A 115,343-nucleotide genomic window follows, 5' to 3' on the forward strand; every position below is an offset into this window, starting at 1 on the left:
AAAACTGCAATAACTGTTTACCGTACAAGTTGAAGCATAACCATAATCATTTATTTTTTGTTGAACGAAAGCAATGTCTTGATCATCTGCACAGATATATTGTAGACTTGGATTGTTGTCAAAATATAAAGTAGATGCAAAATCAAATAAATTGTTAGTCTTAATAAAAAGTGATTCCAATTGGTTATTTGAACAATCCAAATTAGAAAAATTAGAAAAACCATTTACATTTAAACTAGTTAATGAATTGTTTGAACAACCCAATGCATACAAATTATACAAACCACTTACATTTATACTTGTTAATTGATTAAAACCACAATTAAAAGCTTGCAAATTAGTCAAACTACTTACATTTAAACTAGTTAATGAATTGTTTGAACAGGACAATGATACCAAATTAGACAAACCACTTACATTTAAATCTGTCAATTCATTATTATAACAAAATAATTCTTGTAAATTTGTCAAACCACTTACATTTAAACTGGTTAAAGAATTACTTTGACATTTCAATTCTTCCAAATTTGTCAAACCACTTACATTTAAACTTGTTAATGAATTACTATGACAATACAATCTTTGTAAATTAGTCAACCCAGAAACATTTAAACTAGTTAATGGATTAATTGAGCAATCAAAAATTTCTAAATTAGGCATCCCACTTACATTTAAACTGGTTAAAGAATTGTTTGAGCAACGCAAGAAAAGTAAATTAGTCAAACCACTTACATTTAAATTGGTTAAAGAATTGTTAGAGCAACGCAAGAAAAGTAAATTAATAAAGCTATTAATTCCATCTAAATTAGAAATGCTTGCGAAAGTTACACTCAAGTACTTAATAGCACTTGCTTCACTAACTTGAATTTCGCCATCTCCATTAGTATCAATAGTGCTATAACTACCCACAGAACCAAATCCATAAGGTGTTTCTGTTGATGCTATGTCATTGCTAGGACTTGCCGCTAGCAATCTCGCCTTAAAATTTGCATCTGGAAAATTTATGATTTGCGCACCAGCGCCACTGAAAAAAAGAATTGAAACTAATAGAAGTACATGTGTTTTCATACGCTTGGTTTTATAATAAGATACAAAAACCTTAAAATGGTTGCGTTAAACTTCTAAATTAAAAAATTACTCTCTATAAAAAACCCTTTTTACTCTTTGCGAAATGCTTGTCATAATCTCATAAGGAATGGTACCTAATTGTTTTGCCATGTAACTTACTGTTGGATTGTCTCCAAAAATAGTCACTTCAGTTCCTTCTTTGCAATCAATTTCGGTGATGTCAACCATTAGCATATCCATACAAACACTTCCTAAAATCGGTGCTTTTTTATTTTTTATAGTTACATAACCTACTCCATTTCCCCAATGTCTTGAAATTCCATCGGCGTAACCAATTGGAATTGTGGCAACTTTTGTGGTTTTGGTTGCCATGAATCTTCGGCTGTAACCAACACTTTCTCCTTCTTCAATAGTTCTGATTTGAGAAATTATTGATTTTAAAGTACCTACATTTTCTAATAACTTCTGTTCGTCTTCATCATTAGAAACTCCATAAAGTCCAATTCCTAGTCGAACCATATCGTATTGTGCTTGAGGATAATTAGAAATTCCTGAAGTATTCAAAATATGACGAATCGGATTTATTTGCAATTCTGAAATTAATTTGGAAGATAATTTTTCAAATAATTTAATTTGAGAAAGAGTAAAATCAACAAACATCCTATCATCACTTGCTGACAAATGTGATAAGATACTTTTTACCTCAACCGTTTTGTTGTTTTTCAGTTTGGCAATTAATTCATCCATCGTTTCCTCTTCAAATCCTAATCGATGCATTCCTGTGTCCAATTTTATATGTATTGGAAAATGCTTTAACTTTTTTTGTTCGGCAATTTTTAAGAAAGCCGTCAATCCTTTTATCGAATAAATTTCGGGTTCTAATTGATGTTGAATAATTGCAGAAAAACTAGTGTTTTCAGGATTTAAAACCATAATCGGCAAATCAATTCCTGCATTTTTTAACGAAATTCCTTCATCGGCAAAAGCTACACCGAGATAATCTACTTTATGATGCGAAAGCAATTTGGCAATTTCATAACCTCCATTTCCATATCCAAAAGCTTTTACCATAACCATCAATTTGGTTTTTGGATTTAATTTGGATTTAAAATAATTCAAGTTATGACTAATCGCATTCAGATTGATTTCTAAAACCGTTTCATGTGTTTTTTCTTCTAATGACGAAACGATTTCTTCAAAATGGAAATGACGTGCACCTTTTATTAAAATAGTTTCATTTTCAAAAGAAATGGTATCGATATTTTGAAGGAATTTTTCGGTTGATTCAAATGCAATGCAATTTGGAAACTTATTTTTAAAAGTTGAAATTGTTGCTCCAATGGCAATAACACGATTGATTTTGTTGGAAACAATTAAATGAGAAACTTTAGAATACAATTCTTCCAAAACCAATCCTGATTGAAAAATATCCGACAGAATTAAAGTTTTCTTTTTGTACTGTTTCTGACTTTCAAGAAAATCTAATGCTATTTTTAACGATTGATAATCAGAACTATAGCTATCATCAATAAGTGTTGTATTGTTGCTTCCGTTTTTAACTTTCAAGCGCATTTCTACAGGATAAAGCAATTGCATACGATTTTGAATGGTGTCTTGATCGTATTTGAAATACAAAAGCACCATCAAACATTGAATAGCATTTTCAATAGACGCTTGATCGTTAAAAGGAATTGTAATTTTGAAACAAAGTTTGTGATAGGTTATTTTGAGTTCTGTTTGATCTGGGTATTCTTTTGCAATCACAAAAACATCGGCTTTTTTATCGTCAGAACTCCAAGTAAATCGATTTATTTTTGGATTTAAAAAAGCTTCAATCGTTTTGTTCGTATTCATTATCAAAACTTCAACTGAGGTAAAAAGTTTTAGTTTTTCTTTGATTTTTTCCCCAATATCATGAAAACCTTCATCGTGAGCCGAACCAATATTGGATAAAATTCCGATGGTTGGTTGGATAATTTTCTGAAGATTTTCCATCTCATTTATGGTAGAAATTCCAGCTTCAAAAATTCCGAGATTGTGTTTTTCATTGATTCCTAAAACCGAAAGTGGCACTCCAACTTGGGAATTATAACTTTTGGGAGAACGAATAATATTATAATCCGGACTTAACAAAAAGTTTAACCATTCTTTGATGATGGTTTTTCCGTTACTTCCTGTGATTCCAATAATCGGAAAATCAAAATTACTTCTGTAAGCTGATGCAAAATTTTGTAAAGCTTCAATTGTATTTTCAACCACCAAAAAATTAGCTTTATTTTCAAACTCTTTTGGTACATGATTCACTACAAAGTTGGAAACCCCAATTGAAATTAAATTAGAAATATAATTATGTCCGTCATGATTTGGACCAACAATAGCGAAAAATAAAGTGCTTTCAGAATTTTGAAGCGAACGACTATCAATAGAAACCGAATCGATTACAGCAATTTCATTAACGCCAACAAATTGTGCTTTAATGATTGGGATGATATTTCTTATGGAAAGTGTCAAAGTTTATTTTTTTTAAAATAAATAAGAAATTCCTCTGGATTCATAATCGTGATTTTTGAATTTTTAAATCCTTTTTTATCTCTTGTAATTATATAATCACACTCATGATAAAAAGCACTATTATATTGAACTGCATCTTCAAAATCTTCAAATTCAGAAATCAAACTTTTATCAATATTTAATTCATCAATAATGGACACATTACAAATAATTCTGAACTTCTTTAATGTTTCAAGAACTAATTCTTTAGGATTTACTTTTGAGGCAACGTAAAAAGTGTTAACAAAAGATAGTGAAGATGTAAATAATTCTATCTTGTTTTTTTCTGCAATAGTTGTTATTTCTGCAATTTGTTTGAAAAAAGGATTTCTTTCAATGATCAAATCTATCATTACATTTGTATCTAGAAAAACTTTCATAAAGAATTGTATTTTTCTATAAGATAATCTTGACGATCTTTTTTGTAATCAAAATCAGCTTGGATTCCACCATTTTTTAAAGGAATACTTTTTATAAAATCAGAAATTTCAACATTCTTCGTTTCTTCATTATTGTTTGATGTAATTGCTTTTAAGTAGTTTTCAACCATAGATGATAAGCTAATATTCTGTTTTGCAACATAAATTTTAGCTTTTTCAATGACCTCTTTATCTAATTTTAAAGTGAGTTTAGTATCCATGATAATTACATTTTTAATAATTATACGTACAAAATTAAAAAAAGTTTCCGTACAATCGCCTTTTTTCTAATTTTCTTTTTCTTCACTCAAATGTTCAGCATCTTTTACTTCCATATTTTCGCGCATGGCTTTGAAGTAAGCAGCTCTACTTAATGGTTCGTATTCTTCCGTTTCACCAAGCAAAACTAGATTATCACTATCTGCTTTTCTGAAACTATAATGTGCTAAGTTTCCTGTACGCGTGCACACAGCATGAACTTTAGTAACATATTCAGCAGTTGCCATTAGCGCAGGCATTGGTCCGAAAGGATTTCCTTTAAAATCCATATCCAAACCAGCAACGATAACACGAATTCCTGAATTGGCTAAATCGTTACAAATTTTTACAATTTCATCATCAAAAAATTGAGCTTCGTCAATACCAACCACATCGCAACCTTGTGCCAAAATAGCAATATTAGCCGCTGCAGGAACAGGCGTTGAACGAATTTCGTTTTTGTTGTGAGAAACTACCATTTCTTCATCATATCGAGTATCGATGGCAGGTTTGAAAATCTCCACTTTTTGCTTGGCAAATTGCGCTCTTTTGAGTCTTCTGATGAGTTCTTCAGTCTTTCCTGAAAACATCGAACCGCAGATTACTTCAATCCAACCAAATTGTTCTTTATGATTTACTGTATTTTCGAGAAACATTTTGTATTTTTAGACCTTAAAAAAGGAATTGTTTTTATTACTTTGTAAAAAACAAATTTATAATAAATCAACTTAAGCTAGTCACTATAATTTCAAAAATATGAAAAAAAGATTGGAAGCCGAATTAATCAGCATTGCACACCGAGTTTTGAAGCTAAAAAACAAATCGGAAATCGATCAATTGTATCATGAAACCCAAAAATTATACGAAGCATTAACGGTTTTGAAGTTTTATGGTGACAACTATGAGCAAGTAAAATCGGATATTTCTAACGAAGATATCGAAGAAAAAATCGAAAGTTTTGTTGAAAATAAAACAGTTGTTGCAACTCCAAAAGTAGTTGTTGAAGAAACTGTTGAAGTGGAAGAAGTTGTTCAACAAGAAATTGTTACTGCATCTGAAGAAACAGAAGTTCAAGAAGAAGCTGTTGAAGAAGAACCAGTTATTGTTGGTGAAATCACACTTGAAGAAGAAGAGGAAATTGAAGAGGAAGTTCCAGTTGGTGAAGCTAAAGGCGACTTAGATTTTGAACCTATTTTTGAATTAGCAGCAGAAACTCCAGTTGAAACTATAGAAATCGAAGAACCTAAAAAAGAAGAAGACGAGAGTCTGAATCAAGTTCAGACTAAAGCACAGCAAATTTCTTTTGAAGATTTATTAGGTCAAAATTATACCGAACCTGTTTTTGTAAAACCGAATGATGTAACACTTCCAACTTCTAAAAAAGAGGTTTTTGAAAAATCGGATGACATTATTGTAGATCGATTTGAAGGAAAAACACCTTCATTGAATGATAAACTTTCTAAAACCATCAATATTGGATTGAACGACAGAATGGGATTTGTAAAATTCCTTTTTGCTGACAGCAATGAAGATTACAATCGTGTTTTATCACAATTAAATACGTTTAGCACTTTTAGAGAGGCGAAAGATTTTATTGACGAAATCATCAAACCCGATTATAACAATTGGGTTGGCGCAGACGATTATGCTGATAGATTTATTGAATTGGTTGAGAAAAAGTTTTTATAAATGTCTAAACTTTATATCGTTCCAACGCCCATTGGCAACCTTGAAGACATGACTTTTAGAGCTATAAAAGTTTTAAAAGAAGCCGATTTAATTCTTGCAGAAGACACGCGCACTAGTGGAAAACTATTGAAGCATTTCGAAATTTCCACACACATGCACAGTCATCACATGCACAACGAACACAAAACCGTTGACAATTTGATTGCTCGATTAAAAGGTGGTGAAACCATTGCTTTAATTTCTGATGCAGGAACGCCAGCTATTTCTGATCCAGGATTTTTATTGACTCGCGCTTGCGTTGAAAATAATATTGAAGTTGATTGTTTGCCAGGCGCAACAGCTTTTGTACCAGCATTAGTAAATAGCGGTTTGCCCAACGATAGATTTATATTTGAAGGATTTCTACCAGAAAAAAAAGGAAGACAAACAAGATATTTAGCTTTAGCAGAAGAAACGCGAACGATGATTTTCTATGTTTCGCCACACAAATTAGTAAAAACCTTAGCCGAATTTGTGCAATATTTTGGAGCCGAACGCCAAGTTTCTATATCGAGAGAATTATCAAAACTACACGAAGAAACCATTCGCGGAACAGCCGAAGAAGTTTTAAAACACTTTGAAACAAAACCTCCAAAAGGTGAGATTGTAGCTGTAGTTGGTGGGAAAAAATAGTTGGCAGTGTTCAGTTGTCAGTGTTCAGTTAGTTAAAACATAATTAAGTTTAGTTATGAAAAAATATTTCATCCTTTTAGTGATATCAGTAATCCTATTTTCTTGTAAAAAAGAGGAGAAAGATGATAGTTATAAGTATTTAAATGATAAACTTGATGAGTTTATTACGAGAGATGAAAATACTTTGATTGGCGTTTATAATAAATATTATTACGAAATCAAGGATGATAGCTTAAAAAGAAAAAGATATGATAGTCTCTATAAAATTTCAGTCAGTATAGATGAAAAATTAAAAAATTTAGACTTTTCAAATCATAAAAAAGCATTAAAATTCAGAGATTCTGTTGCAAAAGTTTTTGAAATTCCATTAACATTTTTAAAAGAAGATGATAATAGAAATTTGAATGATAGTGTATTTAAAAAAATGATAAAATTAAAAATATTAAATTTAAGAGAATCCTTTCACTATTTAAGAATTTACGATAGGAAAGAACCATTATAAAATTATGCAAGACTTAATAAACCAAAAATCGTTTCAAGCAACCATCGCTTATATCGATGAAAAATATAATTTCACGCCAACCGCTTTTAAAAACGGAAATCAATTTAATAATGCAAACGAAAATAATGGTTCTTGCAAAATTTTCGCTTTCGCCAAAATAAATAATTTAGAAAAAGACGCAACTTTATCGCTTTTTGGAAGTTATTATTTTGATGATGTTTTAAAAAATCCTGACGGAAATGACCATCAAAACATTAGAAATTTTATAAAATTTGGTTGGGATGGAATTTCATTTGATGGTGAAGCTTTGAAGTTGAAGTACTAGTACACTATAGATTAAAAGTTAAAAAATTATTTTTTATGCTTTTTTTTATGGAAACAATTTAAAGTAGTTATCATTCATTACTTTTCTTTTCTGGAAATACGGATACATTTATGTTAACTTTCTTTGAATGTTTAACATATTCTATAAAATCTTTTATTTTCATTTCAGGAAAAATCTTTTTTAAGACGAAAGCCTTAATAATTAAAAATATTGAAGGCAAACCAATTATGATTATTAAGTACAAATATTCCATATTTCTGTTTTAAAAATTTATCTACAATTATATAACGAAAAGCAATAAATGTTTTGCAAAATATTTTAATGTTTTTTTTACATTAAATTACAATTCGCTGATTTTCAGCATATAAAATTTTAAAATAAAAAATATTTTTTCATATATTTGCAAAACATTTACACGCCAAAATCTAATATCAAAAATCTAATATCTAATATCCTATGCGTTGGACATTACAATCGAAGCCAGAAAAAGAACAAGTTCAGAAACTACAAAACGAACTTCAAGTCGATGAAATCATTGCGACTTTATTAGTACAAAGAGGTATTACAACCTACGACCAAGCCAAAACATTTTTCAGACCAACTTTAGACGATTTGCACAATCCGTATCTGATGAAAGATATGGACAAAGCGGTTTCTCGTATTGAAAAAGCTATTGCAAACGGAGAAAATATTCTAGTTTTTGGCGATTATGACGTCGATGGAACCACTGCTGTTTCGTTGGTATCTTCCTATTTAAAAAGTTATTACCCCAATATTGCTACTTACATTCCAGATCGTTACGACGAAGGTTACGGAATTTCCTATAAAGGAATTGACTACGCCGACGACAACGGAATTTCGTTAATTATTGCTCTTGATTGTGGCATAAAATCGATAAATCACGTCGCTTATGCGAATGCAAAAAACATTGATTTTATCATTTGTGATCACCATCGACCAGGAAACGAATTGCCCAATGCTGTTGCGGTTTTAGATCCAAAACGTGAAGATTGTACTTATCCTTATGATGAACTTTGCGGTTGTGGCGTTGGTTTCAAACTCATTCAAGCGTTGGCAGAAAACAGAAATCAATCTATTTTTGATTTAATTCCTTATTTAGATTTGGTTGCCACAGCTATTGCAGCCGATATTGTTCCCATTACTGGTGAAAATCGAGTTTTGGCAAAGTTTGGTTTGGAAGTGATTAATTCCAATCCGCGTCCAGGAATTAAGGCTTTGATTCAAAATGTGAAGAAAAAAGTGTTGACCATAACGGATGTTGTTTTTATCATTGCGCCAAGAATTAACGCTGCAGGAAGAATCAAACACGGAAACGAAGCGGTTGCTTTATTGACCGAATTTAATTTAGAACAAGCCGAAATTTTTGCTTCCGAAATTGAACAACACAATGCCGACCGAAAAGATTTAGATAAACAAATCACAGTTGAAGCGTTGGCTCAAATTGAAAACAATAATGAAAAAGAGAACTTTACAACGGTACTTTATCAGGAAAATTGGCACAAAGGCGTTATCGGAATTGTAGCTTCTCGATTAACAGAAACCTATTATCGACCAACAATTGTTTTTACAAAAAGTGGCGATAAATTGGCAGCCTCAGCTCGTTCTGTAAAAGATTTTGATGTTTATAATGCGTTAGAAGCTTGCGCAGAACATTTGGAACAATTTGGCGGACACATGTATGCGGCTGGAATGACTTTGAAAGAAGAGAATTACCAAAAATTCAAAGATGCTTTTGAAAAAGAAGTACAAAAAACCATTCACCCAGATTTATTAATTCCAGAAATTTCAGTGGATTTAGAAATCAATTTTTCAGATATTAATCCGAAGTTGATTCGATTATTGAGTCAATTTGAACCTTTTGGTCCACAAAATATGACACCTGTTTTTATGACTAAAAACGTAAATGATACAGGTTATGCAAAGCCATTAGGAAAAGACAACGAACATTTAAAGTTGTTTGTAAAACAAAACAATTCGGAAGGATTTGGAGCCATTGGTTTTGGATTGGGAAATAAACTAGAATCTACTAAAAATAGAAAACCATTTGATGTTGTTTATTGCATTGACGAGAATGAATTTAATGGAACTGTGACGATTCAATTGCGTTTAAAAGATTTGAAAAATTAATACTATAAATTGTATCGTGAATTTTGTCTATTTTTGTCTACAAAATAACCTCTACTTATTATGAAACAGATTATCATCGTACTTTTAGCAGTAATCGTATTGATTTTGGGCTATAATTTATATAGTAATTACCAACGTTTTCATTCGCCAGGAAGCGATTATGTTAGTAACCAAAAGATTGATTTAAACTATTATGACGCTACTACTTTACAAAACTATTATCAAGCTATAGAAGACGCGAATAGTTATGTAAGAATGGCTTGGGCAAATGATGATGTAGATGTTAGAAATCCAGAAGATGACGATGACGATACAAAAGCGGTTGTTTCTGGCTACACCAAAAAGCTGGGAATCATTAAATTATATGAAGAAAAGTTAGTACAATCGGCCAAAATGAAAAGCGAAGGATTGAACGACAAAGACGTAATTGCCTTTGAAGAAAGTGGCTATAAAGCAAAAGATTACAACGAGTTCATCAAAAGAAAATTCTTGATGGAAACTTTTAAAAGCAATCCAGAAAAGTATAGTTTGAAGATTGGCGATTTCAGTTCTTTCGTATATGAATTGCAAAAGATTTTGGTTAAAAAAGGTTATAACATTCCAGTTGATGCCCTTTTTAAACAAACTACTATTGAAGCATTAGGCGCATTTGAACAAAAAAATGGTTTATTCCCAGATGGAAAACTAGATGCTGTAACTTTAGATTATTTACTTAGATAAGTTTTCGAACTTTTTCAATTCAAAATTCTCACCGTCAAAAACTCCGTAGGTAAAGTAGCCAATCCAATCGCCTAGGTTTACGTATTCTGAATTTTCTCCAATTTTTAAAGTCATTGGTAAATGTCTGTGACCAAAAATTAGATAGTTATAGTGTTTGGTTTCTAATTTTTTCTTAGCGTATAAGATTAACCATTCGTTGTCTTCGCCTAAGTATTTTACGTCTTCTGCTCCAGAAATTAATTTATTTTTTACGGAAAGATATTGTGCCAATTTCATCCCAATATCTGGATGAAGCCAACGATACAACCATTTTGAAAACGGATGAACGAATACTTTCTTCATTCGTTTGTAACCTTTATCGCCCGGACCTTTTCCGTCACCATGACCAATTAAAAACGTTTTATTATTGAAAGTAAACTCTTTATTATCGTGGTAAACTGGAATATTGAGTTCTTTTTGAAAATAGTCATTCATCCACAAATCGTGATTTCCAACGAAGAAGTAAATCGGAATTCCACTATCTCTAATTTCAGCTAATTTTCCAAGAACTCTTATAAATCCTTTTGGAACAACGGTTTTATATTCGAACCAAAAATCAAACAAATCACCAAGAAGAAAAATGGCTTCCGCATCTTTTTTCACTTCATCTAACCAAGCTACAAATTTTTGCTCACGTGGAAAACTAGCTTCAGGCGTTGGAGCTCCAAAATGTTGATCGGATGCGAAATAGATTTTTTTGTTTGACATTTTGTAAAAGTAGTAAATTACATATTATCAGAAGCATACCATTCGGCAAACGAGCTTTCTGTTTCTTGTAATTTTAAAGAATGTAATTGAATATTATTTGGCAATCTGTTTTGAATTTTCTTAGCAAAATCAATTACCATATTTTCACTTGTTGGTTGATAATTTACTAAAATTACATGATGACCACGATTTTTTAGTTCTTCAGCCAACTCTACATGAGGCGTATTTTTATTAAAAACTGTAGCATGATCAAAAACATCCACTATTTCTTCTCGTACAATTTTTTTCAAATCAGAAAAATCAATTACCATTCCGAATTTCACATTATTCGAGTCGGATATTGGTGTTCCAATTACGGTTACAGAAAGTTTGTAACTGTGTCCATGAACATTTTTACATTTTCCATCGTAGCCATAAAGTGCATGACCTGTTTCAAAAGAAAATTGTTTGGTAATTCTGATTTTACTCATCATTTAGATTTTAGAATGCAAATTTAAGGAATTTTACTCTAAGTCTTTTCTGTTTTTTGCACGATAATACATGTAATAAGCAAGTCCTATTAGCACTACAAATGGTAAAACATAACCTATCCACACACCAATTAAATAGCCATTATCTGGTGCATTATTGATTTTATCATCAATATTGACTTGCTGAATTAAAGAAATAAATTTCATTTCAAATGTTTTAAATTATTTAACAAATTTACTGAAAAACACCTTTAGGTTAATTTAAATTTTATTAATATATTTGGAGAATGGGGATGTAGCTCAGTTGGCTAGAGTGCTTGACTGGCAGTCAAGAGGTCGTGGGTTCGAGCCCCATCTTCTCCACTTCCATAACAAAAAAACGCCTTTATTTCAAGGCGTTTTTGTTTACCAAATAGTTTTTATTTAAATTTTTAGAAAAAATTAATTAAATAGTTGGTTCGAGCCATATCCTCCTCCACTTACATAACAAAAAAACGCCTTTATTTCAAGGCGTTTTTGTTTACCAAATAGTTTTTACTTAAATTTTTAGAAAAAATTAATTAAATAGTTGGTTCGAGCCCTTATTCTCTACTTAAAATAATCGTAATTATTTAATATTTAATTAGTTGATATTTATTTTGACTCTCTTAAGGTTCAAAATTTTACCAAATAAGTTTTTAATTTTTATAAAAAATTAATTAAATATTTTGATTCTAATATCATCAAGTTTACTAATTTGAAAACAAAACGCCTTGAAATTTCAAGGCGTTTTGTTATTTTCCGTTCTTTAAATCTTCGGCTACTTTTTCTAGTTCTTGATACCAATCTTCTCCAAATTTCCTGATTAAAGCTTCTTTTACAAACTTGTAAATAGGAACTTGAAGCTCTTTCCCGAGTGAACAAGCATCATCGCAAATATCCCAACGATCATAATTTACAGCTGCAAATTCAGTAAAATCTTTTACACGAATTGGATATAAATGACACGAAACAGGTTTTTTCCAAGAAATAACACCTTGATTATAGGCTTGTTCTATTCCACACAAAGCAGTTTTTCCGTCAAAAATTACGTAGGCACAATCTTTATTATCTATTAAAGGTGTTTCCAAATCTTGTTCGGTACCTTTTACCCAAGTTCCTAATTTTTCGATGGCTTTAATTCCTTCTTTGCGTAAAAATGGTTTTACTTTTGGATAAATTTCTTCCAATATTTTAGTTTCTTCTTCACTCAATGGCGCACCTGCGTCTCCATCTACACAACATGCTCCATGGCACGCAGAAAGATTACAAACAAAATCTTTTTCTAAAATATCTTCCGAAACTATCGTTTTTCCTAACTGAAACATATGTCAAATATTTGATATTAAATTTTAGATATTAGATGTTTTCTCTTATCTGAAATTTTGGGCAAAAGTACAAATGATTTTATGGTTTTGATAAATATCCTAAAATTAACGTAACGTTTTGATTTTAAGAATTTGGAAAGGAGTAATTTTGCACTTTCTAAAAGGAGAAATTATGTTTGGATTAGATTTTAAAGAAATTATTACCATTGCAATGGTACTTTTTGCTGTAATTGATATTGTTGGAACAATTCCAATTATAGTTGATTTGAGACAAAAATTTGGTCATATTGAATCCGAAAAAGCTTCGGTTGTTGCTGGAGTTATTATGATTGTTTTCCTTTTTGTTGGAGAAGAATTATTAAAATTAATTGGAATTGACGTCCACTCTTTTGCCGTTGCAGGTTCGTTTGTATTGTTCTTTTTAGCATTAGAAATGATTCTAGGAATTAGAATTTATAAAGAAGAAGCCAATTCTTCTGCATCAATTGTTCCATTAGCATTTCCTTTAATTGCTGGTGCAGGAACAATGACTACTTTACTTTCATTGCGTTCACAATTTGCAACTATAAATATCATAATTGCAATAGTTTTAAACATTATTTTGGTTTATGCGGTTTTAAAATCTTCTGCTAAAATTGAAAAATTATTGGGTAAAAATGGACTTGGTGTCATCAGAAAAACCTTTGGAGTGGTGCTTCTTGCAATTGCTGTTAAATTATTTGCAGCTAATGTTAAAGGATTATTCATTTAATCTGATTTTTACTATTTTTGTATCAAATATTTATCAATGAAAATTTTTACTACTATACTAATTTTACTTGCTGTTGGCTTAATGGTTTTCAACATTACTTTACTTGATTTTCAAAATCCATTTGAAGGTGATAGTTTGATTGCTTTAGTTGGAATTGCTGCTGCTTTTTGCGCTGTTTTAATTTTACTTATCTTCAAAATGTCTAAAAAAATTGAAGAGAAATTAAAAAATCAATAAATTCATGTTTGATGTTTTAATAATTGGCGGTGGAGTTTCTGGAGTTTCTTGTGCACTAGTATTAGGTTCGGCTCATAAAAAAGCCTTTGCTCAAGATAAAAAAATCGGAATTATTACACATCAAAAAATCTCTTCTTTACAAGAAGCTTTATTCAATAATGCTTACGGAATTCCTGCTGGAAAATTAGGCTCAGAACTTTTAACTGAAAGTTTGCAACAACTTCACGATTTATATCCTCATGTTACTCAAATTGAAGGTGAAAAAGTTTTAAAAATTGAAGGTGATTCTCCAAATTTCAATGTAATCACAAACAAAAACTCTTACAAAACTAAAAATATTGTTGTTGGAATTGGCTCAGCAAATACGTTTGCAATTGAAGGTTTATTGCATTACGTTGAACCTCACAAAAAAGCAATTGCTGAAAAACAACGCATCCAATTAAAAAACGATGACCACAAAGTTACTGAAGGAATTTATGTAGCCGGAACTCTTGCAGGACACAGAAGTCAATTAGCAATAGCTGCCGGAAGTGGCGCTGCCGTAGCAACCGATATTCTAACGTTATGGAATGATGGAATTTCGAGTCAAGCGCACGATTCTATAAGGAAGTAGGTTAACTTACACTTTGAGTGTAAAAAAGTTAATTTTTACCATTCAAAACCGTTTTTACCATTTTATCTTCTTTCAAAATAATTTGATAATATTGGTTTTCTCCAAACAATTGACGAGCAAATTCTGCAGTGATGTAACGATTTACTAATGCTCTACTTTTGTTCAAACTAATATCTAAACCAGCTTTAGAAAGGTATTTTTCAAACAAACTAATGTAGGTTTCATTGTTTAGCATTTTAACTTGAAACTTTTGAAAATCATCACCTTTGAAAGCATTTCTATTTTGGTCTAATTGTTCAAAAACAAAATGTCCAACGATACCTGTTTGAAGTATGTATTCTAAACTTTCTTGTCCGTGTTCTGCTTCTAAAGGAACAAAAACGTCTGGAACAATTCCGCCGCCGCCATAAACGGTTCTTCCTTTTTTGGTTTTAAATTTTAAAGAATCTGCAATTTTTATTTTGCCTTTTTCATACAATTCGCCACTTTCAAAACGTGTTTCCGATTCTTTGTAATATTCTTCAGTATGACCTTTTACATAAGGTTTTTGAATGCTTCTTCCGCTTGGTGTAAAATATCTTGCAATGGTTAATCGCACTGCCGATCCATCATCAAAATCCATTTCGCGTTGCACCAATCCTTTTCCGAAGGAACGTCTTCCGTAAACCAATCCTCTGTCGTTATCTTGAATCGCGCCTGCAAGAATTTCGCTTGCCGAAGCTGAGTTTTCATCAATTAAAACGGCTACTTTTCCGGTTTCAAAATTACCTTCGTCTGTTGCAAACGTTTTATCTATACTTCCTTTTTTGTTTTTAGTGAAAACTATTAATTCTTTATCTTTCAATAATTCGTCAGCTATTTCTACTGCCATTTCCATAAATCCACCACCATTTTCACGCAAATCAATTACAAGTGAATTGATACCACTTTTCTTCAATTTCAGTAAAGCTGTATGAAATTCATCGGCAGTAGTTTCAGCAAAACGATTGATTTTAATATATCCTGTAGTTTTATTTAATAAAATAGCAATGTCAACACTTTTTATAGGTATGATATCGCGTATTACTTTGATTTTTAGATTTTTATTTTCAGATTTTCTAAAAACGGTTAACGTTACCGAAGATTCTTTTTCGCCTTTTAATTTGCTGTAAAGCACTTCGTTTTTTAGTTTTTTACCAAAAAGTTTGAAATTATCAGCATACAAAATTCTATCACCAGATTTGATTCCGGCTTTTTCTGCGGGACCATTTTCTATTGGTTTTATTACGGCAATAGTATCGTTATAATTATAGAAATTAACACCAATTCCAACAAAATCTCCTTTCATACTTTCGGCAACCGCTGTTTGCTCACTTGGCGGAACATAAACCGAATGTGGGTCAAGATTGGCAAGAATATTAGTTACCGTTAAATCTACAATGGAGTCGGTTTTTACATCATCAACATACTCATTATCAATAAAATTAATAAGTCTATTAAGTTTTGTTTTATAATCGTTTTTAGACAAAGAAGGTTTTGCCACAGGATAATTAATCAAACCACCAATGACAATGCCAAGCGCCACGCACGAGAAAAAAAGTAATGGTAAATAGATTTTATTAATTTTCATGAAAAACAATTAATTAGCTTGTCAAAATTACAAAGGTTTATAGTATAAGAACGTTAAACATATCCTATTATTTCCTAAAACTTAATCTAACTCTTCAATTTGAGCAACTTCGATTCCTGCTTTTTCAAGGAAATCAATTCCTGAAGTGTCGCGATAACCGTTTTGATAAACCACTCGTTTTATTCCAGATTGGTGAATTAATTTACTACATTCTTTGCAAGGAGAAAGCGTAATGTATAAAGTTGCGTTATCGCAAGATTGAGTAGAACGCGCCACTTTTAAAATAGCATTTGCCTCAGCGTGAAGAACATACCACTGCGTTAATCCTTCGTCATCTTCGCAGCAATTTTCAAATCCTGATGGCGTTCCGTTATAGCCATCGGAAATTATCATTCGGTCGCGAACAATTATTGCGCCTACTTGCTTGCGCTTACAATAAGAAAGTTTACTCCATTCAGCAGCAATTCTTAAGTAGGCTTTATCGTATTTGTTTTGTTTTTTGTCTTTCATATTAATGCTGAACTTGTTTCAGTATCTCTCTTCATTATTTATTTAAGGCACGAAGGCACAAAGTTTATTTTATTTATTTCTGAACTCTATTCAAATGGTATCTTCTTTAGCCCTGATTGTAGAGGAAATCCTTTTCTTTTTTAAAGAAAAGATTGCAACGAAAAGCAGGAAAATGGTTTACAAATATAACTACTGATTCGCTCCTATTCTAATATTATCGTTTCCAAATTGGGCTTTCGATGATTAACGGAATTACAACGCCAATAACAAATGCTGACATGGTTAATGTAAAATCGCGTTTGCTGAATCGGAATAAGGTTTGAACGATGAATGATAAAATTAAAACCACTAAAACTACAATAATTTGCGCAGCTTCAATTCCGAGTGCAAATTCTAGTAATGGCCACAATTTGTCAGTTGGTTTTCCTGGAAGAATCTCTTTAAAATAGTTTGAAAATCCTAATCCGTGGATGATTCCAAAGAATAAAGTTATGGCTCCAACAAAGGTGATGCTTTCTTGTTTAGAAGATTTTCCGGCGGTAAAAAGATTGAAAAATGCTGTTATTAGAATCGTAATTGGAATCAGAAACTCTACAATATTAGCTTGAACAGTTATAATATTAAAAACAGAAAGCATCAAAGCTAGTGTGTGTCCGATGGTAAAAATGGTAACCAACAAAAGTATTCTTTTCCAATCCTTGAAAGCATAAGGAACAGTTAGCGCGATTAGAAATAAAACGTGATCGTAGCCATTGATGTCTAAAACATGGTTGAGACCAATTTTGAAATAAATCCAAAAATCTGACATAAGTTCGGTTTTTAGCAATTTTTAGGAATGTAAACTTACAATTTATTTTGAATTTGGCAGAAAAGATTATCTTAAATTCGATGAAAAACATTTTCGGTTTTTGAGGAATTTGAATTATATTTGCATAATAAAACCATTATAATTATGTCATTTTCAGATTTATTTGATAGCGAATTTAAAACGAGAAATAAAGGTCATTTTTCGGCTATTGTTCGTGTTGCCACTTCTGACGGAGATTTGAGCAAAGAAGAAAAAGAATTTTTAGATAAACTAGCTGTAAGATTAGAAATTTCGCCAGCTGAATATGAAGAAATTCTTGAAAATCCATTGAAATACCCAATCAATCCGCCGTATTCTTATGCGCACAGATTGGAGCGTTTGTATGATTTATCAAGAATGGTTTATGCAGATCACATTCTTGGACCAAAACAAAAAGAAATTTTAACTCGTTTTGCTTTGGCATTAGGGTTTACTCCAGGAAATGTAAATTACATAGTTGACAAAGCATTGTCTTTATTAGTAATGGGTGTTGATTTAGACACATTTACTTTTGAAATGACTCACATGAATAAATAATATAATTATTCTTTGAAATATAAAAAAGTCCTAATTTCTTAGGACTTTTTTAGTTTTAATACTTCATAAACCATTTCATAAATTTCTTCTTTCTTGTATGGCTTTGTAATATACCCATTAAAACCCATTGCGTCAAAAATCTCCTTTTGATTAGCGACAGGATGGCCAGAAACGCCAATAATTGGAATAGAATTAATTTCTTTTTTTATATTTTCCCTCAAAACAACTGTAGTTTGATAGCCATCCATTTGGGGCATTTCTTTATCCATAAAAATTAAATCATATGGATTTTGTTCTACCATTTCAATAGCTTGCAAACCATTATTAGCAATATTAATATTAAATCCACCATGATTTAATAACAATTTCATCAATAAAAGTTGATTAATTTCATCATCTTCTACAATAAGGACATTAAGTTTATTGATGATTTCAATGAATTCAAATGGTTTAGAACCAACTTCACTTTCTTTAATTTCTAAAGGAATTTCAATCTCAAAGGTGGTACCGACATTTAATTCTGTTTGATAATCTATTTTACCTCCCATTAATTCTAATAGATTTGAAACAATAGAAAGTCCTAAACCTGAACCATCAATTTTTTTGGAATCGTGAAGTTTTTTGAAACTTTGAAAAACTTCGCCTTTTTCATTAGCTTTTATTCCTGTTCCTGTATCGGCAACTTTTATCAAAATTGTAGCATTATTACTTTCAATTTCTTTTACAACAACCGAAAGAACAACATTGCCTTTTTTGGTAAATTTTATGGCATTATCTAGCAAATTGATAATAATTTGTACAATTCTAGTTTTATCACCAACCACTAATTTTGGCAGGTTTTTATCTTTTACAATTTGAAAATCAAGTTTTTTGGTTCTTGCTTTTGGAGCTATAATTTTTTCAATATGGTAAAGCATTTCAATAAAATCAAATGGAGCAGTTTGAAGTTTTATTTGCCCCATTTCTATTTTTGATAAATCTAAAATATCATCTACTAGCTCTTTTATATGATTTGTTGTTTCTTTCATTAATGCAATCATTTCTTTTTGAGAAGAAGTAATTTCAGATTTTTCTAACATTCCCAAAAACCATAACGAAGCGCTTATTGGTGTTTTCAAATCATGACTTACATTGGCTAAGAATTTGTTTTTAAAATTCTTCTCCGATTGTAATTGCTGGTTTTTTATTTCCGCCAAATGAAAACTAAGAACAGATTCATTTTTTTCTTGGGCAATGCTTTGAAAATTATTGTAGTGTTCTGTAAAGTCAATAAAAATTAGAAACGGATTTTCATTATTTGAACCTGAATTGAAAATGACGTCAATAGTTTTTTTAATTCCTTCATAATCAATATGAATACAGCTAAATGTAAACTCATTGTATTCTAAATCAATCAAAGAAATAATGGTCTCAAAAAAAGGATGAAAATCAGAAATCGAAGTTTGTTTCTGAATTTTATAAAGCAAATCATCGGAATGTAAAACAATTCCTTGCTTGTCTAAAACTACAATTTGAGTTTTATTATAGAGATATTTATTTCTAATTTGCTCAAACATTTTTTACCATTTTCAGTCCAATTGCTTGAAATAAATTTTCAACTTCAATTCCTTCTTTGGCACTTGCAAAATAGTCAATTGAAATGTTTTTTTGCTCTAGTAAGTTTTTAAATTCCTCAATGTCAATTAAATCTGATTTATTGGCAACAGAAACAATTTTTGAAGTTGGATAGGTTGTTTTTAAAAAATCAATCTCTTCGTTAAATCGTTCATAGGTTTGTGAACGCGTTGGATCGATAACATAAATAAATCCTGAAGTACCTAAAAGATAAGACGAACGTACTTTTTGAATATCGTCTTTTCCTTCAATATCCCAAATTACCAAAGTTAGATTTAGTTCTTCAATTTTAATTTCTTTTTTGAGTATATGAACACCAATAGTAACAATATAATTATCAGAAAAAGTGTTTTGAACAAATCGCCTCATCAAAGAAGATTTTCCAACACCAAAATGTCCTACTAAAACAACTTTTTTCGAACTATTCATGGATGAATTCTGTTAACTTAATGGTTATATGTTCTTTATCGACAGCATCTGTTTTAATATGAGAAGCAATATCGAATAATTTATTTTCTAATTTATTTTTAAAAGAAGCATCAAATCCTCCAGAAATTACAACTGCAAAATAATAGGAAGTAAAATTTTGAATATGAATTTCAAACAATTCATATTGAATTGATTCTAAGCTTTGTTGGTCTTTTTTGAAAGCATCTTCGACGAAACTTTTAATCGCGGTTAACATTCCAGCAATCATATCTTCATCAATACTTTCTTGTTTGGATGCACTTGAAATAATCAAACCTGAACCTTTTTCAATAACAAAAATTTGTTCGACAGAAGTTTGATTCATTTCGCTCAAAATGATTTCTTTTTCGGAAACTCCTGTGAAAATCGCTTTAACTTTTCGTTGCCAGGTTTTAATTGAAAAAGTAGTTTGAACCTGACTATTAATACTATCAGAAAGCACCTTAATTTCTTGCTGGATGTATTTCTTTATCATTTTACCAATGATTGGAAAAAGAGCTTCCACCACTTTATCCTGCGATTTGGTCAAAGCATCGGCAATAACTGGACCTAATTTTGTTGGAATTTCTTCCACAAAAGTGTCTATTTTTTTATCAATAATTGGGTTTACTTTTTCAGAAAGTTTTTCGTGCGTGTTAACCGTATCTTCAAGAGAATCTAATTTTTGTAAAATATTTTGCGCAAAATCTCTTTCCTCACTAAGAAGAAGTTCTTTGAGCTTAATTAATTTCTCTGAATCTGTCATAATAATGAATTAGTCCTTCATTATCTTTTCACCCATAGAAACTAGAAGCGTTCCAAGTAAATTTCTATCGACTTTTTTGTGGTTTAATTCGTCCGTTTTATCATTCATACTGTTTTCTAAATCAGTAATTCTGATGTTTAAATCGGTTGCTAAATTATCGATAGTGCTGTTCAACTCCTTACGAGTTTCAGCAATAAAGTCTTCTAATTCCTCTTTTCTTTTTTCAATGTGATTTTTAATCGCTTGAAATTCCTGATCAATTTGCTGAATATTTTCACCAAAAATCAGGTTTTTGATAGCTTCCAATCTTTGAGCAGATTCTAGTGGGTTTACTGCTGGAGCTTCTGTTTCTTTTGATTGATTTTTAGACATATAAGTAAGTAGTTTTTGTTGAAAAAAATGTTTGCAAATTTAGTAATTTTTCTTTCAACTAAGCTACTTTTCAGTATTTTATGTTTTTGTAGAATTTTTTCTACAAATTAGATGCTTTCATAAATTCTTCTGCCTTACTAACCATATTGTAACTTCCACAGAAAAAAGGAACTCTTTGGTGCAATTCTGTTGGTTGAATTTCCATAATTCTTCTGTAACCATCAATTGCTTTTCCACCTGCTTGCTCAGCAATGAAAGCCATTGGATTACATTCATAAAGCAATCTAAGTTTACCATTTGGTGCTTTTGAACTTGTTGGATAAATATAAATTCCACCTTTAATCATGTTTCGATGCATATCGGAAACTAGACTTCCAATATATCTTGAAGTATAAGGTCTATCGCCTTCTTCTAGCTGACAATATTTTATATAATCTTTCACTCCTTGAGGAAAATGCACATAATTTCCTTCATTTATCGAATAAATAGTTCCATCTTTTGGATACTGCATATTTGGATGTGAAAGATAAAAAGTTCCAATAGCAGGGTTTAAAGTAAAACCATTTACACCATGACCAGTTGTATAAACCAACATCGTTGAAGTTCCATAAATAACATATCCAGCAGCAACTTGTTGTGTTCCTGGTTGTAAAAAATCTTCACTTGTTACTGGAGTTCCAACAGGAGTTTTTCTTCTAAAAACTGAAAAAATTGTTCCAACAGAAACATTGACATCAATATTAGAAGAACCATCTAAAGGATCCATTAAAACCACATATTTATTACTATGAGAATTATCTGAACCGGCAACAGTAATGAAATCATCATTTTCTTCTGAAGCGATTCCACACACAATTTCACGATTGATTAACGTTTGAATAAAAACTTCATTGGCATAAACATCCAATTTTTGTTGGTCTTCTCCTTGAACATTTTGTTCTCCAGCAGCTCCAACAATATCAACCAATCCAGCTTTATTTACTTTGTAGTTAACAACTTTTGCTGCCAGTCGAATTGAGTTTATAATTCTTGATAATTCTCCTGAGGAATACTGAAAAGCATTTTGATTTTCAATGATAAATTCACCTAAGGTTTTGTTGCGTTCTTCCATTACGAAATCGTTGTAGTTATTTGTGCAAATATCGTTTATTTTATTAAATTTCAAATCAATTAAACGAATTAATATTACAAATTTATTATCAAACTTATTTTATCTTTGTTCTTCAATTTATTAAATTATAATACAATGAAAATCAAATCGTTTTTAGCAATTGCTTTATTAGTTATTTTGAATATTTCTAAAGCAAATGCTCAAATTAACTTGGGAGAAAAAGCTCTCGGTGCTTTGCAAAATGGAGTTGCAAGCTTTACATTTTCAAATGAAGATGCAGCAAAATTATCTAAAGAAGCTGTTAGAAAAATGGATTCAACTAATGTTGTAGCTGGACCAAAAGATGGTTATACACTTAGACTAAACAGAATTTTTGGAAAACATGCAAGCGAAAACGGATTAGCATTAAACTACAAAGTATATCTAACAAAAGAGGTAAATGCATTTGCAACTGCAGATGGTAGTGTTCGTGTTTATTCAGGTTTAATGGATATTATGGATGACAATCAATTGCTTGCAGTTATTGGTCACGAAATTGGTCACGTTGCCAATGAAGACACGAAAGATGCTATGAAAGCTACGTTAAGAAAAGCTGCTTTGATTGATGCTATTTCATCTCAATCTGATAAAGTTGCCAAACTAACAGACAGCCAATTAGGTCAAATTGGAAACGCAATGTTAGACAGCAAACACAGCAGAAAACAAGAATCTGAAGCAGATACCTATTCTTATGATTTTATGAAAAAACATGGTTATGATGTAAACGCAGTTGAATCAGCTTTTAATTTATTAGCTTCTCAAAGTGGTGGTGCATCAGCCGATTTTCTATCTAGAATGATGAGTTCACATCCTGACCCAAAAGACAGAGCTGAAACTGCTAAACAGAGAGCAATTGCTGATGGACTATACAAAGCATACGTTCAAAAACCAATAAATAATAAAGTGGTTGTAACAAAAACTACTACCAAAAAAACTACTACCAAGAAAAAGAAAAAATAAATTTTTTAGACCCCAATTTTTTTTAATTCCAAATCCCTCAATTTCCATTGGGATTTGGAATTTGTTTTTTTGTTTATTGACAAAGCAATTTGTAATTTTGGAAATTAATTTTTTTTAAATGATTATAAGAAAAGGAACTCCAAACGACATGCCATCTGTTTTAGAGTTGATAAAAGAATTAGCAATTTTCGAAAAAGAACCAGATGCCGTTGTTATAACTGTCGACGATTTAATTCGTGATGGTTTTGCAGAAAACCCTTTGTTTCATACTTTTGTAGCTGAAGTCGATGACCAAATCATCGGAATTGCACTTTATTATTACAGATATTCTACTTGGAAAGGAAAAACTATTCACCTTGAAGATTTAATTGTAAAAGAAAACAAACGCGGAACCGGAGCAGGATTTGCACTTTACAGCGAAATCATAGCCCAAGGGAAACGGGATAATGTGAGAAGAATTGAATGGAATGTTCTAGATTGGAACACACCAGCTATTGAATTTTACAAAAAAAGTGGAGCAAAAATTCTTGATGAATGGGATGTTGTTCAAATGGATGAAAAAGCTATATCAAATTTTTTAATGAATTTGAAAAGCAAAAAATAAAATAAAAATAAAATTCCAAATCCCAAAACGTATACAGTTTTAATATCAAAGTTGGAATTTGGAATTTAATAAACTTTGGAATTTAATTAATTATGAGAATATTTAAATTTGGTGGTGCATCAGTGAAAGATGCTGATGGTGTAAAAAATGTTTTTGATGTTTTACAAAAAACAGGTCATGAAGATGTCTTAATCGTAATTTCCGCAATGGGAAAAACAACCAATGCTTTGGAAATTGTAATCAAAAATTATTTTGAAAAATCTAACGAATTTCATGCTTCTTTGCAAGAAGTTAGAAAATACCACAACCAAATTTTGTTAGACTTATTTGACGATGAAGAACATGATGTATTCTTTGCTGTAAATAGTCATTTTGCCGATTTAGAATATTTCTTGAGAAGTAACAAATCGCCAAATTATAACTTTGTTTACGACCAAGTAATTAGTTTTGGTGAGATAGTTTCAACCACAATTGTTAGTTATTATTTCAATGAAAACGGATTAAAAAACAATTGGATTGATGTTAGAAACTTCATTAAAACCGATGCAACATATCGTGATGCTAATGTAGATTGGGAGCAAACTCAAAAATTAATTTCTAAAGGAATTAAGAAAAAAGCATTAAACATTACACAAGGATTTTTAGGTTCAGACGAAAATAATTTTACCACAACTTTAGGACGTGAAGGTTCTGATTATACAGCTGCAATTTTTGCTTATTGCTTGAGTGCAGAAAGTGTGACGATTTGGAAAGACGTTCCTGGAGTGATGAATGCCGACCCAAGATATTTTGAAAATGCGATTTTGTTAAATCAAATTTCGTATCGTGAAGCAATAGAATTAGCATTTTATGGAGCTTCAGTAATTCATCCAAAAACGTTGCAACCTTTACAGAAAAAAGAAATTCCGCTTTTTGTAAAATCCTTTATAAATCCAATGTTACCTGGAACTTCTGTTTCTAAAGGTGCTGATTTAGAACCAAAAGCTTCTTGTTTTATTGTAAAGAAAAACCAATTATTAATTTCACTTTCCTCCATAGATTTCTCTTTTATTATGGAAGAAAATATCAGTGAAATTTTTGCGCTTTTACATAAGTATAAAATCAAAGTAAGTTTGATTCAAAACACAGCCATCAGTTTTTCTATTTGTATTGAAGATAAATTTGGGAATTTCAATGAATTGAAAACTATTTTATCAAAGAAATTTAAAGTTTCTTACAACGAAAATGTTTCTCTTTACACCATTCGTCACTTCTCTAAAGAAGCAGCAGAAATGGTAGAAAAAGATAAAACCGTTTTAGTAAAACAAATTTCCAGAGAAACAATGCAGATTGTAACTAAAGAGTAAATTTATTACAATCCAAAAACCTATCGCAATTTTGTCATTCCGTAGGAATCACATTAGAATTAACTATAGTTTGACAAAATTGCGTTACAATTCCATCAACTTTTTCCAATAATAAATACTACTTTTGACATTTATGAGTTATCTTATTTATGTTGAAAAATAGTTTTTTATGGATGTTATTATTCTGTTTTTCGGGCATTTTTGCTCAAGAAATAGAGACGCCGTATAAAAACAAAAAAATAGCTTTTTCTAAAGACACCATCGCTATTGATAACGTTAGCATCAATAAATCATTCTTTAAAATTCTGAACAAACAAGGAATTGAAATCGACTCTTCCTATTATAAAGTAGATTTTCAAAACTCAAAATTGATTTTTAAAAACAATTACGTTTCTCAAGATTCATTGACCATTCGTTATTTAAAGTTTCCTGAATTTCTTACCAAAACCTATTCTATTTATGACGATAAACGAGTAGTTTCAAACGAAGCTGGAAATTTATACATTATAAAAAGAGACAATCTAAAAACCTTCAAACCTTTTGACGGATTAAATACTTCGGGAAGTATAACTCGTGGAATTACTGTTGGAAACAATCAAAATTCAACTGTAAATTCTAATCTTGATTTGCAAATTACAGGTAAGATTTCTAATAAAGTTTCGCTTCGAGCTTCTATTCAAGATAGTAATATTCCTTTGCAAGCTGGCGGCTATTCGCAAACCTTAGACGAATTTGACCAAATATTTATCGAATTATTTTCAGACAAATGGAGTATTCGCGCTGGAGATTTATTTCTTGAAAATAGACAATCTAAGTTTTTAAATTTTAACAAAAAAGTTCAAGGATTATCTTCAAAATTCACTTTTGGAACACCTCAAAATAAAACTGAAGTCTTTGCCTCTGGCGCTGTTGTTCGTGGTCAATATGCAAAAAGCAATTTCACTGGACAAGAAGGAAATCAAGGTCCATATAAATTGCGTGGTGCTAATGGTGAATTATTTGTACTAGTAATTTCGGGTTCAGAACGCGTTTTTGTAAATGGAATTTTATTAAAGAGAGGTGAAAACAACGATTACATAATAGATTATAATGCAGGAGAAATCATCTTTACTTCGCTGTTTCCTATCACTTCCGAAATGCGAATTGTTATTGAATACCAATATTCTGATAGAAATTTTACTCGATTTGTAACCTATGGTGGTGCAAATCATCAAACAAAAAAATGGTCTATCGGCGGATTTTTATATTCTGAAAATGATGTAAAAAACCAACCATTGCAACAAAATTTATCTGGCGAACAAGTTGAAGTTCTCAAAAATGCTGGAGATGATTCTAATTTAATGACCGCTCCATCAGCTTACGAAGATTCTTATTCTGAAAATAAAGTTTTGTATGAAAAAGTCATTATTGGTGGTGTTGAAGTTTTTCAATATTCAAATGATGCAAATGATACCTTATATAATGTACGCTTTTCATTGGTTGGAAATAATTTAGGAAATTACGTTTTAGCTAACAACAATGCTGTTGGAAAAATCTACGAATATGTTGCTCCAATTGCCGGAATTCCTCAAGGAAATTACGAACCAATAACACGATTAATTGCTCCAACAAAAATTCAAATTGCGACAATTTTAGGGAGTTATAATCCAAATGAAAAAACTGCAATTGATTTTGAACTCGGAGTTAGCAACAACGATTTGAATCTTTATTCAACCATTGACGACAATAACAACAGAGGAATTGCAGCAAAAATCAATGGAAAACAGAGGCTTTATTCAGGAAAATATAATCTTGATGCTTTTGCTAATTATCAGTTAGTGCAACAAAATTTCAAGACTATCGAACGATTATTCAATATAGAATTCAATCGTGATTGGAATTTAACAACCATTTCCGGTAATCAAAGTTTGTTGGTTTCAGGTTTAAATTTTGATTTTAAAACCAAAGGATTTGCTAAATATCAATTAGAAAAACTAGATTTTACCAATAATTTTTCAGGAACACGACATATTGTTCAAGGAAGTTTCAAACATAAAAAATTAGTTGTTCAGCAAAATTCTAGTTTCATGAAAAGTACTGGAACCATTTCAAATACTGACTTTGTCCGAAATCAAACTAGAGCAAAACTACATTTTAAAAAAAATTGGATTGGCGGAAGCTTTAATCTTGAAGACAATCAGGAACAATTGGTTGCCACAAATCAATTCACCACTTTAAGTCAACGTTTTTCTGAATATGGAGCGTTTATTGGTCGTGGTGATAGTACAAAAGTTTACGCTGAAATTGGTTATTTGAATCGAAAAAACGATAGTTTGCAATTAGGAATTTTGCAAAGAGTAAATACTTCTGATTCCTATTATTTGAAATCAAAATTAATTCAAAATAAGAAAACTAACTTATCGCTTTTTGTAAATTATCGAAGATTAAAATATACCGATGCAACGATTCCAACAGAACCATCATTAAATTCTAGATTGCTTTACAATGACAATTTTTTCAATCAGTTAATTCAAACCACAGTTGCCTACGAAACTGCTTCAGGAACCATTGCTCAACAGGAATTCACTTATTTAGAAGTCAATCCTGGACAAGGAGTTTACATGTGGAATGATTACAACAACAACGGAATTCAAGAGCTACAAGAGTTTGAAATAGCTGCTTTTCCTGATCAAGCCAAGTATGTTCGTATTTTTCTTCCAAATCAAATTTTTGTAAAAACACATCAAAATAAATTTTCACAATCGGTAACTTTAAGTCCTTCTAAATGGATTAACAATAAAGGTTTCAAGAAACTACTCTCCTATTTTTATAACCAAACTTCATTCTCATTAGACAGAAAAATTCAACGCGATACTGATAATTTTAATCTAAATCCATTTTCAACAAGCGAAGATAATTTACTTGGACTCAACACCAATTTTAGAAATAGTTTGTTTTACAATCGAGGCAAGCAACGTCACTCATTAACATACACTCATTTAAATGGAAGAGTAAAAACGTTGTTGTCTATCGGTTCGCAAGAAAATACAACACAATCCAATCAGTTGCAATACGCACATTTGGTGAAAAAAAGTTGGTTATTTAATTTAGATTCTTCTGTTTCAAACTCCGAGAGTATTTCAGATAATTATGCCACACGAAACTTTGAATTGAATTCTTATGCTGTAGAACCCAAAATCTCCTATTTATTTTCGAACAATAAAAGTTTGTCGCTGTTTTATGAATACAAAAACAAAGAAAACATTATAAACTTACTCGAATCTTTAAAACAGCAACGCTTCGGAATTTCGTTTAATTATTCAAGCGACAATAAATTTACAGCCAATGGAGAATTCTCGCTTTATAACAATGAGTTCATTGGAAACGCACTTTCACCTGTTGCTTTTCAAATGCTTGAAGGATTACAACCTGGTAAAAACAGTACTTGGCGCTTACTTTTACAGAAAAATCTAACACAATATTTGGACATTAACATTAACTATCAAGGACGAAAATCTGATACTAGCAATGCTATACATACAGGAAATGTTCAATTGAGAGCATTCTTTTAGTGTAAACATAGTTCTACATCAAAAAAATAATATTGGAATAATTATTGTTAATAATAAATTCGTTAATTTTAAACTTTAATAACCTAATTTCGAATTCACAATGAAAAAACTAATTTTATTATGCTTAGTGTTTGTATTTTCAAACATGACTTTTGCACAAGACGTAAAAGAAAAAGCATCAAAAGCAAAATCAAAAACTGAAAAGGCAGTAGCTGCTAAAAAAGAAAAAGCTGACAAATTAAAAGAAGAGAAAGCTAAAGCTAAGAAAGAGGCTGAGAAGGCAGCTAAAAAAACAGAAAAAGATGCTAAAGCAAAAACTTCTAAAGCTAAAAAAGAAGTAGAAGAAAAAGCAACTAAAACTACAAATGATGCTAAAGCTAAAACTACTAAAGCTAAAAAAGAAGCAGAAGAAAAAGGTGCTAAATTGAAAAAAGACGGTACAGTTGACAAACGTTACAAAAATGCGACTGAAAAAGCCAAAGAAACTAAAGCATCAGCAACCGGAACTGCTAAAGCTGCAGAAGGAAAAGCAAAAGCAACTGCAAATAAAACGGCAGCTAAAGTTAAAAAAACGGCAGCTGAAGAAAAAGAAGACATGAAAGAAACTGCAGCTTCTAAAACTGCAGAGAAAAAAGTTGCTGATAAAGTAACTGGAAAATATAAAGGTAAAAAAGTTTTCACTGGACCAAGAGGTGGAAAATATTACATCAATAAAAACGGTAACAAAACCTATATTGATGCTGAGCAAGAAGAGTAAATCTTTCTATTCTTAGAAAATTTAAAAATGTAACTTTCTACCTATCGAAAGTTGCATTTTTTGTTTAATTTTTTACTTAAAATTTCCTTTCAAAAACATTACGAAAACTTATCGTAAAAATTCATAAATCCCTTATTTTTAGGGATTTTTTCATTTTTTGACGTTTGTAAACTATTGTTAAACAAATAGTTATGAAAAAGTGAAAATTAGTAGTATTCCTACACATTGTTAAAAACTAAAGCCGATTGTCAATAACTTTGACTTTCTTTTTCGTTTAAAATTATCAATCTTTGTAACAGTTGAAATAAGTTAAAAAAACCTTAATAAAAACCATAATTATGTCTTTCGTAGAACCAATCCTTCAAGAAAATAAAGATCGCTTTGTAATTTTCCCAATTAAGCATCAAGATATTTGGGAATGGTATAAAAAACAAGAAGCTTGCATTTGGACAGCAGAAGAAATTGACTTACACACCGATTTGAACGATTGGAATAATAAGCTGAATGCTGATGAAAAATACTTCATCAAACACATTCTTGCGTTCTTCGCTGCATCTGATGGAATTGTAAACGAAAACCTTGCAGAAAACTTTGTAAGTGAAGTACAATATCCTGAAGCTAAATTTTTCTACGGATTTCAAATCATGATGGAAAACATTCATAGCGAAACTTATTCGTTATTGATAGATACCTATGTAAAAGACGAAGCAGAAAAACACGAACTTTTTCACGCAATCGAAACTTTTCCTGCCATTAAAGACAAAGCAGAATGGGCTTTAAAATGGATAGAATCAGATTCTTTTGCAGAAAGATTGATTGCTTTTGCAGCTGTAGAAGGAATTTTCTTCTCAGGTTCATTTTGTTCAATTTTCTGGTTGAAAAAACGTGGTTTAATGCCAGGTTTAACTTTTTCAAACGAATTAATTTCTCGTGACGAAGGAATGCATTGTGATTTTGCGGTGCATTTACACAACCACCATTTAGTAAATAAAGTTCCTAAAGCAAGAATCACAGAAATTTTAACTGACGCTTTAAACATCGAAAGAAAATTCATCACCGAGTCACTTCCTGTAAGTTTGATTGGAATGAACGCGACTTTGATGACACAATATTTAGAATTTGTTACTGATAGATTGTTGGTAGAATTAGGTTGCGATAGAGTTTACAACTCATCAAATCCATTCGATTTTATGGATATGATATCACTTCAAGGAAAAACAAATTTCTTTGAAAAACGTGTTGCAGAATACCAAAAAGCAGGTGTAATGAATTCTGATTCTGAAGCAAGTAAAATTAGTTTCGACGCTGATTTTTAATTATAAGTCACGGAAAAAATTAGCCACAAAGACGCCAAGGCACAAAGAAAATTAAGGATTTGTAGAGTCTATAATTATATTCTTTTAAAAAACTAAAAAAACTTTGCGACTTAGCGTCTTCGTGGCAAAACAAAAAACGAGTACAAATAACCCGAAATAGCGAAGGGATTTTCTATTTCACAAAAACTTAAAACTTATGTACGTAGTAAAAAGAGACGGCCACAAAGAGCCGGTAATGTTTGACAAAATCACCGATAGAATTAAAAAACTATGCTATGGTTTAAATGACAGAGTAGATGCTGTAAAAGTAGCCATGCGTGTAATTGAAGGATTGTATAATGGAGTAACTACGTCAGAATTAGATAATCTTGCAGCAGAAACAGCAGCGTCAATGACGATTTCGCATCCTGATTATGCTCAATTAGCAGCAAGAATCGCAATATCAAATTTACATAAAAACACTAACAAATCATTCTCAGAAACGATGAATGAAATGTATCATTATGTAAACCCAAGAACCAATCAAGAAGCGCCATTGCTTTCGGAAGAAGTTCACAAAGTAATTCAAGAAAATGCAGAATTTTTAAATTCTCACATTATATATAACCGTGATTTTAACTACGATTATTTTGGTTTCAAAACCTTAGAACGTTCGTATTTATTGAAAATCAATGGTAAAATTGTTGAAAGACCACAACACATGTTGATGCGTGTTTCTGTTGGAATTCACTTAAACGAACTTGAATCTGTAATTGAAACTTACGATTTAATGTCGAAAAAATTCTTTACGCACGCAACACCAACATTGTTCAACGCAGGAACTCCAAAACCTCAAATGTCATCTTGTTTCTTATTAACAATGAAAGATGATAGTATTGATGGAATTTACGATACGTTGAAACAAACGGCAAAAATTTCACAATCTGCAGGTGGAATTGGATTAGCGATTCATAATGTTCGTGCAACCGGTTCTTACATTCGTGGCACAAATGGAACTTCAAATGGAATTGTTCCGATGTTGAGGGTTTTCAATGATACTGCTCGTTATGTTGATCAAGGTGGTGGAAAACGTAAAGGAAGTTTTGCAATTTACTTAGAAACTTGGCATGCCGATATTTTTGATTTCTTGGATTTGAAAAAAAATACAGGAAAAGAAGAAATGCGTGCAAGAGATTTATTCTTCGCCATGTGGACATCAGATTTGTTCATGAAACGTGTAGAAGCAGATTCAACTTGGACTTTAATGTGTCCAAACGAATGTCCAGGATTAGACAATGTTTATGGTGACGAATTTGAAGCATTATATACTTCGTACGAAGCACAAGGAAAAGGAAGAAAAACAGTAAAAGCACGTGAACTTTGGGAAAAAATCCTAGAATCACAAATTGAAACTGGAACACCATATATGTTATATAAAGATGCAGCGAACAGAAAATCGAACCAAAAGAATTTGGGAACTATTCGTTCGTCTAACTTGTGTACTGAAATCATGGAATACACTTCTGCAGATGAAGTTGCAGTTTGTAACTTGGCTTCTATTTCATTACCAATGTTTGTTGAAAACGGAAAATTCAATCACGAATTACTTTTCAATGTAACTAAACGAGTAACAAGAAACTTAAATAAAGTAATCGACAGAAATTACTATCCTGTAAAAGAAGCTGAAAATTCTAACATGCGTCATCGTCCTGTTGGTCTTGGTGTTCAAGGTTTGGCAGATGCTTTTATTATGTTGAGAATGCCTTTTACAAGTGACGAAGCAAAACAATTGAATCAAGAAATTTTCGAAACATTATACTTTGCAGCAGTAACTGCTTCTATGGAATTGGCTAAACAAGAAGGACCTTATTCTTCTTATGAAGGTTCGCCGATTTCTAAAGGTGAATTCCAACATAATTTATGGAATATTAAAGACGAAGAACTTTCTGGAAGATGGGATTGGGCAGGTTTGAGAAAAGAAGTTTTAGCAAATGGTGTTAGAAATTCATTGTTAGTAGCGCCAATGCCAACGGCTTCAACATCTCAAATTCTTGGAAACAACGAAGCTTTTGAACCTTACACTTCTAATATTTATACAAGAAGAGTACTTTCTGGAGAATTCATTGTGGTAAATAAACATTTACTAAACGATTTAGTAGAAAGAGGATTGTGGAACGAAACCTTGAAGCAAGAAATTATGCGTCACAATGGTTCGGTTCAAAATATCGAATCAGTACCACAAGATTTGAAAGAACTTTACAAAACGGTTTGGGAAATGTCTATGAAAGACATCATCGATATGAGTCGTCAAAGAGGTTACTTTATTGACCAATCGCAATCGTTGAACTTGTTTATGCAAGATGCTAATTATGCTAAATTGACTTCGATGCATTTCTACGCATGGAAATCAGGTTTAAAAACAGGAATGTATTACTTAAGAACAAAAGCTGCGGTTGATGCCATCAAGTTTACATTAAATAATGATAAAAAAGCAGAACCAATTGAAGTTCAAGAGCAACCTGCAGCAGAAATAAAAGCTATCACAGAACCATTACAACCAATTGCAGTTCTTAACGAACCGGTAGAAATGACTGCCGAAGAATACAGAGCAATGATTGAAATGGCTAAAAATGCTGGACCAGACGACTGTGAAATGTGTGGTTCGTAATTAGAAAATAGAATAAAGAGAAAAGAATATAGAAACAGCTATCAAAAAAGATGGCTGTTTTGTTTTTTAATTATCTTTGAAATCAAATAAAAAAAATAGTAGCGATACTGAAACAAGTTCAGCATGAAAGAAAAAGGAATTTACACAGGAATTATAGAAAAAGACGAAAACGGAAACTATTTCTGTGGCGAATATTTATTAGATTATCAAATTGTTGTAAAGGATTTTAAATTGGGTGACGAAATCAATATCAAATCGGTTATTGCTAATCCGAGTGATAAAAGTTATAATCAATATCCTAAAAAATCAAGAGTATTTTTCTTAGCTAACGATAAAAAATAAAAATTATGGAATCCAAAAAAGAATTTGAAGTATCAGGAGATTTATTAGCATCATCAGGACAACGATTTATTAACTATATAATTGATTTAATTGTAGTTTATATTACAATATTTTCCATTTCTTTTGTAGTAGCTATTGTTGCCCTTTTACTTGGGGCAAATACAATTGTTGAAAAACTTCAAAGCATTACTACTTTAGAAAGCTATTTGATATTTTTCTCCATTTTTATCCCATATTATTCAGTTTTAGAAAACAAAACTTCTCGAACAATAGGAAAATATATTACTAAAACAATGGTGGTAATGGAAGATGGCTCAAAACCCGATTTTGGAACTACTTTGAGAAGAACACTTTGCAGAATAATTCCTTTCGAAGCGTTTTCTTTCATAGGAAGTTATTCTAGAGGTTGGCACGATTCAATTCCAGATACTTATGTTGTTAGAAAAGATGCATTTGAAAAAGCCTTTGAAGCACATTATTCTCTAGATGAAATAGGAAAACCGCAAGAAGAACAATAAGATGCATATTGTTCGCACAACTTCTGACAATCCAGATTTTGAAAAACTTGTAACTCAATTGGATGCCTATTTAGCAATTCTTGATGGTGAAGACCATGCCTTTTATTCGCAATTTAATAAGTCAAGTTTATTGAAAAATGCCTTGATTGTCTATGAAAATGAAATTCCAATTGCAATTGGTGCTTACAAAGAATATGATGCTGAAACTGCCGAAATGAAACGAATGTTTACATTACCTGAACATCGTGGAAAAGGAATTGCAACTAAAGTTTTAACAGAATTAGAATCTTGGGCAAAAGAAGAAAATTATAAAACTGCTTTATTAGAAACAGGTCATTTGCAAAAAGATGCTATCTATTTATATCAAAAATTAGGATATGAAGTCATTGAAAACTTTGGGCAATATCAAGGCGTTGAAACTAGCATTTGCATGAAAAAAAACATCTAAAATCAAATAACTAATATTATATGATGAACTGGGAACAACTTTTATCTTTAAAACGTCAAGGCGATAAAGGAAAACGACTACGAATAGAACAAGACGACACAAGGTTAGGTTTTGAAGTTGACTACGATAGAATTATCTTTTCATCAGCTTTTAGAAGTTTGCAAGATAAAACACAAGTCATTCCGTTATCAAAAACCGATTTCGTTCATACGCGATTGACGCACAGTTTAGAAGTTTCAGTAGTTGGTCGTTCAATAGGAAGATTAGTTGGAAAAAAAATCATTGAAAAATATCCACATTTACAAGAAATTCATGGTTATCAAGCTAATGATTTTGGAGCCATTGTTGCTGCAGCTTCCTTAGCACATGATATTGGAAATCCACCTTTTGGGCATTCAGGTGAAAAAGCTATCGGTGAATATTTTTCTATCGGAAAAGGACAAAAATACAAAGAACAACTTACCGATAAAGAATGGCAAGATTTAATCGATTTTGAAGGAAATGCTAACGGTTTTTCTGTTTTAACAAGCTCACGACCTGGAATAGAAGGAAGCATTAGATTGACTTATGCTGTTCTTGGAGCATTTATGAAATATCCTAAAGAAAGTTTGCCTAAAAAACCAACTTCCAATATTGCTGATAAAAAATATGGTTTCTTTCAAACCGATAAAGAATTTTTCAAAGAAGTGGCCGATGAATTAGGATTAATTCCAAACAAATCGGGAAATGATGTTGGTTATGAAAGACATCCTCTAGCCTATCTAGTCGAAGCCGCAGATGATATTTGTTATACTATAATTGATTTTGAAGATGGAATAAATCTCGGATTAGTTTCGGAAGATTATGCTCTAGAATATTTGATTAAATTAGTAAAAGATACTATTGACGCTAATAAATATCAAACACTCACTACAAAAGAAGACAGAATTAGCTATTTACGTGCTCTAGCCATTGGAAATCTAATTAATGATGCGGTTCGTATATTTATAGAAAATGAAGAAGCAATTCTTAAAGGTGAATTCACATATGCATTAACAGATAAAAGTAAATACAAAGCACAAATTGATGATATTATCGAATTAAGTGTAAAAAACATTTATCAAAGTCGTGAAGTAATTGAGAAAGAACTATCAGGTTATCAGATGATTAACAATTTGTTAGACAAATTCATAACGGCTTACAATAATAATTATGAGGGAAAAGCTACCAATTATGATAAGCTATTATTAAAGATTTTACCCGAAAAATATCACATTGAAAAAGAATCATTATACGAACGATTATTACATATTTGCCATTTCATTTCGATGCTAACAGATGGAAATGCAGTATTATTCAATCAAATAATAGCCTCTAACAATAGTTAAAAATTTGATTTTCAACAAAAATAATTGCTTTTATTTGAAAATAAAATTAGATTTGTTTCACAAAAAACTACAAACTTTAATTATGAAATCGCCATTAACAATTAGTTTGTGCAAGCAAACGTTCATAAATAAAGTTGAAACCATAAATGACAGCCAACAAATTAAATTTTAAATAAATGAAAAGAATTACATCACTATTGATGATTTTGTTTACAATTTTGAGTTTTTCACAAGAAAACAGAGTGAAAATTCAAAGCTATTTAGACAAAAACAAAACCAAATTTAATCTTACAACACAAGATATTAGCGATTGGACAATTGAAAGTATAGGTAATTCAGAATCAACCAAGATTGATACTTATTGGATTAAACAAAGACATCAAGGAATTGAAATCTTCAACTCTGTTTCAAACATTTGGATTAAGAATGATGAAATAATCAACTCTACTGGAGTTTTTATTTCTAATGTTGCGCAAAAAGTTAACACAACTTCACCTTCATTATCTGTATTAAATGCCCTTAACAAAGCATTTGAATCAGTTAATCAATCAAATTCAAACAATCAAATCATTGAAACTATTAGCAACAATGAATTCAAAATTTCTAATGGTAACTTAACAGAGGATCCTATTACTGCTGAACTTGTTTATCAACCAATGGGTGAAACTTTAAGATTAGCTTGGGACTTTTCGTTTTACACTCAAGATTATAAACATCTTTGGAACATGAGAATTGATGCTGTTACAGGAACTATTCTTCAGAAATACGACTTAGTTATTTCATGTAATTTTGAAAACCACAAAGGACACAAACATGGTTCTTCTGATTTTTCATTTTACAAAAATTTATTTAAAGATGAAAGTTTAGCTAATCCGCTTCAGATACAAGGTGGATCTTACAGAGTTATTCCTTTCAACTTTGAAAGTCCAAACCATACTGCAAGACAATTAGTTACAAATCCAGAAAACCCTACAGCTTCTCCAAAAGGATGGCATGATACAAATACTATTGCTTTAAACACTGCAAGTTTAAAATATACTTACACAAGAGGTAACAATACATGGGCTAGAGCAGATTTTACAAGTGTAAACCCAACATCACACAATACAAATCCGGCAAATAGTGGTTTTGCACCTGATGGTGGTGCCGCATTAAGTTTTGATTTTCCTTATCCAGGTACAACTGTAAGCGCAAATACCTACATTAGTGCAGCAACTACCAATTTATTTTACATGATAAATGTTTTACATGACGTTTGGTATCAATATGGATTTAATGAGCCTAATGGAAACTTCCAACAAACAAACTACATCAGTGGTGGAGCGGCTTCAGATGCAGTTTGGGGTGATGCACAAGACGGCTCACAAGTAGCTACACCAGCAACAAATAATGCAAATTTTTCAACTCCTGTTGATGGCTCTAGACCAAGAATGCAAATGTTCTTATGGAACTATGGTCCAAAATCATTATTTGTTCTGTCTCCATCTTCAATTGCAGGAGATTATTATTCGGCTGATAATGGTTTCGATCCTGGAAACATTCCTGTTCCCTCAGCTCCAGACTTTATACAAACAGAGGTTGCTTTATATCTAGATACTGATCCATCAACATCAATAGCTTGTACACCAGCTTCTAACGATACAGAATTAAATGGAAAAATTGTTATATTAAGAAGAGGAGATTGCACGTTTGTATCTAAAGTACTTAATGCTCAAAATGCTGGTGCTATTGCTGTAATTGTAGTAAACAATGTTCCCAATCAACTGGTTACAATGAGTGGAGCGGATATTAACGTTACAATTCCAGCTGTTTTTGTAACACAAGAAGTTGGAGAAGCTATTATTGCCGAAATGCAAAATGGTCCTGTTACAATTAAATTACAAAAACAAGCTTTCGTAAACTCTGATGGCGATTTTGATAATGGTATCATTAGTCATGAATTTGGTCATGGTATATCTAATAGGTTAGCAGGTGGTAGATTAAATTCTAGTTGTCTTCAAAATTATGACCAAATGGGAGAAGGTTGGTCAGATTGGTTTGCAATGATGATGCAAATTAAACCAGGTGATGTAGGTACTACACCAAAAGGATTAGCAACTTTCGTATTAAGTGAACCAACTACTGGTAATGGTTTAAGATCATATCCATATTCTACTGATATGTCTATAAACCCATTAACGTATGCAGATTCAAATTCTCCGATACCATCAGACCCTGCCAATACTTCATACAGATATGTAAATGGTGATTTTTGGGCAACAGTTCTTTGGGATTTAAACTGGGCTTATATTCAAAAATATGGATATGATGATAATAAATATACTGGAACAGGTGGTAATAATAAAGTAATGAGATTAGTTCTTGATGGACTTAAATTACAACCATGTAGCCCAACAGTTATTTCAGCAAGAGACGCTTTATTTGCAGCAGATCAAGCTACAACTGGAGGACAAGATTATTGCTTAATTGCCGAAGTTTTCAGAAGAAGAGGTGTTGGTTTAAATGCTTCTGCTGGAAGTAATCAAAATTGCAATGATCAAGTTGAAGATTTTACAGCTTTTGCTCCAGGTCCAAACTGTACTTTAAGCGTTGATTATTTTGAAAACAATGAATTATTCAGAATTTATCCAAATCCAACAAATGGATTACTTAATGTAAGAATCAACAACTACGTAGGAAAAGTAAATATTCAGGTTATTGATATCAATGGTAGAATAGTAACTGAATATAAAAATGAAGATTTTAATACTGAGAAATCATTAAACTTAAACAGTTTACAATCTGGAATGTACATTTTAAAAGTGAATGGTGACAATGTTAACTTCACTCAAAAAATTATTAAAAACTAAATAATAGTTATAAATAAACAAAAGGCTTTCATTAATTTGAAAGCCTTTTGTTATTAAATAAAATTATAAATTATTCCTATTCCCAACATTTGTTTTAATTGAACTTTTGGACCAACAGTTACTTGAACATTATTTATTTCCTCTTTTGCCTTAATGTCGTCATCATATATTAAATGCGCTCCAATATTAGCTCTAACATACTTATTTACAACTAAATCAAATTGCATTTGCCAATCCACTTCAATATTCCCAAACTTGTTTATATAATCTGAATATAAATTCAATCTGTTTTCAACTATTATGTTCTTAAAAACTTCTTTTTTGTAACCGCTTGAAACTAAAAAACCTAATTCTGTTCTAGATTTTTTCCCTTTATTAATCAGATTTCCATTTTCATCATAAATAGCTTTGTTTACTCCAAAAGCACCTTGATTAGCCAATTCTTGAGCTAAAACTAAAGTTGTTTTTTGAGTTAATGGGGAAATATATACATTAATCTTTTTTTCTTTATTGGAATACTCAGCTCCAATTCCAAGAAAAATATATGCCGGCGCAAAAGGTTTTGAAATAGCTTTATCAGTATTAGGATAAGAATATCCATTAGTAAACTGTGTGTTGAAATTAAACTTTGCAGAATGATACCAATTTGAAATAGTGTCATGTCTATAACCAAAAGTAGAATTTAATTGAAAAGCATCATCTGTTTTTCTTAGTTCTACACCATCTTGTTTATTTACACCATACTTAAATATCAACTCATTAACCCATCTAACATTGTCTGTAGTATATTTTCTAACAAAATTACCTTTCAATAAACCAGAAACCGAACTATTTCCTCCGGCATTCCAATTCATAAATGCTATTTGACTAATATCCAACCCTACAATATTCTTCTTTTCCCAATGAGAAATAGTATCTGGTAACTTAGTTTGAATTTTCTGAGAAAAAGTGATTTGTGTAAATAGCAAAAGTAAAACTACAGAAGATTTGAAGAAGAATCTCATGACATAAAAATTAAAAGTTGCGCAAAAATCGTAAAATCAAATAGTAGAAAAAAGCTTTTCTAAACTTTTAACGTCAATTTTACAGATTTGTTGCAACTCTTCTACTGTTCCATGTTCGATAAAATCATCAGGAATTCCGAGCGTTTTTATGGTATTTTTATAATTATTTTCAGATGCAAATTCGATAATTCCAGACCCAAATCCACCTTTAATTACGCCATCTTCAATTGTAATTATTGTATCATATGAATTGAAAATCTCATGCAACAACTTTTCGTCCAATGGTTTTACAAATCCAAAATCATAGTGAGCAATTTCATCAGCATTTGAAACTTTATCCAAAGTCAAGTCCACATTATTCCCAATAAATCCTGTTGATAAAACTGCAATTTTAGTTCCACTCTTAAGCAAATGTGCCTTCCCTATTTCAATTTTCTCAAATTTGGAATTTGGAATTTTAAATTTGGAATTTGAAAATTTTCCTCTTCCGCGAGGATAACGAATAGCAATCGGATGATGTAATCCTAAAGAAGCTGTATATAAAATATTTCGTAAATCAATTTCGTCTTTCGGAGCATAAATTATCATATTTGGAATACATCGCAAATACGCCAAATCAAAAACTCCATGATGTGTTGCGCCATCTTCTCCAACCAATCCTGCTCTATCCAAACAAAAAATTACAGGTAAATTTTGCAAAGCCACATCATGAATCACTTGGTCATAAGCACGTTGCAAAAACGTAGAATAAATGTTGCAAAAAACCACCATTCCTTGTGTTGCCATTCCAGCTGCAAGTGTCACTGCATGTTGTTCTGCAATTCCAACGTCAAAAGCTCTGTCAGGAAAAGCATCCATCATGAACTTTAAAGAACTCCCACTTGGCATTGCAGGCGTAATTCCAATAATTTTCGGATTGTTTGTAGCCAATTCGACCAAAGTCCAACCAAATACATCTTGGAATTTTGGAGGTAAATTTTCTTCCGATTTTGGATGAATTTCACCAGTAGTTTTATCAAATTTTCCTGGCGCGTGATATTTCACTTGATCTTCTTCAGCTTGTTGCAAACCTTTACCTTTGGTAGTGATTATATGAAGAAATTTTGGCCCTTTTACTTTTTTCAAACGTTCCAATTCTGAAATTAAGGCTTCAAAATCATGTCCGTCAATTGGTCCTGAATAATCAAAGTTCAAAGATTTAATCATATTATTCTGCTTCGGATTTTTTCCTTCTTTAACCGAAGTCAAATAGTTTTTCAAAGCACCAACGCTTGGATCTATTCCGATAGCATTATCATTCAAAATTACTAGCAAATTAGCATCAGTAACTCCAGCGTGATTCAATCCTTCAAATGCCATTCCGCTTGCAATTGAGGCGTCACCAATCACAGCAATATGATGTTTATTTTCACTTTTCAATTGAGAAGCAATCGCCATTCCCAAAGCAGCAGAAATCGATGTTGATGAATGTCCAACACCAAAAGTATCGTAAACACTTTCACTACGTTTAGGAAAACCAGAAATTCCACCAAGTTGACGATTGGTATGAAAAATGTCTTTTCTTTCAGTTAAAATTTTATGACCATACGCTTGATGACCAACATCCCAAACCAATAAATCATTTGGCGTATCAAAAACATAATGCAATGCAATTGTCAATTCAATCACACCAAGACTTGCGCCAAGATGACCTTCTTTTACAGAAACTACATCAATAATAAAATCACGCAACTCTTTAGCCAATTGAGGCAATTGCGATGGTTCTAATTTTTTCAAATCAGATGGATTATTGATGTTTTGAAGTAAATTTTCAGACATGTAGCAAATGTACAACATGAAAATGAAAATTTCTATTATTCAATTTTCTTTGTTTTTGTGGAATCAGTTGAAATATATATAGTATCACCTATAAGTGTTTCTTTTTCCTTTGGTGGAAGTACAATTCCAATCGTTCTCTGTGGTACTTCTTTAATTTGTTTGGTAGAGTCAACCACTGAAACTTCTCCTAATGTTTCATCATTGTGGTTTTTACAACTAAAAAGTGAGCTTCCCATCGCAATAAATAAAGCTAATAAAAATGCTTTTTGAAATGTTTTTTGTTTAATTAATACGTTTATTGGGATTTTAATATCAAACTTACTTATTTGTTCATTCCTAAATCTTCCACAAACTCGTTGATTATTATTTATTAAAAAATATTCTTGAATTTCTGTTGAAGATTTGTCAGTAAAATCGACTACACTTTTCGTACACACATCACAAAATCTTCCTTTTTCTGTAGGATTCATTAAGTTCCAATCTTCATGACATGGTTTTGGAACTGTAACTTTAAATTTATTTTCCATAATAAAATGTTGACTATACAATTATAACGAAAAATTGCATCAAAATTGTACTTTTGTTCTATGGAAAACATTTTCACCGACGAATACTTCATGAAAAAAGCTTTGCAAGAAGCCGAAACCGCTTTTGAAAAAGGTGAAATTCCTGTTGGTGCCATTATTGTAATCGATAACAAAGTCATCGCTAGAAGTCATAATCTTACCGAATTATTAAACGATGTCACGGCTCATGCCGAAATGCAATCGATAACTGCCGCTGCCAATTTCCTTGGAGGAAAATATTTAAAAGATTGTACTTTATATGTTACTCTTGAACCTTGTCAAATGTGCGCTGGTGCATTGTATTGGAGTCAAATTTCTAAAATTGTTTTTGGCTCTCGCGATGAACAACGCGGATTTCAAACTTTAGGAACAAAATTACATCCAAAAACTCAAGTAAATCAAGGTGTTTTGGCTCAAGAATGTGGTGACTTAATGAAGCGTTTTTTTGCCGAAAAAAGAAAGTAGAAAAATTCCTTTTTTTACAAGAAAAATAGTCCAAAAATTTATTTTACATTTACTACAATATTTAAAATTTATTTCTGTTATAGCATTAATTGAAAGTGTTAAAAATCATATTTTCAAGTCAAAAAGTTCTAACCAATAATTCCAAAAAACACATGAAAACCAGTAAGTTAATCGGTTTGTTTCTTGCAATCTTTGTATTGCATTCTTGTTCTAAAAAATCGGCTGCCGATTTTGATTCCGACTTCACTTTATACAAGGATTATATATCGAGTTTTTCTTCTGGTTTTGTATCGGTCAGTTCCGATATTCGTGTTCAATTGGCTTTCAATAAAAGTGATTGGAAACCTAATCAAGAATTAGACGAAGATTTGTTCGACATTTCTCCAAGTGTTTCTGGAAAAGTAGTGGCACTTTCTAATAATACCATTGCTTTTATTCCAAAAGACAAATTGGAACAAAATACGTTGTATCAAATTACACTACATCTTTCGCAAATCAATGATAAAACTCCCAAAGAATTGGAAGATTTTAAGTTTTCGATTAAAACCATTAAGCAAGATTTTATTGTCAATACTTTAGATTTACAATCGTATGATAGAGACACTTATTATTTGAACGGAACTATTAAAACAGCTGATAATTTATCATTTGAAGATGCTCAAAAATTGTTGAAAGCAACGCAAAATGGTGATGATTTAAAAATAATTTTCGATAAAGCTACAAGTACTTCAACGGAATTTAAATTTACTATTGACAAAATAAAACGTTTCGATGACGATAGTGAAATCACCATTGCTTGGGATGGCGATGATGCTGATATTGGGCAAGAAGGCGAAGTAAAATATCCTATTCCAGGTAAAAATCAATTCAAAGTTTTAGACATTAAAATTGGTGACGAAAACAACCAATCGTTATTGATAAACTTCTCCGATCCATTAAAAAGAGATCAAGATTTTAAAGGATTAATCGCAATTGAAAACACTAACAATTTGAAATTTGCCACAATGGGCAACGTTTTGAAAGTGTTTTTCAGCAATGAAGCCAAAAATTCTGAAGTAGATAAAGGAAATTCAACTGAAACTATCACCGAAAGTGTAACTGCGGTTGTTGATTCGGTAGCCGTTGCTGTTGACACTGCTGCTGTTGCAGTTGATTCGGCTGTAGCTTATGTTGCACCAGTAGTTGAAGCTGTTGAAGAAGAATCTAATATTCAATCTTTTGCCGGAACAAAACTAGTCGAAGTTTTTCAAGGAATTGAAAGCGAATACGGCTACAAAATGAAGCAAAATTATTCTGAAAAACTACAATTTGAACAAATAAAACCAGCTGTACGATTACTAAAAAGCGGAACGATTTTACCAAGTTCTAATAATTTAAAAATTAATTTTCAAGCGGCCAATTTGAATGCTGTTGATGTAAAAGTGTACAAAATTTACAAAAACAACATAATGCAATTCTTGCAAAATAATGAACTTAACGGAACTCGAAATCTGAAACAAGTTGGACAATCAGTCGCCAAAAAAACCATCGAATTAAAACAAAACAACCTTCTAGATTACACCAAATGGAATACCTATGCTTTAGACATTTCTAAAATTGTAACTCCAGAACCAGGTGCGATTTATCGTGTAGAATTTTCATTCAAAAAGAAATATTCACTTTACAAATGCGGAAATGAAACGCCAAATAACGAAGAAGAAAATCAAGATTCTGAAGAAGAAAATGAAGACGACGTCAATTATAGCGGCAACAATTACGATTATTATTACTACGAAGAAGATTATGATTACAGAGAAAGTCTTGATCCTTGCACCGACTATTATTATTACAACAATACGACCATTGGAACCAATATTTTAGCAACCGATTTAGGTGTAATTGCGAAACGTGGAACAGATAAATCAGTGACAATTGCAGTTAGTGATATCGTTTCTACTGATCCTGTTTCGGGTGCAACCGTAACTTTATACAATTACCAACAACAAAAAATTGCCGATTCGAGCACTGATGGCGATGGAATGGCTTCATTTCAATTAGAAAAAATTGCCTATTTCGCTATTGTTACCAAAGGTGACCAAAGCACTTACGTGAAGTTAGACGACGAATTGTCTTTATCTGTAAGTGATTTTGATGTTTCAGGCGAAACTTTGCAAAAAGGTTTGAAAGGCTATTTATATGGTGAGCGTGGCGTTTGGCGTCCAGGCGATACGTTGTATCTGTCATTCATTTTAAATGATAACGCCAATAAATTACCCGAAAATCATCCGATAAAAATTAGAGTAAATGATCCCAGTGGAAAAACCGTGTATCAATCGGTTCAAAAAGGAACGGCTTTAAGTCATTATAAATTCATAGTTCCAACGCAATCAAGTGCTCCAACAGGAAATTGGGAAGCGGTTGTAAGTGTTGGTGGCGCTCGTTTTTACAAAAGTTTGAAAATTGAAACTATTAAACCTAATCGTTTAAAAATTAAAAATAGTTTCAACGATGCAGTTCTTTCTACAAGCAAAAGCAATGTCAATAACATACAAGTATTGTGGCTTCATGGTGCTGTAGCAAAAGATTTAAAAACGGAAGTTCAAGCTAAATTCTCACAACAGATTACAACGTTTAAAGGATTTGACAAATACGTTTTTGACGATCCAACAAGAAGTTTTTCAACTGAAGAAATCAATATTTTTTCTGGAAAAGTTGATGGAAATGGTCGTGCATCCATCCCGATAAAACCAACATTGCAAGGTCAAGCGCCAGGAATGTTGAAAGCTGCTTTCATCACAAAAGTTTACGAACAAGGTGGAGATGTTTCAACCGATGTAGCTTCAACAACTTATTCTCCATACCAAACCTATATTGGTGTAAAAGCTCCTGAACCTAACAAATATGGTTTATTAGAAACCGGAAAAGCCAACCGATTTGATATTGTAGCCGTTTCAGAAAATGGAAAACCAAAATCAGTTCAGAATTTGGATGTTCGTATTTATAAATTAGAATCACGTTGGTGGTGGGATGCTTCCAATGATAATTTGTCGAATTATAGTTCGTCAACCTCAACAATTGCCTACAAAAACTTTAGAGTTTCAACTGATTATTCAGGAAAAGCAAGCATTTCGTTTGTGGTTCCAGAAAACGATTGGGGTAATTATTTAGTTCGTGTTTCCGATCCTAATGACGGTCACGCAACAGGAACAAGAGTTTATATTGACTCGCCTTATTGGTCAGCACGTTCTAAAAATGAAGATGGAAAAGCCGCGACAATGTTACGTTTTTCAACCGATAAAGAGAAATATGCTGTTGGTGAAACTGCCAAAATATTTTTCCCATCAAGTGAAGGTGGAAGAGCTTTAATTTCTGTAGAAAACGGAACTAAAGTCGTGAAAACGCTTTGGGCAAAAACCAAAAAAGGTGAAACTTCTGTCGAATTACCAATTACAAGTGAAATGGCACCAAATGTTTACATAAATGTAACTTTACTACAACCTCACGCATCTACTAAAAACGATTCGCCAATAAGAATGTACGGAATTGTCCCAATAGAAGTTGTCGATAAAAATACGGTTTTGGAACCACAAATTTCGATGCCAGATGTGCTTCGTCCGGAGCAAACGGTAAATGTAAAAGTCTCCGAAAAACAAGGCAAAGCGATGACTTATACAATTGCTGTAGTTGATGAAGGTTTGCTGGATTTAACGCGTTTCAAAACTCCAAATGCTTGGGATAATTTCTATACTCGCGAAGCATTAGGTGTAAGAACTTGGGATATTTATGATGATGTAATTGGTGCTTATGGCGGAAAAGTAAATCAGGTTTTTGCCATTGGTGGTGATGCCGATTTAGGTGGCGGAAAAGCTAAAAAAGCCAATCGTTTCAAACCAGTGGTGATGTATTTTGGTCCATTTGAATTAGGAAAAAGTGATTCTAAAACGCATCAAATTAAACTTCCAAAATACATTGGTTCGGTTCGTACGATGGTTGTGGCTGCCAATAAAGAAAATAGTGCATACGGAATGGCTGAAAAAGCTACACAAGTAAAAAGTCCGTTGATGGTTTTGGCTTCGTTGCCACGAAAAATTTCTCCTTCTGAAAATGTTACGATTCCTGTTACGCTTTTTGCAACAGAGAAAAACATTAAAAATGTTACACTTCAAATTAAAACAAATAATGCTGTAAGAGTTCTAGGAAAAGCAAGTCAAATTGTAAAATTCACAGAGCCAGACGAAAAAATGGCGTATTTCAATTTAAGTGTTGGAAATGTCACAGGAATTGGAAAAGTGCAAATCATCGCCACATCAGGTAAAGAGAAATCTACTTATGATGTTGAAATTGATGTGATGAATCCAAATCCAATAACCACAACATACACTGATATTATTATTGAACCAAATAGTTCTAAAAAAATATCTTGGGATTTATTTGGAGTAACCGGAAGCAATAAATCTAAAATGGAAGTTTCATCGGTTCCAACGGTAGATTTCAGCCGAAGATTGGATTATTTGATTCAATATCCGCATGGTTGTGTAGAACAAACTACATCGTCTGTTTTTCCACAATTGTATTTGAATGATGTGATGGATTTAGACGCCACTTACAAACAACGAATTCAGAAAAATGTAACGGCAGGAATCCAAAAGTTAGGAAATTTCCAAGTTGCGAATGGCGGATTTGCTTATTGGCCAGGAAATGCAGAAGCAGACGATTGGGGAACATCTTACGCAGGACATTTCTTAATTGAAGCAGAGAAAAAAGGATATGTTTTACCAATTTCTTTCAAAAATAAATGGATTTCTTACCAGAAAAAAATGGCAAAACAATGGCGTTTTGAAAAACAATATGGTAACGATTTTGCACAAGCCTATCGTCTCTACACTCTTGCTCTTGCAGGTTCAGCCGATTTAGCTTCGATGAACAGACTTCGTGAAACGGTTGGAATTTCTAACGAAAGCAAATTGCGTTTGGCTGCAACTTATGCAATTATCAAACAAAATTCGGCAGGTTTGGCCTTATTGAGCAAATCAATGATTGACGAACAAAACGAAGATGGTTACTACTATTATTATGGTTCGAACGAAAGAAATCGTGCCATGGCTTTAGAAACTTTGGTGTTGTTATGTCAAAAACAAAAAGCATTTTCAATGGCAACCAAATTGGCTAAAAATCTTTCAAGCAACCAATGGATGAGCACACAAACAACTGCTTACGGATTGTACGCGATGTCAAAATTTGCTCAAAGTAATGGTAGTAAAGGCGTTTCTGTTCAATATACAAATGGCGGAAAATCAGTTGTAATCAATACGAATAAAACTGTTGCACAAAGAAATTTAGCTTTAGTTTCAGGTAATAATTCGGTTACGATTAAGAACAACAAGAATAACACCATATTCGTTCGTGTCTTGAATAGCGGAATTCTTCCAGTTGGAAAAGAAAATGTTGTTCAAAACAACTTATCAGCGAATGTGGTTTTCAAAGACCGAAAAGGCAAAGCAATATCGGTAACTAAAATCGCTCAAGGAACCGAATTCATTGCAGAAGTTACGCTAACCAATCGTAAAAATGAACGAGTAGAAAACATTGCGCTTTCGCAAATTCTACCTTCAGGATTTGAAATTGTAAATACAAGATATACTGAATTTGGAGAATCAACTTCCAATATTGCAGACTATATCGACATTCGTGATGATAGAGCCAATTACTATTTTAGTCTTCGTGGTGGCGAAACAAGAACGTTCAAAATCTTATTAAACGCTTCGTATTTAGGTAAATATTACTTACCAGGATTACAATGTGAAGCTATGTATGATAATGAATTCTTGGCTCGTACTAAAGGTCAATGGGTTGAAGTGGTGAAGTAATTTTTTAAACACAAAAGACACAAAGAAAGCAAAAGAAATTTCTAACTTTCTTTGTGTCTTCTATAATTCTAAATCTGAAAAGTTAAAATCTTTTGTGCCTTTTGTGGTTTAAAACAAAAATGAAACAAAAACTCCAAGCGTTTCTTCAACGCATTTTAAAATACATTAAAACCAACAAAAAGAAATCTGCAATTGCATTTATTCTTCTTGTAGTTTACTATTTTTCTCTGCCAAGAACACTTTTTGAAGAACCTTATTCTACCGTTATTGAAAGTAGTGATGGCGAATTATTAGCTGCCAAAATTGCTCGCGATGGGCAATGGCGCTTTCCTTCAAAAGATAGTATTCCTGATAAATTTAAAAAATGTATTGTCTATTTTGAAGACGAACATTTCAATTACCATTGGGGTTTTAATCCTGTGGCGATGGTCAAAGCTATTCAACAAAATCAAAGCGCAGGAAAAGTTGTTCGTGGCGGAAGTACTTTAACACAACAAGTGATTCGTTTGTCTCGTAAAAATAAAAAACGTACCTACTTTGAAAAAGTAATCGAAATTATTCTTGCCACTCGATTAGAATTTCGTCATTCTAAAGAAAAAATTTTAGAATTATACGCGGCACACGCACCTTACGGCGGAAATGTTGTTGGACTCGAAATGGCGTCTTGGCGTTATTTTGGTGTTCAATCTCATCAATTGTCTTGGGCAGAGACGGCTACTTTGGCTGTTTTACCGAATGCTCCAAGTTTAATTTATCCTGGTAAAAATCAACAGAAATTACTCAAAAAACGCAATACTCTTTTATTGAAATTATACAACGAAAAAGTTATTGATAAAATGACGTATCAGTTATCAATTGAAGAACCGTTGCCTCAAAAACCTTATAATGTTCCGCAAATTGCACCTCATTTATTGCAGCGAGTTGCAAAATCTGACGAAGGAAAACGTATCAAAACTACAGTTGATATTTCGTTGCAAAATCGTGTAAATCATATTGCTGCATATTATTACAATCAATATAAGCAAAATGAAGTTCACAACTTGGCAATTATGGTAATTGATATTCAAAACAGAAACGTAATTAGCTATGTAGGAAATGCTCCAACAGATAAAGATCACGACAAAGATGTTGATATTATTTCGGCACCGAGAAGCACTGGAAGTATTTTGAAACCCTTGCTTTATGCATCGATGTTAGATTCGGGCGAACTTCTTCCTAATACTTTGGTTGCTGATATTCCAACACAAATTTCGGGTTATGCACCGCAGAATTTTAATCTGACTTTTGATGGCGCAGTTCCGGCACAACGAGCTTTGTCGCGTTCGTTGAATATTCCGGCAGTTTTGATGTTGCAAGAACACGGCGTGAATAATTTTTATGAATTACTACAAAAATTCCAACTGAAAAACATCAATAAACGACCAGATCATTATGGATTATCGCTCATTCTTGGTGGTGCCGAAAGTAATCTTTGGGATTTGTGTAGAACGTATGCTAATTTATCTTCAACCGTAAATCATTTCAATAAAACTAAAGGAAAATACCGAAATAAAGAATTTACCGAGTTGAATTACACAAACGGATTTGAACAAGATTATGGCAATGAAACCAACCAAAAACCCATACTTGGAGCAGGTTCTATTTACTTGACTTACAACGCTATGAAAGAAGTTAATCGACCTGAAGGCGATGAAGCTTGGCGTTTTTACGATTCGTCATTAGATATTGCTTGGAAAACAGGAACCAGTTTTGGAAATCGTGATGCGTGGGCAATTGGAACCAATTCGAGATATGTCGTTGGCGTTTGGGTTGGAAATGCTTCAGGTGAAGGACGACCACAATTGACAGGCGTTGATAGCGCAGCTCCAATATTATTTGATGTTTTTAATTTATTGCCACGAAAAGCGTTCTTCAGTCCGCCATTAAATGATTTAGAATATGCCGATGTTTGTACCAAAAGTGGTCATTTAGCACAAGATGATTGCCCGAAAACGAATCAGCTGATTCCTAAAAACGGTAAAAAAACCAGTATTTGTCCGTATCATAAATTGGTGCATTTGGATGCCTCACAACAATATCGAGTAAACAGCAGTTGTGAAAATGTAGATAATATTGTCACCAAAAAATGGTTTGTTTTACCGTCAGTTATGGAATGGTATTACAAAAGTCAGCATATAGATTATATGCCATTGCCACCATTTCGCACCGATTGTCAACAAACGCAACAAGTGTCAATGGATTTTATTTACCCAAAAACGAACAGCAAAATTTATCTCACCAAAAACTTTCAAAGTAAGGTACAACCTGTAATTCTAAAAGTAGCGCATTCCAACAAAGAAGCCAAACTTTTTTGGTATGTTGACAACGTTTACAAAGGCGAAACCCAAACGTTTCACGAAATGCAAATTGAAGCCAACACCGGTTTTCATTACATCACGGTTGTAGATGAATTTGGTAATGAAATTAATAGAAAGGTCGAGTTTGTGAGGGATTAACTTATTTAATTCGAAAATAAAAAGCACAAAAAAACCGCCAATCTTACGAAAGGCGGTTTTTCTTATTTAATTTCTTTTCCTTGATTATCAAAAAAATGATATTCTAGGTACGTGTAAGCGTCACGAGGTATGATTTTCACCCATTTTTTATGTTCAAAGAACCACTTTGAACGTATTGATGGAAAACCTTTTTTAAGGTATGCTGCCACGAAAGGATGAACATTAAGTTTTACTTTCTTGTGGTCTTTCATAATTTTTTCAAGTGAAAAAGTAATCTTATCTATAATTTGGATTGGCGCATCTACATCGCTACTCAAATTATTAGGATTTTCTTCCCTTGTTTCAATATTTACTTCTGGTCTTACTCTTTGTCTAGTAATTTGAACTAATCCAAATTTACTTGGTGGTAAGATCTTGTGTTTGGCTTTATCATCTTCCATTTCTTCTTTCAAGAAATTGTATAGCACTTGACGGTTTTCAGGATTTTGCATATCGATAAAATCGACAACAATAATTCCGCCCATGTCGCGAAGTCTTAACTGACGTGCAATTTCTGCTGCGGCAATCATATTCACTTCTAGAGCAGTATCTTCCTGATTGGTTGCCTTGTTAGAACGGTTTCCGCTGTTTACGTCGATAACGTGAAGCGCTTCTGTATGTTCTATAATCAAATAAGCTCCTTTACTCATGGAAACTGTTCGCCCGAATGAGGTTTTTATTTGACGCTCTATATGATATTTCTCAAAAATAGGAAGATCTTTATTTTGATAAAGCTTCACCATATTTTGTTTTGAAGGTGCTATTTCGGCTATATAGTCCTTCGTTTCTTGGTACAACTCTTCATCATCTACTTGAATACCTGTGAAAGTATCGTTGAAAATATCTCTAAGCATTGAAGAAACTTTGTTAAGTTCTCCTAACACTTTAGAAGGATGATGAGCAGTTGGTAATTTCTTACACATTGCAAGCCACCTATCGTTTAGGTTTTGCAAATCTTTTTCTAGTTCGGCTGTTTTTTTGCCTTCTGCTACTGTTCTCACAATAACACCAAAACCTTTTGGTTTGACAGCTTGTACCAATTTTTTCAATCGGTCTTTTTCGGCTTTGTCTTCTATTTTTTGAGAAACAGAAACTCGGTCAGAAAAAGGGACAAGAACTAAATACCTACCAGCAAAAGAAAGCTCAGAGCTAATTCTTGGTCCTTTGGTAGAAATTGGTTCCTTAACCACTTGCACTAAAACAGATTGATTGGCGCTCAGAATATCTGAAATGGCACCATCTTTATCAATCTCTTTTTCAAACTGAAAGTTTTTTAGGGAGAAATCTTTTATTTTACCTGCGCTTACAAGTTTAATGAATTTCAAATAAGAAGCTAACTGCGGACCCAAATCATGATAATGTAAAAAGGCATCTTTTTCGTAGCCAACATTTACAAAAGCAGCATTTAATCCGGCAACAGGTTTCCTGATTTTGGCAATAAAGATATCACCTACAGCAAAACTGTTCTTTTTTTCTTCTTCTTTGTGTAATTCAATTAGTTTTCCATCTTTTAATAAGGCAAAATCTACAGCATTGTCATCCTTGCGAATGATTAATTCTTTATTCATGTTGTAAATTTTTATCCAAACTTTTTGGTTTCGGGTTTCGGGTTTCGGGTTTCGGGTTTTTCAACTCGCAACTTTCAACTTTCAACTCGCAACTGAAATGTTAGGATGGATTAAACATTTTTTACAGGTTTTTACCCGGTGAATTTTAGTTGGCAGTAGCAGTTTTCAGTTAGCAGACTGCTTACTGTGACTGAATACTGATTACTAATCTTCATTTTCAATGAACGTTTAAAAAGAAAAAAGTAGTTTAAAACTACTTTTTCTTTTTGTGTCGGTTAGCTCTCGCTCTTTTTTTACGTTTGTGCGTCGCTACCTTATGTCTTTTTCTTTTTTTACCGCTTGGCATAGGTTGATTTTTTGTGATTAATAAATAAGTTTTTAAACTGCTACTTCAGTTTTAGTTTTTACTCCTTCAACAAATACTTTTGCAGGTTTAAATGCAGGAATATTGTGAGCAGGAATTTTAATTGTAGTATTTTTTGAAATGTTTCTACCAGTTTTTTCAGCTCTAGTTTTGATGATAAAACTACCGAAACCTCTTAAATAAACGTTATCTCCATTTTCTAAAGAAGTTTTTACTTCTTCCATTAATGCTTCAACCGTTGATTGAACATCACCTTTTTCAAGTCCTAATTTTTCTGAAATTTTCGCTACGATGTCTGCTTTCGTCATTTTCTTTCGTATTTAATAATTATGTGTATTTTTTTTGAGAGTGCAAATATAGGAATTAAAAAAACAATATTTCAAGGATAATTGATTAAAATTTAATTACATAAAGTTATACTTTTGTTAATCTTAAAATTTATATGGAATTTTCTAACTCATTATTGCATTGGTATTTACAAAATAAACGCGATTTACCGTGGCGAAACACCAACAACCCTTATCCTATTTGGCTGTCTGAAATTATGTTACAACAAACTCGTGTAGCACAAGGAATGCCTTATTTTTTATCGTTTATGGAAGCTTTTCCTACTGTTTTTGATTTGGCAAAAGCCGATGAAGAGCAAATTTTAAAACTTTGGCAAGGTTTGGGGTACTATTCACGAGCAAGAAACATGCACAAAACTGCACAAATTATAGCTTTTGACCTCAACGGAAATTTTCCAAATAACTATAATGACTTATTAAAACTTAAAGGAATTGGCGAATATACTGCTGCTGCAATAGCATCTTTTGCCTTCAACGAAGTTGTTCCAGTAGTTGATGGAAATGTTTATAGGGTTTTAGCAAGATATTTTGATGTTGAAACCGATATTGCTTCGAGTTCGGCTAGAAAAGAATTTACTGCTTTGGCGAAAGAATTGATTCCGAATGATAATCCAGCACTATTCAATCAGGCAATCATGGAATTTGGAGCTTTGCAATGTGTTCCTAAAAATCCTAATTGTGAAATTTGTATCTTTAATAGTAGTTGTGCTGCTTTACAAAAGAAAAAGGTTGCTGAACTTCCTGTAAAATTGAAGAAAACTAAAGTTACCGATAAGTTTTTTAACTATTTGATTTTCTTAGATGATTCTGAAACAACATTAATCAATAAAAGAACTGAAAAGGGAATTTGGCACAACTTATATGAATTTCCGATAATTGAAACTGAAAATGAAATGGATTTTGATGTTTTGTCTAAGTTAGTCCATGAAAACTATTCTGATTTAGAAATTAAAGACATTTCAATTTATAATGATAATCAGATTATTCACAAATTATCACATCAAAAACTGCATATTAATTTTTATAAAGTTGAAGTTTCAAATAAATTAATGAATGGAATTAGCTTGAATTCCTTAAGAAATTATCCATTTCCGATAGTAATTTATAATTTTATTGAGAAATATTCTATTTAATTTGTAATTTTGAATTTCTCAAATTATTGAATTATGAACGGAACATTGAATAAAGTTATGCTAATTGGTCATTTAGGTGACGATATTAAGATGCATTATTTTGAAGGAGGAAACTGCATTGGGCGTTTTCCATTGGCGACTAATGAAGTTTATATCAATAAATCTACCAACGAAAAAATCACTTCTACGGAGTGGCACAATCTTGTAGTTAGAAATAAAGCTGCCGAAATTTGTGAAAAATACCTTACGAAAGGTGATAAAATATATGTTGAAGGCAGAATCAAATCGCGCCAATGGCAAGCAGAAGATGGTTCAACAAAATATACTACAGAAATTCAAGTTACAGAATTTACCTTTTTGAATGTGAAAAAAGATACTGAAGGCAATAAACAAATTTCAGGATCTGAACCTAAAAGCGGTAACTTTGACGCACCTAATTCGGCTATCGAAAACGACATGCCTTATTAATTATGTTTAACTAATTTAATTTAATTTGGACCCAGAGCCCAGTTTTACATTATTTTCTACCGTTGACACCAACATGCTTTTTGGCATCATTGGAATTATAATTTTGCTTTTTTGCTCTGCGATGATTTCAGGATCAGAAGTAGCATTATTTTCTCTAAATCAAACCGATTTGGACGAATTGTCAAAAAAAAATTCTTCAACAGCCAAAGTAATTTCAGAATTACTTGCCAAACCAAAAAAATTATTGGCAACAATATTGGTGGCTAATAATTTTATCAATATTGGTATTGTAATTCTTTTTTCTTACTCGTTAAATAGCGTTTTTTCAGTAATTGAATCAACTCTTCTAAAATTTATAGTTGAAGTTGTTTTGGTTACATTTTTACTTTTACTTTTTGGAGAAGTTTTGCCGAAAGTTTATGCCAATAGAAACAATGTAAAATTTGCCTGTTTTATTGCTTATCCTATTTCGATTTTAGATAAAGTCTTGTCGCCTGTGAGCATACCTTTACGTTCAATAACCAACTTTATTCAAGAGAAATTAGGCAAACAAAAAACCAATTTTTCCGTTGATCAATTATCACAAGCTTTAGAATTAACCTCTTCAGATGATACTTCCCAAGAAGAACAAAAACTATTGGAAGGCATCGTTTCCTTTGGAAATACTGATACTAAACAAGTCATGAGTCCGAGGATTGATTTATTTGCTTTAGACATTGAAGAAACATTTGCAGAAATTTTTCCAAAGATTGTTGAAAAAGGATATTCTCGAATTCCAGTCTACAGAGACAATATTGACCACATAGAAGGCGTTTTGTTTATTAAGGATTTGATTCCACATATTAACAAAAAAGAATTTGATTGGAAAACATTACTTCGTGAACCCTTTTTTGTTCCTGAAAATAAGAAACTTGATGATTTATTGAAAGATTTTCAAGGCATGAAAAGTCATTTAGCAATTGTGGTTGACGAATATGGCGGAACGTCAGGAATTGTGTCTTTAGAAGATGTTATTGAGGAAATTGTAGGTGATATTAGTGACGAATTTGACGATGAGAATATTAATTTTTCTCAAATAGATGATAGAAATTACTTATTTGAAGGTAAAATTAACCTAAAAGATTTCTACAGAATTATTGATGTTGACGAAGATTTATTTGAAATAAGAAAAGGAGAAGCCGAAACTTTAGCCGGATTTATTTTAGAAATATTAGGGAATTTTCCAAAAAAAGGACAAAAAATACAATTTGAAAACTGCCTATTTACCATAGAAGTAGTTGATAAAAAACGAGTTAAACAAATAAAAGTTACCATTGATGCGTAAACCATTTCATTATATAGTAGGATTAACATTGGTTTTTACAGGATTACTATTTACAAGCTGTAAAGACGATGTTTTGCCAAAACCATCAAGCCAATTGCGATTAGATTATCCTGTGGCAGAATATGCTGCTTTTGAAAATCATTGTCCGTTTACCTTCAATATCAATTCGGAAGCTGTAATAAAAGAAAAAACTGATTGTGGTTTTACGATAACTTATCCGAAGATGAAAGCAACGATTTATTTAACTTATAAATCTGTAAATGGTAACATTGACAAACTGCTGCGTGATGCTCAAAAACTAACTTACGAACACGTTATTAAAGCCGACGACATCTTAGAACAACCTTTTATAAATGATGAAAAGAAAGTGTACGGTATGTTTTATCGTGTTGGAGGAAATGCTGCAACTAACTCACAATTTTACGTAACCGATAGCACAAAACATTTCTTGACAGGTTCGGTTTATTTTTATGCCAAACCCAACTATGATTCGATAATGCCAGCTGCAGATTACATTAAAAATGATATGCAAAATTTGATGGAATCGTTGAAGTGGAAGTAATTTTTTAATTGTTTGGTTTTCAATTTGTTTTCTATATTAAACTTTGTTTAATATATTGTTAAAAAGGTTGAACAAAATAAAGATTAACTTATCTTTACAACTAACATAAAAAAAACAAAAATGAACTTAGTAAAAAAAATTAGTACAATCGTAGTAATTGCTGCGATTTCTATTTCGTGTGATGGTAAGAAAAAAGAAGGAGAAACTACTGATGTTGCAACAGACACAACTGAAGTTGTAGCTGACACAACTAAAGTTGAAACTGCTTCAACAATTGTAGATGTGGCTTTAGGAAATCCTGATTTTTCAACATTGGTTGCTGCTGTTAAAGCTGCAGGTCTTGTAGAAACTTTAAGTAGTGAAGGTCCTTTTACAGTATTTGCTCCAACAAATGCCGCTTTCGATAAATTACCTGCAGGAGCTGTTGATAGTTTATTGAAACCAGAGAATTTAGAAAAATTAAAAGGTTTGTTGACGTATCATGTGGTTGCAGGAAAATTTGATGCTGCTGCGGTTACAGAAGCTATAACTAAAGGAAAAGGGAAATTTACAGTTACAACAGTACAAGGCGGAAAAATTGATTTAGGTTTAAAAGATGGTAAAGTTACTTTAACAGATGCAAACGGTAAAACTTCAACAGTTGTTATTGCTGATGTTGCTGCTTCAAATGGTGTTATTCACGCTATTGATAGCGTAGTTATGCCAAAATAATTATTAATTCAGCATTAAAAAACCGCTACAACTTTAATTGTAGCGGTTTTCTTGTGACAATGCTATTTAAATTTAAGCTTTATTTCCAAGTTTTACATCAGAAACTTTATAGGTTTTACCATCAGCGCAAGATTCTGCTGCTTTTACTAAATCTTCTGATTTTAATTTGTCTAAATCAAAATTTACAGTAGCCGTTTTTGTTTCAAAATCTACTTTTGCATTTTGAACGCCATCCATTTCGGCTAATTTTTCTTCGATAGTTTTAGCACATCCTACTGCGCAAGTCATTCCTTCAATATGAAATGTTGCTGTTTCAGGTTTTGTTGCAGCTGCAATTTCTTTTTTGGCAGTAGCTTCTTCTTTAACTTCTGTTGGTTTGCTATCTGTATTTTTACATCCCACAAAAAGCACTGATGCCAATGCTAAACCAACGATTCCTTTTGAAATTCTCATTGTATATATGTTTTTAATTTTTTGACTCTTATTAGTTTTACAAAATTACAACTTTTTTTATGCGACAATTCATAAAATTATGTCAATTTTGTGGTGCTAAAAAAATGCTATGCAAACAAATACATTGAAATGGTTGTTTTTAACTGTTCTTGCCTTGATTTGGGGAAGTTCCTTTATCTTAATCAAGAAAGGATTGGTTGGTTTATCGCCGATGCAATTGGGTTCGTTACGAATTATTTTCTCTGCAATATTCCTAATCATAATCGGATTTAAAAGCATCACAGAAATCAAACAACATCAATGGAAGTATATTGCATTAACTTCTTTGTTTGGGACATTTATTCCAGCATTTCTTTTTGCAATTGCTCAAACACAGATTAGTAGTTCCGTGAGTTCTATCTTAAATTCACTAACACCTTTAAACACTTTAATTATTGGTGGATTAGTATTTGGCTTAAACTTCAAACGAACACAAGTTTTTGGTGTAATCATTGGTTTAATTGGAACGCTTTTGCTGATTGTAAACGGTGCAATAAATCATCCAAATCAAAATTATTGGTATACTATTTTGGTTCTTATTGCTTCTATTTGCTATGCAACGAATGTGAATTTGTTAAAGAAACATTTATCCGATGTTAAACCTTTAAGTATTTCTACAGGAAACTTTTTAGTGATGTTAGTTCCAGCTTTGATTGTATTATTATCAACCGACTTTTTATCTGTTGTAGAAAATGTAGAAGTTCAAAATTCGATGATTTACATCATTATTCTTGGCGTTGTTGGAACAGGAATTGCGAATATTATTTTCTTTAAATTGATTCAAATGTCATCTCCAGTTTTTGCTACTTCAGTAACTTATTTAATTCCGGTTGTGGCTTTCTTTTGGGGATTATTAGACAATGAAATGCTTACACCAATACAATTTATTGGAGCTTTTATTATTTTGATTGGAGTTTATTTGTCGAGCAAAAAGTAGTGTTCAGTGTTCAGAAATAAAAAAACCGTTTCACATAACATGAAACGGTTTTTAACTTTATTATTTCTACCTAATTATTGAAAATCAGCATCGGTAACACCTTCGTTGATTTTTACTTCAGAAATTTTGATGTCTATATCTCTACCTTGAGACATGATGATATTGTGAGGTACTTTAATTCCTTTAACATCTTTATAGTCATTGAAAGTAATTGTAGAAGTCATTTTTTGACCATTTCTTTCAGATGTTGTTGATGATAAAAGTTTTAAACCTGTTTTTACATCATAGTAAATAGTTGTTTTACCATTTTTGATAGCATAAGCATCAACTCCATTTATTGATTCTATTCCGTCTACAACAACGTCAGCTTTTTTAGCTAATGCTAATTCTTCGAATGTTGTTGCTAAAGGTTTTTTCTCAGCAAATTCTTCTGGAGTTAAATCTTTCTTTTGACCTTGAGAAGAATTATATCCGCTTATATCTCCTATAACTTGTTTAGAAAGTTCCATCATTCCAACTAATTCTAGTTTAGATAATGTTTTTCCTTTCACATCTTTTTTCACAACATAAGATAATGGTGCTGGTGCACCTTCTATTTCTGAAGAACCAGTTAAGAAAATAGTTTTCACAGCAGCAACAGCTTTATCTCCACCAATAGCTTTGATATAATTATCCATAACTGTTTTTACAGTAACTCCAGCAGGAGTAGGCTTTTTCATAGCTGGTTTCTCTGTTGGATTTCCAAATTTATCAAAATAGAACATTGGAATTTTCAATCGTTCTAAACCAGGAATAACCTCTGAACCTTTACCAGTAACAATAATTCTTAAATTATCTTCAAGAACATATTTATTCATAACTCTCATAACATCATCAGCAGTTACAGCTTGAATGTTTTTGATGTAATTTTCATAGAAATCTGCAGGTAAACCTTCTGTTTCAATGTTTAATGCATAACGAGCTACTGTTTGCGGTTTTTCAACTTGCATTACAAATCTTCCAACATATCCAGCTTTTACATCATTTAATGTTTGCTCTGAAACTTTTTCTGTTCTAATTCTTTTAATTTCTTTTAAGAATTCAACAACAGCACTATCAGTAACAGCGTTTCTCACTTGTGAGTTAGCTTTAAATTTACTAGCCATGTATTTACTTGAACCTACATTAGAACGAGCGCCATAAGTCCAACCATGAGCTTCACGTAAGTTCATGTTTAAATAACTATTAAAATCTCCACCTAAAACTTGATTTGCAACAATAACTGGAAAGAAATCAGGGTCAGATAATTTTAAATTTACAGTGTTCACTAAAGAAATTTCAGATTGAACTGCATTTGGCATATCCACAAAGTTAATTTGTGTGTATTGAACGTTACTTGGAGTGTTGTAAGTAATTTGAGGTGCTTTAGCTTTAACCCAAGAACCAAAAAGTTTTTCAACTAATTTCTTAGTGTCTTTAAATTTAACATCACCAATAACTACTAAATAAGCCTTTTCTGGAACAAAATAAGTACTATAGTTAGTTTTTACATCTGATAAAGAAACATTATTAATTGTTTGCTCTGTTAGATATTCTCCAGCTGGATTATTTTTTCCGTAAACCAATACGTTTTCAACTCTTCCGGCAACAGCAGGAACGCTTTTCTCTTGTGTTTTTAAACCCTCAATAAGTTTTTCTTTTTCTTTATCAAATTCTTCTTGAGTAAAGTTTGGGTTTAATGCACCATCAGCCATTAATTCTAAAATTCTTTTTGAATATTTAGATAATCCACTTGCGAATGCACCGTTTGTACTAAAGTTTATATCAGCTCCTAAGAAATCTACTTCTTCATTGAAGGCATCTTTACTGATAGTTTTAGAACCATTTCCAATTAATGAACCTGTTAATTCATCTACACCTTTTTTATCGCCTTCTGCATAAGGAGCATTGTCGATAGAAAGATTGAATGAAACTCTAGGTAATTTATGATCTTCAACAACCAAAACTTTCAATCCGTTTGGTAAAACAAATGAAACTGGTTTTTTAATGTTAATAGTAGGAGCTGGTCCTGGTTTTGGCTGTGATCTGTCTTGTGCTTGCATAGTGATAGTTAAAAACAAGCTTGATAATATGATTAGTGATTTTCTCATTTTCGTGTAATTTATTTATTTTCAGCTTTGTCTTTTGCAGGAACATAATCTAAAATCAATCTTTGATTTGGATTCAAATACTTCTTAGCAATATCTCTAATTTCTTCACGAGTAATTGAACGATAGATTTCAATTTCTGTGTTGATTAAATTAATATCGCCATATAACATATAATATGTAGCTAAATTTTCAGCAACACCTTCAACGGTTGAATTTCCGTTTACATAGTTATTTTCGTATTTGTTTTTCAATTTCAACAAATCATTTTCAGAAATTAATTCTGTTTGCAGATTAGCGATTTCTGCATCTGCTTCTTTAATTAAATCTGCAGAAGTAAATTCACCTTGAGGAATTCCGATAATCATATAAGAACTATAGTCTTCTTGGCTATAGTTGAATGAACTTAATTGAAGAGCCATTTTCTTTTCATCAACGATTTTTTTGTACAATCTTGAACTTTTTCCATCGCTCAATAAAGTTGAAATCATGTCTAAAACTCTAGCATCTCTAGTTTTCATTGACGGTGTTCTGTAAGCCGCAACAACCATTGGTTTTTGAATATTCGGATCTTCATATCTAGCATTTATTTGTTGTGTAATTGGTTCTTCAACAAATGTTTGCTTAACCGGTTTTTCACCAGCAGGAATTGGTCCAAAATATTTTTGAATCCATTCTTTAGTTTTTGCAATGTCTAATTGTCCTGCAACTACTAAAACTGCATTTTTAGGAGAATAGAATTTTTTATTAAAAGCTTGAAATTCTTCTAAAGTTGCTGCGTCTAAATGTTCCATAGAACCAATAGTTGCCCAACGATAAGGATGTACTTTAAATAAATTCTTTTTTACCTGAGCAATCCAACTTCCATAAGGTTGGTTGTCAACTCTAAGACGTTTCTCTTCTTTAACAACTTCATTTTGAGTATCAACACCAATTTGGTTGATTACTGGATGCATTAATCGCTCTGATTCCATCCATAAACCTAATTCTAAATTGTTTGATGGAAAAACTTCAAAGTAGTAGGTTCTATCATCAGAAGTGTTGGCGTTGTTTGTTCCACCATTTCCTGTAACAATTTTGAACCACTCACCTCTCTTGATGTTTTCAGTTCCTTCAAATAATAAATGTTCAAAAAAGTGAGCAAAACCTGTTCTTTCAGGATTTTCATCTTTTGAACCTACGTGGTACATAACCGAAGTTATAACAACAGGTGCGGATTGATCGTTGTGTAATACAACATGCATTCCATTGGCTAAGTCATATTCCTCAAAAGCAACCTTTTGGGCATGAGCTGTTCCTCCAAGCATAAGCACTGAACTTAAAGCGATTAAAGATTTTTTCATAAAAACTATTATAAATTTTAGTTGATAGTACAATTAGTGTAATAATTGCAATTTCTGTTACACAAAAATAGATTTTTTTATTCCTACTTAAAAAAGTATTTAACTTTAAATTTGAAAATATATAATCAATTGATTTATAAGTGAAAACTTTTTTAAAAATGGGTTGTATGAGAAATATTTATTTGTATATTTGCAACCTTAAAAAAATTAACTAAACAATTTGTTATGTACGCAATCGTAGAGATAGCAGGGCAACAATTTAAAGTAAGCAAAGACTTAAAGGTTTATGTTCACCGTTTGGCTAGTGAAGAAGGTTCAAAAGTTTCTTTTGACAAAGTTCTTTTATTAGACGATAATGGAAATGTAACTTTAGGCGCCCCAGCTATAGAAGGTGCTTCTGTTGAAGCAAAAGTGTTACAACACTTAAAAGGTGATAAAGTAATTATCTTCAAAAAGAAAAGAAGAAAAGGTTACAAGAAAAGAAATGGTCACCGTCAGTATTTAACTCAAATCCTTATTGAAGGAATTGTTGCAACAGGTGCTAAAAAAGCGGCTCCAAAAGCAGAAAAAGTTGAAGCTCCAAAAGCTGAGAAAGCTCCAAAAGCAGAAAAACTTGTAGAAGCTGTTGAAGAAAAAGCTCCAAAAGCTCCAAAAGCAAAAAAATCTGGTGATGATTTAGTAATCATTGAAGGAATTGGTCCAAAAGCTGCTGAAGCATTAGTTGCTGCTGGAATTGATACATTTGCAAAATTAGCTGCTGCTTCTGCTGAAGAAGTTAAAGCAATTTTAGATGCATCTACTTCAAAAGTACAACATTTAGATCCAACTACTTGGGCGCAACAAGCTCAATTAGCTGCTGATGGTAAAATGGATGAATTAAAAAAATTACAAGATGAATTAAACGGTGGTAAAGCTGTTTAATTTTAGTATTAACTTATAAAAACCAATACATCATGGCTCACAAGAAAGGTGTCGGTAGTTCGAAGAATGGTAGAGAATCACATTCTAAACGTTTAGGCGTTAAGATATATGGTGGTCAAGCTGCAATTGCTGGAAACATTATCGTAAGACAAAGAGGTTCTAAACACAATCCAGGTGAAAATGTTTACATGGGTAACGATCATACTTTACATGCTAAAGTTGATGGTATTGTGAAATTTCAGAAAAAAGCAAATGAAAAGTCATTTGTATCTGTAATTCCTTTTGAAGCATAATCTAAACTATTTTAGATAATAAAAACCCTTTCAGTATTGAAAGGGTTTTTTTTATGAAACAAAATTCAAAAAAAAACCATTCGTTAATTCGAATGGTTTTTTGTATTATTCTTGTAAATCTTTCATTTTAAAAGATTCCATAAATGCTGTGGTATAATTCCCAGCTACATAATCTGGTTCATCCATCAACTGTCTATGAAATGGAATGGTTGTTTTAATTCCTTCAATATAAAACTCATCTAAAGCACGCTTCATCTTATTGATAGCTTCTTCACGTGTTTGCGCTGTTGTAATCAACTTTGCAATCATAGAGTCATAATTTGGTGGAATTGTATATCCAGCATAAACGTGAGTATCTAAACGTACTCCATGTCCGCCTGGTGAATGCAATACTGTGATTTTTCCTGGTGAAGGACGGAAATCATTATATGGATCTTCGGCGTTAATACGACATTCTATTGAATGTAATTGTGGTAAATAATTTTTTCCCGAAATTGGCACTCCTGCAGCAACAAGAATTTGCTCACGAATCAAATCGTAATCAATAACTTGTTCCGTTATTGGGTGTTCTACTTGGATACGAGTATTCATTTCCATGAAGTAGAAATTTCTGTGTTTGTCTACAAGAAACTCAACTGTTCCTGCTCCTTCATATTTAATATATTCAGCAGCTTTTACCGCAGCTTCTCCCATTTTATGACGTAATTCATCTGTCATGAATGGTGAAGGAGTTTCTTCGGTTAATTTTTGGTGACGTCTTTGAACAGAGCAATCTCTTTCTGAAAGATGGCAAGCTTTTCCATAAGAATCTCCAACAACTTGAATTTCGATATGACGTGGTTCTTCAATAAGTTTCTCCATATACATACCGTCATTTCCGAATGCTGCTGCAGCTTCTTGACGCGCACTTTCCCATGCTTTTAGTAAATCTTCTTCTTTCCAAATAGCGCGCATTCCTTTTCCACCACCACCAGCAGTTGCTTTCATCATTACTGGGTAACCAATTTCTTTAGCAACTTTTTGAGCATCTTCAAAAGAATCTAAAATCCCTTCTGAACCTGGAACACATGGAACTCCTGCCTCAATCATAGTAGATTTTGCAGTTGCCTTATCTCCCATCTTGTCAATCATTTCTGGCGAAGCACCGATGAATTTAATTCCGTGTTCTTGACAGATTTTAGAAAATTTAGCATTTTCAGACAAGAAACCATATCCTGGGTGAATTGCATCTGCATTAGTAATTTCGGCAGCTGCAATGATATTTGACATTTTCAAGTAAGATAAATTACTTGGTGGCGGACCAATGCAAACAGCTTCGTCTGCAAATTTCACGTGTAAACTTTCAGCATCAGCTGTTGAATAAACGGCCACGGTCTTTATGCCCATTTCTCTACAGGTTCTAATTACACGAAGTGCAATCTCTCCTCTATTGGCAATTAATATTTTTTTAAACATCTTATTTTTTTTAAAATTCAAAAAACAAATCCCAAACTCCAATTCCTAAGAAATAAACTTGGGATTTGGAATTTAAAATATTGGAATTTAAAATTATGATGGATCTACTAAGAATAATGGTTGGTCAAATTCAACTGGAGACATATCGTCAACAAGAATTTTAACAATTTTTCCTGTGATTTCAGCTTCAATTTCATTGAACAACTTCATTGCTTCAACAACACATAAAACATCACCTTTACCTATTGAAGATCCAACTTCAACAAAAGTTGGTTTGTCTGGAGCTGGTTTTCTGTAGAATGTACCAATCATTGGTGACTTAATTGTAACATATTTTGCATTTTCATCTACTGCAGGTGCAGCAGGAGCCGCTGGTGCTGCAACTTGTTGAACTGGAGCCGATTGTTGCACAGCTTGTTGCATTGGTGCTTGTTGCACATAAGTTATATCAGGAGTATTTCCTTCTAAAGTAGTTCTGATGGTAATTTTAATATCACCAGTTTCTAATTTTACTTCCGCAACGCCTGAATTAGATACAAATTTGATTAGGTTTTGAATTTCTTTTAAATCCATAATTGATTTGTTTAAGTTATAGTTTTTATTGTTTGTTGTATGCCCACTTAAGGTATATTGAACCCCAAGTAAATCCGCCACCAAAAGCAGCAAAAATAAGGTTATCTCCTTTTTTAAATTTATGTTCAAAATCACTCAACAACAAAGGTAATGTTGCTGAAGTTGTGTTTCCATATTTATGAATATTTACTAAGACTTTTTCTTCGTCAAGTTCCATTCTTGATGCAGTTGCATCGATAATTCTTTTATTAGCTTGATGAGCAATTAACCAATTTATATCTTCTTTGGTCAAATTATTACGTTGCATTATTTTATCACTAACATCAGCCATTCCAGAGACAGCATATTTGAAAACGGTTTTCCCATCTTGAAAAACAAAATGTTGACTATTTTCTACCGTTTGCTTAGAAGCTGGTAAAATAGAACCTCCTGCGTCAATTTTTAAATATTCACGACCAATTCCATCGGAACGTAAAAATTCATCTTGTAGTCCAAGTCCTTCGTTATTAGGCTCAAATAAAACAGCTCCTCCTCCATCACCAAAGATGATACAAGTTGCTCTATCGGTATAATCGATTATTGAAGACATTTTATCTGCTCCAATTAATAAAACTTTTTTATACCTACCTGATTCTATGTATGCCGCAGCTGTTGACATACCATAAAGAAAACTTGAACATGCTGCAGATAAATCATAAGCAAAAGCATTCACTGCTCCAATTTGTGTAGCAACATAAACTCCAGTTGTAGCAACAGGCATATCTGGCGTAGCAGTTGCCATAATTACCAAATCAATTTCAGCTGGATTAATATTTCCTCTTTTAAATAAATCTTGGGCAGCTTTTATAGCTAAATAAGAAGTTCCTTTCCCTTGTTCTTTCAACAATCTTCTTTCTTTAATACCAGTTCTAGTAGTAATCCATTCGTCGTTGGTATCTACAAGAGTTTCTAATACTTGGTTAGACAGAACATAATCTGGAACATATCCACCAACAGCGGTAATTGCGGCTGTAATTTTACTCATATAGTTTATTTATAACCTCTTTATAAATCAAATTTTAAAAGAGGTGGAATTTACAAAAAAATATTTAGTTATAATCAAATTTTATAAAAAACAAAAAACTCTCACAGGTCGTGAGAGTTTAAATGTAATTTTAAAAATATATTAAGCAGCAACTACTGATTTATCAATAACTACTTGACCTCTGTAATACATTTTACCTTCATGCCAGTAAGCTCTGTGGTATAAATGTGCTTCTCCAGTTACTGGACAAGTTGCAATTGTAGCTGCAGTAGCTTTGTAATGTGTTCTTCTCTTATCTCTTCTCGTTTTGGAGATTTTTCTCTTAGGATGTGCCATTTTACTATATTATTTATCCGTTAATAGTTGCTTTAATTTGTCCCATCTAGGGTCCGTATTTTCTTCTTTTTTACTCTCTTTTTTCTGTTCTTTTACAGATAGTTTTGTTAATTTTTCGAGGGTTTCTGTTTGTAAAGTTCCTTCTTTTATGCCAGGATGAACTCTTTTTAACGGAACCGAAAGCACAATCATTTCATAAATATATTGTGATATATCTATTTGATGCTCACCATGAGGCAAAATCAATAACTCTTCGTTATCGTTATTAAACTCTTCTCCAAAATTAACTACTAATCTTATTTTTCCTTTTATTGGAAGGTCAAACATTTCGTTAGTTAAATCACAAGGCACATGAATTGTTCCTTTGTGTTTGAAAGAAAGCTCCAACATGGTACTTTTTTTCTCTAAAACTACATTTACTTTGATATCACAATCTTCATATTCGTGATAATCAAAACTATCAAAGAACTTTTTCTTTATTTGAAATTCAAATTGATGTTTTCCTAACTTTAATCCAATAAACGGAATTAAAAATTCATTTGTAACTTTCATCATTTCATCAATTTGTCCCATCCGAAGATTCGGGTTTGGGAGTGCAAAGATATAAATTTATTGTAAATCCAAAAGCGTTAAGCACCTTTTTTTGTTTCTAATTGTTTTTCTTTTATTTTTAAAGGGTTTTTTGACAACTCTAAATACTCATTTCTTGAGTGATAGATGTCAATCGCAAGATAAACAGCCTCTTTGAATGAGGATGCATCTGCTAATCCTTTTCCTGCAATTTCATAAGCTGTTCCATGATCTGGAGACGTTCTTATCTTATTTAGACCTGCAGTGTAGTTCACACCATTGCCAAAAGCCAACGTTTTGAAAGGAATTAATCCTTGATCGTGATAGGTTGCAATTACAGCATCAAACTTTTCATATTGACCGCTTCCAAAGAATCCATCTGCAGAATAGGGTCCGAATGCTAGAATTCCTTTATCAAATAATTTTTTAATTGCGGGTTTTAAAATTTCGTCATCTTCTTTACCAATAACTCCATTATCACCAGCATGAGGATTCAAAGCTAAAACCGCAATTTTAGGTTTAGTTATGCTAAAATCCTGTTTTAAAGTCAAATTAATAGTTTCAATTTTTTGAAAAATTAATTTTTCTGTCAAATGCTTAGCAACATCATTTACTGGAACATGATCAGTTAATAATCCAACTCTTAGATTGTCTTGAACCATTAACATTAATGCATTACCTTCCAATTCCTTGTCCAAATAATCAGTATGTCCTGGAAATTTAAATTCTTCCGATTGAATATTATATTTATTAATTGGAGCAGTAACTAAAACATCTATTAGTCCTTCTTTCAAAGCATCGGTAGCAGCAACAAATGATTTTATAGCATACTTTCCTACGTTTTCATCATTTTGACCAAAATTAATATCTACTCCCTCTCTCCAAACATTAAGCACATTAATTTTTCCTTTTACTAATTGTTCCAGTTTATCAATTCCATGAAGTGCAACTTCAGAATTGAGGTTTCTTTTAATAAAGGATAAAATCTTAACATTAGCAAAAATTACCGGTGTGCACAACTCTAACATTCGAGTATCTTCAAATGTTTTTAATATTACTTCGCTTCCAATACCGTTTAAATCTCCTATAGAAATTCCAACGATTATATTTTCTGCTTTTTTCATAGTGACTTCTTCTTATTTATTGCTAATTTTGAAGTGCAAATTTAGTAAAATAAAACGACAAATGTTTACAGGAATAATAGAAACCCTTGGAATAGTAAAAGACATTGTAAAAGAAGAAGAAAACCTTCATCTTACTATTAACTCATCCATAACGAACGAATTAAAAATTGACCAAAGTGTTGCTCATAATGGTGTGTGCCTAACAGTGATTGGAATAGAAAACGACAACTATACTGTAACCGCGATTAAAGAAACAATTGACAAAACAAACGTTGGTGATTGGAAAATAAACGATATTGTAAACTTAGAGCGCGCAATGAAACTTGGAGATAGACTAGATGGACATATTGTTCAAGGTCATGTTGACCAAGTTGGTTTTTGTAAATCTGTTGAAGAAACAGACGGAAGTTGGAAATTTACTTTCGAATATGATGCTGCATTAAACAATATTACTATTGAAAAAGGCTCAATTACTGTTAATGGAGTAAGTTTAACTGTTGTAGATTCTAAAATCAATGAATTTAGTGTTGCTATAATACCTTACACTTTTGAGCATACTAATTTCAAAAGTTTTAAAATTGGAACAAAAATTAATTTAGAATTTGATGTAATTGGGAAATATGTAGCAAAATTGAATGCTATCAAATGAATATAAACTTATTAAAACAAAAAAGCTTCAATTATCTTGAAGCTTTTTTTATTGTATATATTTTGTAAAATGCAAAAATCAATGACGCAAAAAACAAGACCATTACTCCTCCATCTACAGGTAAACCTGGTGGTGGTGGTGGAATTGGCGCTGGCGGATCTGGTGCTGCAAATGTAAAATTTACACTAAGCAACCCGACGATTAATACTATTATCTTATTTGGGACAATTTTCATAGGGCGTAAAAGTAAAAAAAAAATCTCTTTATCAAAATTTTTTGTCTTATATTTTAATTATTGTAGTAAACAATTGACAATTTATTTACAAACAACCATATATTTTCAATATTAACGTAAAAAAAACGATTTTGGTTTACGTATAATAAAAAAGACCTCTTTTTTTCGAGGTCTTTTACTTGTGGTCCCACCTGGGCTCGAACCAGGGACCACCTGATTATGAGTCAGGTGCTCTAACCAACTGAGCTATAGGACCGGTTATGAGGTTGCAATATTACTACTATTTTTAATTTATTGCAAGTGTTTTTAAATTTTTGATTTATTAGAATTTTACAAAATCTATAATCATTTGAAATTCAATTCCTCTAATCAATTTCTTGACATAGTTCAATCAGAACTCCATTGGTGGTCTTTGGATGAAGAAAAGCTACTAGTTTGTTGTCTGCTCCTTTTTTAGGTATTTCGTTTAATAGTATAAATCCTTCATCTTTCAATCTTTTCATTTCTGAAACAATATCTTTTACATCAAATGCTATATGATGAATCCCTTCGCCTTTCTTATCAATAAATTTAGCAATTGGACTTTCAGGATTTGTCGCTTCTAATAATTCTATTTTATTTGGTCCGTTCATAAAAAAAGAAGTTTTTACTCCTTCACTTGCAACTTCTTCTTGTTTGTAAGCTGGTGCACCAAATAATTTTTCAAATAATAAATTCGAAGTTTCTAAATTTTTTACAGCAATTCCTATATGTTCTATTTTTCTCATTATTTTACTATTGTTTTCAATGATTTATTAGAAATCAAAGTTACTAATTCCGAACTTTATTAACTAATGATTTTTATCATAATGAACGCTATGACTTGAAATTAAACTTAAAATCGTATTTTTGCACCATGGAAACAAATAGACAGAAAAAAATAGGAAGCGTTCTACAAAATGATTTAGTAGATATTCTTCAAGGTGAAGTGAGAAAAAACGGACTTACAAATTTGATAATTTCGGTTTCTAAAGTTGTTGTTACAACTGATTTGGGTGTAGCACGTGTATATTTAAGTGTTTTTCCTCAAAATAGAGCTCAAGAAATTTTAGCTGCAGTAAAATCTAATGCACCATTAATAAAACATGACTTGTCTCAACGCGTTAAATTGCAGTTGAGAAAAGTGCCTAATCTTTCTTTTTACATTGACGATTCACTAGATTATATCGAAAAAATTGACAATGCTTTAAAAAGAGAAGAAAACCCTATAGAAAATAGAGAATTACTAGAAAAACGCAAGAGATCGTAAGTGAGTTTCCCTTTTTACATAGCTAAACGATACCTTTTTAGTAAGAGCAAAAATAATGCAATCAACATCATTACTAAAATTGCTTCAGGAGGAATTATTGTTGGAGCCATGGCTTTATTTGTAGTTCTCTCTGTTTTTAGTGGATTGAGAGTATTTAGCTTATCCTTTTCAAATGATTTTGACCCAGATTTAAAAGTAAATCCATCCATAGGAAAATCATTTTACATTACAACTGATCAAGAGAAGCAAATTAGAAATACAGAAGGTGTAGTTGACTTTAGTAAAATAATTGAAGAGCGAGTATTATTCTCTTTCGATGGAAAACAACAAATTTCCATTCTAAAAGGAGTTGACAACAACTTTAAAAACGTAAGTAAAGCATCTCAAAAACTATTTAACGGTCAATGGTTAAAGCCTAAAACTTACCAAGTTGTAGTTGGCTATGGAATTTCTGAAAAATTATCTATGGGTTTGTTTGACTTCAATAATGCTTTTGAAGTAATGGCACCTAAGCCCGGCAAAGGAGATTTGGCTTTAAATCCAGAAGATTCTTTTAATAAATCGGTCTTGATTCCTGTTGGAATTTATGCAATCAGCGAAGAACTTGATTCTAAGTATGTATTTGCCGATTTAGGTTTGGCACAAGAGTTATTACAATACAAAACAAATCAAGTTTCGGGAATTGAATTGAAATTAAAACCTAATTCAAATGAAGCTGAAGTAATTACCAAAATAAAAGCCATTTTCAATAATAAAGTTGACGTAAAAACAAGAGCTGAATTAAACGCAACTTTACACAAAATGTTAAATACTGAAAATATTGCTGTTTATCTTATTTTTACTCTTGTAATTGTTATTGCTCTTTTCAATTTAATAGGAGCATTAATAATGATGATTTTAGACAAGAAAGCAAACTTAAAAACCTTGTATAATCTTGGGACAGAAGTTAAAGATTTACGTAAAGTATTTTTGCTACAAGGAAGCTTATTAAGTGTTTTAGGTGGTTTAATAGGTTTGGTTTTAGGAATTATCATTGTTTTAATTCAACAACAATTCCAGCTTATTATGATAACTCCAACATTGGCCTATCCTGTTGAATTTTCAATATTAAATGTATTGATTGTGTTTTTAACGATTGTTTCTTTAGGAATTATTGCAAGTTTTATTGCAAGCAGTAGAGTAACAAAAAAGCTTTTAGACTAAACAATTTGATAATTAGCGTATTCTTGGCTAATCTCTTCAAATATATCCATCAATCCGTTGTGTTCGTCTGTCGTTACTAAACGCTGTTTGTATTCTTTAAAACCATGAATTCCTTTGAAATAATTAGTGTAATGACGTCGCATTTCTACAATTCCAAGGCGTTCACCTTTCCAATCCATTGACCAAATTAAATGATTTCTTGCTGCTTCTACTCTATCAGCAATTGTTGGTTTTGCCAAATGTTCTCCAGTAGCAAAATAATGCTTGATTTCGTTAAAAATCCACGGATACCCAATTGCGGCACGACCTATCATCATCCCGTCAAGACCGTATTTATTTTTATATTCTAAAGCCTTTTCTGGAGAATCGATATCACCATTTCCAAAGATTGGCATCGTTATTCTTGGATTATTTTTTACACGTTCAATATGACTCCAATCGGAATGACCTTTGTACATTTGAGCGCGAGTTCTTGCGTGAACCGTTAATGCTTGAACACCAATATCTTGCAAACGCTCTGCAACCTCATCGATATTGATAGAATTTTCATCCCAACCCAAACGCGTTTTTACCGTTACCGGAAGATTAGTTCCTTTAATAACTGCTTTAGTCAAACGCACCATCAAATCTACATCTTTCAAAACTCCTGCGCCTGCACCTTTACAAACAACCTTTTTCACAGGACAACCAAAATTGATATCCACCAAATCGGGTTGAACGGCATCAACTATACGTGACGACATTTCCATAGCTTCTTCATCGCCACCAAATATTTGGATTCCAACTGGACGTTCGTAATCGAAAATATCCAATTTCTGACGACTTTTTACGGCATCGCGAATCAATCCTTCCGAAGAAATAAATTCGGAATACATTAAATCGGCACCGTGCAATTTGCACAACCTACGAAATGGCGGATCACTCACGTCTTCCATGGGCGCAAGTAAAAGTGGAAAATCTGGTAATATGATGTTGCCTATTTTGGGCATTGGACTAATTTTTTTGCAAAGATACAAATTTTTGTTGGTTTCAAGTTTAAGGTTTCAAGTTTCAGTCTTATAAATCAAAACTTTGCTTTATATTTGCAGATTAAATGCGAAAGCATTAGTAAAATTGACAGATACAGAAGATGAAGCATATTAGAAATTTTTGCATTATTGCACATATTGACCACGGAAAAAGTACGCTTGCCGACAGACTTCTTGGCGCCACACAAACCGTTACAGCTCGTGAAGAAAAAGCACAATTGCTTGACAACATGGATTTGGAACGTGAACGTGGAATTACCATAAAAAGTCACGCCATTCAAATGGAATATAAATATAAAGGTGAAGATTATATCCTAAACCTTATTGATACTCCCGGACACGTAGATTTCTCTTACGAAGTTTCTCGATCTATTGCAGCTTGCGAAGGCGCGCTATTAATTGTTGATGCTGCGCAAAGTATTCAAGCACAAACGATTTCTAATTTATATTTGGCTTTAGAAAACGACTTGGAAATTATTCCGGTTTTGAATAAAGTCGATTTACCAAGTGCTAATCCTGAAGAAGTTAGCGATGATATTATTGATTTATTAGGTTGCAAATTGGAAGATATTATTCACGCTTCAGGTAAAACTGGTTTTGGTGTAGAAAATATCTTAGCTGCAATTATAGAAAAAATTCCTGCGCCAAAAGGTAATAAAGACGAACCATTACAGGCGTTGATTTTCGATTCACATTACAATCCGTTTCGTGGAATTGAAGTTATTTTCCGTGTTAAAAATGGTGAAATTAGAAAAGGTCAGAAGATTAAATTCATGGCAACTGGAAACGAATATTTTGCCGATGAAGTAGGAACATTAAAGTTAAATCAAGTTCCAAAAAATGTAATTTCTGCTGGTGATGTTGGTTATTTAATTTCAGGAATTAAGGAAGCGAAAGAAGTAAAAGTTGGTGATACAATTACTGATGCAAAAACACCAACGACCAATATGATCACTGGATTTGAAGACGTAAAACCAATGGTTTTTGCTGGAATTTATCCGGTTGATACAGATGATTTTGAAGATTTACGTGCTTCAATGGAGAAACTGCAATTGAATGATGCCTCATTAGTTTTTACAGCAGAAAGTTCAGCAGCTTTAGGATTTGGTTTTCGATGTGGATTCCTAGGAATGCTGCACTTGGAAATTATTCAAGAACGATTGGAACGTGAATACGATATGACTGTAATTACAACTGTTCCAAACGTTTCGTATTTGGCTTACACCAAAAAAGATCCTGAAACATCATTTGTAATTAACAATCCATCTGATTTACCTGAACCTTCAAAATTAGACCGAGTTGAAGAACCTTACATAAAAGCTACTATCATCACTAAATCTGATTTCGTAGGTAATGTAATGAGTTTGTGTATCGAAAAACGTGGAGTAATAACTAATCAAACCTATTTGACAACGGAAAGAGTTGAATTAAATTTTGACATGCCACTAGCTGAAATCGTATTCGATTTTTACGATCGATTGAAAACAGTTTCTAAAGGTTATGCTTCGTTTGATTATTCTCCAATTGGAATGCGAACTTCTAAATTAGTGAAACTAGACGTTTTATTAAACGGACAGACGGTTGATGCGCTTTCTGCGTTGATTCACGAAGATAATGCATACAATATTGGTAAAAAAATGACCGAAAAACTTCGTGAATTGATTCCAAGACAGCAATTTGATATTCCAATTCAAGCTGCGATTGGTGCTAAAATTATTGCACGTGAAACTATAAAAGCGTTACGTAAAGACGTTACCGCAAAATGTTATGGTGGAGATATTTCTCGTAAACGTAAACTTCTTGAAAAACAGAAAAAAGGTAAAAAACGTATGCGTCAAGTAGGAAATGTTGAAATTCCTCAAGAAGCATTTATGGCTGTTTTGAAGTTGAATGATTAATTTTTTAAGAATAAAGAAAATAGAGAATAGAATATAGACTAAACCCGATAACAAAAGTTGTTGGGTTTTTTGTTATATTTGATTTGTTAAATTGTAGAAATGATTGATTTATATACTGAAATTGAAAACGGTAGGAGAAAATTTGAAAATGAAATTTTTCAACCTATATATCAATCCATAAAAACTGATACTGCCTTTTTGGAATTAAATCGATTAGATTTCATTAATTGTGAATTTAATTTTTTTGAGATCGAAGATTTAAATCAACCTGATTTGACGATTTTTTTCAAAGAATGTGTTTTTAATGATCACGTAAATTTTTTTGATGTCTACCTAGGTGGATTAATATTTGTTGAAATTAAAAAAATAACGAATGTTGATATTTCAGGAAAGTTTACTAGAATTAGATTTAACAACAAAAATACACCATTAAATGGAGGTCTTGATCTTAATGTTGAAATTATTCAAGAATTAAATTTTGAAGATTTTAATCAAACAAATGGTAAATTAGAATTAATAGTAAATAATGGAAATCTTGAAAAGAAAGAAGAATTTAGAACTTTTTTCAAGAATGCAAAGTTTAATGATTTTTTCATTTCAAATTCTAATTTTGGTTATATAGCAAATTTTAAAAACATAACAGTTTTGAGTAATTTGTCTTTTGAAGAATGTTCATTTGAAGAATGTTTCTTTGATAATTCAAATTTTACTGGAGAAGTCAATTTTTTAAATTGTTTGTTTAACAAATTTGCTTCCTTTCAAAATTTAGTTAGTCAAAATTCATCAAGCTTTCATATTAAAAAGTCAAAATTTATAGAAAGAGTAAATTTCAATAATTCTAAATTCCACAAACTAGAAATAAACGATAATAATTTCAAGGAACTAACTTTTCAAGATTCACAATTTAACTCCATTTCAATTGACCGAACTACTTTTGAAAAAAATGTTTTGTTTGATGACATTCAGATAACTAATATTAATGACTGTAATAGAAGAACGATAAGAACAATAAAACAAGAAATTCAAAAAGCAGAAAACAGAATTGATTTTAATCGATTTAAAAACTATGAAATGGCAACTTATTATAAAGAACTAAGTTGGAAGAAAAATTTTGTCGACAAATCAATACTTTATATGACAAAAATTTCGACTGATTTTGGAAATAGTTGGACGAAAGCTCTAGGCTTTACTCTTTTATCTGCATTATTATTTTTTACTTTGTTCTTCATTAATGAAAACTACTTCAATTCTTTTGACTTAAAAAATTGGACTCAATTTACATCTGGCTATTTTAGATTTTTCCTCGTAACAGATTTTTATAATCCATTAGAAACTGATAGAGTTTACTTGACAAATCCTTTAAGTTGGTTAATTTTCGTTTTTGGTAAAATTGTAATTGCTTTCGGAATCTATGAAATGATTCAATCTTTTAGAAAATTTAAAGCTTAATTCAGTTCTTCCAGCAACTTCATCACATCTTCAGCTTTAAAAAGTTGTGTTCCTTCGTTCATTGTGGCTGCTGTTCCGCAACAAACTCCTATTCGGATTACTTCTTTTAAGGTTTTGTTTTGTGATAATGCCCAAACCATTCCGCCAACCATGCTGTCGCCTGCGCCAACCGTACTTTTCTTTTCTACTTTTGGTGCTTTTACAAGATATGTTTCTTCGTTTGTGACTAAAATTGCGCCATCAGCTCCAAGTGAAACTACTACAATTTCGGCGCTTTTATCTTCAATTAGCTTTTTTGCTGCTTTTTCTACATCTGATAATTCTAATCGTTCGACGCCAATTAGTTTTGCTAATTCTCCAATATTGGGTTTGATTAAATAAACACCTGTTTCTAAAACCTTTTTCAAAGCTTCACCTGATGTATCGACGATAACTTTTATGTTTGATTCTTTAGCTATTGTTGCAATTTTTTGATAGAAATTAGTTGCTAATCCTTCGTTCAAACTTCCGCTGATGACTAAATAATCGGTTTTTAATTCCTTTATGGTTTTCAGAATTTCATCTTTTTCATCTTCATGAAATTCATTTCCAGGAAATCCGAATCTATATTGAGCTTTACTTACATTTTCGAATGCTATGAAATTTTCTCTAGTCCAATTTTTAGTTTTTATGGCAACATTTTCTAAGCTTTCTTTCGCAATTAATTCTTCCAGCATTTCTCCAGAAGAACCACCAGAAGTAAAAATACAAGTTGATTTTCCTCCTAATTTTGCAATTGCTTTCGACACATTTATTCCGCCACCGCCAGCATCATAGCGTGGTTTTTCGCAACGAATTTTTTGCTCGGCAATCAATCCTGTAAAATGAGTTGATTTGTCTAATGATGGATTTATGGTTAGTGTTGTGATTTTTAGATTTTTCATTTATAATTGTAATTGTCCCTAAAGATAAAATTTTCTTTTTTAAACTATCAAGAAATTAAGATTATACTTTTGAATTTAACCTTATTATGTGATTTCTCCCAAAAGGTCGAAATGAAAGTTGCAAAATACCTCGTACTTTTAAGCCTTTAAAGCAAAAAAATTATTTCATTTTCTTATTTAGAAAAAATCAAAAATCAAAAATCGTTAATCCGCAATCGTTAATCTTTCTTACCTTTGCAGAATGATAGAAGATAAAAATCCGCAACGAACATCACTTTCGCAATTGGGCGAATTTGGATTGATAGACCATTTGACAAAAAATTTTGATGTCAAAAACACCTCCACTTTAAAAAGTATTGGTGACGATGCTGCTGTTTTAGATTTTAAAGATAAAAAAGTAGTCGTTTCAACTGATTTATTAATTGAAGGCGTACATTTTGATCTGGCTTACATGCCTTTGCGCCATTTGGGTTACAAAGCTGTTGTTGTAAATGTTTCTGACATTTGTGCTATGAATGCGAAAGCAACTCAAATTACCGTTTCGGTTGCTGTTTCTAATCGTTTTCCGCTTGAAGCATTGGAAGAATTATTTGACGGAATTGCTTTGGCTGCCAAATTTTACAATGTTGATGTTATTGGCGGCGACACTACTTCTTCTCAAAAAGGTTTGATTATCTCAATCACCGCAATTGGTGAAGCTAACGAAGAAGACATTGTTTATAGAAACGGCGCCAAAGAAAATAATTTATTGGTTGTAACAGGCGATTTGGGTTCGGCTTATATGGGATTGCAAGTATTGGAACGCGAAAAACAAGTATTTCAGGTGAATCCAAACAATCAACCCGATTTGGATGCTTACACATATTTAATTGAAAGACAATTACGTCCAGAAGCACGTCATGATATTAAAGAATTATTATCAAAATTGGAAGTAAAACCAACTTCGATGATTGATATTTCGGATGGATTATCTTCTGAAATTATTCATATTTGTAAGCAAAGTAAAGTTGGATGTAATTTATATGAAGAGAAAATTCCGGTTGATCCGCAGTTTATTAATGTTTGTGAGGAATTCAATATCGATTCTACAACGGTTGCAATAAATGGTGGAGAAGATTACGAATTATTGTTTACCATCGCAATGGAAGATTTTGACAAAATAAAAGCCAATCCAAACTTCACAGTAATCGGACATATGGTTGGTGAAAGTGAAGGAACGCATTTGATAACAAGAGCCAACACTAAAATTCCGTTAAAAGCTCGTGGTTGGAATGCTTTGGAAGAATAGATATAAAAAAAGCGATACTTCAATTAGTATCGCTTTTGTTTTTATAATAACATGCCTCGGTCTTTGGCAACTGCAGCTAATTCTGAGTCTTTACATCCTTTAATTCCAAGTAGCTCTTTCATATTTTCTTTTCTAGTTTTCACAGAACTCGATGAAATTGTTATGTAAAGAGGAATATCGTCATATCTTACACCTTTATTCAAGTAGTGTAAAATTTGTTTGTCTATAACATCAACATACACTTTTTCTTTTTGTTGATTGTTTAAAAATTTAATTACAGAATCGCTATAATATTTTTCTCCTCTAAGCATTGTTTGTAGTGCCAAAATCATACTTTCAAAACCCAAATCATTTTTTATAACTAAACCAAGAGGATCAATTTCATCTATTATAGATTGTACTTTTAGACTTTCAGAGTGCATTGTTAATAATGCAATTTTACATTCTGGCATCTCGCTAATTAACAACTTTGCAATATCTTCACCTGTGATGATGTTTTTTTCTTCGTAGGGAGGCATACTCACATCAAGAAAAGCTATATCATATTTTACTTCTGGATTAATTACAGCTTCAAATCCTGTTTTGCAATCTATTGCTTCATAGAATGTGAATTCTATTTTTTTGTCAGGGAATAATTTGATCACATTTTTATATCCTTGAATAATAAAAGGATGATCATCAACGATTAATACATTAATGTTTTGGGGCATTGTTATACTTTTATAGTTTTATGTTCAAGCGGAACTACAACTAATACTTGAGTTCCTTTATCTTTTTCAGATTTTATTTCAATGGTTCCATTACTTTCGTGGGTTCTGTCAACCATATTTTTCATTCCAATTCCTTTACTTTTCATTTTTAGATCATAGCCTTCGCCATCGTCTACAATATTAAGAATTAAATTTCCTTTTTTATCTTTTTTAAAGTCAACTTTTATAAAATTTGCGTTGGCATACTTATTTATGTTTTGTAAACTCTCTTGTAAAATACGATACAAGTTAATTTTTGTAGTATTTGAAAGCTTATCCCAATCAATATTTTCGCCAATGGTCGCTGTTAATTTTGCTGGATTTACTTTAGTTTGTTCTTCAAGCAATCCATTAACAATAGCCACAAAGTTATTAATTAAAACAAATTTTTCCCTACTCAACTCATGAGAAATTTCACGAAGATCTTGCTCAATAGTTTTTAATTCTTCTAAATACCTTAGTCTTTCTTGAACAGCTTCCTCGTCTGTTCTTTTGTTTAAGCCATCAAGATTGAGTCGCAAACCAAACATTCGTCCTAGAACACCATCATGAAGTTCTTTGGCAATTCTGTTTTTTTCATAGACTTTGCCTTCGTCAAGTTTATTTTGTTGTGATATGATTAATTTATATAATTCTTCATTAGCGCGTTGCTGAGCTTGGGTAAGAGCAAGTTCTCTTCTTCTTGCTCTTTGTGCTCTCATAAAAAACAGAACTCCAACAAAAGCCATAGTTCCCATAAAGTAGTTAAGAATATCTCTGTTTTGCTCAACAAGATCATCTTTTTGCTTTATAATTTCATCAGTTTCTAGTTGCAAACGAGCGAAACGGTCCTTTGAATTTCGTTCTACTAATTGAAGACTGTCACTAATTCTAATATAATCCTCTGAATATTTAGCTGAATTTTCTTTGTCAACTAATGTTGCTTGCTTAAGTGCAGCAATTGAATAATAGGGTAAATTAGAGATTTTAGCAGTTTCGATTGCATTTAAAGAGTATTTTTTTGCATTTACTATATCATTAATTTTAAAAAAATATTCTGACAAATGAATGTAAGTCAATACCTTATAACTCGAATAATTTAAACTATCTCTAATCTTAAGTGATTCAAAAAATAGTTTTTCAATATTTTTCAAATCATTATTTTTAAATTTTGAATAAGCTAAATTATCAATTACATTTGAATATAATAATTGATTTTCATCCTTTAATTTTTTTTCTGACAGTGCTTTCTCAAAATAATAAATCGCTCTTTTATAATTTTTTAATTCTAAATAAACTAATCCTATATTATTATAACAATTAGCAGTTTGATGTTCGGTAGTTTCTAAATTTGCGTTAGATACAATTTTTAGAGCATTTTTATAATTTTCTATTGCTCTATCATATTCTTTAAGCTCACTAGAAACTGTTCCTAAAGAATTTAAAGCAGCATAGATTCGTTGATAATCTTCAGTCTTTTTTAAAATATTATAAGCTTTAGTTAATGAAACATCAGCACCAAAAAAATCATTCAATTCTAATTGTACAATACCTTTTTTTAGTAAAACAACAGAATAACTATTGTAATCTTTAAGTTTATTGAAAAAAAATTCAGATTTATTATAAAAATAAAATGAACTATCTAAAACATTTTTTTTGTAGTAATAATTTCCTCGATATCTTAAAGCTTTGGCTAAGTGGATAGTATCTTTTGCTGACTTAGAAATATCTAATAGTTCTTTAGAAAATTTATTATATTTATCCCATTGATTGAAATAAAAGTAATTATCAATTACTAAATCCAAACTTTTTCTCTTGAAGAAAGAGTTTTCCATTTGAGATAATAATTCCACAGACTTATCATTATAGAGAGATTGCTGTTTTTCTGAATATTTTTTATCTAAAGAATTCTTGAGATACAAATCAACTTTTTTTACAGTTTGATTGTCTGCATTTATGTTATTTTTTTTACATCCAAAAGATGTAAGAAGAATTAAAAAAAGGTAGAAATTTTTCAAATTATAATTTTTGATTTGAACAAATCTACAAAATAAAAAAAAGCTAACATAAAATGATAGCTTTTTTTATAAATACATATTTTTTTTAGTTTCCTGTTCCTACATTTCTGTCTCTACCACCGATTTCGAAATTTCCTGTCCCTACATTTCTGTCTCTTCCGCCAATTTCAAGATTTCCTGTTCCTACATTTCTATCTCTTCCACCAATTTCAAAATTTCCTGTTCCTACATTTCTATCTCTTCCTCCAATCTCAACTGGAGAAGTGAAAGATGTTAATACCATCATTAAAGAGAATAATCCGAATATTGCTAATGATTTTTTCATGATTGTAATTTTATGTTTTTGTTAGACTTTAATTGTTATTCGCAAAGCCAGTCGTTTAAAACTTGTTTGGGGCTTTTGACGTCGTAAAAGTACTACAGCATTAGGTTTCGATAAATACGTTTTGACGTGTATAATGTAGAATGACATCATTTGATAGTGAATGATGCTCAAATTTGGGTGAATGACATTTTTTAAAAACACGTAGTTTTACGTGGTTTTAAAAAAGAAAAAAATGAAGTTAAAATATTGATTATCAATTATTTATGATATTTTATTAAAAACAAATATCATTTTAACGAGAAAAAGTGCAGTTGGTCTATAATTAATTTTTAATAAGAAACAGCAAAATGAAGCGCTGATTTAATCAAGAAAAGGGTAATTAGATTTCTAAGTAATTTCCAGATGCTATTGAAGTTATAATGGCATCAATATTTTCTTTGTAAGATTTAGAAAACGGAAGTTTTGTAGTTGTATTTTTAATGTGGCAAACAGCATTTCCAGTGTGAATTCTAGAAACATAATCAATATTAAGTATATAACTATTGTGAATTCTAACGAAAGGATAACTAAGAACGCCTTCAAAATGCTTTAGTGTTTTAAAAGCAGTAATCATTTCTCCTGTATTTAAATGAATATCAGTAGAGTTGTTGTCTGCTTGTAGATAACAAATATCTTTAGCATCTATATAACGGTAATCACCGTAAGACTTAACACAAATAATTAAAGGTTTATCTTTTCCTCCTTTAATTTCAAACGTTGTGTTATTTTCTTTTGGTTCAGAAGCTACTTCTTCGCTTATATCAATTTTATCATCGATTAATTCAGTTTCTTCAACATCATTGATTTCTTCACTAGGAATATGTGATTCATTAGTTTCTATAACTTCTTCTTGAACTTCAACAGTAACCAACTCAATTGGAGTGATTTCTGAATCAACTACAGTTGATTCAACCTTAGCAACGTCTGGAACTATTATTGATGGCGCGCTAACCTTATTAGATACAGTAGAAGAAATACTATTTGACGATTCTTTATCTAAACGGAATATACTTTTACGAAGCTCCTTAGTTTCTATAGGATTGATTAAATAATCAAAAACACCATATTTATATGATTGTAAACAAAGTGCATCATTTGTAGTAGTAACAATTATTTTAGGAATTACTGATAAATAACGGTGTAATTCATTGATAAAAGCCAATGACAACTTAGATTCCTCATCTGGAGGATCAATTTCAAGAAAAATTACGTCTGGGTGGTATTCTAAAACAATATCAATTCCATCTTCATAATTATCAGCCATTGCCAAAAAGGTAAGGTTTTGAAAACTTTCGGCCGTGGCTTTAGTCTTCAACCTATTTTTTGGGTTGTCATCAATAATTACGAATGTAAAATTCTTCAATTGCTTTACTTTTTGGGGTAAAGCATCAGTTTTTATGAGTTCACACAACTCATGTTAAAATATAGATAGTTTTGGGGACTATTTTTTGCTGTAAATCACACATTTTACAACGTTACTAAATTAGAAGTTTTGTAGAATATTCAAACAGATGTGAACTACGACTTTTTAACAATATACCCTTTTTAGTTGAAAGGTAGGAAACGTCGATTAAACGCATTATTATTAAGGTTTTTTCTTACTTTTTTATAAAAATGGAAGAGAAAAAATAAAAATCATATTATATCTACATATAGCTATAATACAATTTAATTAAATATCATAATACATTGTAATTTAGTTGTTTAAATGTATTTATTAAAAAATAAATATAAAATAAAAGTCAAACAAAGAAATAATTCTCATCATCGAATTGTAAGTAAAATCGTCAGAAAAAGTAAAAAAGCTAAAAAAATCGTTTCAAATAATAATTATGTTGATGTTGTTAACAACCTTCAAAAAAATTGACAAAAATCAAGTGTTTTATTTATCGTATTATATCTATATCAAAATATAAAATAAAGCCGTAACACTATCAATTACAGATTGATAAAAGTAAAAACAATAATCTAAGGATAAAAAATATCTTTAAATGAATATGCAGTAAAAGAATCTTTTCTAAATTTGGAAACAAATTATCTAAAAATTGTAATTCAATTACAAATGATGAAGATACTTTTCGTGTGAATTAAATGATAAGAAAAACAAACTATTTAAATTATATATAGCGATATGGGAATCACTAAAACCTTCGGATTTTCCTTTAAAATCAATGAAATGGCCGATGTTTTAAAAGCATTAGGAAATCCATCTAGATTGAAAGTTATTCAGTTTTTAATGGATAATCCAACATCTTGCTGTGGAGATATTATTGAAGTATTACCTTTGGCGCAATCAACAGTTTCAAAACACCTTTCAGAATTAAAAAGAGTAAAATTAATCAAAGGAAAAAACAAAGGAAACAATATATATTATTCACTAAATGTTAAAACTTGGGAAAAAGTGCGAGATTTTGTATTAAGTGAAATCAATTTACCTAAGGAAGATTAAAATTAATGTTAAAGTAATTTGTCACTTTATAGATATCATTATTTTTGATAAAAAAACTATGAGAAAATTATTGTTCTTAACCATCTTGCTTTGTTCGCTCTTTGCAAATAGCCAAGAATTAAAAAAATTTGAATTCAAAAGAAATGAATTGAAAAGCAATGCTCTTTTTTTAATTTTAGGTCAACCAGAATTCAGTTATGAAAGAATTTTAAATAACGAATCTGGAATAGGTGTTTCTGTAAATTTTGCATTAGAAAAAGACTTTGAAACTACTTTTAGTCTTACTCCTTATTATCGCTTTTATTTTGGCAAAAAGCCAGCAGCAGGTTTTTTTGTTGAGGGTTTTGCTATGCTTAACACAATTGACATAGATGAAGGAACTTACACTGATTACAATTTTCAAACAAATACCTACACCACAATTACAGAAAATGGTGACAGTTATACCGATTTTGCTTTAGGATTTGGTGTTGGTTTTAAACTGCTATCAAAAAGAGGATTAGTTCTTGAAGCTAACGCCGGAATTGGGAGAAATTTACTAAACCCTGAAAAAAACGACTATTTTGGACACACTTTTGTTGGTAGAGGTGGAATAACAGTAGGATATAGATTTTAAAAACTTAAACCATTAATATGAAATCGTCACTTACAACAAGTTTGCGTGAGCAAACACCTATAAATAAAAAGACGATACAATATATGACCGCTAAAAAATCAAATTTTATATATATGAAAAAAACAATTATTGTATTTGCCTTTTCACTTCTTTGCTTAAAAGGATTTGGCCAGAAAGAAAACGAAACTTCAGATTTCAAGAAAAACGAAGTAAAAATAAATGCGTTGTATTTAGTTTTAGGAGCCTTTGATGCTACTTATGAACGTGCTATCAACGACGAATCAAGTGTTGGAACTTCCATAACCTTTTTGTTAGATAAAGAAGCCGACGTCAACACAGCATTTGCCATTTCTCCTTACTATAGATTTTATTTTGGCAAAAAACCTGTTGCCGGATTTTACATGGAAGGATTTGGTTTATATCAAAGCATTAACAGAGAAGTTTATTACTATCAAGGAAATAATTTTTATAGTGAAGAAAAAGTAAAAGCATTTGCTTTAGGAATAGCTCTAGGTGGAAAATGGTACACAAAACGAGATGTAATGTTTGAAATTGGAGGAGGAATTGGAAGAAACCTATCTATAAATTCTAACATTCCTAACACTGATTATTCAAGAATAACAGGAAAGATAGCAATTTCTGTAGGCTATAGATTTTAACAAACGATAATTAAAGTAAAAAAGGCGAAAAGTGTAACTTTTCGCCTTTTTTATTATTCGTACTTCGTATTTCAAACTTAGTGCTTTATATCGTTTTCATCAACCAATTTCTCATAGAAACTTCTTCGTTGATAATTTCTCTTAATTCAGAAATGGCAACTCTGTCTTGCTTCATTGAATCTCTATGACGAATAGTAACTGTTTTGTCTTCTAACGTTTGATGATCAACTGTGATACAAAATGGTGTTCCAAGTGCGTCTTGACGTCTGTAACGTCTTCCTACAGCGTCTTTTTCGTCGTAAGCTACGTTGAAATCCCATTTTAAATCATCAATAATACTTTGAGCAACTTCTGGAAGTCCATCTTTTTTAACTAATGGTAAAACAGCCGCTTTTGTTGGAGCTAAAACACTTGGTAAACTTAAAACTGTTCTTGTTGAACCATCTTCAAGAGTTTCTTCTTTTAGTGATGTTGCAAAAACTGCCAAAAACATTCTATCCAATCCAACTGAAGTTTCTACAACATATGGAACGTAGTTAGAATTAGTTTCGTTATCAAAATATTGTAATTTTTTACCTGAAAATTGTTCGTGTGCTTTCAAATCGAAATCAGTTCTTGAGTGAATTCCTTCCAATTCTTTAAATCCGAATGGGAAATTGAATTCGATATCAGCAGCAGCATTAGCATAATGAGCTAATTTTTCATGATCGTGGAAACGGTAATTTTTTTCACCCAATCCTAAAGATAAATGCCATTTTAAACGGTTAGTTTTCCAATATTCATACCATTTCATTTCTTCGCCTGGTTTTACAAAAAATTGCATTTCCATTTGTTCAAATTCACGCATACGGAAAATAAATTGTCTTGCAACAATCTCATTTCTAAAAGCTTTACCTGTTTGAGCAATTCCAAAAGGAATTTTCATTCTACCAGTTTTTTGAACATTTAAGAAATTAACAAAAATTCCTTGTGCTGTTTCTGGACGAAGGTACAAATCCATTGCATTTTCAGCAGACGCACCTAATTTAGTTCCGAACATTAAGTTGAATTGCTTCACATCTGTCCAATTTCTTGAACCTGTTTCTGGGTCAGCAATCTCTAATTCTTCAATTAATGCTTTCACGTCTTCTAAATCACCATTTCCTAACGATTTACCCATTCGTTCAAGAATTTCTCTTTCTTTTGAAAGATATTCCATTACACGTGGGTTTGTTGTTTTATATTGTTCTTCGTCAAAAGATTCGCCAAAACGTTCGCGCGCTTTTTCGATTTCTTTTTTAGCTTTCAGATTTAATTTTTCGGCATAATCCTCAATTAAAACGTCAGCTCTGTATCTTTTTTTAGAATCTTTGTTGTCAATTAATGGATCGTTAAAAGCATCAACATGTCCTGAAGCTTTCCAAGTTGTTGGATGCATCAAGATTGCCGCGTCAAGTCCAACAATGTTTTCGTGCATTTGCACCATTGCTTTCCACCAATATTCGCGGATGTTTTTCTTTAATTCAACACCATTTTGTGCATAGTCATAAACCGCACTTAAACCATCGTAAATTTCGCTTGACGGAAAAATAAATCCGTATTCTTTTGCGTGCGAAACCACATTTTTAAATAAATCTTCTTGTTTTGCCATAATGGTGCAAAAATATAAAAGTGAAATTAAAATTTAATATAAATAACCAATGAATCGTTGATTTTTATATTTTTATAAAAATATTAGCCCAATTTCATGATTCAAAGCATCATAAATCTCTTTTTTCCGAAAGCTTGCGCAGGTTGTAATTCGTTTTTATTGAAAGATGAAATTGTAATTTGTACTTCCTGCCGACATGATATTCCGCTTACAAACCATCATTTAAGCAAAAATAATGATGTTTATTCTAAATTTTATGGTCGTATTCCTATAGAATTTGCTTCAAGCTTGATGTATTTCCACAAAAAAGGAATTGTTCAAGAAATGATTCACAAACTGAAATACAAAGGTCATCAAGAAATTGGTGAAGCAATTGGATATTGGTATGCAGAAGAGTTAAAAGATGTTGAAGAATTAAATGATGTTGACTTCATAATTCCAATTCCATTACATAAAAAAAGATTTAAAGAACGTGGTTATAATCAAGTAACTACTTTTGGTGAAGCTCTTTCAAAAAGCTGGATAAAATCTTATGATGAAACTATTTTGGTAAGAAATGTATATTCAAAAACTCAAACTACTAAATCGATTTTAGGAAGAGCTGAAGTTGTAGAAAATATCTTCGGGATTAATTATAACGAATCCCATCACAATAAACATTTTTTATTGATTGACGATGTAATTACAACTGGTTCAACGCTTGAAGCTTGTGGTAGAGAACTGCTAAAAATTCCGGGTTCAAAAATCAGTATTGTTTGTATGGCGATGACACAGTAATGATTTTAGTTAATTATAAATAAAAAGATTTCGTTTCCACTAAATATAATTGTTATTTTGCGCTAAGAAATTAAAGAATTGATGCAAAAAGGTATTTTTAAATATGTTTTACTATTACTAGTTTTTCTAGTGATTGGATGTGCTAAAAGAGGCTCTATCACAGGCGGTATGAAAGATACTATTGCTCCAAAAATGGTCAATAGTTTACCTAAAAATTTCTCAACAAATTTCACTGGAAAGGAAATAAAAATCAGTTTTAACGAATACATTAAGTTGAAAGATATTAATAAGCAGCTTATCATTTCGCCACCAATGAAGCGTCAACCAGAGATTTTACCTTACAACGCAAGTAAATTCATCACTATCAGAATTAAAGACACGCTTCTTCCAAACACTACTTATAGTTTTAATTTCGGAAAAAGTATTCAAGACAACAACGAAGGAAATCCTTACCAACAATTCAAATATGTTTTCTCTACTGGAAGTTATATAGATTCATTGAATTTGGGTGCAAAAGTAAAAGATGCTATTGAGAGAAAAGTAGATAATTATGTTTCCATAATGCTTTATGATGCTAACGATAAATACAATGATTCTATAATTTACAAACAAGTTCCAAGATATATTACTAACACTTTGGACAGTTTGCAATTAGTTAAATTTGAGAATCTTAAAGAAGGAAAATACCGTTTGATTGCTTTGAAAGATGTAAACGGAAACAATAAATTTGATCCTAAAGTTGAAAAAATAGGATTTCAAAAAGAGTTCATCACTATTCCGAATGATACCATTTATGAATTAGAACTTTTTAAAGAAGAACCAACCTTTAGAGCTGTAAACGCATCACAGGCTTCTGGTTCAAGATTTACCGTTGGATACGAAGGAAATCCTAAAGACGTAAAAATAACGCTTAAAAAGAACTCTGAAGCCATTCCTTTTGTGGTTACACAATTACCTAAGAAAGATTCACTTCAAGTATGGTTTAAAGCCGTAAAAGGAGATTCATTAAGTATTGATGTTTCAAAAAATAAATTTCAAAAGACCTTTTCTTTAAAAATTAAAGAACAAAAAAGAGATACTTTAGGATTTAGTTCAGAACAACAAGGAACCATAAGCTTTAGAGATAATTTTGCCATAAAATCTAATGTTCCTTTGACAAAATGGGATGTAACGAAGATGAAGCTTATTAATAAGGATTCTGTAGAAGTAAAATTTACTAATGAATATGACGAACTCAAACAAGAGTTGAAGTTTATTTTTAACAAAGAACCTTTAGAAAAATACAATTTAAAAGTTTTGCCAGATGCATTAACGGATTATTATGATAGAAAAAATGATAGCTTATCTTTTGATTTTTCTACCAACAATCTTTCTGATTATGGAAATCTTCGTATAAAACTCGAGAATGTAAAGCGTTTTCCTGTCATTGTAGAATTGACTGATAAAGACGGAAAAGTTATTGTAAGTCAATATTCTGAAAAGGAAACATCATTAAATTTTGATTTAATTGATCCTGCAAAATATACCATTCGTGTTATCTATGACGATGATAAAAACAAGCGATGGACACCAGGAAGTTTTTTAGAACAACGTCAAAGTGAAGAAGTAATTTACTTTCCAAAAGAAGTTGATGTAAGAGCTAATTGGGATGTTGAACAACCAGTTGATGTTGGGAAATAGTTAGGTTGCGAGTTTCGAGTTTACATTCAAACTTAGGCTTAGGAAAATTAAACCAACTTAAATTCATCTCTGTCATTTAGAAAATTTAATTTTTTTCTAGTTTCCAGCATTTCATTTTTATCTAATTCTACTATAAAAACGCCTTCTATTTCTTGTGGTTCTTGAAGGTAATTCCCAAAAAAATCAATAGCTTGCGAATGTCCGATGTATTCGAGGTTATTGGCGTCCATACCAACACGATTGACACCAATTACATAACTCATGTTTTCTACTGCGCGTGCTTTTAGCAAAATATCCCAAGCGTTTACACGTGGTTTTGGCCAATTGGCAACATAAATCAAGACATCATAATCTTCAACATTTCTGGCAAAAACTGGGAAACGTAAATCATAACAAATAAGCGGACAGATTTTGAATCCTTTATATTCTACAATTAATTTATCTTTTCCAGCTGTATAAACTTTCTCTTCACCAGCTAAAGTAAAAAGGTGTCGTTTATCATAAGTTTGGATTTCACCTGATGGAAACACAAAAACCAATCGGTTGAAATAGTTGCCGTTTTCTTCGATTACTAAACTTCCTGTGATGACACAATCTTTATTTTTTGCTGTCTCTTTTAACCAAGAAATAGCTTCGCCTTGCATAGTTTGAGCTACGTTTTTGGGATTCATTGTAAAGCCAGAGGTAAACATTTCGGGCAAAACAATTAAATCTACATATTGCGAAATAGCATTTATCTTTTCTTGAAGTAAAGCTTTGTTTTCATTGGGATTTTCCCAGGATAATTCGGTTTGGATTAGGGCTGTTTTTAGATTCATTTTTTATTTTGTTGCCACAGATTAAACGGATTTTACAGATTTGCACTGATTAGTTATAATTCTGTTATTATAATTTCACATCTTCTGTTTTGTTTTAATTCCTCTTCTGAACAATCTTTTCTTTCATGACAATTGTTAACAGGTCGTTCATCGGTGTAATATTTTTTTGAAACTCTGTTTTTATCAATTCCATTTTCAATTAAATAATTATATACTGATTCTGCCCTTTTTTTAGATAAGCTAATTTTATTTTTTTCATGTGAATCAGAATGAGAACATATTTCAATTTTAGCGATTGGATTTTGTTCCTTCATAAAATATAAAAGTCTTTTTACTCTAATAGTAGCTTCATCATTAAAACTTGAACTATTTTTTTTAAAATATAAATTTTGTGGTTCGATAGTAGTTTCAAGGTCTTTATTTACTTCTTTTATTGTAATCTCATCTATAAAAATAAACGCATCGCCATTGTAAGGAAAACCCAAATGCCATTCTGGAAGTTTTCCGTAATTGTAAGCTTTTACTTTTATATATCTTGCATTGATTGGTTTTGATGCTGTAAAACTAAAATCTTTAATAGTGTTTTCGTCTTTTTTTGGATCTACATCATTGGCTACAGATGTGATTAATGTAAAATTGATATTATCTGTTGAACTGTAATATTCTACTTTGGTTGGCATTAAAATCCAAGAACGTTGGTCTTGTAGAAAGGTTGCACTAAAATTGGATACTTCTTTTACATTTTGCAAATCAACAACGGCTTCAAAATCTTGAGTTTGATATCCTTGCCAATCTCCTTTTCTCCAGTTGGTAGAACCATTAATTCCATCTAATAAACCATCCTTTCCACCAGCATGATATTGAGGATTGTAAGTAGATTTTATGTCAATAGTATAATTGTTTGGTTTTTTGAAATAGGTTGCTGAGATTGTGTTGCTTTTCAATCCATTATTCTCTGAATATGCAATTACATGAGAAGATTCATCAATCTCGAATGGTTTTTCATATTTTCTATATGGTATAAGAACCATGCTAGTATCTTTTGTAAAAACGTAAAAAAACAATTTATCATTTCTATCTTTAGATTTTATTTCAATGGTCATTTTATCTTTAAACGATTTACTTTCAGCTTCAATTACTGGAACTGGAATAATATTTTCGTTCACAAAAATATTACTTTTCATAATCGCTTTTTTATAAAAGCCGCCAATACTTTTTAGTTCGTCATTTGTAGAATTTCTAGAAATCTCATTGATTTTTTCAATTTCTAGATTAAACTTTATTTTCTCAAAAAAAGGTTTTGAATGATCCCATTTAGGAATTCCAGGAGTTACCGCATAAATTCCCATAGAGCTCAGAACATACCACGCGCTCATTTGCCCGCAATCTTCGTTTCCAATTAATCCGTCTGGTGTGTTTTTATAGAAATTATTTAGAATATAATGTACTTTTTCAGTGGTTTTTTCTGGTTTTCCAATGTAGTTGTACAAATATGCCATGTGATGACTTGGTTCGTTTCCGTGTGCGTATTGACCGATTAATCCTGTTACGTCAACTTGCTCTCTTCCAGTAGTTTTACTTTCTGAGTTGAACATTTCATCTAGTTTGGCTTCAAATTTTTCGTTTCCGCCATAAGCCGCAATCATTCCGGGAATATCTTGTGGCACAAAAAACGAATATTGCCACGAATTTCCTTCGGTAAAATTATTATTGATTTCTCTTGGGTCGAAAGGTTTATCCCAACCGCCGTTTTTCTTTGGTCGCATGAAACCGGTATTCCAATCGAAAATGTTCTTCCAACTTTGAGAACGCTTCATGAAATACTCGTAATCTTCTTTTTTGTTTAAAATTTGAGCCATTTGGGCAATACACCAATCATCATAAGCATATTCTAAGGTTTTAGAAACGCTTTCGTGCTCGTCATCCATCGAAATAAAACCTTGTCTTTTGTAGGCATCCAATCCTAAATGATCTAACATAGCAGAATGTTTTGCGGCTTCAAATGCTTTTTCGTAGTCAAAACCTGTAATTCCTTTTGACATTGCATCTGCCATAACCGAAACAGAATGATAACCAATCATACAATCGGTTTCATTGGACGCTAATTCCCAAACTGGCAATCTTCCACCTTGTTCGTATTGTTTTAGAAAGGTATTTATGAAATCGGCAGTGCGTTTCTTTTCGATTAAAGTATACAATGGATGTGCTGCTCGAAAAGTATCCCAAAGTGAGAATACCGAATAATAATCAAAACCTTCGCCATTATGCACTTTATTATCTCTGCCTCGATATTTTCCATCGATATCTTGCGCGATATTAGGTTGAACCATCGTATGATATAAAGCAGTGTAGAAAATGGACAACTTATCTTTATCCGTTTCAGTAATTTCTATTTTCGATAATTGTTTGTCCCAAAGTTGTTCGGCTTCTTGTTTAACTTTATTGAAATCCCAACCTTTTATTTCAGACATATTCAATTTTGCTCCTTCATAACTCGTTGGAGAAAGCGAAACTTTTACTGAAATTTTTTCACCTTTTTTAACTTGTTTCGAAAATGCCAATTTTAGTTCCGTACCAGCAAAAAATGTTGGGCTAATTTCTTCATTTGAATGAGAATTTGAAATTTCCAACGGTACAGAAAATTCAATTTGAGCATAAACGTATTGATCTTTGGCCCAAGCTTCGCTTCTTCTTAGAACTTGAATCGTTTTTTTATCAATAATTTTCACATCGCCATATAGCAATTTATCTCTATGGTTTAAATCTAGAATTATATTAGCTTGTCCAGCGTTATTAAAGGTATATTCATGAAATCCGACACGTGTAGAAGATGTTAAACGAACATCAATATTATGTTTATCAAGCTTCACTGAATAGAATCCGGCAGTAGCTTTTTCATTAGAATGGGAAAACTTAGAACCATATTCATTTGGAATAAAATTGTGTTCTCCCATAGTTGGCATTAGCATTATATCGCCATAATCGGTGCAACCTGTTCCGTTTAAATGGGTGTGTGAAAATCCATAAATTACTGAATCATCATAGTGGTATCCTGAACAGCCATCCCAACTTCCATCAATTCTGGTATCTGGTGAAAGTTGTACCATTCCAAAAGGTACCGTTGCTCCAGGATAAGTATGTCCATGACCACCAGTTCCAATTATAGGATTGACATATTTGTGATAATTCTGTCCGAAGGAGACTATTGAGGTAAATAGAATTATTATTGAAAAGAAATTTCTCATTGTAGTTTTGTTTGTCTTTCAAAGATAAAAAAAACGCATCCAAATTAATGAATGCGTTTTAAATTATTTTAAAAAGTAAGTAAATTACTTCACAGAAGCTTTTAAATATTCTCTGTTCATACGAGCGATGTTTTCTAGAGAAATTCCTTTTGGACATTCTACTTCACATGCTCCTGTATTAGTACAGTTTCCGAAACCTTCTTCGTCCATTTGACGCACCATGTTTAATACACGATTTGTAGCTTCAACTTTTCCTTGAGGTAATAATGCATATTGAGAAACTTTTGCTCCAACAAATAACATTGCTGAACCATTTTTACAAGTTGCTACACAAGCACCACAACCAATACAGGCAGCTGCTTCAAAAGCTTTATCTGCATCGTTTTTATTAATAGGAGTTGCATTCGCATCAATTGTATTTCCTGATGTATTTACAGAAACGAAACCACCAGCTTGTTGAATTCTATCGAAAGCACTTCTATCAACAACTAAATCTTTAATTACTGGAAACGCTCTACTTCTCCATGGTTCAACAAAAATTGTGTCACCATCATTGAACATTCTCATGTGCAATTGACAAGTTGTAATTCCTGTATCTGGACCGTGTGCACGACCGTTGATATATAAAGAACACATTCCGCAAATTCCTTCACGACAATCGTGATCAAATGCAATTGGCTCAATTTTATCATTGATTAATTGCTCATTCAATTGGTCTAACATTTCCAAAAACGAACTTGCTGTAGAAACATCATTTAATTTATATGTTTCTAAATTCCCTTTAGCTTTGGAGTTTTTCTGACGCCAAATTTTTAGGGTAATATTTATATTTTTTGCTGCGCTCATAACTCTATTATTTGTAATTTCTTGCGGCTATTTTAATAAACTCGTATTTCAATTCTTCTTTGTGAAGCTCTTCTTTAGTGATATCATCACCTTTGTATTCCCAAGCACCAACAAATGAGAAGTTTTCATCATCACGAAGTGTTTCTCCTTCTGCATCTTGATATTCTTCACGGAAATGACCACCACAAGATTCGTTTCTTTGTAAAGCATCCATTGCCATTAATTGACCTAAATCAATAAAATCTGCAACACGTAATGCTTTTTCTAATTGTGGATTTAGTTCATCTGCGTTTCCAGGAACATTTACATCTCTGTAAAATTCTTCTTTTAAAGCAGTAATTTCAGCAATAGCCTCTTTTAAACCTGCTTCGTTTCTACCCATACCAACTTTATTCCACATGATTAATCCTAAACGTTTGTGGAAATGATCCACAGATTTAGAACCTTTGTTATTTAAGAATTTATCAATAGAATCTTTAACTCTATTTTCAGCTTCAGCAAATTCTGGTAAATCTGTTGAAATTTTTCCTGTTCTAATTTCGTCTGCTAGATAGTTAGAAACTGTATAAGGAAGAACGAAATAACCATCGGCTAAACCTTGCATTAAAGCTGAAGCTCCTAGTCTGTTAGCACCGTGGTCAGAGAAATTTGCTTCACCAGCTACGAAACAACCAGGAATTGTAGATTGTAAGTTATAATCAACCCAAACACCACCCATTGTGTAGTGAACTGCTGGATAAATCTTCATTGGAGTTTCGTATGGATTTTCATCCGTAATTTTTTGATACATAGTAAACAAGTTACCATATTTCTCTTTCAACCATTGTTTTCCTAAAGAAGTAACTTCCTCAGGAGTTGGATTATGATTTCCTTGTGCGTAAGCAGCTTGTTTACCTTTATTTTGGATTTCAGTAGAAAAATCTAAGTAAACTCCTTCATTAGTGTCGTTTGCTTCAATTCCTTTTCCTTCGTCACAAACTTCTTTTGCTGCTCTTGAAGCCACATCACGTGGTACTAAATTTCCAAAAGCTGGATATTTTCTTTCTAAGAAATAATCTCTATCTTCTTCAACCAATTGAGTTGGTTTTAATTTTCCTGCGCGAATTGCTTCAGCATCTTCTTTTTTCTTAGGAACCCAAATACGACCTGAATTACGTAATGATTCTGACATCAAAGTTAATTTCGCCTGATTGGTTCCGTGAACTGGAATACATGTTGGGTGAATTTGTACAAAACATGGATTAGCAAATAACGCTCCTTGTTTGTGAATTTTCCAACCAGCAGTAACGTTACTTCCCATGGCATTTGTAGAAAGGAAATAAACATTTCCATAACCTCCAGATGCAATAACAACCGCATGAGCTGAATGTCTTTCCAATTCTCCAGTAACTAAATTTCTTGCAATAATTCCACGAGCTTTTCCGTCTACTTTCACTAAATCTAACATTTCGTGACGGTTGAACATTTTTACACGTCCAAGCCCAATTTGTCTTGATAAAGCAGAGTATGCTCCTAATAATAATTGTTGTCCAGTTTGTCCGGCAGCATAAAAAGTTCTTTGAACTTGAGTACCACCAAACGAACGATTATCTAACAATCCACCATAATCACGTGCAAAAGGAACTCCTTGAGCCACACATTGGTCGATAATATTTCCTGAAACTTCTGCTAAACGGTGAACGTTTGCTTCGCGTGCTCTATAATCACCACCTTTGATTGTATCATAGAATAATCTAAAAATACTATCTCCGTCATTTTGGTAATTTTTAGCAGCGTTTATTCCTCCTTGAGCAGCAATTGAGTGCGCACGACGAGGTGAATCTTGAAAACAAAAAGCTTTAACATTATAACCCATTTCACCAAGTGAAGCGGCAGCCGAAGCTCCTGCCAAACCAGTTCCTACTACAATAATGTCAATTTTTGGTCTATTATTTGGGGCAACTAATTTTAAATGATCTTTATAATTCGTCCATTTTTGTGAAATATGCCCTTCTGGTATTTTAGAATCTAACTTCATAATTTTTATTTGAATTTGTACTGAAATAAATTCAGCATAAAATTATTTTAAGAAAAAGTGAATGTAAACTGGAATAATTGCAAATAACAACGGAACAACAATAGCGAAAGCAGTTCCGAAAAACTTGATTTTAGGAGTCCAATTTGAATTGTTAAGTCCTAAAGATTGGAAAGCACTTTGAAAACCATGTAATAAGTGGAAAGCTAAAACAGCCATTGCAATCACATAAAGAATTGTTGCAATTAAACCATATTTTGCATCTTTAAAAAATGCTACTGTAATTTTGTGAAGATCCTTATAACCTTCTCCAACTTTTACTTTTGCTTGAGTATTGTAAAATTCTGTTCTGTTTTCAATGTAAGTTTGAAGACCAGATTTTGTCGCCTCATCATAAGATTTCGCAACTTGTTGCACAGGCAAGTATCCCTCATTAGTTGTTAAGTATAGGTCTTGCTTTTGTCCCATTGCTTCAACAGTAATTGTTTGCAAAGGCATGTTTTTATCAAAATGCATTTTCGCCCAAAAATTAACCATGTGAGTTACGATGAAAACCAAAATCAAAGTTCCCAAAATTGCCATATTTCTAGAAGAAAATGAGCTATTAGCTCCTGGATTAGATTTTGCGTAACCAACTGGTCTTGCTTTAACATTTTGATAGGTTAACATAAAACCATCAACTGCATGAAATAAAATTGAAATGTAGGTTACATAAGAAAGTAACTTAACTGCTGGATTTGAAGTCATAAATAACGCATACTTATTGAATTGTAATGCGTCTCCAAAAATCAATTGTAGATTTCCAGCTAAATGTCCTGCCAAAAACAAGCATAAAAATAAACCCGTAAGAGCCATCCAGTATTTTTTTGCGATAGATGACTTTAAAAGTGCAGATTTTGCCATAAGATTGTATAATTTATTTTAAAAAATCAAACAAAAATACAGCTATTTGATATTAACTACAACCTTTTCGTCGTAATTTATAATCAATTTAAAGTGAGTTTAACACTTGTTGATTTTCAAAGTGTTATATTAACAAAAAAGATGTTTTTTCTTAAACAAAACTACTTTGTGTAAGACGGAATCATCCCTCTTAATCCCATATCAACTACATTTTCTCCTTGAGACGGATCAAATTTTCCGTTTCCATTTGTATCAACCCATTCAAAACTTTTGTTGGTTGAAAGTGAAATTGTAACGACTACATTTTTCTTTTCTAATCCTGTAATCTCTAGTGGACTATTAAATTTTCCAGTAACAACGCATGAAGTTAAAGGAATCGGCGATGTTGCTGCAATCGGATTGGGAACAGTTGTTGCTCCAGCTGGAGCTTGACCCGAAGCAGAATAAGGAAAATCATTTAATGCAAAAGCCCAATATCCTTGTGCCTTATTGGCATCAACTTGGAAAAAAGTATTACCAATGCTATGAGTTCCTATATAAGTATTGAATCCTACAAAACTTTCTAAAGTCCCATCATACTCAAGACTCGAACCTGGCTTACGAATTTTTATCTGGTAATTCTAATAGGATAATGAAACTCTCAACCATTCATAACTTCCAATTGCTAGATCTTTAAGAGGGATTTCTAAAAAAGCTTCGCCTTCAGCAACAATTTTAGCTTTACTAAAATCTATTGCATTAGCACCTCCAATTGCTGTTTCTTGACCATGATAAACAATACTTCCATCGCCTAATTGCGTGTTTGCATCTTTAGCAAATTCAATATAATGTGAAGAAATTTTGTTAAAAACAGGTGACTGCGCACCATTACCAAAAGGAACAAATGAAGGCTGACCCAAATTATTCAATCGGGCTTGATTTGGATCAAACTTAAATTTAATAATCAACATAGGTTCTACCTGATTATCATCTAAATCTTCACAAGAAAAGAAAGAAATGCTTAAGGTTAAAATTGTTAGTAATAAAATTATTTTTTTCATACTTGGTTTTAAGTTTTCTAGCTTCAAATTTATTTTTCAAATAACAAATAAATATAAAGCACGTAAATATTAAACGAATTTAATACGATTTTGTTACATCTTCATCAATAACGAGAATAAAATCAGCTTTATTGTGATTTTCTTTTTCAAGTTTTGATATGTCTTTTTGTTCAACCGTAGATATTGTTACAATTTCTATGCTTGGATTGTAAGTTTTTAAATACCAATTAATCCCGTCAAAATTATCAGAATGAAAAGTCCCATTATAGTGAATGAAAACACTGTTGGCTTTCAAATTTTTATTTATAAAATAGGCCATTGTTGCATCTTTACTAGCTTGAGCTTTTGGCATATTCGGACTTGTATGGTCACCCATCATTTTCATCATTTCAACATAACCAGGAAGTGATGCGTCATAAGGAATTGGTTGTGGTGCAATCCATGTCTTTTCTTCAGGCGTAAGAGTTTCTAAAGCTTCAAAACCTTTTTTAGAAACCATAGAAGCATAACGTCTAGGAATGTTAGTAGCTATAAAATCAAAGTTGTTTTCTTTTGCAAAATCAACCAAAGGTTTGTAATCTGTAGGATAATTTTTCCAAAGTCGAGCTGTAGAGTCCAACTTCTTTTGATCGATTTCACCTTTTAAATATTGGTTTAATTGGGTTTGATTATCGGCTTCTATCATTTCTGCACCAAGAACCACAGGTGTTTTTGCCGCAACATCTTTAGTCAATTCAAGTTGCAACCAATGTGAAACAGAATTATTATGATATTCTCCAAAAAGAACAACTTGTGTTTTCAAAGACGCTTTTAACAATTTATCGTAAGAGACTTTCTTTCCGTTTTTATCAAATAGTTGATACGATTTTTTGTCTTGTGCGTGAAGAACAATTATGAAAAGAAGCAGTAGTGACAAAAATTTAGTTCTCATTATGAAATTTTTTATAAAAATATAGATTTTAATCTGAGTTGGAAACAATTTGGATATTTTTGTTGAAACTTTTACAAATGCCATTTTTAAAATCGAACGATGCTTTTCTTGATTATTTATGTCAATTTATTGATGTAAAAGATAAATCCATGCAAGAATTGATTATTAAAGCTAGAGAAACATTTCAAATATTACATCTTAAGAAAAATGAATTCTTTGTAAAAGAAAATGAAGTTTGCCAGCATTTTTGTTTTGTTGAAAGCGGCATTTTACAACATTCCATCGAAATTTTGGATGAAGAAAAAACAACATATTTAGCATTAAGAAATTCGGTTACCTCGTCGTTAAGCAGTTTTTTATTTGGAAAACCATCAAGAAAAAGCATCAAAGCTATTGCCGACTGTAAATTATGGATTGTTGATTTAAAAACTTTCAAAGATTTAATCGAAAACAATAAAGCATTTCATCAATTTTATTACAATGTCATCGAAAAACAAATTTGTTTAATTGACGATTACCGCATTGATCTGCTAACATTAACTCCCGAAGAACGTTACAAAAAACTTCTTTCAACCGAACCTAAATTACTGCAAGAAGTTCCGTTGCATTATTTGGCTTCGTTTTTAGGAATTTCGTCTCGTCACATGAGTCGTATTCGTAAAAATATTTTATGATTTTACACGAATTTCACGAATTAACACGAATTCTTTGCTTCGTGTAATTTTTGTGTACTTAATATTCGTGTTAATTCGTGAAATTCGTGTCAATAAAAAATAACGCCATTTGGCTACATCTTGAACTCAATTATTCCTTAATTTTGTGTAGAACAAAGCTATTCACTAATTACTATTCACTAATTACTCAATAAAATGACATGAGCCGTCAGGCGATTGCATATGACCATTAAAAAACAATAAAAACTTACATATGAAATACCATCAAATAGATCGTGATTTGTTTATTAAAAACAGAGCAAAATTCACGGCACAAATGAAACCTAATAGTGTTGCCGTTTTTAATTCGAACGATATTTATCCAGTTTCTGCTGATTCTACTTTACCTTTTGCACAACATCGCGATATTTTTTATCTATCAGGCGTTGATCAAGAAGAAAGTATTTTGTTGCTTTTTCCTGATGCACCTTATGAGCATTTGCGTGAAATTTTATTCTTAAAAGAAACCAACGAACACATCGCAATTTGGGAAGGTGAAAAACTTACTAAAGAAAGAGCGTTTGAAGTTGCCGGAATTAAAAGTGTGATTTGGTTGCAAGATTTTCATAAAACTTTGAAAGAAGTGATGACTTATGCTGAAACCATTTACATCAACACTAACGAGCATTATCGCGCTGTTATTGAAACCGAAACTCGTGAGGCGCGTTTTATCAAATGGTGGAAAGAAAATTATCCAGCGCATAAAGTCGAAAAGTCGAATCCCATTTTGCAAAGAATTCGTTCGGTTAAAGAAAGTGAAGAATTGGATTTAATTCAAGAAGCATGTAATATCACTGAAAAAGGTTTTAGAAGAGTTTTGAATTTCGTAAAACCAAACGTAATGGAATACGAAATCGAAGCCGAATTTGCACATGAATTTTTAAGAAATCGTTCTAAAGGTTTTGCTTACACGCCAATTATTGCTTCTGGAAATAATGCTAATGTGTTGCACTATATTGAAAACAACCAACAATGTAACGCAGGAGATTTGATTTTGCTTGACGTTGGTGCCGAATATGCTAATTATTCAAGTGATATGACAAGAATAGTTCCAGTTTCGGGACGTTTTTCTGATAGACAAAAAGAAGTTTATAACGCGGTTTTACGTGTGAAAAATGAAGCAACAAAAATGTTGGTTCCTGGAACTTTATGGAAACAATATCATGTAGAAGTTGGTAAAATCATGACTTCTGAACTTTTAGGTTTGGGATTGATTGACAAAGCTGATGTTCAAAATGAAAATCCAGATTGGCCAGCCTACAAAAAATATTTCATGCACGGAACGTCGCACCACATGGGATTAGACACGCACGATTACGGATTATTACACGAACCAATGCAAGCGAATATGGTGTTCACCGTAGAACCAGGAATCTACATTCCAGCTGAAGGTTTCGGAATTCGTATTGAAGACGACATGGTGATTCAAGAAAAAGGCGAAGCGTTCAACTTGATGAGAAACATTCCTATTGAAGTGGATGAGATTGAGAGTTTGATGAATAGTTAGTTTTCAGTCTCAGTCTCAGTTATCAGTTTAGACGGTTTACGAAAGTGAACCGTTTTTTTGTGTTCCTAGTTGTCTTTCCGTAGGAATCGCACTCGTGATTTACTTTTTATGATTTCTCCTGCGTCGAAATGACAAAACAATTGCAAATTAATCTTTTCATTACAATTGAATTCGAGTTTAAAAAAATCTATTTTTGCACCGATGAAAACCACGATATTCAAAAACACCAAAATCACTTTCACCGACCAAGGAAAAGGAACGGTTGTAGTTTTATTACACGGTTTTTATGAAAATAAAGAAATGTGGAATGCTTTTGCGCCTGAGTTTTCAAAGAAACACCGCGTTATTGCTATTGATTTATTAGGTCACGGACAAACCGAATGTTTAGGTTACGTGCACTCAATGGAAGATCAAGCCGACATGGTGCATCATGTTTTGCACGAATTGAAAATTAGAAAAGCGGTTTTGGTTGGTCATTCGATGGGTGGATATATTGCTTTGGCTTTCGCCGAATTGTATCCAGATGCTATGAAAGGTTTGGTGCTTCTAAACTCGACTTCAAGAGCTGACAGCGAGGAACGAAAAGCCAATCGTGACCGAGCTATTATTGCTGTAAAAAAGAATTATGTGGCTTGCATCCGAATGAGTGTTGCGAATTTATTCAGTGAAAAAAATCGTGAAATTCTATTAGATGAAATTGAATATGTAAAGTTGGAAGCTTTAAAAACGCCTCTTCAAGGCATTGTTGCTTGCCAAGAAGGCATGAAAATTAGAAAAGATAGAGAAGTGATTTTGCATTTTGCCAATTATCCAATGCTATTGATTTTAGGAAAAGAAGATCCTGTTTTAAATTATGATGAAAACGTTGACCAAATTGAAGGAACCAACGTAAAACTGCACACTTTTCCAGACGGACACATGAGTCATATTGAAAATAAGGAAGAATTGTTGTTGGTTTTGGGTGAGTTTTTAAAAAAGGTTTAACCACCAAGACACGAAGAATACAGGGAGGTCACAAAGAAACTAAATCAATCCTTCACGTAAATAACCTTTATCAATAAGTTCATTTTTATCTTTTAAATGAAACGCTTTTCCTTCTTTCATTAAGATTAATTTTGAAGAAATTTTAATAACATTTTCATAATTATGGTCAGTAATTATTATTCCTTTCTTAGTAGAATTTTGAGTAATCAATTGATTTATTTTATCAATCATAATTGGAGATAATCCATTATATGGTTCGTCAAGTAAAACAAACTTTGAAGAATTTGATAAAATTAATTTAATTTCTAAATAACGTAACTCACCTCCAGAGAGATGGTTGATTTTTTTGTATTTTAATGAATTTATAAAATCGTCTTGATAGAAATCGATAATTTTATTTTTATCTATTGACAATTGAATCGTCTTTTTTACTGAAAATGAATTTGGAATAAAATCTTCTTGAGGTAAATAGCTAATTTCATTTAGTAGGTCATTTGTTTTAAATAGTACTTTTCCGTTAACTCTAACAAATTTATTATCAGCAGATAAAATCCCAAAAATTATCTTTAATAAAGTTGATTTTCCCGATCCATTTCTTCCTAATAATCCAATAATTTCTCCTGTTCTGCATTTCAAATAAACATCTGAAAGCACCACTTTTTGATCAAAATGTTTTTGAATACTATCAATTTCCAAAAGATGATTCATCATAACATTTTCATTACTAGGTTAATAATCATGACAATAACGACTAGAAAAAAGAAGTTTAAAATATAGGAAAATAACCAAAGTTTAATTTTTGAAATTCCATTATTATAATAAAACAAGTACTCATTTTTGCGCCTAACTTCTTTTATAAAGATACTTGAAAAGAATCCTAACGTTAGAAATATGGTTTCAAAAGATGAAATTCCAAAATATACTAACGGCAATAAACTTATGGCAAAGTTTATTGGCAAAGTGCTTACATAAAAAGTTAGTATGTTGTTTAGTGTTCTGATATTCTTTTTTGGTAAAGAAAAGAAAACAAATTATACGAGATTTGTAATAAGATGTTAAACTTTTTCTTCAAAAGCTACATCAACACTCAAAATCTCATTTAATAACACAACAATTTCTTCAATATAACTTTCCATTATTTCTGTTGAAATTACTTCGAATGTTTCTTTACCTTCTTTAAAACCAAATGGTAAAAATCCGTTTTTCAAGTTTTTGAAGGAAATAATTCCGGCTTCTATTTCTAAACCTTTTGCATCTGGTTCGTACATGAATGCGTAAGCAAGAATTTGGATGATCTTATCGTTTTTGATGTCTTCTGTTAAGCCATTCCAAGATTTTAAAGTGACACTTGGTTTGGTAACATTTCCAGTTTTATAATCGATGATTCTGATTCTTCCGTTTCGGTTTTCGATTCTATCTACATTTCCAGCAATTTTTACTTTAAATGGTAATTTCGGATGTTCTAAATCTCGTTCTAAATGTTTTTCTAAAGCAATAATCTGAATTTCGTCTCCGTTTTGAATGGCTTCTAATTCTAATTTTAGAAAATTCAACACATTTCGTTTGGCAACTTCAAAAGCTAGCAGGTTTCTTCCTTTTTTGATTTCGCCTTCTTTGTAAACTAATTTGAATTGTTTCAATACTTCCTCATCGATATTTTTGATACAAATTTTAATATCATTTTCAATTAAAATTTTACCAATAAAAGGTTTGTACAATTCTTCTAAAGTTCCGTGAATGATAGTTCCAAGTGTATTTACCGCGATATTTTCTTCTACTTCATCGGTTTCAGAAATACGCAGAATTCTTTGAAAATAAAACTGAATCGGATTTCGAATATACGTTGTCAATGCTGAAGGTGAAAATCCTTTTTCGGCAATTTCTTTCAATCGCAACAACACTTTTTCCGATTTTGGAATTACTAAAGGTTGATGAGCAATTTCAGGAACATTGGCATTGTACGTTTGAAATGTCACGTTGTGATTTGGTTGTTTTTCGACTTCCAATTGTGTTATAAAACGACTACGTTCTCCAGCATCCAAACCTTCACTATCGGAATTGTATAACAAATAAATATTTTTAGCACGCTGTAATAAATGATAGAAATGATAAGTATAAATGGCATCTTTTTCTTTGAAAGTTGGCAAACCGTATTCTTTTTTAACATCGTATGGAATGAAAGAATTCATACTTTTCCCAGCTGGAAATTTTCCTTCGTTAACCGATGTGATTATTACGGTTTCAAAATCGAGCACACGACTTTCAAGAACTCCCATAATTTGCAATCCGTTCAAAGGTTCACCTTCAAATGAAACTTCAGCGACATCAATTACCTGTTTGTAAATAGCAAATAAAGTTTCTACAGAATCAATATTTGAATTGGATGAAAAATAAGAAATCATTTTGTTTATCACTTTGAAAATAGAATAAACAAAGGCATTCGTAATCTTTTCTTCTTCGTTGTCTGAACTTAAATTGGATTTGATTTTAAGCAAAATCTGACTCAAATTTTCCAAAATAGCAACAGAAGATGTGTCCCATTTTTGAAAAATCAATTGAAATAATTCATTTTGATTTTCTTGTAATTCTAGGATTCGTTTATGAATTATGAAAGTATAATTGTTTTGATTGATTCTGTTTACCAACTCTTTAGCATTGATGTAAGGTTCAATCAGCGGATGCGTTAGAATATCCAAAACATCTTTGTAATAAAACACATAACTCGATGCGTTTCTTGAAATTGCGTTAGTATGCGCTTTAAATAGTTTGGCAATCAACAATTGAGCAGGATTATTTTTACTTGAATAACCCATCGTAATATTTAAAGCATCAACATTAGATGTAAGCGAATATAAAATGGGAACCAAAAGTGATTCTTCACCAAGGACAACGGCAACATTTTGAAGTTTACCTTCGTTTTTATTGCTGTATTTTTCAATGATTTCGCCAACTATTTTGGCTTGACCAATAGCTTTTGGCGTACAAATAACTTGAATGTTCTTTTCTTGCTTAAAATCACTTGTAATCCATTCATACGGATTGGTTTTATAATAAGGCCAAGTTGATTTGAATCTACGCTGAAAAAGTCCTGTATCGTGAAATGGATCATTCAAAAAGGTTTCATCAATATCCCAATAGATTTTGGCTTTATCAATCGCTAAAAGATGTTGAATTATTTTTTCTTCTGCGTGGTTTAGAGCATTGAATCCAGCGAAAAGGAATTTTTTATCTTTTATAGTTTCTGAAAAATGATTCAAATTATCAACGGCTTCTCTATAAATTAAACCTTGATAACCAATTCCTTTATTCAATAAATAATTATAAAGCGAATGATAGTATAATGGAAGTTTTTTCCAGAAAATTAAATATTTATCAATTAAGTCGGTTCGTTTATCGATATCAACAGCCCAATGCTCTACTTCTTTTATGTTTTCTAGATATTTTAAAATCTTGTCAGGTTCAAGAAGATATCTATCTATTTCGTTGAAGTCTTGAAGTAAGGTTTTAGCCCAATTGGCAAAGGTTTCAAAAGATTCTTGATCTTTCTCGGTAACAGATAAATAAACATTGTAAAATTCGAATAACAATTCAACACTATCAATAGAACGAATTCCAGCAATGTCTTGAACAAAGTCTTCAATACTTATAATTTCAGGAGAAAATATGGTTTGAGTCGTTTCTTTTTTGAGTTCATCAATAAGAAAAACTTTAGCTCTTCTGTTAGGCAGAATGACTATTAAATCTGAAAAGTTGTCAGAATAGTCGGCAACAATTATCTTGGAAAGTTTATTTAAAAATGAGTTGTTATTCATTTTATAAATATAAAAAAAACGCCTCGATTTTCGAGGCGTTTCTTGAAAATATTTTGGAAGAAATTATTTTACTAATTTCACTTCAACTCTTCTGTTGTTAGCTTTACCGGCTTTAGTTTTGTTAGAGTCAATTGGCATTGTCTCACCGAAACCTTTAGATGATAATCTTGAAGCAGCGATACCTTTTTCGATTAAGTAATTTTTAACTGCTGCAGCTCTGTTTTCAGACAAAGTTAAGTTAGCAGCATCTTTACCATCAGAATCAGTGTGTCCTTCGATTGAGAAGTTAGCACTTGGGTATTCTTTCAAGATAGCAGTAATAGCTTCTAATACTGGGTAAGTTCTTTGTTGGAAAGTAGCTTTGTTAGTATCAAATAAGATAGTTTTAGCATAATCATTTAATCTTTTGATAGCTTCGTCAGAAACTTCAGGACAACCTTGATTAGCTACAGTACCAGCAACATCTGGACATTTATCATCTTTATCTAAAACTTTATCACCATCTCTATCTGGCCAAGGACAACCTTTGTTTTCTTTAGGACCTTTAACGTCTTTACAAGCGTCGTCTTTATCAGCAATACCGTCACCATCAGCATCTGGACAACCATTTAATGATTTTAAACCAGCTACTTCAACACAAGCGTCATCTTTATCTTGAACACCATCACCGTCTGTATCAGGACATCCGTTGAAATCAGCTAAACCAGGAACTTCTGGACAAGAATCTTTAGAATCTTCAATTCCGTCTCCGTCTGTATCAGGACAACCTTTGAATTCTTTTAAACCAGCAACTTCTGGACAAGCATCATCTTTATCATACAATCCGTCTCCGTCTGAATCTTTAGCACCAAATTTGAAAGTTAAACCTCCAAAATGTTGTAAATGAGTTGGAACGTCAAATGAAGGATTTCTTGAATCATCAAATGAATGCTTGTAAGTAGAACTAAATGATAAACCTACTTGCTCAGTGAACCAGAAAGTTAAACCTAAACCTCCGTTGATTGTACCAGCAGATGCATCACCTAACCAAGTATAACCTCCACCAACATGTACAGATGGCTCGATTATTTTTGATTTAATCATGTTCATAAAGCTGTATTTAACAACTCCATCAACACCATAATACATTAAATCACCAGGATTAACTACAGTGTAATCATTAGTGTTTGTTGCAGGATCGTAAGTTCTTTCACCTACTAGTCTTGTAATTTTGTTTACAGATCCAGTTACTCCAAAAGAGAAATTATCTCCTACATATCTTGACACACCAACTGTAGAAACTGTTGGTAAAATACTCCAGTATCTTTTTGCGTCAAAGTATTGAGAAAATTGGTCTTCTATTTTAGAAGCCGCGCTTACTCTTGCTCCGTCTACTGCGTTTGCTCCAAACGAAATAGCCCATTTGTTGTTACTATCTTGTGCTTGAGAACTTAATCCTAAAAGCATCAATAAAGCAAATAATTTGTTAAGATGTTTCATACTTAATTTTGTTAGATTATATACATATAATGGTGCAAAAGTAATGCGATAAAATGAATTATCAAAATGAAAAGCTTAAAATGTGGGAATTATGAAATAATTCTACAAATTTATGCAAATAAACAAGTTAGTTAAATAACGCTTAAATTCTTCGCAACTTCCGTAAAAGCTTGTATTGCTTTATCCAAATGTTCTTTTGTATGTGCTGCAGAAAGCTGAACTCTAATACGTGCCTTATCTTTTGGAACCACTGGATAAAAGAATCCGATTACGTAAATTCCTTTTTTCAATAATTCATCTGCCATTATTTGGGAAAGCTTTGCATCATATAACATTACTGGAACAATTGCAGAATCACCATCAATGATATCAATTCCTGCTGCTTTCATTCCTGCTTTGAAATAATTAGTATTCCATTCCAATTTATCTCTTAATGTAGTGTCTTTTTCTAAAAGCTCGAATACTTTAATAGATGCTCCAACAATTGCTGGTGCCAAAGAATTTGAAAACAAATACGGACGAGAACGTTGACGTAAAATTTCAATGACTTCTTTTTTAGCGGTTGTATATCCGCCCATTGCGCCACCAAGTGCTTTTCCTAAAGTTCCTGTGATGATATCAACTCTGCCCATTACACCTTTTGCTTCAAGCGTTCCTTTTCCGGTTGCGCCAATGAAACCTGCTGCGTGACATTCGTCAACCATTACCAAAGCATCATATTTATCGGCTAAATCGCAAATTTTATCTAATGGCGCTACTAATCCATCCATTGAGAAAACTCCGTCGGTAACAATTAGTTTGAAACGATGTCCTGCTTCAACAGCTTTTTTCAATTGATTTTCTAAATCTTCCATATTGGAGTTTTCATAACGATAACGTGCTGCTTTACACAAACGAACACCATCAATAATAGAAGCGTGATTCAATGAATCAGAAATAATACAATCTTCTTCTCCTAATAATGGTTCGAAAACACCACCATTGGCATCAAAAGCTGCTGCATAAAGAATAGTGTCTTCTGTTCCGTAGAAATTGGCAATTTTTTGTTCTAATGTTTTGTGAATATCTTGAGTTCCACAAATGAAACGCACAGACGACATTCCGAAGCCGTGTGAATCTAAGGTATCTTTTGCAGCTTGAACAACTTCTGGATGTGATGATAATCCTAGATAGTTGTTGGCACAAAAGTTTAAAACCGTTTCACCGTTAACTGTAATTTCTGCACCTTGTGGAGAAGTTATGATGCGTTCTTTTTTGAAAATACCATTTTGCTCAATAGTATTTAGTTCGTTTTGCAGGTGTTGTTGAATTTTTCCGTACATATTTTTAGTTTATTGTTTTATTTGCCACGAAGACTCTAAGTCACAAAGATTTTTGATTTGACACGAATTGCACTAATTTACACTAATTCGATATATTTTATTATTTCACGAATTTATGTAAAGTCTATACTCTATTTTCTTTTATCTATTTTCTTTTATCTATTTTCTTTTATCTATTTTCTTTTATCTATTTTCTTTTATCTATTTTCTTTTATCTATTTTCTTTTATCTATTTTCTTTTATCTATTTTCTGAAGCTACAAATGTAACACTTCAATTTCTTCTCCTATATATATGAGTGATTTTTTCTCTACTTTAAAACCCATATCTTCAATAGATTTTTGATAATTCTCGAGTTGGGTTTTGTGTTTTGGCAAATGTTGACCTGTTTTATAATCTAATAGAAACACTTTTTTATCTTTCGAAATCGACATTCTATCAGGTTTTACGATGTTTCCTTGCTTTTGGATGATGGTTTGCTCGTTCATCACTTTATATTCTTCCGAAAAGTAATCGGTTAGTTCTTTGTGATTTACAATTTCTGAAAGCGTTGCTAAAACTTCTTCTTTCTGACTTGAAATTATGAATCCGTTTTCGATGGCTTTTGTAATTGCCAAATCGATCTCGTTTTTAGTTTTTACAAATGCCAGAATTTCGTGAATAATATTTCCAAATTCAATTGCTTTTTGTTGTTTGGTATTCCACATTATGCTTTCGCGTTGCGCAATCTTGATGTTTTTCGGATTTAATGTTTCCGAAAGTTGCGGAATTGTTAATGCATTTGAAACGACTTCTTTAGTTTTAGAAATTTTTTCATTCGAACCAAATTCGTATTCCAATTGTTCTTGTTTGAAATCGCTTCCTAAAAATTCGATAAAGAACGTCGCCATATTATTAGGTAATTCTCCTTTGCTGTTTTCAGAAACCAATCCCGAAATTACATACAATTGTTCTTCGGCACGAGTTAAAGCAACATAAAGAACATTGATATTGTCTAATAAATCTTCTTCTTTTTTCTGATTGTAAACTTTTGATGCTTCTTCACCAAAATTCTCAACTTCTTTGTTTTTAGAAACCAATGCTTTTGGCAAACCAATTTGTTCTTCATCGGCTGTGATCCAAATTTTATCACCCAAATTTTGCGAATAATTTTGTTCTGCAAATGGAAAAATCACCACTGGGAATTCTAAACCTTTAGATTTATGAATCGTCATAATTCGAACGGCGTCATTTCCTTCAGGTGATGGAATGCTTAATTTCTCCAAATTGTTTTCCCAATAAATAAGAAAATCGGAAATTCCAGATTGCTTTTTCAAATCGTGTTCCAAAATCAAATCCAAGAAATATTGCACATAAGCATTTCGCTTTTCAATTGGAATCACTTTTGAAATTATGATTTCGGTTGCTTCATAAAGTGCCTTTTTTCGAATGTTTTGAAATGAAAAATCGACATCAATTTCGGTCAACCAATTTTGAAATTCCAATTCGTTTTTCAATTCCATTCCTTTGGCAATAAAATCGTGAACAGGTAATTTCTCTTGATGATTATTTGCTAAGTAATATAAGAAATTAGCTTTCGATTCTAAATCATTTGAATTTTTTAAATATCGCAATATATAAATACAAGTTTGCACTTCAGAAGAAGCACCAAACAACAAACTTTCAGAAGAAACTATCGGAATTCCATTTTCAATTAAATGATTAGCAATAGCAGTTCCTGGTTTTTTATTTCGTGTTAAAATTACAATATCTCTATAATTGAATCCGTTGGATTTTACTTTCAAAATAGTATTTAAAGTCGCTTCCAAATACAAATCGTTTTTGTCCAAACTATCTTCATCGGAAACTTCTTCTTTATCGATTTTTGGAATAAAACTCACATTTACATAACCGCCTTTTTTATCATTAAATTCTTGATGCGAATGGTTTTCATACAAATCTTTGTAATCTTCATTAGCAAATTTGGATGCTAAAAACTTGAAAAACTTATTATTAAAATCAATCACTTGATCATAACTTCGCCAATTAATTCCGAGTGGAAAAAGCTCTTTACTTGGATTCACAAACGGATTTTTATCTTTACTTAATTCGATAAACTGCTCTGCTTTTCCACCACGCCAACGATAAATAGATTGTTTTGGATCACCAACAATCATCAACGAACCTCGAGTTCCATCTAAATCCTCACTCGAAAGTGCGTTATCTATTAGCGGAATTAAATTCTGCCATTGCATTTCGGAAGTGTCTTGAAATTCGTCAATGAAAAAGTGTTTGTATTTTTCACCTAAACGTTCATAAATAAATGGCGCAGGTTGGTTTTGAATTTGCTCATTAATCAACTTGTTGAATTCAGCAATCGAAAGTATATTTTGCTCCTTTTGAATCTCTTGCAATTTATTACTCAAGGTATTCATCAACGAAAGTGGCGTGATGTTTTTTAAGAACGCTTCGTAGAAATTCTTCTTTTCAAATTTGGTATAAATTGATTTTAAAATGGCTAATAATTCAGGAATAATGTTTTCAATAATTGATTTATCCGAAGCTTTACTATTTATTTGAATATCTTCAAACTCATAAAACATTTTATTATTTGGATTGAACTGACCTTCTTTAATTTTATTCAAATGATTTGGAAAAGTTCCTCTTGAAAACGATTTTAAATCAATTCCATTTTTATCAATCAAAAGCAATACTTCTGTAGCTTGAGCGATAGTTTCGGCTTCAATTTCTTTACAAAATTCTACTAATTTGTTTTTGATTTCAACAAATTCAGCAATTGATTTATTATTAAAATGACTTATTTCTTCTCGATTATTTTCGTTTAAAATTAATTTGCCGGTTTCCATAATTTCACGCGAAACATCCCACGATTTATCATCGTCGGTTTTTTCCATCGTGAAATTCACAAGAAGATTGGTCAATGTTTCATCTTCGCCAGCTTGAGCAATTATGGCATCAACGGCTTCTGTTAAAAGGTTTTCGGTGTCAAGAGAAACATCGAACGTTATTGGTAAATTCAAATCGTGCGCAAAGGCTCGAATAACTTTATGAGTGAATTTATCAATAGTGGAAATATCAAAAGCAGCGTAATTATGAATCAGATTCTTAATAATACTTTTGGCTTTTTCTTTAATATCAAAAAGTGAAATTCCTGTTTCTGAATGAATGACTTGCATTAAACTCTGCGCTTTTTCGGTAGGATTATCTTTTGCAAATTCAGACAAACTATCTACCACACGACTTTTCATTTCGTGTACTGCTTTATTGGTAAACGTAATCGCGAGAATGTTGCGATAGGCATCTTGCTTCTTTGACAAAAGAATGATTTTGAGGTATTCTTTTACCAAAGTATAGGTTTTACCCGATCCTGCAGATGCGTCGTATATGGAGAAAGCTGGTTTAGTCATTTGATTTTTGATTGCTGATTAACGATTTTTGATTTTTTAAATATCTGTAAACAAAAACTAATAGAGTAAATTCTACTATTTTAACTAAAGCAGAAAGTACAATTTGCCACCAAGTAACTCCGAAACCATAATTATACAGAGTCCAACTGCTTGGTAAATAATCCCTCTGAAATGATGTGTAAACAATAACAAAGCGTTCAAAAGTTAAAATAAAAAATATACAAATAATTAATCGTAATAATAAATATTTTCTAACAAATTGAAATCTTAATAATTGAGTTAAGCCTAACCAAAATAGTGGTTGAAGCCATAATCCAAAAGAATATTTTCCAGTAAGTCTTCGAATAAATTGCGCTTTTTGTTCTTCGTCAAATTCAATAAAATAATTTAAAATTGATGCTAAAAACCAAACAATTCCATACAAAATTCCCAAAAAAACAATTGTTCTACAAGCGTATTTATCAAATTCTTTTAATAATTCATTCCTAAAAGAAAATAATAGCAATGTGAAAAGAATTATTGAATACCAACCAAAACCAATAATTAAATCAACCCTAATAAATTCCAGTAAAAAATCTAAAATTGTTGTCATTGTTTATTTATTTGATAAATATAATTCAATTTAGAATCTTCTCCGTAGTATTCCACTTCAAATTCGTCAATTTTTATTCCACCAATTTTTCCCATTGCTTTTTGAGAACGGATATTAAAAGCTCCTATATGAAAATAAATAGTGTCTACATATTGAAAAGCATAGTCCATCATAAGTTTTTTTAATGCTTTGTTGTAGCCGTTTCCCCAAAATTTTCTTCCTATGAAGGTGTAACCTATTAATATAGAATTGGTTTCTGGATTGTAATCATAAAATCTACTGCTGCCAATAGGTTCGTTTGTTGTTGCTTCTCTAATAAAAAATGCTCCTTTGGATTGTATTGCTCCTTCGAAGAAATTTTGAAAAACGTCTCTTTGATATCTTAATTTATTAGGATGCTGTTCCCAAACTAAAGGATCGGAAGCTACTTCATACAATTCTTCAAAATCATTTTCATGAAGCGGAACTAGTTTTATCAATTCGTTTTGCAAATGTTTGGGCTGAATATCAAATGTCATTTAGTTCTATTATAGGTTTTATCAATGTAATTATGTAAAAAAAGTATTTTCATTTACAAAGATAAATGTATAAATTTGAAATCAATTTTAGTATTAACTTATAACAAAAAATATCATGGCATTTGAATTACCACAATTACCTTACGCATACGACGCGTTAGAGCCACATATTGATGCAAGAACAATGGAAATTCACCATTCAAAACATCACAATGCATACACAACTAACTTAAATGCAGCCATTGCAGGAACAGATTTAGAAGGAAAATCTATCGAAGAAATTCTTAAAAATTTGGATATGACTAAAGCAGCTGTTAGAAATAATGGTGGCGGATTTTACAATCACAATTTATTTTGGACGGTTATGTCTCCAAATGGTGGCGGACACCCAAAAGGAGAATTACTTAATGCAATTGAAAAAGATTTAGGTTCATTCGACGAATTTAAAGCTGCTTTTGCAAAAGCTGGTGCAACTCAATTTGGTTCAGGTTGGGCTTGGCTTTGTGTAAAAGACGGAAAATTGGAAGTTTGCGGAACTCCAAACCAGGATAATACTTTAATGCCTGGCGTAGGATGTGGCGGAACACCAATTTTAGGAATGGATGTTTGGGAACACGCATACTACTTGCATTATCAAAACCGTCGTCCAGATTATATTGAGGCTTTCTTTAATGTAATTAATTGGGATGAAGTTTCTAGAAGATACGCTGAAGCTAAATAATACTTAGTCTTATAAAAATCAAAAACCGGTTGTGTGTGCAACCGGTTTTTTTTGTGTGTGAATTTTTAAAAAGACGTTCGCGAGAGCGAACGCCTTTTTGCCCCAAATCTACCATAAACTTAACCTACTAATTCTATGGTACTACAAACATAATAGGAAGACACCTACAAATGCAGTTAAAATGGCTTAATATATTGGGATGATAGGCAAATGAGAGTAAATAAACCTTTTTGAAAGTGGAACTTATAGAAAATAAAAAAGGTGAAATTTCTTTCACCCTTTTTGCCCCAAATCTACCATAAACTTAACCTACTAATGCTATGGTCCTCCAAAGATATATGGCGGTGTATTGTGTTTCAAAATATTATTGATGAATTACAATAATAATCGATGAAATACACTATTTATACTATTTTTAATAAGCTCTAGCGTCTTTTCCTTCGTAAAAGTTCATAAATGCTCTGTTTACAACACGATTTCCACCTGGTGTTGGATAGTCACCAGTGAAGTACCAATCACCTAAATTCTTCGGACATGCTATATGTAAATTGTCAACTGATTGAAAAATGATTTTTACTTCTGCTTTTATATCACTTGAAGTTAATAATTGAGCTATTTTATTTGATATTTCTAT

At 31.7% G+C, this 115,343-nt stretch carries 104 protein-coding genes and 2 tRNA genes (2 of these 106 cut by a window edge); 50 read left to right on the top strand and 56 right to left on the bottom strand.

Going from position 1 to position 115,343, the window contains the following annotated elements:
• The 5 genes from ABD766_RS04745 to ABD766_RS04765 all read right to left on the bottom strand — a co-directional run.
• Window positions 1–1,068, bottom strand: partial view of a DUF7619 domain-containing protein gene (locus ABD766_RS04745; RefSeq protein WP_344815601.1) — the start only. 1,359 nt of this gene lie to the left of the window's left edge; the window shows 1,068 of its 2,427 coding nt (coding positions 1–1,068); the start codon lies at window positions 1,066–1,068; the stop codon falls past the left edge of the window.
• Between the two features lie 66 nt (window positions 1,069–1,134).
• On the bottom strand, window positions 1,135–3,579 hold the full coding sequence (locus ABD766_RS04750) for a bifunctional UDP-N-acetylmuramoyl-tripeptide:D-alanyl-D-alanine ligase/alanine racemase (protein ID WP_344815602.1): 2,445 nt from the start codon (window positions 3,577–3,579) through the stop codon (window positions 1,135–1,137).
• On the bottom strand, window positions 3,576–3,998 hold the full coding sequence (locus ABD766_RS04755) for a type II toxin-antitoxin system VapC family toxin (RefSeq protein ID WP_344815603.1): 423 nt from the start codon (window positions 3,996–3,998) through the stop codon (window positions 3,576–3,578). Before ABD766_RS04755 ends, ABD766_RS04750 begins: the two co-directional genes overlap by 4 nt.
• Window positions 3,995–4,258, bottom strand: coding sequence for a DUF6364 family protein (locus ABD766_RS04760; protein ID WP_344815604.1), 264 nt, complete (start codon window positions 4,256–4,258; stop codon window positions 3,995–3,997). Before ABD766_RS04760 ends, ABD766_RS04755 begins: the two co-directional genes overlap by 4 nt.
• A gap of 66 nt (window positions 4,259–4,324) precedes the next feature.
• On the bottom strand, window positions 4,325–4,951 hold the full coding sequence (locus tag ABD766_RS04765) for a thymidine kinase (protein ID WP_344815605.1): 627 nt from the start codon (window positions 4,949–4,951) through the stop codon (window positions 4,325–4,327).
• 100 nt (window positions 4,952–5,051) lie between these two features.
• Here ABD766_RS04765 and ABD766_RS04770 point away from each other — a divergent pair, with 100 nt between their 5' ends.
• The 6 genes from ABD766_RS04770 to ABD766_RS04795 all read left to right on the top strand — a co-directional run bounded on the left by ABD766_RS04770 (window position 5,052) and on the right by ABD766_RS04795 (window position 10,351).
• Window positions 5,052–5,984, top strand: coding sequence for a hypothetical protein (locus tag ABD766_RS04770; RefSeq protein WP_344815606.1), 933 nt, complete (start codon window positions 5,052–5,054; stop codon window positions 5,982–5,984).
• Complete coding sequence (gene rsmI, locus ABD766_RS04775; protein ID WP_344815607.1) at window positions 5,985–6,656, top strand: 16S rRNA (cytidine(1402)-2'-O)-methyltransferase; 672 nt, start codon at window positions 5,985–5,987, stop codon at window positions 6,654–6,656.
• 55 nt (window positions 6,657–6,711) lie between these two features.
• Window positions 6,712–7,158: a hypothetical protein gene (locus tag ABD766_RS04780; RefSeq protein ID WP_344815608.1), complete on the top strand. Its 447-nt coding sequence runs from the start codon at window positions 6,712–6,714 to the stop codon at window positions 7,156–7,158.
• Between the two features lie 4 nt (window positions 7,159–7,162).
• Window positions 7,163–7,483, top strand: coding sequence for a HopJ type III effector protein (locus tag ABD766_RS04785; RefSeq protein ID WP_344815609.1), 321 nt, complete (start codon window positions 7,163–7,165; stop codon window positions 7,481–7,483).
• A 456-nt stretch (window positions 7,484–7,939) separates the two neighbouring features.
• The gene (gene recJ / locus ABD766_RS04790; RefSeq protein ID WP_344815610.1) at window positions 7,940–9,631 is read left to right on the top strand and encodes a single-stranded-DNA-specific exonuclease RecJ; all 1,692 of its coding nucleotides are present in this window, start codon (window positions 7,940–7,942) and stop codon (window positions 9,629–9,631) included.
• A 60-nt stretch (window positions 9,632–9,691) separates the two neighbouring features.
• Window positions 9,692–10,351 carry a peptidoglycan-binding domain-containing protein gene (locus ABD766_RS04795; RefSeq protein ID WP_344815611.1) on the top strand — a complete coding sequence of 220 codons (660 nt, stop codon included), beginning with the start codon at window positions 9,692–9,694 and terminating at the stop codon, window positions 10,349–10,351.
• On the opposite strand, the gene ABD766_RS04800 is transcribed toward ABD766_RS04795, so the two are convergent.
• The 3 genes from ABD766_RS04800 to ABD766_RS04810 are packed head-to-tail and all read right to left on the bottom strand — an operon-like array spanning window position 10,340 to window position 11,775.
• A complete protein-coding gene (locus ABD766_RS04800; RefSeq protein WP_298308926.1) occupies window positions 10,340–11,098 on the bottom strand; it encodes a UDP-2,3-diacylglucosamine diphosphatase in 759 nt (252 codons plus the stop codon). The genes ABD766_RS04795 and ABD766_RS04800 overlap by 12 nt on opposite strands.
• Before the next feature lie 17 nt (window positions 11,099–11,115).
• On the bottom strand, window positions 11,116–11,568 hold the full coding sequence (locus ABD766_RS04805; protein ID WP_344815612.1) for a 6-pyruvoyl trahydropterin synthase family protein: 453 nt from the start codon (window positions 11,566–11,568) through the stop codon (window positions 11,116–11,118).
• A gap of 33 nt (window positions 11,569–11,601) precedes the next feature.
• Window positions 11,602–11,775, bottom strand: a complete 174-nt coding sequence (locus ABD766_RS04810) for a hypothetical protein (RefSeq protein WP_344815613.1) — start codon at window positions 11,773–11,775, stop codon at window positions 11,602–11,604.
• An 82-nt stretch (window positions 11,776–11,857) separates the two neighbouring features.
• On the opposite strand from ABD766_RS04810, the gene ABD766_RS04815 reads away from it, so the two are divergent.
• Window positions 11,858–11,931: transfer RNA gene (locus ABD766_RS04815), tRNA-Ala, on the top strand.
• Between the two features lie 410 nt (window positions 11,932–12,341).
• Here ABD766_RS04815 and ABD766_RS04820 read toward each other — a convergent pair.
• Complete coding sequence (locus ABD766_RS04820) at window positions 12,342–12,914, bottom strand: DUF3109 family protein (protein ID WP_344815614.1); 573 nt, start codon at window positions 12,912–12,914, stop codon at window positions 12,342–12,344.
• A 172-nt stretch (window positions 12,915–13,086) separates the two neighbouring features.
• On the opposite strand from ABD766_RS04820, the gene ABD766_RS04825 reads away from it, so the two are divergent.
• From ABD766_RS04825 to ABD766_RS04835, 3 genes are read left to right on the top strand one after another with little or no spacing between them, the layout of a single operon-like run.
• Window positions 13,087–13,665 (top strand): MarC family protein, encoded by a 579-nt coding sequence (locus ABD766_RS04825; protein WP_298308914.1) that lies wholly within the window; start codon window positions 13,087–13,089, stop codon window positions 13,663–13,665.
• A gap of 36 nt (window positions 13,666–13,701) precedes the next feature.
• Window positions 13,702–13,902 (top strand): hypothetical protein, encoded by a 201-nt coding sequence (locus ABD766_RS04830; protein ID WP_298308911.1) that lies wholly within the window; start codon window positions 13,702–13,704, stop codon window positions 13,900–13,902.
• Window positions 13,903–13,906: 4 nt separating this feature from the next.
• Complete coding sequence (locus ABD766_RS04835; protein ID WP_344815615.1) at window positions 13,907–14,515, top strand: FAD-dependent oxidoreductase; 609 nt, start codon at window positions 13,907–13,909, stop codon at window positions 14,513–14,515.
• 28 nt (window positions 14,516–14,543) lie between these two features.
• Here ABD766_RS04835 and ABD766_RS04840 read toward each other — a convergent pair whose 3' ends face one another.
• From ABD766_RS04840 to ABD766_RS04850, 3 genes are all read right to left on the bottom strand, one after another.
• Window positions 14,544–16,124: a S41 family peptidase gene (locus tag ABD766_RS04840; RefSeq protein ID WP_344815616.1), complete on the bottom strand. Its 1,581-nt coding sequence runs from the start codon at window positions 16,122–16,124 to the stop codon at window positions 14,544–14,546.
• Between the two features lie 81 nt (window positions 16,125–16,205).
• A complete protein-coding gene (locus ABD766_RS04845; protein ID WP_344815617.1) occupies window positions 16,206–16,634 on the bottom strand; it encodes a deoxycytidylate deaminase in 429 nt (142 codons plus the stop codon).
• A 214-nt stretch (window positions 16,635–16,848) separates the two neighbouring features.
• Window positions 16,849–17,442 (bottom strand): HupE/UreJ family protein, encoded by a 594-nt coding sequence (locus tag ABD766_RS04850; protein ID WP_344815618.1) that lies wholly within the window; start codon window positions 17,440–17,442, stop codon window positions 16,849–16,851.
• Between the two features lie 144 nt (window positions 17,443–17,586).
• Here ABD766_RS04850 and ABD766_RS04855 point away from each other — a divergent pair, with 144 nt between their 5' ends.
• Entirely contained in the window at window positions 17,587–18,018 is a 432-nt protein-coding gene (locus ABD766_RS04855) for a tellurite resistance TerB family protein (protein ID WP_344815619.1), read from the top strand.
• 38 nt (window positions 18,019–18,056) lie between these two features.
• On the opposite strand, the gene ABD766_RS04860 is transcribed toward ABD766_RS04855, so the two are convergent.
• From ABD766_RS04860 to fbp, 5 genes are all read right to left on the bottom strand, one after another.
• The gene (locus ABD766_RS04860) at window positions 18,057–19,574 is read right to left on the bottom strand and encodes a hybrid sensor histidine kinase/response regulator (RefSeq protein ID WP_344815620.1); all 1,518 of its coding nucleotides are present in this window, start codon (window positions 19,572–19,574) and stop codon (window positions 18,057–18,059) included.
• Window positions 19,567–20,061, bottom strand: a complete 495-nt coding sequence (locus ABD766_RS04865; RefSeq protein ID WP_344815621.1) for a Rab family GTPase — start codon at window positions 20,059–20,061, stop codon at window positions 19,567–19,569. Before ABD766_RS04865 ends, ABD766_RS04860 begins: the two co-directional genes overlap by 8 nt.
• Window positions 20,054–20,845, bottom strand: a complete 792-nt coding sequence (locus ABD766_RS04870) for a cell envelope biogenesis protein OmpA (protein WP_344815623.1) — start codon at window positions 20,843–20,845, stop codon at window positions 20,054–20,056. The genes ABD766_RS04865 and ABD766_RS04870 overlap by 8 nt, the downstream gene beginning before the upstream one ends.
• A 9-nt stretch (window positions 20,846–20,854) precedes the next feature.
• Window positions 20,855–21,217, bottom strand: a complete 363-nt coding sequence (locus ABD766_RS04875) for a fructose 1,6-bisphosphatase (RefSeq protein WP_298116569.1) — start codon at window positions 21,215–21,217, stop codon at window positions 20,855–20,857.
• 100 nt (window positions 21,218–21,317) lie between these two features.
• Complete coding sequence (gene fbp / locus ABD766_RS04880) at window positions 21,318–22,328, bottom strand: class 1 fructose-bisphosphatase (RefSeq protein WP_344815624.1); 1,011 nt, start codon at window positions 22,326–22,328, stop codon at window positions 21,318–21,320.
• Window positions 22,329–22,463: 135 nt separating this feature from the next.
• Here fbp and ABD766_RS04885 point away from each other — a divergent pair, with 135 nt between their 5' ends.
• The 12 genes from ABD766_RS04885 to ABD766_RS04940 all read left to right on the top strand — a co-directional run bounded on the left by ABD766_RS04885 (window position 22,464) and on the right by ABD766_RS04940 (window position 39,072).
• Window positions 22,464–23,327, top strand: a complete 864-nt coding sequence (locus tag ABD766_RS04885; RefSeq protein WP_344815625.1) for a M48 family metalloprotease — start codon at window positions 22,464–22,466, stop codon at window positions 23,325–23,327.
• 118 nt (window positions 23,328–23,445) lie between these two features.
• On the top strand, window positions 23,446–23,931 hold the full coding sequence (locus tag ABD766_RS04890; protein ID WP_344815626.1) for a GNAT family N-acetyltransferase: 486 nt from the start codon (window positions 23,446–23,448) through the stop codon (window positions 23,929–23,931).
• A gap of 92 nt (window positions 23,932–24,023) precedes the next feature.
• Window positions 24,024–25,277 (top strand): aspartate kinase, encoded by a 1,254-nt coding sequence (locus ABD766_RS04895; protein WP_344815627.1) that lies wholly within the window; start codon window positions 24,024–24,026, stop codon window positions 25,275–25,277.
• 149 nt (window positions 25,278–25,426) lie between these two features.
• Window positions 25,427–28,828 carry a hypothetical protein gene (locus tag ABD766_RS04900; RefSeq protein ID WP_344815628.1) on the top strand — a complete coding sequence of 1,134 codons (3,402 nt, stop codon included), beginning with the start codon at window positions 25,427–25,429 and terminating at the stop codon, window positions 28,826–28,828.
• Between the two features lie 100 nt (window positions 28,829–28,928).
• The gene (locus ABD766_RS04905; protein WP_344815629.1) at window positions 28,929–29,585 is read left to right on the top strand and encodes a hypothetical protein; all 657 of its coding nucleotides are present in this window, start codon (window positions 28,929–28,931) and stop codon (window positions 29,583–29,585) included.
• Window positions 29,586–29,923: 338 nt separating this feature from the next.
• Window positions 29,924–30,901, top strand: a complete 978-nt coding sequence (locus tag ABD766_RS04910) for a ribonucleotide-diphosphate reductase subunit beta (protein WP_298306241.1) — start codon at window positions 29,924–29,926, stop codon at window positions 30,899–30,901.
• A gap of 196 nt (window positions 30,902–31,097) precedes the next feature.
• A complete protein-coding gene (locus ABD766_RS04915) occupies window positions 31,098–33,548 on the top strand; it encodes a ribonucleoside-diphosphate reductase subunit alpha (RefSeq protein WP_344815630.1) in 2,451 nt (816 codons plus the stop codon).
• Window positions 33,549–33,671: 123 nt separating this feature from the next.
• Window positions 33,672–33,890, top strand: a complete 219-nt coding sequence (locus ABD766_RS04920; protein WP_298304754.1) for a hypothetical protein — start codon at window positions 33,672–33,674, stop codon at window positions 33,888–33,890.
• 5 nt (window positions 33,891–33,895) lie between these two features.
• Entirely contained in the window at window positions 33,896–34,408 is a 513-nt protein-coding gene (locus ABD766_RS04925; protein ID WP_344815631.1) for an RDD family protein, read from the top strand.
• 1 nt (window position 34,409) lies between these two features.
• Window positions 34,410–34,856, top strand: coding sequence for a GNAT family N-acetyltransferase (locus ABD766_RS04930; protein WP_344815632.1), 447 nt, complete (start codon window positions 34,410–34,412; stop codon window positions 34,854–34,856).
• A 23-nt stretch (window positions 34,857–34,879) separates the two neighbouring features.
• A complete protein-coding gene (locus ABD766_RS04935; RefSeq protein ID WP_344815981.1) occupies window positions 34,880–36,223 on the top strand; it encodes a deoxyguanosinetriphosphate triphosphohydrolase in 1,344 nt (447 codons plus the stop codon).
• A 176-nt stretch (window positions 36,224–36,399) separates the two neighbouring features.
• A complete protein-coding gene (locus tag ABD766_RS04940) occupies window positions 36,400–39,072 on the top strand; it encodes a T9SS-dependent M36 family metallopeptidase (protein WP_344815633.1) in 2,673 nt (890 codons plus the stop codon).
• A 53-nt stretch (window positions 39,073–39,125) separates the two neighbouring features.
• On the opposite strand, the gene ABD766_RS04945 is transcribed toward ABD766_RS04940, so the two are convergent.
• From ABD766_RS04945 to ABD766_RS04955, 3 genes are read right to left on the bottom strand one after another with little or no spacing between them, the layout of a single operon-like run.
• A complete protein-coding gene (locus ABD766_RS04945) occupies window positions 39,126–40,076 on the bottom strand; it encodes a DUF3078 domain-containing protein (protein WP_344815634.1) in 951 nt (316 codons plus the stop codon).
• 36 nt (window positions 40,077–40,112) lie between these two features.
• Complete coding sequence (locus ABD766_RS04950) at window positions 40,113–41,894, bottom strand: 1-deoxy-D-xylulose-5-phosphate synthase (RefSeq protein WP_344815635.1); 1,782 nt, start codon at window positions 41,892–41,894, stop codon at window positions 40,113–40,115.
• 35 nt (window positions 41,895–41,929) lie between these two features.
• Window positions 41,930–42,421, bottom strand: a complete 492-nt coding sequence (locus ABD766_RS04955) for a hypothetical protein (protein WP_344815636.1) — start codon at window positions 42,419–42,421, stop codon at window positions 41,930–41,932.
• A gap of 60 nt (window positions 42,422–42,481) precedes the next feature.
• On the opposite strand from ABD766_RS04955, the gene ABD766_RS04960 reads away from it, so the two are divergent.
• From ABD766_RS04960 to pbpC, 3 genes are all read left to right on the top strand, one after another.
• Complete coding sequence (locus tag ABD766_RS04960; RefSeq protein WP_344815637.1) at window positions 42,482–42,925, top strand: nucleoside deaminase; 444 nt, start codon at window positions 42,482–42,484, stop codon at window positions 42,923–42,925.
• Between the two features lie 152 nt (window positions 42,926–43,077).
• Window positions 43,078–48,771, top strand: coding sequence for an alpha-2-macroglobulin family protein (locus tag ABD766_RS04965; protein WP_344815638.1), 5,694 nt, complete (start codon window positions 43,078–43,080; stop codon window positions 48,769–48,771).
• A 119-nt stretch (window positions 48,772–48,890) separates the two neighbouring features.
• Entirely contained in the window at window positions 48,891–51,266 is a 2,376-nt protein-coding gene (gene pbpC / locus ABD766_RS04970) for a penicillin-binding protein 1C (protein ID WP_344815639.1), read from the top strand.
• Between the two features lie 62 nt (window positions 51,267–51,328).
• On the opposite strand, the gene ABD766_RS04975 is transcribed toward pbpC, so the two are convergent.
• The gene (locus ABD766_RS04975; RefSeq protein ID WP_298118363.1) at window positions 51,329–52,873 is read right to left on the bottom strand and encodes an Rne/Rng family ribonuclease; all 1,545 of its coding nucleotides are present in this window, start codon (window positions 52,871–52,873) and stop codon (window positions 51,329–51,331) included.
• 378 nt (window positions 52,874–53,251) lie between these two features.
• Window positions 53,252–53,545: an HU family DNA-binding protein gene (locus tag ABD766_RS04980; RefSeq protein ID WP_035127849.1), complete on the bottom strand. Its 294-nt coding sequence runs from the start codon at window positions 53,543–53,545 to the stop codon at window positions 53,252–53,254.
• A gap of 134 nt (window positions 53,546–53,679) precedes the next feature.
• Between ABD766_RS04980 and mutY the strand changes: the two genes are divergently transcribed.
• The 5 genes from mutY (at window position 53,680) to ABD766_RS05005 (ending at window position 57,782) form a co-directional block, all read left to right on the top strand.
• Complete coding sequence (gene mutY / locus ABD766_RS04985) at window positions 53,680–54,717, top strand: A/G-specific adenine glycosylase (protein ID WP_344815641.1); 1,038 nt, start codon at window positions 53,680–53,682, stop codon at window positions 54,715–54,717.
• 33 nt (window positions 54,718–54,750) lie between these two features.
• The gene (locus ABD766_RS04990; RefSeq protein WP_298304305.1) at window positions 54,751–55,185 is read left to right on the top strand and encodes a single-stranded DNA-binding protein; all 435 of its coding nucleotides are present in this window, start codon (window positions 54,751–54,753) and stop codon (window positions 55,183–55,185) included.
• 25 nt (window positions 55,186–55,210) lie between these two features.
• Window positions 55,211–56,509: a gliding motility-associated protein GldE gene (locus ABD766_RS04995; protein WP_344815642.1), complete on the top strand. Its 1,299-nt coding sequence runs from the start codon at window positions 55,211–55,213 to the stop codon at window positions 56,507–56,509.
• Window positions 56,502–57,071, top strand: a complete 570-nt coding sequence (gldD, locus tag ABD766_RS05000) for a gliding motility lipoprotein GldD (protein WP_344815643.1) — start codon at window positions 56,502–56,504, stop codon at window positions 57,069–57,071. Before ABD766_RS04995 ends, gldD begins: the two co-directional genes overlap by 8 nt.
• A gap of 120 nt (window positions 57,072–57,191) precedes the next feature.
• Window positions 57,192–57,782: a fasciclin domain-containing protein gene (locus tag ABD766_RS05005; RefSeq protein ID WP_344815644.1), complete on the top strand. Its 591-nt coding sequence runs from the start codon at window positions 57,192–57,194 to the stop codon at window positions 57,780–57,782.
• A 72-nt stretch (window positions 57,783–57,854) separates the two neighbouring features.
• On the opposite strand, the gene ABD766_RS05010 is transcribed toward ABD766_RS05005, so the two are convergent.
• Complete coding sequence (locus tag ABD766_RS05010) at window positions 57,855–58,235, bottom strand: heavy-metal-associated domain-containing protein (protein ID WP_298304312.1); 381 nt, start codon at window positions 58,233–58,235, stop codon at window positions 57,855–57,857.
• Window positions 58,236–58,344: 109 nt separating this feature from the next.
• Between ABD766_RS05010 and ABD766_RS05015 the strand changes: the two genes are divergently transcribed.
• Window positions 58,345–59,211, top strand: coding sequence for a DMT family transporter (locus ABD766_RS05015; protein ID WP_344815645.1), 867 nt, complete (start codon window positions 58,345–58,347; stop codon window positions 59,209–59,211).
• Between the two features lie 74 nt (window positions 59,212–59,285).
• Here the strand turns inward: ABD766_RS05015 and ABD766_RS05020 are convergent, their stop codons facing one another.
• Window positions 59,286–61,340 carry an insulinase family protein gene (locus ABD766_RS05020; protein ID WP_344815647.1) on the bottom strand — a complete coding sequence of 685 codons (2,055 nt, stop codon included), beginning with the start codon at window positions 61,338–61,340 and terminating at the stop codon, window positions 59,286–59,288.
• Between the two features lie 11 nt (window positions 61,341–61,351).
• Complete coding sequence (locus ABD766_RS05025; protein ID WP_344815648.1) at window positions 61,352–62,680, bottom strand: M16 family metallopeptidase; 1,329 nt, start codon at window positions 62,678–62,680, stop codon at window positions 61,352–61,354.
• 225 nt (window positions 62,681–62,905) lie between these two features.
• Between ABD766_RS05025 and rplU the strand changes: the two genes are divergently transcribed.
• Together rplU and rpmA are read left to right on the top strand one after the other, a co-directional pair.
• A complete protein-coding gene (gene rplU, locus ABD766_RS05030) occupies window positions 62,906–63,601 on the top strand; it encodes a 50S ribosomal protein L21 (protein ID WP_344815649.1) in 696 nt (231 codons plus the stop codon).
• 32 nt (window positions 63,602–63,633) lie between these two features.
• A complete protein-coding gene (gene rpmA / locus ABD766_RS05035; protein ID WP_298305579.1) occupies window positions 63,634–63,894 on the top strand; it encodes a 50S ribosomal protein L27 in 261 nt (86 codons plus the stop codon).
• Between the two features lie 105 nt (window positions 63,895–63,999).
• Here rpmA and accC read toward each other — a convergent pair whose 3' ends face one another.
• From accC to pdxA, 6 genes are all read right to left on the bottom strand, one after another.
• Window positions 64,000–65,349, bottom strand: coding sequence for an acetyl-CoA carboxylase biotin carboxylase subunit (gene accC, locus ABD766_RS05040; RefSeq protein ID WP_298305577.1), 1,350 nt, complete (start codon window positions 65,347–65,349; stop codon window positions 64,000–64,002).
• 93 nt (window positions 65,350–65,442) lie between these two features.
• Window positions 65,443–65,922, bottom strand: coding sequence for an acetyl-CoA carboxylase biotin carboxyl carrier protein (accB, locus tag ABD766_RS05045; RefSeq protein ID WP_298305575.1), 480 nt, complete (start codon window positions 65,920–65,922; stop codon window positions 65,443–65,445).
• Between the two features lie 25 nt (window positions 65,923–65,947).
• Window positions 65,948–66,946, bottom strand: a complete 999-nt coding sequence (locus tag ABD766_RS05050) for a beta-ketoacyl-ACP synthase III (RefSeq protein ID WP_298305574.1) — start codon at window positions 66,944–66,946, stop codon at window positions 65,948–65,950.
• A gap of 141 nt (window positions 66,947–67,087) precedes the next feature.
• Window positions 67,088–67,282 carry a 50S ribosomal protein L32 gene (gene rpmF / locus ABD766_RS05055; protein ID WP_298305572.1) on the bottom strand — a complete coding sequence of 65 codons (195 nt, stop codon included), beginning with the start codon at window positions 67,280–67,282 and terminating at the stop codon, window positions 67,088–67,090.
• Window positions 67,283–67,291: 9 nt separating this feature from the next.
• Window positions 67,292–67,834 (bottom strand): YceD family protein, encoded by a 543-nt coding sequence (locus ABD766_RS05060; protein WP_344815982.1) that lies wholly within the window; start codon window positions 67,832–67,834, stop codon window positions 67,292–67,294.
• A gap of 77 nt (window positions 67,835–67,911) precedes the next feature.
• Window positions 67,912–68,976, bottom strand: coding sequence for a 4-hydroxythreonine-4-phosphate dehydrogenase PdxA (gene pdxA / locus ABD766_RS05065; RefSeq protein WP_344815650.1), 1,065 nt, complete (start codon window positions 68,974–68,976; stop codon window positions 67,912–67,914).
• A gap of 61 nt (window positions 68,977–69,037) precedes the next feature.
• On the opposite strand from pdxA, the gene ABD766_RS05070 reads away from it, so the two are divergent.
• Complete coding sequence (locus ABD766_RS05070) at window positions 69,038–69,625, top strand: riboflavin synthase (protein WP_344815651.1); 588 nt, start codon at window positions 69,038–69,040, stop codon at window positions 69,623–69,625.
• A 31-nt stretch (window positions 69,626–69,656) separates the two neighbouring features.
• On the opposite strand, the gene ABD766_RS05075 is transcribed toward ABD766_RS05070, so the two are convergent.
• The 3 genes from ABD766_RS05075 to mce all read right to left on the bottom strand — a co-directional run bounded on the left by ABD766_RS05075 (window position 69,657) and on the right by mce (window position 70,627).
• Window positions 69,657–69,860: a hypothetical protein gene (locus ABD766_RS05075; RefSeq protein ID WP_344815652.1), complete on the bottom strand. Its 204-nt coding sequence runs from the start codon at window positions 69,858–69,860 to the stop codon at window positions 69,657–69,659.
• Between the two features lie 182 nt (window positions 69,861–70,042).
• Window positions 70,043–70,116: transfer RNA gene (locus ABD766_RS05080), tRNA-Ile, on the bottom strand.
• Between the two features lie 109 nt (window positions 70,117–70,225).
• Complete coding sequence (gene mce / locus ABD766_RS05085) at window positions 70,226–70,627, bottom strand: methylmalonyl-CoA epimerase (RefSeq protein ID WP_298305564.1); 402 nt, start codon at window positions 70,625–70,627, stop codon at window positions 70,226–70,228.
• A 128-nt stretch (window positions 70,628–70,755) separates the two neighbouring features.
• Here mce and rbfA point away from each other — a divergent pair, with 128 nt between their 5' ends.
• Window positions 70,756–71,148: a 30S ribosome-binding factor RbfA gene (rbfA, locus tag ABD766_RS05090; protein ID WP_344815653.1), complete on the top strand. Its 393-nt coding sequence runs from the start codon at window positions 70,756–70,758 to the stop codon at window positions 71,146–71,148.
• Entirely contained in the window at window positions 71,149–72,351 is a 1,203-nt protein-coding gene (locus ABD766_RS05095) for an ABC transporter permease (RefSeq protein WP_344815654.1), read from the top strand. It abuts the gene before it with no gap.
• Here the strand turns inward: ABD766_RS05095 and dusB are convergent.
• A complete protein-coding gene (gene dusB, locus ABD766_RS05100; protein WP_344815655.1) occupies window positions 72,348–73,340 on the bottom strand; it encodes a tRNA dihydrouridine synthase DusB in 993 nt (330 codons plus the stop codon). The genes ABD766_RS05095 and dusB overlap by 4 nt on opposite strands.
• Window positions 73,341–73,480: 140 nt before the next feature.
• On the opposite strand from dusB, the gene lepA reads away from it, so the two are divergent.
• Complete coding sequence (gene lepA, locus ABD766_RS05105) at window positions 73,481–75,277, top strand: translation elongation factor 4 (RefSeq protein WP_298303113.1); 1,797 nt, start codon at window positions 73,481–73,483, stop codon at window positions 75,275–75,277.
• A 99-nt stretch (window positions 75,278–75,376) separates the two neighbouring features.
• Window positions 75,377–76,726 carry a pentapeptide repeat-containing protein gene (locus tag ABD766_RS05110; RefSeq protein WP_344815656.1) on the top strand — a complete coding sequence of 450 codons (1,350 nt, stop codon included), beginning with the start codon at window positions 75,377–75,379 and terminating at the stop codon, window positions 76,724–76,726.
• On the opposite strand, the gene ABD766_RS05115 is transcribed toward ABD766_RS05110, so the two are convergent.
• Entirely contained in the window at window positions 76,723–77,649 is a 927-nt protein-coding gene (locus tag ABD766_RS05115; RefSeq protein WP_344815657.1) for a 1-phosphofructokinase family hexose kinase, read from the bottom strand. The two genes, ABD766_RS05110 and ABD766_RS05115, sit on opposite strands and share 4 nt — an antisense overlap.
• 241 nt (window positions 77,650–77,890) lie before the next feature.
• Between ABD766_RS05115 and thiL the strand changes: the two genes are divergently transcribed.
• On the top strand, window positions 77,891–78,937 hold the full coding sequence (gene thiL / locus ABD766_RS05120; protein ID WP_344815658.1) for a thiamine-phosphate kinase: 1,047 nt from the start codon (window positions 77,891–77,893) through the stop codon (window positions 78,935–78,937).
• Window positions 78,938–78,978: 41 nt separating this feature from the next.
• Here thiL and ABD766_RS05125 read toward each other — a convergent pair whose 3' ends face one another.
• The 4 genes from ABD766_RS05125 to ABD766_RS05140 form a co-directional block, all read right to left on the bottom strand.
• Window positions 78,979–79,647 carry a response regulator gene (locus ABD766_RS05125; protein ID WP_344815659.1) on the bottom strand — a complete coding sequence of 223 codons (669 nt, stop codon included), beginning with the start codon at window positions 79,645–79,647 and terminating at the stop codon, window positions 78,979–78,981.
• Between the two features lie 2 nt (window positions 79,648–79,649).
• Window positions 79,650–81,683, bottom strand: a complete 2,034-nt coding sequence (locus ABD766_RS05130) for a tetratricopeptide repeat-containing sensor histidine kinase (RefSeq protein ID WP_344815660.1) — start codon at window positions 81,681–81,683, stop codon at window positions 79,650–79,652.
• A gap of 85 nt (window positions 81,684–81,768) precedes the next feature.
• Window positions 81,769–82,008: a hypothetical protein gene (locus ABD766_RS05135; RefSeq protein WP_344815661.1), complete on the bottom strand. Its 240-nt coding sequence runs from the start codon at window positions 82,006–82,008 to the stop codon at window positions 81,769–81,771.
• Between the two features lie 379 nt (window positions 82,009–82,387).
• Window positions 82,388–83,410, bottom strand: coding sequence for a LytR/AlgR family response regulator transcription factor (locus tag ABD766_RS05140; protein WP_344815662.1), 1,023 nt, complete (start codon window positions 83,408–83,410; stop codon window positions 82,388–82,390).
• 768 nt (window positions 83,411–84,178) lie between these two features.
• On the opposite strand from ABD766_RS05140, the gene ABD766_RS05145 reads away from it, so the two are divergent.
• From ABD766_RS05145 to ABD766_RS05155, 3 genes are all read left to right on the top strand, one after another.
• Window positions 84,179–84,496, top strand: coding sequence for an ArsR/SmtB family transcription factor (locus ABD766_RS05145; RefSeq protein ID WP_344815663.1), 318 nt, complete (start codon window positions 84,179–84,181; stop codon window positions 84,494–84,496).
• A 58-nt stretch (window positions 84,497–84,554) separates the two neighbouring features.
• Window positions 84,555–85,112, top strand: a complete 558-nt coding sequence (locus ABD766_RS05150; protein ID WP_298309348.1) for a DUF3575 domain-containing protein — start codon at window positions 84,555–84,557, stop codon at window positions 85,110–85,112.
• Between the two features lie 113 nt (window positions 85,113–85,225).
• A complete protein-coding gene (locus ABD766_RS05155) occupies window positions 85,226–85,771 on the top strand; it encodes a DUF3575 domain-containing protein (protein WP_298309346.1) in 546 nt (181 codons plus the stop codon).
• An 85-nt stretch (window positions 85,772–85,856) separates the two neighbouring features.
• Here ABD766_RS05155 and ABD766_RS05160 read toward each other — a convergent pair whose 3' ends face one another.
• Entirely contained in the window at window positions 85,857–87,401 is a 1,545-nt protein-coding gene (locus tag ABD766_RS05160) for a glycine--tRNA ligase (RefSeq protein ID WP_344815664.1), read from the bottom strand.
• A 96-nt stretch (window positions 87,402–87,497) separates the two neighbouring features.
• Here ABD766_RS05160 and ABD766_RS05165 point away from each other — a divergent pair, with 96 nt between their 5' ends.
• Both ABD766_RS05165 and ABD766_RS05170 read left to right on the top strand, forming a co-directional pair.
• The gene (locus ABD766_RS05165) at window positions 87,498–88,178 is read left to right on the top strand and encodes a ComF family protein (RefSeq protein ID WP_344815665.1); all 681 of its coding nucleotides are present in this window, start codon (window positions 87,498–87,500) and stop codon (window positions 88,176–88,178) included.
• 81 nt (window positions 88,179–88,259) lie between these two features.
• Window positions 88,260–89,858, top strand: a complete 1,599-nt coding sequence (locus ABD766_RS05170; RefSeq protein ID WP_344815666.1) for an Ig-like domain-containing protein — start codon at window positions 88,260–88,262, stop codon at window positions 89,856–89,858.
• A gap of 47 nt (window positions 89,859–89,905) precedes the next feature.
• On the opposite strand, the gene ABD766_RS05175 is transcribed toward ABD766_RS05170, so the two are convergent.
• From ABD766_RS05175 to ABD766_RS05195, 5 genes are all read right to left on the bottom strand, one after another.
• Window positions 89,906–90,676, bottom strand: coding sequence for an amidohydrolase (locus ABD766_RS05175; protein ID WP_344815667.1), 771 nt, complete (start codon window positions 90,674–90,676; stop codon window positions 89,906–89,908).
• Window positions 90,677–90,729: 53 nt separating this feature from the next.
• Window positions 90,730–93,921 carry a GH92 family glycosyl hydrolase gene (locus tag ABD766_RS05180; protein WP_344815668.1) on the bottom strand — a complete coding sequence of 1,064 codons (3,192 nt, stop codon included), beginning with the start codon at window positions 93,919–93,921 and terminating at the stop codon, window positions 90,730–90,732.
• Window positions 93,922–94,005: 84 nt separating this feature from the next.
• The gene (locus tag ABD766_RS05185; RefSeq protein WP_344815669.1) at window positions 94,006–94,767 is read right to left on the bottom strand and encodes a succinate dehydrogenase/fumarate reductase iron-sulfur subunit; all 762 of its coding nucleotides are present in this window, start codon (window positions 94,765–94,767) and stop codon (window positions 94,006–94,008) included.
• A gap of 7 nt (window positions 94,768–94,774) precedes the next feature.
• On the bottom strand, window positions 94,775–96,784 hold the full coding sequence (locus tag ABD766_RS05190) for a fumarate reductase/succinate dehydrogenase flavoprotein subunit (RefSeq protein WP_344815670.1): 2,010 nt from the start codon (window positions 96,782–96,784) through the stop codon (window positions 94,775–94,777).
• Window positions 96,785–96,826: 42 nt separating this feature from the next.
• Window positions 96,827–97,684, bottom strand: a complete 858-nt coding sequence (locus tag ABD766_RS05195) for a succinate dehydrogenase cytochrome b subunit (RefSeq protein ID WP_298309328.1) — start codon at window positions 97,682–97,684, stop codon at window positions 96,827–96,829.
• A gap of 273 nt (window positions 97,685–97,957) precedes the next feature.
• On the opposite strand from ABD766_RS05195, the gene ABD766_RS05200 reads away from it, so the two are divergent.
• Entirely contained in the window at window positions 97,958–98,116 is a 159-nt protein-coding gene (locus ABD766_RS05200) for a hypothetical protein (protein WP_344815671.1), read from the top strand.
• A 188-nt stretch (window positions 98,117–98,304) separates the two neighbouring features.
• Here ABD766_RS05200 and ABD766_RS05205 read toward each other — a convergent pair whose 3' ends face one another.
• Both ABD766_RS05205 and ABD766_RS05210 read right to left on the bottom strand, forming a co-directional pair.
• The gene (locus ABD766_RS05205; RefSeq protein ID WP_344815672.1) at window positions 98,305–98,724 is read right to left on the bottom strand and encodes a hypothetical protein; all 420 of its coding nucleotides are present in this window, start codon (window positions 98,722–98,724) and stop codon (window positions 98,305–98,307) included.
• A gap of 79 nt (window positions 98,725–98,803) precedes the next feature.
• A complete protein-coding gene (locus tag ABD766_RS05210) occupies window positions 98,804–99,655 on the bottom strand; it encodes a ChaN family lipoprotein (RefSeq protein ID WP_344815673.1) in 852 nt (283 codons plus the stop codon).
• Window positions 99,656–99,732: 77 nt separating this feature from the next.
• Here ABD766_RS05210 and ABD766_RS05215 point away from each other — a divergent pair, with 77 nt between their 5' ends.
• The 3 genes from ABD766_RS05215 (at window position 99,733) to ABD766_RS05225 (ending at window position 102,859) form a co-directional block, all read left to right on the top strand.
• A complete protein-coding gene (locus ABD766_RS05215) occupies window positions 99,733–100,329 on the top strand; it encodes a Crp/Fnr family transcriptional regulator (protein ID WP_344815674.1) in 597 nt (198 codons plus the stop codon).
• 253 nt (window positions 100,330–100,582) lie between these two features.
• Complete coding sequence (locus ABD766_RS05220; RefSeq protein ID WP_344815675.1) at window positions 100,583–101,875, top strand: aminopeptidase P family protein; 1,293 nt, start codon at window positions 100,583–100,585, stop codon at window positions 101,873–101,875.
• Window positions 101,876–102,076: 201 nt separating this feature from the next.
• Window positions 102,077–102,859: an alpha/beta fold hydrolase gene (locus ABD766_RS05225; protein ID WP_344815676.1), complete on the top strand. Its 783-nt coding sequence runs from the start codon at window positions 102,077–102,079 to the stop codon at window positions 102,857–102,859.
• A gap of 39 nt (window positions 102,860–102,898) precedes the next feature.
• Here the strand turns inward: ABD766_RS05225 and ABD766_RS05230 are convergent, their stop codons facing one another.
• From ABD766_RS05230 to ABD766_RS05260, 7 genes are all read right to left on the bottom strand, one after another.
• Window positions 102,899–103,570 carry an ATP-binding cassette domain-containing protein gene (locus tag ABD766_RS05230; RefSeq protein ID WP_344815677.1) on the bottom strand — a complete coding sequence of 224 codons (672 nt, stop codon included), beginning with the start codon at window positions 103,568–103,570 and terminating at the stop codon, window positions 102,899–102,901.
• Window positions 103,571–103,914: 344 nt separating this feature from the next.
• Window positions 103,915–106,671, bottom strand: coding sequence for a PD-(D/E)XK nuclease family protein (locus tag ABD766_RS05235; protein ID WP_344815678.1), 2,757 nt, complete (start codon window positions 106,669–106,671; stop codon window positions 103,915–103,917).
• A 63-nt stretch (window positions 106,672–106,734) separates the two neighbouring features.
• Window positions 106,735–108,150 carry an OmpA family protein gene (locus ABD766_RS05240; protein WP_344815679.1) on the bottom strand — a complete coding sequence of 472 codons (1,416 nt, stop codon included), beginning with the start codon at window positions 108,148–108,150 and terminating at the stop codon, window positions 106,735–106,737.
• Between the two features lie 131 nt (window positions 108,151–108,281).
• Window positions 108,282–109,472 carry a glycine C-acetyltransferase gene (gene kbl, locus ABD766_RS05245; RefSeq protein WP_344815680.1) on the bottom strand — a complete coding sequence of 397 codons (1,191 nt, stop codon included), beginning with the start codon at window positions 109,470–109,472 and terminating at the stop codon, window positions 108,282–108,284.
• A gap of 256 nt (window positions 109,473–109,728) precedes the next feature.
• The gene (locus ABD766_RS05250; protein WP_344815681.1) at window positions 109,729–112,878 is read right to left on the bottom strand and encodes a UvrD-helicase domain-containing protein; all 3,150 of its coding nucleotides are present in this window, start codon (window positions 112,876–112,878) and stop codon (window positions 109,729–109,731) included.
• Window positions 112,871–113,470 carry a hypothetical protein gene (locus tag ABD766_RS05255; protein ID WP_344815682.1) on the bottom strand — a complete coding sequence of 200 codons (600 nt, stop codon included), beginning with the start codon at window positions 113,468–113,470 and terminating at the stop codon, window positions 112,871–112,873. The genes ABD766_RS05250 and ABD766_RS05255 overlap by 8 nt, the downstream gene beginning before the upstream one ends.
• Window positions 113,467–113,988: a GNAT family N-acetyltransferase gene (locus tag ABD766_RS05260; RefSeq protein WP_344815683.1), complete on the bottom strand. Its 522-nt coding sequence runs from the start codon at window positions 113,986–113,988 to the stop codon at window positions 113,467–113,469. The genes ABD766_RS05255 and ABD766_RS05260 overlap by 4 nt, the downstream gene beginning before the upstream one ends.
• A 115-nt stretch (window positions 113,989–114,103) precedes the next feature.
• Here ABD766_RS05260 and ABD766_RS05265 point away from each other — a divergent pair, with 115 nt between their 5' ends.
• Window positions 114,104–114,709: a superoxide dismutase gene (locus ABD766_RS05265; protein WP_344815684.1), complete on the top strand. Its 606-nt coding sequence runs from the start codon at window positions 114,104–114,106 to the stop codon at window positions 114,707–114,709.
• A gap of 415 nt (window positions 114,710–115,124) precedes the next feature.
• Here the strand turns inward: ABD766_RS05265 and ABD766_RS05270 are convergent, their stop codons facing one another.
• Window positions 115,125–115,343 carry the end of an amidophosphoribosyltransferase gene (locus tag ABD766_RS05270; RefSeq protein ID WP_344815685.1) on the bottom strand. The gene runs 1,680 nt beyond the window's last position, so the window shows 219 of its 1,899 coding nt (coding positions 1,681–1,899); the start codon falls outside the window, past its right edge; it ends in the stop codon at window positions 115,125–115,127.

Source organism: Flavobacterium cheonanense, assembly GCF_039539185.1.
Lineage (GTDB): Bacteria > Bacteroidota > Bacteroidia > Flavobacteriales > Flavobacteriaceae > Flavobacterium > Flavobacterium cheonanense.

What these genes read in the sequence shown, in the direction of transcription:
- ABD766_RS04755 (WP_344815603.1), bottom strand. Translation starts at nt 3,998, where the DNA reads ATGAAAGTTTTTCTAGATACAAATGTAATGATAGATTTGATCATTGAA.
- ABD766_RS04760 (WP_344815604.1), bottom strand. Translation starts at nt 4,258, where the DNA reads ATGGATACTAAACTCACTTTAAAATTAGATAAAGAGGTCATTGAAAAA.
- ABD766_RS04765 (WP_344815605.1), bottom strand. Translation starts at nt 4,951, where the DNA reads ATGTTTCTCGAAAATACAGTAAATCATAAAGAACAATTTGGTTGGATT.
- ABD766_RS04770 (WP_344815606.1), top strand. Translation starts at nt 5,052, where the DNA reads ATGAAAAAAAGATTGGAAGCCGAATTAATCAGCATTGCACACCGAGTT.
- rsmI (WP_344815607.1), top strand. Translation starts at nt 5,985, where the DNA reads ATGTCTAAACTTTATATCGTTCCAACGCCCATTGGCAACCTTGAAGAC.
- ABD766_RS04780 (WP_344815608.1), top strand. Translation starts at nt 6,712, where the DNA reads ATGAAAAAATATTTCATCCTTTTAGTGATATCAGTAATCCTATTTTCT.
- ABD766_RS04785 (WP_344815609.1), top strand. Translation starts at nt 7,163, where the DNA reads ATGCAAGACTTAATAAACCAAAAATCGTTTCAAGCAACCATCGCTTAT.
- recJ (WP_344815610.1), top strand. Translation starts at nt 7,940, where the DNA reads ATGCGTTGGACATTACAATCGAAGCCAGAAAAAGAACAAGTTCAGAAA.
- ABD766_RS04795 (WP_344815611.1), top strand. Translation starts at nt 9,692, where the DNA reads ATGAAACAGATTATCATCGTACTTTTAGCAGTAATCGTATTGATTTTG.
- ABD766_RS04800 (WP_298308926.1), bottom strand. Translation starts at nt 11,098, where the DNA reads ATGTCAAACAAAAAAATCTATTTCGCATCCGATCAACATTTTGGAGCT.
- ABD766_RS04805 (WP_344815612.1), bottom strand. Translation starts at nt 11,568, where the DNA reads ATGAGTAAAATCAGAATTACCAAACAATTTTCTTTTGAAACAGGTCAT.
- ABD766_RS04810 (WP_344815613.1), bottom strand. Translation starts at nt 11,775, where the DNA reads ATGAAATTTATTTCTTTAATTCAGCAAGTCAATATTGATGATAAAATC.
- ABD766_RS04820 (WP_344815614.1), bottom strand. Translation starts at nt 12,914, where the DNA reads ATGTTTCAGTTAGGAAAAACGATAGTTTCGGAAGATATTTTAGAAAAA.
- ABD766_RS04825 (WP_298308914.1), top strand. Translation starts at nt 13,087, where the DNA reads ATGTTTGGATTAGATTTTAAAGAAATTATTACCATTGCAATGGTACTT.
- ABD766_RS04830 (WP_298308911.1), top strand. Translation starts at nt 13,702, where the DNA reads ATGAAAATTTTTACTACTATACTAATTTTACTTGCTGTTGGCTTAATG.
- ABD766_RS04835 (WP_344815615.1), top strand. Translation starts at nt 13,907, where the DNA reads ATGTTTGATGTTTTAATAATTGGCGGTGGAGTTTCTGGAGTTTCTTGT.
- ABD766_RS04840 (WP_344815616.1), bottom strand. Translation starts at nt 16,124, where the DNA reads ATGAAAATTAATAAAATCTATTTACCATTACTTTTTTTCTCGTGCGTG.
- ABD766_RS04845 (WP_344815617.1), bottom strand. Translation starts at nt 16,634, where the DNA reads ATGAAAGACAAAAAACAAAACAAATACGATAAAGCCTACTTAAGAATT.
- ABD766_RS04850 (WP_344815618.1), bottom strand. Translation starts at nt 17,442, where the DNA reads ATGTCAGATTTTTGGATTTATTTCAAAATTGGTCTCAACCATGTTTTA.
- ABD766_RS04855 (WP_344815619.1), top strand. Translation starts at nt 17,587, where the DNA reads ATGTCATTTTCAGATTTATTTGATAGCGAATTTAAAACGAGAAATAAA.
- ABD766_RS04860 (WP_344815620.1), bottom strand. Translation starts at nt 19,574, where the DNA reads ATGTTTGAGCAAATTAGAAATAAATATCTCTATAATAAAACTCAAATT.
- ABD766_RS04865 (WP_344815621.1), bottom strand. Translation starts at nt 20,061, where the DNA reads ATGAATAGTTCGAAAAAAGTTGTTTTAGTAGGACATTTTGGTGTTGGA.
- ABD766_RS04870 (WP_344815623.1), bottom strand. Translation starts at nt 20,845, where the DNA reads ATGACAGATTCAGAGAAATTAATTAAGCTCAAAGAACTTCTTCTTAGT.
- ABD766_RS04875 (WP_298116569.1), bottom strand. Translation starts at nt 21,217, where the DNA reads ATGTCTAAAAATCAATCAAAAGAAACAGAAGCTCCAGCAGTAAACCCA.
- fbp (WP_344815624.1), bottom strand. Translation starts at nt 22,328, where the DNA reads ATGGAAGAACGCAACAAAACCTTAGGTGAATTTATCATTGAAAATCAA.
- ABD766_RS04885 (WP_344815625.1), top strand. Translation starts at nt 22,464, where the DNA reads ATGAAAATCAAATCGTTTTTAGCAATTGCTTTATTAGTTATTTTGAAT.
- ABD766_RS04890 (WP_344815626.1), top strand. Translation starts at nt 23,446, where the DNA reads ATGATTATAAGAAAAGGAACTCCAAACGACATGCCATCTGTTTTAGAG.
- ABD766_RS04895 (WP_344815627.1), top strand. Translation starts at nt 24,024, where the DNA reads ATGAGAATATTTAAATTTGGTGGTGCATCAGTGAAAGATGCTGATGGT.
- ABD766_RS04900 (WP_344815628.1), top strand. Translation starts at nt 25,427, where the DNA reads ATGTTGAAAAATAGTTTTTTATGGATGTTATTATTCTGTTTTTCGGGC.
- ABD766_RS04905 (WP_344815629.1), top strand. Translation starts at nt 28,929, where the DNA reads ATGAAAAAACTAATTTTATTATGCTTAGTGTTTGTATTTTCAAACATG.
- ABD766_RS04910 (WP_298306241.1), top strand. Translation starts at nt 29,924, where the DNA reads ATGTCTTTCGTAGAACCAATCCTTCAAGAAAATAAAGATCGCTTTGTA.
- ABD766_RS04915 (WP_344815630.1), top strand. Translation starts at nt 31,098, where the DNA reads ATGTACGTAGTAAAAAGAGACGGCCACAAAGAGCCGGTAATGTTTGAC.
- ABD766_RS04920 (WP_298304754.1), top strand. Translation starts at nt 33,672, where the DNA reads ATGAAAGAAAAAGGAATTTACACAGGAATTATAGAAAAAGACGAAAAC.
- ABD766_RS04925 (WP_344815631.1), top strand. Translation starts at nt 33,896, where the DNA reads ATGGAATCCAAAAAAGAATTTGAAGTATCAGGAGATTTATTAGCATCA.
- ABD766_RS04930 (WP_344815632.1), top strand. Translation starts at nt 34,410, where the DNA reads ATGCATATTGTTCGCACAACTTCTGACAATCCAGATTTTGAAAAACTT.
- ABD766_RS04935 (WP_344815981.1), top strand. Translation starts at nt 34,880, where the DNA reads ATGAACTGGGAACAACTTTTATCTTTAAAACGTCAAGGCGATAAAGGA.
- ABD766_RS04940 (WP_344815633.1), top strand. Translation starts at nt 36,400, where the DNA reads ATGAAAAGAATTACATCACTATTGATGATTTTGTTTACAATTTTGAGT.
- ABD766_RS04945 (WP_344815634.1), bottom strand. Translation starts at nt 40,076, where the DNA reads ATGAGATTCTTCTTCAAATCTTCTGTAGTTTTACTTTTGCTATTTACA.
- ABD766_RS04950 (WP_344815635.1), bottom strand. Translation starts at nt 41,894, where the DNA reads ATGTCTGAAAATTTACTTCAAAACATCAATAATCCATCTGATTTGAAA.
- ABD766_RS04955 (WP_344815636.1), bottom strand. Translation starts at nt 42,421, where the DNA reads ATGGAAAATAAATTTAAAGTTACAGTTCCAAAACCATGTCATGAAGAT.
- ABD766_RS04960 (WP_344815637.1), top strand. Translation starts at nt 42,482, where the DNA reads ATGGAAAACATTTTCACCGACGAATACTTCATGAAAAAAGCTTTGCAA.
- ABD766_RS04965 (WP_344815638.1), top strand. Translation starts at nt 43,078, where the DNA reads ATGAAAACCAGTAAGTTAATCGGTTTGTTTCTTGCAATCTTTGTATTG.
- pbpC (WP_344815639.1), top strand. Translation starts at nt 48,891, where the DNA reads ATGAAACAAAAACTCCAAGCGTTTCTTCAACGCATTTTAAAATACATT.
- ABD766_RS04975 (WP_298118363.1), bottom strand. Translation starts at nt 52,873, where the DNA reads ATGAATAAAGAATTAATCATTCGCAAGGATGACAATGCTGTAGATTTT.
- ABD766_RS04980 (WP_035127849.1), bottom strand. Translation starts at nt 53,545, where the DNA reads ATGACGAAAGCAGACATCGTAGCGAAAATTTCAGAAAAATTAGGACTT.
- mutY (WP_344815641.1), top strand. Translation starts at nt 53,680, where the DNA reads ATGGAATTTTCTAACTCATTATTGCATTGGTATTTACAAAATAAACGC.
- ABD766_RS04990 (WP_298304305.1), top strand. Translation starts at nt 54,751, where the DNA reads ATGAACGGAACATTGAATAAAGTTATGCTAATTGGTCATTTAGGTGAC.
- gldD (WP_344815643.1), top strand. Translation starts at nt 56,502, where the DNA reads ATGCGTAAACCATTTCATTATATAGTAGGATTAACATTGGTTTTTACA.
- ABD766_RS05005 (WP_344815644.1), top strand. Translation starts at nt 57,192, where the DNA reads ATGAACTTAGTAAAAAAAATTAGTACAATCGTAGTAATTGCTGCGATT.
- ABD766_RS05010 (WP_298304312.1), bottom strand. Translation starts at nt 58,235, where the DNA reads ATGAGAATTTCAAAAGGAATCGTTGGTTTAGCATTGGCATCAGTGCTT.
- ABD766_RS05015 (WP_344815645.1), top strand. Translation starts at nt 58,345, where the DNA reads ATGCAAACAAATACATTGAAATGGTTGTTTTTAACTGTTCTTGCCTTG.
- ABD766_RS05020 (WP_344815647.1), bottom strand. Translation starts at nt 61,340, where the DNA reads ATGAGAAAATCACTAATCATATTATCAAGCTTGTTTTTAACTATCACT.
- ABD766_RS05025 (WP_344815648.1), bottom strand. Translation starts at nt 62,680, where the DNA reads ATGAAAAAATCTTTAATCGCTTTAAGTTCAGTGCTTATGCTTGGAGGA.
- rplU (WP_344815649.1), top strand. Translation starts at nt 62,906, where the DNA reads ATGTACGCAATCGTAGAGATAGCAGGGCAACAATTTAAAGTAAGCAAA.
- rpmA (WP_298305579.1), top strand. Translation starts at nt 63,634, where the DNA reads ATGGCTCACAAGAAAGGTGTCGGTAGTTCGAAGAATGGTAGAGAATCA.
- accC (WP_298305577.1), bottom strand. Translation starts at nt 65,349, where the DNA reads ATGTTTAAAAAAATATTAATTGCCAATAGAGGAGAGATTGCACTTCGT.
- accB (WP_298305575.1), bottom strand. Translation starts at nt 65,922, where the DNA reads ATGGATTTAAAAGAAATTCAAAACCTAATCAAATTTGTATCTAATTCA.
- ABD766_RS05050 (WP_298305574.1), bottom strand. Translation starts at nt 66,946, where the DNA reads ATGAGTAAAATTACAGCCGCAATTACCGCTGTTGGTGGATATGTTCCA.
- rpmF (WP_298305572.1), bottom strand. Translation starts at nt 67,282, where the DNA reads ATGGCACATCCTAAGAGAAAAATCTCCAAAACGAGAAGAGATAAGAGA.
- ABD766_RS05060 (WP_344815982.1), bottom strand. Translation starts at nt 67,834, where the DNA reads ATGAAAGTTACAAATGAATTTTTAATTCCGTTTATTGGATTAAAGTTA.
- pdxA (WP_344815650.1), bottom strand. Translation starts at nt 68,976, where the DNA reads ATGAAAAAAGCAGAAAATATAATCGTTGGAATTTCTATAGGAGATTTA.
- ABD766_RS05070 (WP_344815651.1), top strand. Translation starts at nt 69,038, where the DNA reads ATGTTTACAGGAATAATAGAAACCCTTGGAATAGTAAAAGACATTGTA.
- ABD766_RS05075 (WP_344815652.1), bottom strand. Translation starts at nt 69,860, where the DNA reads ATGAAAATTGTCCCAAATAAGATAATAGTATTAATCGTCGGGTTGCTT.
- mce (WP_298305564.1), bottom strand. Translation starts at nt 70,627, where the DNA reads ATGAGAAAAATAGAACATATAGGAATTGCTGTAAAAAATTTAGAAACT.
- rbfA (WP_344815653.1), top strand. Translation starts at nt 70,756, where the DNA reads ATGGAAACAAATAGACAGAAAAAAATAGGAAGCGTTCTACAAAATGAT.
- dusB (WP_344815655.1), bottom strand. Translation starts at nt 73,340, where the DNA reads ATGCCCAAAATAGGCAACATCATATTACCAGATTTTCCACTTTTACTT.
- lepA (WP_298303113.1), top strand. Translation starts at nt 73,481, where the DNA reads ATGAAGCATATTAGAAATTTTTGCATTATTGCACATATTGACCACGGA.
- ABD766_RS05110 (WP_344815656.1), top strand. Translation starts at nt 75,377, where the DNA reads ATGATTGATTTATATACTGAAATTGAAAACGGTAGGAGAAAATTTGAA.
- ABD766_RS05115 (WP_344815657.1), bottom strand. Translation starts at nt 77,649, where the DNA reads ATGAAAAATCTAAAAATCACAACACTAACCATAAATCCATCATTAGAC.
- thiL (WP_344815658.1), top strand. Translation starts at nt 77,891, where the DNA reads ATGATAGAAGATAAAAATCCGCAACGAACATCACTTTCGCAATTGGGC.
- ABD766_RS05125 (WP_344815659.1), bottom strand. Translation starts at nt 79,647, where the DNA reads ATGCCCCAAAACATTAATGTATTAATCGTTGATGATCATCCTTTTATT.
- ABD766_RS05135 (WP_344815661.1), bottom strand. Translation starts at nt 82,008, where the DNA reads ATGAAAAAATCATTAGCAATATTCGGATTATTCTCTTTAATGATGGTA.
- ABD766_RS05145 (WP_344815663.1), top strand. Translation starts at nt 84,179, where the DNA reads ATGGGAATCACTAAAACCTTCGGATTTTCCTTTAAAATCAATGAAATG.
- ABD766_RS05150 (WP_298309348.1), top strand. Translation starts at nt 84,555, where the DNA reads ATGAGAAAATTATTGTTCTTAACCATCTTGCTTTGTTCGCTCTTTGCA.
- ABD766_RS05155 (WP_298309346.1), top strand. Translation starts at nt 85,226, where the DNA reads ATGAAAAAAACAATTATTGTATTTGCCTTTTCACTTCTTTGCTTAAAA.
- ABD766_RS05160 (WP_344815664.1), bottom strand. Translation starts at nt 87,401, where the DNA reads ATGGCAAAACAAGAAGATTTATTTAAAAATGTGGTTTCGCACGCAAAA.
- ABD766_RS05165 (WP_344815665.1), top strand. Translation starts at nt 87,498, where the DNA reads ATGATTCAAAGCATCATAAATCTCTTTTTTCCGAAAGCTTGCGCAGGT.
- ABD766_RS05170 (WP_344815666.1), top strand. Translation starts at nt 88,260, where the DNA reads ATGCAAAAAGGTATTTTTAAATATGTTTTACTATTACTAGTTTTTCTA.
- ABD766_RS05175 (WP_344815667.1), bottom strand. Translation starts at nt 90,676, where the DNA reads ATGAATCTAAAAACAGCCCTAATCCAAACCGAATTATCCTGGGAAAAT.
- ABD766_RS05180 (WP_344815668.1), bottom strand. Translation starts at nt 93,921, where the DNA reads ATGAGAAATTTCTTTTCAATAATAATTCTATTTACCTCAATAGTCTCC.
- ABD766_RS05185 (WP_344815669.1), bottom strand. Translation starts at nt 94,767, where the DNA reads ATGAGCGCAGCAAAAAATATAAATATTACCCTAAAAATTTGGCGTCAG.
- ABD766_RS05190 (WP_344815670.1), bottom strand. Translation starts at nt 96,784, where the DNA reads ATGAAGTTAGATTCTAAAATACCAGAAGGGCATATTTCACAAAAATGG.
- ABD766_RS05195 (WP_298309328.1), bottom strand. Translation starts at nt 97,684, where the DNA reads ATGGCAAAATCTGCACTTTTAAAGTCATCTATCGCAAAAAAATACTGG.
- ABD766_RS05205 (WP_344815672.1), bottom strand. Translation starts at nt 98,724, where the DNA reads ATGAAAAAAATAATTTTATTACTAACAATTTTAACCTTAAGCATTTCT.
- ABD766_RS05210 (WP_344815673.1), bottom strand. Translation starts at nt 99,655, where the DNA reads ATGAGAACTAAATTTTTGTCACTACTGCTTCTTTTCATAATTGTTCTT.
- ABD766_RS05215 (WP_344815674.1), top strand. Translation starts at nt 99,733, where the DNA reads ATGCCATTTTTAAAATCGAACGATGCTTTTCTTGATTATTTATGTCAA.
- ABD766_RS05220 (WP_344815675.1), top strand. Translation starts at nt 100,583, where the DNA reads ATGAAATACCATCAAATAGATCGTGATTTGTTTATTAAAAACAGAGCA.
- ABD766_RS05225 (WP_344815676.1), top strand. Translation starts at nt 102,077, where the DNA reads ATGAAAACCACGATATTCAAAAACACCAAAATCACTTTCACCGACCAA.
- ABD766_RS05230 (WP_344815677.1), bottom strand. Translation starts at nt 103,570, where the DNA reads ATGATGAATCATCTTTTGGAAATTGATAGTATTCAAAAACATTTTGAT.
- ABD766_RS05235 (WP_344815678.1), bottom strand. Translation starts at nt 106,671, where the DNA reads ATGAATAACAACTCATTTTTAAATAAACTTTCCAAGATAATTGTTGCC.
- ABD766_RS05240 (WP_344815679.1), bottom strand. Translation starts at nt 108,150, where the DNA reads ATGAAACATCTTAACAAATTATTTGCTTTATTGATGCTTTTAGGATTA.
- kbl (WP_344815680.1), bottom strand. Translation starts at nt 109,472, where the DNA reads ATGTACGGAAAAATTCAACAACACCTGCAAAACGAACTAAATACTATT.
- ABD766_RS05250 (WP_344815681.1), bottom strand. Translation starts at nt 112,878, where the DNA reads ATGACTAAACCAGCTTTCTCCATATACGACGCATCTGCAGGATCGGGT.
- ABD766_RS05255 (WP_344815682.1), bottom strand. Translation starts at nt 113,470, where the DNA reads ATGACAACAATTTTAGATTTTTTACTGGAATTTATTAGGGTTGATTTA.
- ABD766_RS05260 (WP_344815683.1), bottom strand. Translation starts at nt 113,988, where the DNA reads ATGACATTTGATATTCAGCCCAAACATTTGCAAAACGAATTGATAAAA.
- ABD766_RS05265 (WP_344815684.1), top strand. Translation starts at nt 114,104, where the DNA reads ATGGCATTTGAATTACCACAATTACCTTACGCATACGACGCGTTAGAG.